The 108,515-nt window shown below is 39.5% G+C and carries 98 protein-coding genes, 1 tRNA gene, 2 other RNA genes and 1 other annotated feature; of the genes, 96 read left to right on the forward strand and 5 right to left on the reverse strand.

The window, feature by feature from the left end; all coding sequences use genetic code 11:
• Positions 1-50: 50 nt before the first annotated feature.
• The 3 genes from NFR27_RS08150 to dcuC all read right to left on the reverse strand — a co-directional run bounded on the left by NFR27_RS08150 (position 51) and on the right by dcuC (position 4,101).
• Positions 51-1,313, reverse strand: coding sequence for an MATE family efflux transporter (locus NFR27_RS08150; protein ID WP_251454979.1), 1,263 nt, complete (start codon positions 1,311-1,313; stop codon positions 51-53).
• A 244-nt stretch (positions 1,314-1,557) separates the two neighbouring features.
• On the reverse strand, positions 1,558-2,679 hold the full coding sequence (locus NFR27_RS08155; protein WP_251441347.1) for a M20/M25/M40 family metallo-hydrolase: 1,122 nt from the start codon (positions 2,677-2,679) through the stop codon (positions 1,558-1,560).
• 138 nt (positions 2,680-2,817) lie between these two features.
• Positions 2,818-4,101 carry a C4-dicarboxylate transporter DcuC gene (gene dcuC, locus NFR27_RS08160; RefSeq protein ID WP_251441345.1) on the reverse strand — a complete coding sequence of 428 codons (1,284 nt, stop codon included), beginning with the start codon at positions 4,099-4,101 and terminating at the stop codon, positions 2,818-2,820.
• Between the two features lie 159 nt (positions 4,102-4,260).
• Between dcuC and NFR27_RS08165 the strand changes: the two genes are divergently transcribed.
• The 9 genes from NFR27_RS08165 (at position 4,261) to NFR27_RS08205 (ending at position 12,069) form a co-directional block, all read left to right on the forward strand.
• Entirely contained in the window at positions 4,261-4,845 is a 585-nt protein-coding gene (locus NFR27_RS08165; RefSeq protein WP_251441342.1) for a DNA-3-methyladenine glycosylase I, read from the forward strand.
• Between the two features lie 42 nt (positions 4,846-4,887).
• Positions 4,888-6,015: an AraC family transcriptional regulator gene (locus tag NFR27_RS08170; RefSeq protein ID WP_251441340.1), complete on the forward strand. Its 1,128-nt coding sequence runs from the start codon at positions 4,888-4,890 to the stop codon at positions 6,013-6,015.
• 326 nt (positions 6,016-6,341) lie between these two features.
• Complete coding sequence (locus NFR27_RS08175; protein WP_251441338.1) at positions 6,342-7,610, forward strand: SLC13 family permease; 1,269 nt, start codon at positions 6,342-6,344, stop codon at positions 7,608-7,610.
• A 27-nt stretch (positions 7,611-7,637) separates the two neighbouring features.
• Positions 7,638-8,537, forward strand: a complete 900-nt coding sequence (gene ttdA / locus NFR27_RS08180; RefSeq protein ID WP_251454980.1) for a L(+)-tartrate dehydratase subunit alpha — start codon at positions 7,638-7,640, stop codon at positions 8,535-8,537.
• The gene (ttdB, locus tag NFR27_RS08185) at positions 8,537-9,154 is read left to right on the forward strand and encodes a L(+)-tartrate dehydratase subunit beta (protein ID WP_251441334.1); all 618 of its coding nucleotides are present in this window, start codon (positions 8,537-8,539) and stop codon (positions 9,152-9,154) included. Before ttdA ends, ttdB begins: the two co-directional genes overlap by 1 nt.
• Positions 9,155-9,170: 16 nt before the next feature.
• Positions 9,171-10,151: a 2-hydroxyacid dehydrogenase gene (locus tag NFR27_RS08190; protein ID WP_251441332.1), complete on the forward strand. Its 981-nt coding sequence runs from the start codon at positions 9,171-9,173 to the stop codon at positions 10,149-10,151.
• A 148-nt stretch (positions 10,152-10,299) separates the two neighbouring features.
• Positions 10,300-10,677: a thioesterase family protein gene (locus NFR27_RS08195; RefSeq protein WP_251441330.1), complete on the forward strand. Its 378-nt coding sequence runs from the start codon at positions 10,300-10,302 to the stop codon at positions 10,675-10,677.
• 388 nt (positions 10,678-11,065) lie between these two features.
• Complete coding sequence (locus tag NFR27_RS08200; protein ID WP_251441329.1) at positions 11,066-11,635, forward strand: DUF3793 family protein; 570 nt, start codon at positions 11,066-11,068, stop codon at positions 11,633-11,635.
• Between the two features lie 14 nt (positions 11,636-11,649).
• On the forward strand, positions 11,650-12,069 hold the full coding sequence (locus tag NFR27_RS08205) for a flavodoxin (protein ID WP_251441327.1): 420 nt from the start codon (positions 11,650-11,652) through the stop codon (positions 12,067-12,069).
• A gap of 126 nt (positions 12,070-12,195) precedes the next feature.
• Here the strand turns inward: NFR27_RS08205 and NFR27_RS08210 are convergent, their stop codons facing one another.
• Positions 12,196-13,362, reverse strand: coding sequence for a pyridoxal phosphate-dependent aminotransferase (locus NFR27_RS08210; protein ID WP_251454981.1), 1,167 nt, complete (start codon positions 13,360-13,362; stop codon positions 12,196-12,198).
• 229 nt (positions 13,363-13,591) lie between these two features.
• Here NFR27_RS08210 and NFR27_RS08215 point away from each other — a divergent pair, with 229 nt between their 5' ends.
• From NFR27_RS08215 to pyrR, 35 genes are all read left to right on the forward strand, one after another.
• Positions 13,592-14,728 (forward strand): RuBisCO large subunit C-terminal-like domain-containing protein, encoded by a 1,137-nt coding sequence (locus tag NFR27_RS08215; protein ID WP_251441323.1) that lies wholly within the window; start codon positions 13,592-13,594, stop codon positions 14,726-14,728.
• Positions 14,729-14,951: 223 nt separating this feature from the next.
• Positions 14,952-15,773, forward strand: a complete 822-nt coding sequence (larE, locus tag NFR27_RS08220) for an ATP-dependent sacrificial sulfur transferase LarE (protein ID WP_251441321.1) — start codon at positions 14,952-14,954, stop codon at positions 15,771-15,773.
• 12 nt (positions 15,774-15,785) lie between these two features.
• Positions 15,786-16,667 (forward strand): MBL fold metallo-hydrolase, encoded by an 882-nt coding sequence (locus NFR27_RS08225; RefSeq protein WP_251441320.1) that lies wholly within the window; start codon positions 15,786-15,788, stop codon positions 16,665-16,667.
• 27 nt (positions 16,668-16,694) lie between these two features.
• Positions 16,695-17,816 carry a S1C family serine protease gene (locus tag NFR27_RS08230; protein WP_251441318.1) on the forward strand — a complete coding sequence of 374 codons (1,122 nt, stop codon included), beginning with the start codon at positions 16,695-16,697 and terminating at the stop codon, positions 17,814-17,816.
• A gap of 113 nt (positions 17,817-17,929) precedes the next feature.
• Positions 17,930-18,406, forward strand: a complete 477-nt coding sequence (gene rlmH / locus NFR27_RS08235; protein ID WP_251441316.1) for a 23S rRNA (pseudouridine(1915)-N(3))-methyltransferase RlmH — start codon at positions 17,930-17,932, stop codon at positions 18,404-18,406.
• A gap of 74 nt (positions 18,407-18,480) precedes the next feature.
• Positions 18,481-19,389, forward strand: a complete 909-nt coding sequence (locus NFR27_RS08240) for a hypothetical protein (RefSeq protein ID WP_251441314.1) — start codon at positions 18,481-18,483, stop codon at positions 19,387-19,389.
• 193 nt (positions 19,390-19,582) lie between these two features.
• Positions 19,583-20,038, forward strand: coding sequence for a CBS domain-containing protein (locus tag NFR27_RS08245; protein WP_251441312.1), 456 nt, complete (start codon positions 19,583-19,585; stop codon positions 20,036-20,038).
• Positions 20,039-20,184: 146 nt separating this feature from the next.
• Positions 20,185-21,492, forward strand: coding sequence for a trigger factor (gene tig / locus NFR27_RS08250; protein WP_251441310.1), 1,308 nt, complete (start codon positions 20,185-20,187; stop codon positions 21,490-21,492).
• Between the two features lie 40 nt (positions 21,493-21,532).
• A complete protein-coding gene (gene clpP / locus NFR27_RS08255; RefSeq protein WP_115310982.1) occupies positions 21,533-22,126 on the forward strand; it encodes an ATP-dependent Clp endopeptidase proteolytic subunit ClpP in 594 nt (197 codons plus the stop codon).
• Positions 22,127-22,141: 15 nt separating this feature from the next.
• The gene (gene clpX / locus NFR27_RS08260; protein WP_251441308.1) at positions 22,142-23,392 is read left to right on the forward strand and encodes an ATP-dependent Clp protease ATP-binding subunit ClpX; all 1,251 of its coding nucleotides are present in this window, start codon (positions 22,142-22,144) and stop codon (positions 23,390-23,392) included.
• 73 nt (positions 23,393-23,465) lie between these two features.
• Positions 23,466-25,778: an endopeptidase La gene (gene lon, locus NFR27_RS08265; protein WP_251454982.1), complete on the forward strand. Its 2,313-nt coding sequence runs from the start codon at positions 23,466-23,468 to the stop codon at positions 25,776-25,778.
• Complete coding sequence (gene yihA / locus NFR27_RS08270) at positions 25,778-26,470, forward strand: ribosome biogenesis GTP-binding protein YihA/YsxC (RefSeq protein ID WP_251441374.1); 693 nt, start codon at positions 25,778-25,780, stop codon at positions 26,468-26,470. The genes lon and yihA overlap by 1 nt, the downstream gene beginning before the upstream one ends.
• Entirely contained in the window at positions 26,467-27,438 is a 972-nt protein-coding gene (locus tag NFR27_RS08275) for a polyprenyl synthetase family protein (protein WP_251441304.1), read from the forward strand. Before yihA ends, NFR27_RS08275 begins: the two co-directional genes overlap by 4 nt.
• Positions 27,439-27,441: 3 nt before the next feature.
• A complete protein-coding gene (gene tatC / locus NFR27_RS08280) occupies positions 27,442-28,347 on the forward strand; it encodes a twin-arginine translocase subunit TatC (protein WP_251441302.1) in 906 nt (301 codons plus the stop codon).
• Positions 28,348-28,469: 122 nt separating this feature from the next.
• Positions 28,470-28,737: a binding site (T-box leader), on the forward strand.
• Between the two features lie 42 nt (positions 28,738-28,779).
• Entirely contained in the window at positions 28,780-31,437 is a 2,658-nt protein-coding gene (locus NFR27_RS08285) for a valine--tRNA ligase (protein WP_251441300.1), read from the forward strand.
• A 9-nt stretch (positions 31,438-31,446) separates the two neighbouring features.
• Positions 31,447-32,730, forward strand: coding sequence for a bifunctional folylpolyglutamate synthase/dihydrofolate synthase (locus NFR27_RS08290; RefSeq protein WP_251441298.1), 1,284 nt, complete (start codon positions 31,447-31,449; stop codon positions 32,728-32,730).
• 12 nt (positions 32,731-32,742) lie between these two features.
• On the forward strand, positions 32,743-33,975 hold the full coding sequence (locus tag NFR27_RS08295; protein WP_251441296.1) for an O-antigen ligase family protein: 1,233 nt from the start codon (positions 32,743-32,745) through the stop codon (positions 33,973-33,975).
• A 384-nt stretch (positions 33,976-34,359) separates the two neighbouring features.
• Entirely contained in the window at positions 34,360-35,862 is a 1,503-nt protein-coding gene (locus NFR27_RS08300) for an acetyl-CoA hydrolase/transferase family protein (protein ID WP_251441295.1), read from the forward strand.
• Positions 35,863-35,889: 27 nt separating this feature from the next.
• Positions 35,890-37,536 carry an acyl-CoA mutase large subunit family protein gene (locus tag NFR27_RS08305; RefSeq protein WP_251441373.1) on the forward strand — a complete coding sequence of 549 codons (1,647 nt, stop codon included), beginning with the start codon at positions 35,890-35,892 and terminating at the stop codon, positions 37,534-37,536.
• A gap of 51 nt (positions 37,537-37,587) precedes the next feature.
• Positions 37,588-37,983 carry a cobalamin B12-binding domain-containing protein gene (locus tag NFR27_RS08310; RefSeq protein ID WP_251441292.1) on the forward strand — a complete coding sequence of 132 codons (396 nt, stop codon included), beginning with the start codon at positions 37,588-37,590 and terminating at the stop codon, positions 37,981-37,983.
• A 71-nt stretch (positions 37,984-38,054) separates the two neighbouring features.
• On the forward strand, positions 38,055-38,996 hold the full coding sequence (gene meaB, locus NFR27_RS08315) for a methylmalonyl Co-A mutase-associated GTPase MeaB (RefSeq protein WP_251441290.1): 942 nt from the start codon (positions 38,055-38,057) through the stop codon (positions 38,994-38,996).
• A gap of 50 nt (positions 38,997-39,046) precedes the next feature.
• Positions 39,047-39,469: a methylmalonyl-CoA epimerase gene (mce, locus tag NFR27_RS08320; protein WP_251441288.1), complete on the forward strand. Its 423-nt coding sequence runs from the start codon at positions 39,047-39,049 to the stop codon at positions 39,467-39,469.
• 48 nt (positions 39,470-39,517) lie between these two features.
• The gene (mmdA, locus tag NFR27_RS08325) at positions 39,518-41,047 is read left to right on the forward strand and encodes a methylmalonyl-CoA decarboxylase subunit alpha (protein WP_251441286.1); all 1,530 of its coding nucleotides are present in this window, start codon (positions 39,518-39,520) and stop codon (positions 41,045-41,047) included.
• An 81-nt stretch (positions 41,048-41,128) separates the two neighbouring features.
• Positions 41,129-41,464: a methylmalonyl-CoA decarboxylase subunit delta gene (gene mmdD / locus NFR27_RS08330; protein ID WP_251441284.1), complete on the forward strand. Its 336-nt coding sequence runs from the start codon at positions 41,129-41,131 to the stop codon at positions 41,462-41,464.
• Between the two features lie 21 nt (positions 41,465-41,485).
• Positions 41,486-41,659 carry a methylmalonyl-CoA decarboxylase subunit epsilon gene (gene mmdE / locus NFR27_RS08335; RefSeq protein ID WP_202922143.1) on the forward strand — a complete coding sequence of 58 codons (174 nt, stop codon included), beginning with the start codon at positions 41,486-41,488 and terminating at the stop codon, positions 41,657-41,659.
• 60 nt (positions 41,660-41,719) lie between these two features.
• On the forward strand, positions 41,720-42,112 hold the full coding sequence (mmdC, locus tag NFR27_RS08340) for a methylmalonyl-CoA decarboxylase subunit gamma (protein WP_251441282.1): 393 nt from the start codon (positions 41,720-41,722) through the stop codon (positions 42,110-42,112).
• Positions 42,113-42,178: 66 nt separating this feature from the next.
• Positions 42,179-43,300, forward strand: coding sequence for a methylmalonyl-CoA decarboxylase subunit beta (gene mmdB, locus NFR27_RS08345; RefSeq protein ID WP_251441280.1), 1,122 nt, complete (start codon positions 42,179-42,181; stop codon positions 43,298-43,300).
• A 194-nt stretch (positions 43,301-43,494) separates the two neighbouring features.
• The gene (locus tag NFR27_RS08350) at positions 43,495-43,752 is read left to right on the forward strand and encodes a hypothetical protein (RefSeq protein WP_251454983.1); all 258 of its coding nucleotides are present in this window, start codon (positions 43,495-43,497) and stop codon (positions 43,750-43,752) included.
• A 108-nt stretch (positions 43,753-43,860) separates the two neighbouring features.
• Entirely contained in the window at positions 43,861-45,162 is a 1,302-nt protein-coding gene (locus NFR27_RS08355; RefSeq protein WP_251441277.1) for an SLC13 family permease, read from the forward strand.
• A 182-nt stretch (positions 45,163-45,344) separates the two neighbouring features.
• A complete protein-coding gene (locus NFR27_RS08360) occupies positions 45,345-45,962 on the forward strand; it encodes a hypothetical protein (protein WP_251454984.1) in 618 nt (205 codons plus the stop codon).
• A gap of 2 nt (positions 45,963-45,964) precedes the next feature.
• Positions 45,965-46,363: a hypothetical protein gene (locus NFR27_RS08365; RefSeq protein WP_251441274.1), complete on the forward strand. Its 399-nt coding sequence runs from the start codon at positions 45,965-45,967 to the stop codon at positions 46,361-46,363.
• Positions 46,364-46,742: 379 nt separating this feature from the next.
• A complete protein-coding gene (locus NFR27_RS08370) occupies positions 46,743-46,910 on the forward strand; it encodes a DUF362 domain-containing protein (RefSeq protein WP_006555144.1) in 168 nt (55 codons plus the stop codon).
• A 118-nt stretch (positions 46,911-47,028) separates the two neighbouring features.
• The gene (lspA, locus tag NFR27_RS08375) at positions 47,029-47,478 is read left to right on the forward strand and encodes a signal peptidase II (RefSeq protein WP_251441372.1); all 450 of its coding nucleotides are present in this window, start codon (positions 47,029-47,031) and stop codon (positions 47,476-47,478) included.
• Positions 47,471-48,427, forward strand: coding sequence for an RluA family pseudouridine synthase (locus NFR27_RS08380; protein WP_251441272.1), 957 nt, complete (start codon positions 47,471-47,473; stop codon positions 48,425-48,427). The genes lspA and NFR27_RS08380 overlap by 8 nt, the downstream gene beginning before the upstream one ends.
• A gap of 10 nt (positions 48,428-48,437) precedes the next feature.
• Positions 48,438-48,956: a bifunctional pyr operon transcriptional regulator/uracil phosphoribosyltransferase PyrR gene (gene pyrR, locus NFR27_RS08385; RefSeq protein WP_251441270.1), complete on the forward strand. Its 519-nt coding sequence runs from the start codon at positions 48,438-48,440 to the stop codon at positions 48,954-48,956.
• Between the two features lie 64 nt (positions 48,957-49,020).
• On the opposite strand, the gene NFR27_RS08390 is transcribed toward pyrR, so the two are convergent.
• Entirely contained in the window at positions 49,021-50,274 is a 1,254-nt protein-coding gene (locus NFR27_RS08390) for a tRNA(Met) cytidine acetate ligase (RefSeq protein ID WP_251441268.1), read from the reverse strand.
• A gap of 272 nt (positions 50,275-50,546) precedes the next feature.
• Between NFR27_RS08390 and NFR27_RS08395 the strand changes: the two genes are divergently transcribed.
• The 52 genes from NFR27_RS08395 (at position 50,547) to NFR27_RS08650 (ending at position 107,948) form a co-directional block, all read left to right on the forward strand.
• Entirely contained in the window at positions 50,547-51,107 is a 561-nt protein-coding gene (locus tag NFR27_RS08395; RefSeq protein ID WP_251441266.1) for a hypothetical protein, read from the forward strand.
• A 3-nt stretch (positions 51,108-51,110) separates the two neighbouring features.
• Positions 51,111-52,325: an acetate/propionate family kinase gene (locus NFR27_RS08400; protein ID WP_251441264.1), complete on the forward strand. Its 1,215-nt coding sequence runs from the start codon at positions 51,111-51,113 to the stop codon at positions 52,323-52,325.
• A 95-nt stretch (positions 52,326-52,420) separates the two neighbouring features.
• Complete coding sequence (locus NFR27_RS08405; protein WP_251441370.1) at positions 52,421-53,005, forward strand: Maf family protein; 585 nt, start codon at positions 52,421-52,423, stop codon at positions 53,003-53,005.
• Positions 53,006-53,044: 39 nt separating this feature from the next.
• Entirely contained in the window at positions 53,045-53,743 is a 699-nt protein-coding gene (gene radC / locus NFR27_RS08410; RefSeq protein ID WP_277612550.1) for a RadC family protein, read from the forward strand.
• 85 nt (positions 53,744-53,828) lie between these two features.
• On the forward strand, positions 53,829-54,866 hold the full coding sequence (gene mreB / locus NFR27_RS08415; protein WP_251441262.1) for a rod shape-determining protein: 1,038 nt from the start codon (positions 53,829-53,831) through the stop codon (positions 54,864-54,866).
• Positions 54,866-55,783, forward strand: coding sequence for a rod shape-determining protein MreC (gene mreC / locus NFR27_RS08420; protein ID WP_251441261.1), 918 nt, complete (start codon positions 54,866-54,868; stop codon positions 55,781-55,783). The genes mreB and mreC overlap by 1 nt, the downstream gene beginning before the upstream one ends.
• Entirely contained in the window at positions 55,780-56,271 is a 492-nt protein-coding gene (gene mreD, locus NFR27_RS08425) for a rod shape-determining protein MreD (RefSeq protein WP_251441259.1), read from the forward strand. The genes mreC and mreD overlap by 4 nt, the downstream gene beginning before the upstream one ends.
• A gap of 36 nt (positions 56,272-56,307) precedes the next feature.
• Positions 56,308-58,278 (forward strand): penicillin-binding protein 2, encoded by a 1,971-nt coding sequence (gene mrdA, locus NFR27_RS08430; protein ID WP_251441257.1) that lies wholly within the window; start codon positions 56,308-56,310, stop codon positions 58,276-58,278.
• 33 nt (positions 58,279-58,311) lie between these two features.
• A complete protein-coding gene (locus NFR27_RS08435; RefSeq protein WP_251441253.1) occupies positions 58,312-59,439 on the forward strand; it encodes a P-loop NTPase in 1,128 nt (375 codons plus the stop codon).
• Positions 59,440-59,448: 9 nt separating this feature from the next.
• A complete protein-coding gene (rodA, locus tag NFR27_RS08440) occupies positions 59,449-60,552 on the forward strand; it encodes a rod shape-determining protein RodA (RefSeq protein ID WP_251441251.1) in 1,104 nt (367 codons plus the stop codon).
• Between the two features lie 105 nt (positions 60,553-60,657).
• Positions 60,658-62,541 (forward strand): TIGR03960 family B12-binding radical SAM protein, encoded by a 1,884-nt coding sequence (locus tag NFR27_RS08445; protein ID WP_251441249.1) that lies wholly within the window; start codon positions 60,658-60,660, stop codon positions 62,539-62,541.
• Complete coding sequence (locus NFR27_RS08450; protein WP_308795284.1) at positions 62,513-63,205, forward strand: TIGR03936 family radical SAM-associated protein; 693 nt, start codon at positions 62,513-62,515, stop codon at positions 63,203-63,205. Before NFR27_RS08445 ends, NFR27_RS08450 begins: the two co-directional genes overlap by 29 nt.
• 216 nt (positions 63,206-63,421) lie before the next feature.
• On the forward strand, positions 63,422-64,852 hold the full coding sequence (locus NFR27_RS08455; RefSeq protein ID WP_251441245.1) for an Rne/Rng family ribonuclease: 1,431 nt from the start codon (positions 63,422-63,424) through the stop codon (positions 64,850-64,852).
• Between the two features lie 196 nt (positions 64,853-65,048).
• Positions 65,049-65,621 carry a manganese efflux pump MntP gene (locus NFR27_RS08460; protein WP_251441244.1) on the forward strand — a complete coding sequence of 191 codons (573 nt, stop codon included), beginning with the start codon at positions 65,049-65,051 and terminating at the stop codon, positions 65,619-65,621.
• Between the two features lie 222 nt (positions 65,622-65,843).
• Positions 65,844-66,155 (forward strand): 50S ribosomal protein L21, encoded by a 312-nt coding sequence (gene rplU / locus NFR27_RS08465; protein WP_115311015.1) that lies wholly within the window; start codon positions 65,844-65,846, stop codon positions 66,153-66,155.
• Positions 66,156-66,158: 3 nt separating this feature from the next.
• Positions 66,159-66,473 (forward strand): ribosomal-processing cysteine protease Prp, encoded by a 315-nt coding sequence (locus tag NFR27_RS08470; RefSeq protein WP_251441242.1) that lies wholly within the window; start codon positions 66,159-66,161, stop codon positions 66,471-66,473.
• A 12-nt stretch (positions 66,474-66,485) separates the two neighbouring features.
• The gene (gene rpmA, locus NFR27_RS08475) at positions 66,486-66,770 is read left to right on the forward strand and encodes a 50S ribosomal protein L27 (protein ID WP_006555123.1); all 285 of its coding nucleotides are present in this window, start codon (positions 66,486-66,488) and stop codon (positions 66,768-66,770) included.
• 450 nt (positions 66,771-67,220) lie between these two features.
• A complete protein-coding gene (hydG, locus tag NFR27_RS08480; RefSeq protein ID WP_251441240.1) occupies positions 67,221-68,639 on the forward strand; it encodes a [FeFe] hydrogenase H-cluster radical SAM maturase HydG in 1,419 nt (472 codons plus the stop codon).
• A gap of 244 nt (positions 68,640-68,883) precedes the next feature.
• Entirely contained in the window at positions 68,884-70,875 is a 1,992-nt protein-coding gene (gene recJ / locus NFR27_RS08485; protein ID WP_251441238.1) for a single-stranded-DNA-specific exonuclease RecJ, read from the forward strand.
• A 12-nt stretch (positions 70,876-70,887) separates the two neighbouring features.
• Positions 70,888-73,122, forward strand: coding sequence for a RelA/SpoT family protein (locus NFR27_RS08490; protein ID WP_251441236.1), 2,235 nt, complete (start codon positions 70,888-70,890; stop codon positions 73,120-73,122).
• Positions 73,122-73,571 (forward strand): D-aminoacyl-tRNA deacylase, encoded by a 450-nt coding sequence (gene dtd / locus NFR27_RS08495; RefSeq protein ID WP_251441234.1) that lies wholly within the window; start codon positions 73,122-73,124, stop codon positions 73,569-73,571. Before NFR27_RS08490 ends, dtd begins: the two co-directional genes overlap by 1 nt.
• Before the next feature lie 69 nt (positions 73,572-73,640).
• Positions 73,641-74,261 (forward strand): MBL fold metallo-hydrolase, encoded by a 621-nt coding sequence (locus NFR27_RS08500; protein ID WP_251441232.1) that lies wholly within the window; start codon positions 73,641-73,643, stop codon positions 74,259-74,261.
• 12 nt (positions 74,262-74,273) lie between these two features.
• Positions 74,274-75,338, forward strand: coding sequence for an AI-2E family transporter (locus tag NFR27_RS08505; RefSeq protein ID WP_251441230.1), 1,065 nt, complete (start codon positions 74,274-74,276; stop codon positions 75,336-75,338).
• On the forward strand, positions 75,335-75,817 hold the full coding sequence (locus NFR27_RS08510) for a Fur family transcriptional regulator (protein ID WP_115311026.1): 483 nt from the start codon (positions 75,335-75,337) through the stop codon (positions 75,815-75,817). Before NFR27_RS08505 ends, NFR27_RS08510 begins: the two co-directional genes overlap by 4 nt.
• Entirely contained in the window at positions 75,810-77,261 is a 1,452-nt protein-coding gene (hemZ, locus tag NFR27_RS08515) for a coproporphyrinogen dehydrogenase HemZ (protein WP_251441228.1), read from the forward strand. Before NFR27_RS08510 ends, hemZ begins: the two co-directional genes overlap by 8 nt.
• Positions 77,262-77,263: 2 nt before the next feature.
• The gene (gene hisS / locus NFR27_RS08520; protein WP_251441226.1) at positions 77,264-78,535 is read left to right on the forward strand and encodes a histidine--tRNA ligase; all 1,272 of its coding nucleotides are present in this window, start codon (positions 77,264-77,266) and stop codon (positions 78,533-78,535) included.
• Positions 78,536-78,540: 5 nt separating this feature from the next.
• Entirely contained in the window at positions 78,541-80,337 is a 1,797-nt protein-coding gene (gene aspS / locus NFR27_RS08525) for an aspartate--tRNA ligase (protein ID WP_251441224.1), read from the forward strand.
• Between the two features lie 161 nt (positions 80,338-80,498).
• A non-coding RNA gene (ssrS, locus tag NFR27_RS08530) (6S RNA) lies at positions 80,499-80,671 on the forward strand.
• A gap of 127 nt (positions 80,672-80,798) precedes the next feature.
• Positions 80,799-82,115, forward strand: a complete 1,317-nt coding sequence (locus tag NFR27_RS08535) for a replication-associated recombination protein A (RefSeq protein WP_251441222.1) — start codon at positions 80,799-80,801, stop codon at positions 82,113-82,115.
• Between the two features lie 77 nt (positions 82,116-82,192).
• A complete protein-coding gene (locus tag NFR27_RS08540) occupies positions 82,193-84,877 on the forward strand; it encodes an FtsK/SpoIIIE family DNA translocase (RefSeq protein WP_251441219.1) in 2,685 nt (894 codons plus the stop codon).
• An 11-nt stretch (positions 84,878-84,888) separates the two neighbouring features.
• The gene (locus NFR27_RS08545; protein ID WP_251441217.1) at positions 84,889-85,338 is read left to right on the forward strand and encodes a helix-turn-helix domain-containing protein; all 450 of its coding nucleotides are present in this window, start codon (positions 84,889-84,891) and stop codon (positions 85,336-85,338) included.
• 39 nt (positions 85,339-85,377) lie between these two features.
• Positions 85,378-87,372, forward strand: a complete 1,995-nt coding sequence (locus NFR27_RS08550) for a YgiQ family radical SAM protein (protein ID WP_251454986.1) — start codon at positions 85,378-85,380, stop codon at positions 87,370-87,372.
• 27 nt (positions 87,373-87,399) lie between these two features.
• A complete protein-coding gene (locus NFR27_RS08555; protein WP_251441211.1) occupies positions 87,400-88,440 on the forward strand; it encodes an extracellular solute-binding protein in 1,041 nt (346 codons plus the stop codon).
• Positions 88,440-89,789 (forward strand): 30S ribosomal protein S12 methylthiotransferase RimO, encoded by a 1,350-nt coding sequence (rimO, locus tag NFR27_RS08560; RefSeq protein ID WP_251441209.1) that lies wholly within the window; start codon positions 88,440-88,442, stop codon positions 89,787-89,789. Before NFR27_RS08555 ends, rimO begins: the two co-directional genes overlap by 1 nt.
• A gap of 76 nt (positions 89,790-89,865) precedes the next feature.
• On the forward strand, positions 89,866-91,110 hold the full coding sequence (locus NFR27_RS08565) for a competence/damage-inducible protein A (RefSeq protein ID WP_251441206.1): 1,245 nt from the start codon (positions 89,866-89,868) through the stop codon (positions 91,108-91,110).
• 173 nt (positions 91,111-91,283) lie between these two features.
• Positions 91,284-92,315, forward strand: a complete 1,032-nt coding sequence (gene recA / locus NFR27_RS08570; RefSeq protein WP_251441205.1) for a recombinase RecA — start codon at positions 91,284-91,286, stop codon at positions 92,313-92,315.
• A gap of 53 nt (positions 92,316-92,368) precedes the next feature.
• Complete coding sequence (locus tag NFR27_RS08575) at positions 92,369-92,875, forward strand: regulatory protein RecX (RefSeq protein ID WP_251441202.1); 507 nt, start codon at positions 92,369-92,371, stop codon at positions 92,873-92,875.
• A 145-nt stretch (positions 92,876-93,020) separates the two neighbouring features.
• Positions 93,021-94,565, forward strand: coding sequence for a ribonuclease Y (gene rny, locus NFR27_RS08580; RefSeq protein WP_277612551.1), 1,545 nt, complete (start codon positions 93,021-93,023; stop codon positions 94,563-94,565).
• A 400-nt stretch (positions 94,566-94,965) separates the two neighbouring features.
• Positions 94,966-96,735, forward strand: coding sequence for a DNA primase (gene dnaG / locus NFR27_RS08585; protein WP_251441200.1), 1,770 nt, complete (start codon positions 94,966-94,968; stop codon positions 96,733-96,735).
• A 27-nt stretch (positions 96,736-96,762) separates the two neighbouring features.
• Positions 96,763-97,926: an RNA polymerase sigma factor RpoD gene (gene rpoD, locus NFR27_RS08590; protein ID WP_251441198.1), complete on the forward strand. Its 1,164-nt coding sequence runs from the start codon at positions 96,763-96,765 to the stop codon at positions 97,924-97,926.
• A 66-nt stretch (positions 97,927-97,992) separates the two neighbouring features.
• Positions 97,993-98,067, forward strand: a tRNA-Ile gene (locus tag NFR27_RS08595).
• Between the two features lie 188 nt (positions 98,068-98,255).
• Positions 98,256-98,984 carry a tRNA (adenine(22)-N(1))-methyltransferase gene (locus NFR27_RS08600; RefSeq protein WP_251441196.1) on the forward strand — a complete coding sequence of 243 codons (729 nt, stop codon included), beginning with the start codon at positions 98,256-98,258 and terminating at the stop codon, positions 98,982-98,984.
• Between the two features lie 56 nt (positions 98,985-99,040).
• Positions 99,041-100,156, forward strand: coding sequence for a Nif3-like dinuclear metal center hexameric protein (locus tag NFR27_RS08605; RefSeq protein ID WP_371875176.1), 1,116 nt, complete (start codon positions 99,041-99,043; stop codon positions 100,154-100,156).
• A gap of 88 nt (positions 100,157-100,244) precedes the next feature.
• Positions 100,245-100,593, forward strand: an RNA gene (gene rnpB / locus NFR27_RS08610) — RNase P RNA component class A.
• A gap of 134 nt (positions 100,594-100,727) precedes the next feature.
• The gene (gene trxA, locus NFR27_RS08615) at positions 100,728-101,054 is read left to right on the forward strand and encodes a thioredoxin (protein ID WP_251441192.1); all 327 of its coding nucleotides are present in this window, start codon (positions 100,728-100,730) and stop codon (positions 101,052-101,054) included.
• A gap of 165 nt (positions 101,055-101,219) precedes the next feature.
• Complete coding sequence (locus tag NFR27_RS08620; RefSeq protein WP_251441190.1) at positions 101,220-102,371, forward strand: hydrogenase small subunit; 1,152 nt, start codon at positions 101,220-101,222, stop codon at positions 102,369-102,371.
• Positions 102,371-104,272, forward strand: a complete 1,902-nt coding sequence (locus NFR27_RS08625) for a nickel-dependent hydrogenase large subunit (RefSeq protein ID WP_251441187.1) — start codon at positions 102,371-102,373, stop codon at positions 104,270-104,272. The genes NFR27_RS08620 and NFR27_RS08625 overlap by 1 nt, the downstream gene beginning before the upstream one ends.
• 14 nt (positions 104,273-104,286) lie before the next feature.
• The gene (gene cybH, locus NFR27_RS08630; RefSeq protein ID WP_251441186.1) at positions 104,287-105,000 is read left to right on the forward strand and encodes a Ni/Fe-hydrogenase, b-type cytochrome subunit; all 714 of its coding nucleotides are present in this window, start codon (positions 104,287-104,289) and stop codon (positions 104,998-105,000) included.
• On the forward strand, positions 104,984-105,490 hold the full coding sequence (locus tag NFR27_RS08635) for a HyaD/HybD family hydrogenase maturation endopeptidase (RefSeq protein WP_251441183.1): 507 nt from the start codon (positions 104,984-104,986) through the stop codon (positions 105,488-105,490). The genes cybH and NFR27_RS08635 overlap by 17 nt, the downstream gene beginning before the upstream one ends.
• Positions 105,487-105,864, forward strand: a complete 378-nt coding sequence (locus tag NFR27_RS08640) for a hydrogenase expression/formation protein (protein WP_251441180.1) — start codon at positions 105,487-105,489, stop codon at positions 105,862-105,864. Before NFR27_RS08635 ends, NFR27_RS08640 begins: the two co-directional genes overlap by 4 nt.
• Before the next feature lie 303 nt (positions 105,865-106,167).
• Positions 106,168-106,305 (forward strand): hypothetical protein, encoded by a 138-nt coding sequence (locus tag NFR27_RS08645; protein WP_251441178.1) that lies wholly within the window; start codon positions 106,168-106,170, stop codon positions 106,303-106,305.
• Between the two features lie 350 nt (positions 106,306-106,655).
• Complete coding sequence (locus NFR27_RS08650) at positions 106,656-107,948, forward strand: S-layer homology domain-containing protein (protein WP_251441176.1); 1,293 nt, start codon at positions 106,656-106,658, stop codon at positions 107,946-107,948.
• Positions 107,949-108,515 lie beyond the last annotated feature (567 nt).

Below are 108,515 nucleotides of genomic sequence, written 5' to 3' on the forward strand. Positions count from 1 at the left end.
TAACAGTTTGTAGGGGAGTTCTGATACTCCCCTATAAAAATGGCTATTTATCAACTGTTTGTTGTGACATAGCCAAAAGTAAAAATAGCCGCAATAGGAATACTGGTACCACAGAAACTAGATAAGGCAATGATGGAAATAATACGCACATCTTTATAGCCTCGCAAAATACCTTGAATTGGTGTCCCAAGAGCATCAATGACAGTGAAAAAGACAGCATAACTTAAAAAGCTACCGATTAAATCTACCATGCTTGGATCATTGGTATAGTAGTTAGCAATGGTTGGTAAATGGGTAAAGGTGTATAAACAAATTGTCATAGCTAGGACAACGGCTAGACCACGAGCAATATAGGAATATGTCTTTGCTTCGTGAAGATCTTTTGCTCCCACAGCGTAGCCCACAGTAATAGTAGCGGCGATACCGATACTTAATGGTACGCCGTAGAAAAGGGATGTAAAGCTCAAAGCTGCTTGATGGGCGGCAATAATGCTAGTGCCATAGGCAGTGGCAGCAATTCCGGCGAGACTAAAAACACTGCTTTCTGCAAAAATGGCAAGGCCTATAGGTAATCCTAGTCGCAATTGTTCCCGAATATAAGTAAAGTCAAAGGTGAAGGTTTGACGGAATAGGCGGTATCCTTTAAAAGGTTTCCCTAGGATGAGAACGATTAAAAAGATGATAAAGTTAAACCAATAAGCAATGGCCGTAGCAATACCAGCCCCTAAACCACCTAAGGCAGGAAAACCAAAATGTCCTAAAATAAGCGCGTAATCTAAAAAGATATGAAGACCTAGTCCGCAAAGAATGATATACATGGTATAGTGGGTATAACTATGACAGTCTAGGGTATTCCGTAGTACACAAGTTAAAATTAAAGGCAATAAACCTACGGCAATGGCCTTTAAATATTGCCAACAAATTTCATAGGCCGCCGGCTCCAATTGTAAATGAGTTAAAATAGGATCAAGTATAGTGAGGCCTAAGAGAATCATTAGAAGAAAGAAACATACGGATAAGATGAGACCATGATAGATAATAGTGGGAATATTTTTTGTTTCTTTAGCCCCTAATAATTGGGCAATAATGGGTGAAATGCCTAGATGAATACCGATAATGCCGTAGTAACAGGCTGTCCATAGATTAAAGCCCACCGAGATACCCGCTAAATCTACTGTATTATATTGTCCAGTTAAGACAACTGACACAAAAGAGCCCCCAGTAATGGCAAATTGTGTTAAGATGATAGGAATTGTTAAGACAATGAAATGTTTAATTTTACTAAAAAGACTCATTTGTTTTAATGTATTCATAAATATTACCTCAAAAAAAGCATCAAATTATCTATCTTCTATGACCTACGATAGATTCTTTGATGCTACATACCTTTATCCGGTGACAATAGATATGGCGTATTAACTATATTTTTACTGTAACATAGAATAGTTGAAAAGTCTATATAGTACATTTCTTTATAAGGTATCCGCATAGGGGAGATAGGAAAAAACGACCTACCAGAGGTAGGTCGTTTTAAGTATAAACAATGTTATTAATAACTTATTGTTTAGCGGCTTCAATAATGATTTGGGTTGCTAAACGAGCAGAGTTGTATAAATCTTCTTCTAATAAGCATTCATCTTTTGTATGAACATTTGTCATACCAACACCAAGAACGGCTGTAGGCACGCCATACGCATTGAAGAAGCTTGCATCACTACCGCCACCAGATTCAACAACATTTACAGGGAAGCCTAATTCTTCAGCGGCTTTGCTAGCTAATTTAATAGTTTCAGAGTCAACAGCTAAATCGAATGGATCGTAAGCAGGTAATACTTTTACATCTACAGTTGTATCAGTTTCTTTAGCGCCTGCTTCGAAAATAGCTACTACATCAGCAGTTAATTTGTCTAATTTAGCTTTATTACGGCTACGAGTTTCTAATAAGATAGTAGCTTCATCAGCTACGATATTAGTTGCCCGACCACCGCTAATGGTGCCAATGTTACAAGTTGTTTCTTCATCAAGTCGGCCTTGTGGTAATTTAGTAAGCATATGACCAGCGGCTACGATAGCATTGATTCCTTTTTCAGGTGCATTACCTGCATGGGCAGCTTTACCTGTAATAACAGCACGCACTTTATTTTGACCAGGTGCTTTATGTACAATACGACCAGGAGCGCCAGACGTATCGAAAGTAAAGCCTAATTTAGCTTTTAACAAGGAAGAATCCATGTTTTTGGAACCATTTACGCCACCTTCTTCGGCAATGGTGAATACTACTTGAATATCACCGTATGGAAGGTCTTTTTCTTTAATTACGCGAAGTGCTTCTAAAATAGCTACTACGCCAGCTTTATCATCGCCGCCTAAAATTGTTGTGCCATCAGAGGTAATGAGGCCGTCTTTTAGTTGTGGTTTAATATTAGCACAAGGTTCTACGCAGTCCATGTGAGCCGTTAGCATAATCATAGGTGCTTCAGGTACCGTGCCTTTGCGAGTGGCTACTAGGTTGCCAGTGTTGCCACCAAGTTTTTCACCAGCGTTATCTTCTTCCACGGTGAAACCAAGATCTTCTAATCGTTTAGTAAGTAAATCTGCTACAACGCGTTCATTTAGAGTGGAGCAAGGGATTTGAACGAGTTCAAAGAATTCATCAAGGACACGCTTTTCTTGAATCATGAGAACCTCCTTAAGAAAAAAGAAATATAGAAACATATAAAATGGAGCAACTTAGTACCTAACTTATATAGTAATTACATTTTACCTAGCATTTAGAATATACCGTGCTAGGTAGTAGCGGTTGGAATAAATGAATTATTAGAATAAAATTAAGAATGTAATAACCCCAGCTAGCATAGGAATAATATTACGTTTTGCTAACTCCATAGGGCTTACTTTAGCTAAGGTAGCACAGATAATAGCTGCACCAGCTACTGGAGATGTAGAACGGCCAATAGCGCCAGAGATTTGAGCTAAGGAACCAAGGTCTACCATGTTCATACCAAAGCTAGCTGCATGAGGTGTAATTGCACCATTGAAAGCAAGGGCTGCTGCATCACCAGAACCGCAAAGAATTGCGATGATGAAAGGACCAAAGCTACCAGCGATTTTAGCAATAGATTCGGAATCTTTCATGTACGTTAGTAAAGCATCAGTAAGACCCATAGCTTGCATACCTTGTGTAAATACAGCGGCTGCAATGATAAGACCAATAATGCTACCATAGGCTTCGCCCATACCTTTAAAGAAGTCTTTGGTTACTTCTTGTGGGTTAGCACGAGCAATGAGTAAAGCAAGAACACAACCGATAATCATCGCAGCTGGTACGCTTACTTTTGAAATGCCCATAGCTTTAACCATAGGTAAGTTTAAGTTAGTCACAACTAAAATGATTAATGGAATGATAGGTGCTAATGCTTTAAGTGGGTTTACTTTTAAGGTTGCTGTTAAAGAAGCATCGCCGTGTTCAGCAAGTGCTTGTTGACGCTCTTTGTTAGGGCCTTCTTTTTTTACAGCAGCTACTAAAGTAAGCGTAATAGCTACCACCAAAGAAGCAATAATAGCAGGCACTGCAGTTTCTAGAACTACAAACATTACATCTACATTAGCCATTTTAGAGATAAAGGCTACATGCGTGTTACCAGGGCTAATCGTACTACCCCAAGTACCAGCTAATACAGCGGCACCAGCCATAGCAGGATGCACACCAGCCGCTAATAAGGCAGGGATTAAAATACTACCAATTGCAGCAGCCGCGCCAGCAGCACTTGTTACGGCAATATTAAGCCACCAAGTAATCAACATAGCTAGAGGAATGATAACCGCATGACTTTTGGAGATTAGGCCAGATAAAGCATGAACTAAATGCTGGTCACATTCCGTGTGTTTCATAACGAAGGCAAAGCCCATAACAGCACAGATGGTAGGTACTAATGTGCCATGAACCATGGTTTTCACAAAAGCATCCATAAATTGGCCCATCACACCACCGATTAAGCACATTAAAGCACCTGCGATGAGTAAGACCGTACGTGTTTCATACTTGCGAATGATGGCGGCAAAGGCGACAATAACGATAACTCCGCCCAACAATTGCATCATAGGTAATACCTCCTTGAAAATAAAACCGCTTACACTATATAAAATGGTATAATACTAATATATGCGAAATTAAGAAAAAATACCATGAAATTATGAAAAATAATTAATTTTGCTATATCAATTTCACATAATACATGATTCTTAGAGGAGTATTTGCATATGAAAGAGCAGATAGGACAGTGTTCTTGGGCTAGTCGCAGTGAGTTGGAGCAAGTTTATCATGATACAGAGTGGGGTGTACCCGTTCATGATGATGCTAAATTATTCGAGATGTTGATTTTAGAAGGTATGCAAGCTGGTTTGAGCTGGACGATTGTTATTAAGCGTCGTGAAGCAATGCGAGAGGCCTTTGATGGCTTTGATATAGCTACTTTGGCAGGCTATACACCAGAAAAAGAAGCGGCATTGTTGCAAAATCCGAATATCATTCGTCATCGTTTAAAAGTAGCGTCCCTTCGTAAAAATGCACAAGCATTTCAAAAAGTGCAAGCTGAATTTGGATCTTTTGATGCTTATATTTGGCAATTTACCGATGGAAAAACAATAGTGGGGCATTGGCAAACTCAGGCAGAGGTACCTGCGATTATACCGCTAGCAGAACAGATTAGTAAGGATTTAAAGAAACGTGGCTTTACCTTTGTAGGCCCTACTATAGTATATTCTTTCATGCAGGCGATTGGCCTAGTGAATGATCACATTGTGACATGCCCTTGTTATCAGCGCTTAGTTAATGAAAACGGGTAATATGGATATAAGGCTAATAATTTTGAGATAATAGGAGAGGTCATGAATTACTTTAATTATGTGTACGACCATGGACATATAAAATTTAGTCAATATATTTATCGCATTGGCACGTATCATTATAATTGGCATCCTGAAATCGAGGTTCTCGTTGTGCTACAAGGGGCTGTAGAAGTTTGCCATGATAGGGAATATACGAATTTAGGTGTTAACGATATTATTATTTTGCCGCCTCAATGTGGTCATGCCACATTAGCCTTAGAACCTGATACGATTGCTATGGTTTTGCATTTACATCCGGCTGTGTTGGCACAATATGAAAGTCTGTTTCGTCAATCTACTTTCTTTGTTGCTACTGATGAGAGCACACAAAACATGCCTGTTTACGCACAGTTACGAGAACAATTAGGACAACTAATTATGGGCTTAGCTAAGGTCAAACGTGTTAGTAATAATACAGCTTCTATAGGAAGTGACGTCGAGGTAAGTGACATTACTAACCCATTATTAAGCACACCTGATTTAGATGTTGAGCGTTTATTTTTGCAAGCATTACAAACTATCATTGGTATTTTATTGCCAGTAGCGTATGAGCCACAAGGGAATGCGGTGGCCTTACAGCAAGAAGCGACCTTTGAAAAGATGATTACATACATTGATAAACATTACAAGGAACAGCTTACGTTGGGAGATATAGCTGCTATTGGGGGCTATACGGAAAGTTATGCTTCGCAGTTTTTTAAGCGTCAATTAGGTATTTCCTTTAAAACGTATTTATTGCGTATGCGACTTCGTGAAGCGGCGGTGCAGCTTGTGAATACAAAGCAGCAAGTGGTTGATATAGCTAATCAATGTGGCTTTTCTGACGTGAAATCCTTTAATACAGCATTTCGTAGACATTTTCACACGACGCCTTCAGAATATCGACGAATTGCTACAAAGGTAGAGCGGCAAACGATGATGGATAATTGGAAGGAATATATTGCAGAAGATGATGCTACAATTAGTCAGCGCTTGCAGACATATATGGCGACACCAATAGAGCAACGACCACGTAAGTCCGGTGAAAAGAATCTATCAAGGGATAATTTGCAACAGGTTAAAGCCCAGTTGGAAGATACCTTAGCTACTTTAGTGGCGACATTACAGTCTAGTGATGACTTAAAGTAAATTATAGGAATTTAATATTTTTAATAAAAATTTAATTACTACCTAATAAAAATCGAATTGGGGATTTTTTTAGATTCTAAATGGCTATATATATTTAGTTACTATCTAAAAAGTCATAGAATGACTAGCTTTTTAAAAAATAAGGCTAGTCATTTTTTTATATGTATTTACGAAAATTTGTATATGAAGTCATAAAAAATCAACTAAATGAAAATTATTTTCATAGCATAAATTGGATAGCTGATTTTTCATATATGCGTATAATGAAATCATCGAATGCATTCACAGTATCACCAACGTGTATAAGTTAACGAGAGGAGTTCTTTATGGATGGTGTTATTGTAACGTTAGTTTTATTAGTTTTTGCCATTATTATGTTTGTATGGGAAAAAATTCCCTTATCGATTACGGCTATGACCGTAGCGGTGTGTTTAACCTTGACGGGGGTATTAACCCCAAAAGAAGCCTTTTTAGGTTTTGTCGATTCTAATGTATTGTTATTTATGGCTATGTTCATTGTAGGGGCCGCCTTTTTTGAAACTGGTGTAGCGCATGCAGTAGGGGGCTTAGTGAATCGCTTTGCTAAGACAGAACGGCATGTAATTATTGCTGTCATGGTAATTACTGGCACCATGTCGACCTTTTTATCCAATACAGGTACAACGGCAGTATTAATTCCCGTAGCCATGGGCTTAGTTCAACGGACAGGGATTAAAGCGACTAAGTTATTAATGCCCTTAGCCATTGCTGCTTCAGCTGGTGGTAATGTAAGTTTAATTGGGTCCCCAGGGAATATGATTGCTCAGTCTGGCTTGGCGCAACAGAATTTAGCCTTTGCTTTCTTCGATTATGCCTTAGTTGGTTTGCCGGTGCTCTTAGTAGGGATTGCCTATTTTGCTTTAATTGGCCACAAATTACTACCCGAAGCGCCAACACATCAAGTAGATACGGAATATAATACAGAAGCCGATTACAGTAAGGTAGCTAAATGGCGTAAAGTGATTGCCGCAGCCACCTTGGTAGGCACGGTATTAGGCATGATATTTGAATCTCAATTAGGTATTAAGTTACATGTTATTGCTTGGATTGGTGCACTTATTCTAGTAGCGACGCGTACGATTTCAGAAAAAGTAGCTGTTAATGCTATTGATATGAAAACAATTCTATTGTTTGTCGGTTCTTTGGCATTGGCACAAGCGCTTGTAAAAACAGGGGCTGGGGTGATGATTGCAGATACCATTATTAAGAGTTTAGGCGATAATCCATCACCGTTTGTATTGCTTGCTGTAGTATTTATCATTGCGGCCGTGTTAACACAGTTTATGTCAAATACAGCTACAACTGCTTTATTAGTACCTATTGGATTAGCTTTGGCACAGCAAGTTGGGGCAGATCCTAAAGCGGTGCTTATGGCGACCGTAATTGGGGGTTCTGTAGCGTTTGCTACGCCGATTGGCTGTCCACCAAATACAATGGTTTATAATGTGGCTGGTTACAGCTTTATGGATTATGTAAAAGTAGGCGGCCCGTATTTAATTCTCGCTGCTATTACTTCGTTGATTTTATTACCAATTTTCTTCCCATTTTATCCGTAAGTACAGTTTATTTTTAAGGAGGCCATTATGGAAAAGGTTACTCAGAGTCAGGAAATGACTCGCATTATTGCAGATTTTGTAGGCTATATGTCTAAAGTATTGCCAGATGATGTAGATGCTAAAATTAAGGAATTAGCTGCTGATGAAAAGAACCCATTAGCTAAAACTATTTATGATACTATGCACACAAATATGGAACTTGCTAAAGAATTGAGTCGTCCTTCTTGCCAAGATACAGGGGTATTACAATATTGGGTAAAATGTGGCGCTAACTTCCCATTGATCGGTGAATTGGAAAGCATTTTACGAGAAGCTACCTTGACAGCAACACAAGAAACTCCATTACGTCACAATAGTGTTGAAACATTTGACGAATTTAATACAAAAAAGAATATTGGTTTAACAGCACCGTATGTATTTTGGGATATTGTTCCCGATCGTGATGATGTAGAAATTTTCCCATACATGGCTGGTGGCGGTTGCTCCTTGCCTGGTAGTGGTAAAACGTTAATGCCTGGTGAAGGATATGAAGGCGTTGCTAAATTTGTACTTGATTTGATGACTTCCTATGGTTTAAATACATGCCCACCATTGTTGGTTGGTGTTGGGATTGCTACGTCCATTGATACAGCGGCACTCTATTCTAAAAAAGCTCTTATGCGTCCTGTAAGTTCAAAAAATCCAAATGAAAAAGCAGCTTATATGGAACAATTATTAGAGGATGGTATTAACTCGCTTCACTTAGGACCACAAGGTATGGGTGGCGATAAATCTGTTATGGGGGTAAACATTGAAAATGGTACCCGTCATCCGTCCGTATTGAGCGTAGCCGTTAACGTAGGCTGTTGGAATCATCGTCGTGGTCATTTAGTATTTACTAAAGATGGTAAATGTACTGTATTATCTCATAGTGGGGTGGCATACTAATGGAAAAGAAAATTTTAACAACACCAATTTCAGCTAAAGATCTTGAAGGCATTAAAGCAGGCGATATTATTTACTTAACAGGTCATATTACGACTTGTCGTGATGTGGCACACCGCCGTTTGATTGAATATGGTCGTGAACTTCCTGTTGATGTACGGGATGGGGCTATTTTACATGCTGGCCCAATTGTCAAAGCGGTTGATGAAGCGAATGACAAATATGAAATGATTTCTGTAGGCCCAACAACAAGTATGCGCATGGAAAAATTCGAATATGATTTTGTAAAACAGACCGGTGTGCGCCTTATTGTAGGTAAGGGGGGCATGGGCCCAGGCACACAAAAGGCTTGCCAAGAGTTCAAAGCCTTGCACTTAGTATTCCCTGCCGGTAATGCAGTGCTAGCCGCTACTGAAGTAGAAGAAATTGAACAAGCTAACTGGAAAGAGTTAGGCATGCCTGAAACATTATGGACTTGTCGAGTTAAAGAATTCGGCCCTTTAATTGTGTCTATTGATACTTATGGCAATAACTGGTTTGAACAGAAAAAAGTAGAATATAATGAAAATAAAGAAAAAGCGTTAGCTGAAATTAATAAACATGTAAGCTTTATTAAATAAGATAGGGTGTTTTGTAATGGAAACAGAAAAACCATTAGTAATTGTTGCAGGGAAAGTACGGCCTGATGGCTTAGCTAAATTAGCCGAAGGGGCTACGATTAAACAATGGCAAGAGCCTACCCCTATGCCACGTTCAATATTAAAAGAGTGGTTACGTGAAGCTGATGGATTATGGAGTAGTAAACATATTAAAGTAGATGCTGACTTATTAGCCAGTGCACCAAAATTAAAAGTGGTAGCGCAAGATTCAGTGGGCTATGATAATATTGTTATTTCAGACCTTACAGCTAAAAGAATTCCCCATGGCAATACACCTCATGTTTTAACTGATACAGTAGCAGAATTAGCCTTTACATTAGTTGCGGCAGCTAATCGTCGTATAGTAGAAAATGTAGAATTTGTTAAACAAGGTTTATGGACTAAACAAAGCCCAATTCATATTGGCTGTGATTTAAAGGGAAGTACGTTAGGCATTATTGGCTTAGGTGAAATCGGCTTGGCTATTGCTAAGCGAGCACAAGCTTTTGGCATGCAAATTTTGTATCACAATAGAACACGTCGTAAAGATGATGAAGTACAAAACCTAACATATTGTACTAAAGCAGACTTATTAGCAAATAGTGATACTGTGTTAGTCATGACGCCTTTAACAGAAGCTACACGCGGCATGATTAGTAGTGAGGAATTTGCTTTAATGAAAAAAGATGCTTTATTTGTCAATGTAGGTCGTGGTGCAGTCGTTGATACAGCGGCTTTAGTTACGGCGCTTGAAACAGGACAAATTGCTTATGCGGCACTTGATGTAGTCGATCCAGAGCCACTACCTAAGGAGCATCCATTATTGGCAACTGGCAAAGTCATGATAGTACCACATATAGGATCCTTTACAAATGAAACTCGTCATAAAATGGCAATCTTAACAGCTAATAATTTAATTGCAGGTATTCATAAACGGCCATTACCAGCTTGTGTTAACGAAGACGTCAATTATAAATAGATAACAGTGTACTATATCTTTAATTGATTGGCAATATGAGCAAGAATATTAAGGATATTTATGTTTTTTGTTTTAAGGTTAACTTGAATATAGTATACTAATTATAAGAGAGTCATTTTATAAGTTGTATTTACCCTAGGAGGCGTATATGAGTATTCAAGTTGGCTTGCGCGGTGAAGCAGTTGTAATGGTAACAGAGGCAAATATAGCTAAAACTATGAAAAGTGGTGCTTTGCCGGTGTTTGCTACACCTGCTATGTGCGCTCTAATGGAAGAAGCGGCGGTAGCTGCTTTGACTAATTACTTGGCAGACGGTGAAGGTACGGTAGGGATTTCCTTGAATATTACCCATGATAAGCCATCTCCTGTAGGCGCTACTATTCGGGCTGAAGCAGAAATAACAGCTGTTGAGGGGCGAAAGATTTCCTATCGTGTGTCAGCCTATGAAGGTGAGGCTTGTATTGGTCAGGGAACACATGAGCGTTTTGTTATCAATAACGAAAAATTTATGGGAAAATTAAAGTAGTTGAATAATTTTCTCAAAAATATTTGTCCGAATGGAGCATTTTGTGGCTGAGGCTACCGATTTTTTAGAGGATGAGGTATACAATAAAGATACCTCATCCTCTTTGTTTTATAAGAGATTATTGCTATATTGAGTATATCGAAGTATATCGTTTACTCAGTTGTCATACAGAACTTGTTAAAATATCATAAATGAAAATAATTGTCATTTTTATTGACAGATACCTACTTTGATTGTATGATGAATGAAGAAGATAGTTAGCTTAATTATTTTTCGCCAAGTAGATAGTAGCTTGGTAAGAAGCTACTATTTATTAAATCCGGATTTACTAGTATGACAGCCTTGAGAGCAAGTGTTCTCCTGAAAACATTGAGAGGCAGGGTAAACTATGGTAAGCGAGATAGATACTATTATCGGTTATCATTGTGCGCCGGCAATACGGGGCATCAAGGTGGCGAATCTTGTGGCTATTCCACGAGATAAGGATATACATTTGACAACGGCTTTGTCGGCGTATAATGAAATGTTTAATGATCGTGGCTTGTTCTTTTATGAATTATGTCACTGCGACCAACGAAGATTGTTGTTAGTGTTTCGCAAACGGATGTTAGAGGAATATTTACGGCGACCAGAGCACGTAGGCTTTTTAAAGATGTATGGCTATATGCCAACAGAGTCTTTAGATGTATGGTTTGCTCGTTTAAAACGACGTTTAGAAGAACGACAAGATTTTCCTCATGAAATAGGTCTGTTTTTGGGCTATCCAATCCATGATGTGCGCTCCTTTATTCGTTTGAAAGGGAGTGGCTATAAACTTTGTGGTGAATGGAAAGTCTATGGCAACCCTATGTCCGCCATGCATTCGTTTCACTGTTTTCGGGCATGCAGAAATTACTGTCATACCCAGCTTTTAAATGGTAAACAATTAGAGTCTTTAGTAGCCGTAACGGCATGCTAGTAGGAGGTAATCACATGATTGGTGTAATTTATTGGTCTGGTACAGGTAACACAGCTGCAATGGCAGAAGCAATCGGTAAAGGTATTGCTGATGCAGGTCAAGAAGTAGTAGTAAAATCCGTTTCTGAAATTTCCGCTGACGAAGCAGCTACATTTGATAAATTGGCTTTAGGCTGTGCTGATATGGGTGCAGAACAGTTGGAAGAAATGGAATTTGAACCATTCTACACAGCGTTAGAAGGCAAATTATCTGGTAAACAAGTAATTCTTTTCGGCTCTTATGGTTGGGGCGGTACTTGGCTTGATGATTGGGCAGAACGTGTAAAAGCGGCTGGCGCAAACATTGTAGCTGATAACCTTCCTGTATTTGGTGCGCCTGATGATGCAGCAATTGCTGATTGTGAAGCGCGTGGCAAAGCATTGGCTGAAGCTTAATACATACAATACATAATGCATGATAAATAATAAAGGGACGGTAGCCCATATGATGTGAATCATTAGGGCTACCGTCCCTTTTTGTTATAGTATAGAATCGGTTAGTTGTAATAAGATAAGAAAGTATTATTTTTTCAATCCATTAATAAACCGTTCAATGCGCACTAAGGCTTCTTGGATTGTTTCACGCGAAGAGGCGTAGGAACAACGGATACGACCTTTGCCACATTCACCAAAGGCAGAACCTGGTACGACTGCTACATGCTCTTGCTGTAATAATTGTACAGCAAAGTCAAAGTCATTTAAACCACAGCTAGAAATATCAGGGAATACATAGAAGGCCCCTTCTGGTACAGCGATTGGTAATCCCATTTTTTGGAAACCCGCAACGATAAGGTCACGACGAGCTTGGTATTCTTCACGCATATTAATAACGCTTTCATCACATTCATTAAGGGCGATAATAGCCGCATGTTGAATAGGGGTAGCTGGGGCTACAATGCTGTATTGATGAATTTTAATGGCTTGAGCAATGACTTCTTCTGGTGCTAAGAGGAAACCAATACGAAGGCCCGTCATAGCATAGGCTTTGGAGAAGCCGTTTAAGATAAGTGTGCGTTCTTTCATACCTGGTAAAGACGCAATACTTGTGTGCGTTTGGCCATAGGTTAATTCTGAATAAATTTCATCACTCACTACAATAAGATCATGTTTAATAGCAAATTCAGCAATGCCTTTTAAATCCTCTTGGTTTAAAATAGCACCCGTAGGATTGCTTGGATATCCCATGAGTAACACTTTTGTTTTAGGCGTGACGGCCTTTTCAAGCTCAGCAGGGGTAATTTTAAAACCTTCTTCAAGTCGTGTTGGTACCATAACCGGGGTACCACGATTTAATGTAACTTCTGCTGCGTAAGCTACATAGGAAGGATCAGGAATAAGCACTTCGTCACCTTCGTTAAGAAGAACGCGCATAGCAAGATCGATGGCTTCACTAGCACCGATAGTTAGCATCATTTCATTTTCTGTATAATCTACACCATACCGTTTTTGGTACCAATTGCGAATAGCTGTGCGCAATGGTAAAAGACCTGCGTTGCTAGTATAACTAGTTTCTTTCTTTTCAAGGCTTTTAATAGCTGCTTGTAATACTTTTTCAGGTGGTGCATAATCAGGCTCACCCACCCCGAGGGATAAGACATTATCCATGGCTAGGGACATCTCCCAAATTTTACGAATCCCTGAAGCAGGGAGTTCTTGTGATGTTTTTGAAATGTAATTGTTCCAGTTCATGTTGAATCCTCCTTCATACCAAATCATTGCTGGTTAGGGCAAGTTTGGCTCTCTCTTTATCCTGATTATTAGTGTATCATAAATTAGAATACACTAGTAGTGAATTTAGAAACTTAATAACTTTTAGGTAAAACGTAATAATTTTTAGGTGAAACGTATTAAGTTGTACAATTAATATTCATTTTATAGTAAAATAAAGAATTAGAGATGTATTTAAAAGGAGGCACTGATGAAGAACTTATGCAATGAACGGTTCGTAGTGACCTATCAAATAGAAGCCCTTACCTATGAAGAGGCAAAAGCTATTGCTTGGGGCGTGCAAGTAGAACAGACGATTGAGTTTCCTTATGATTTTTTACAGAATGAGGATATTAAACGAGATATTGTAGGTCGTTTAGAGTCCTTAGAATCAGCTGGTGATGAGCGCCATTTTATAGCTCGAATTTCTTATGGTGTAGAATGTACTGCTTTAGAGGCTACGCAATTTTTAAATGTTGTGTTTGGCAATTCTTCCTTACAACCGCACATTTGGGTAATTGATATTGAAATATCACCAGCCCTAGTTAGCGCATTTAAAGGGCCACGTTTTGGCTTAGACGGTTTGCGGCAACTTACTGGGACTGCTAAGAGGGCCTTTATTCAAGCGGTTATTAAGCCCATGGGAACATCGCCGTCAGTTTTGGCAGATATGTGTCGTGCTTATGTATTAGGTGGGGCGGATGTAATTAAGGATGATCATGGCATAACAAATCAAACGTTTTGTCCCTTTGAAGAACGGGTAAAACGCTGTGCTGAAGCGGTGGCAGAAGCTAATGCACAGACTGGTCATCATACTTTATATGCTGCCAATGTATCAGCTGATGGCGAAGATTTACTGGCTAGAGCATATTTTGCCAAAGAAGCTGGTGCTACGGCTCTTATGGTAGCCCCTGCATTAGTTGGCTATGGCTGGCTTAATCGATTAGCTAACGAAGAAGGCTTAGGTTTACCTATTATATCTCATCCTGCTATGATGGGTGGTTTTGCTTTGCCTGGTGTATCTGGTATTGCTGATTATTTATGGATGGGCTTGTTACCTCGGTTATTTGGTGCTGATATGTCCATCTTTGTGTCTTATGGTGGCCGTTTTACCTTTACGGCTGACCAGTGTAAACGTATTCATCAATATTGCACTAAGCCGATAGAGGGGATTAAGGCAACGTGCCCGTCGCCTGGTGGTGGCGTTACAGAACTTCGCTTGCCTGAATTGCTTGATTTATATGGCAATGATACGATGTTCTTAGTCGGTGGTGACATGTTCCGCCGTGGTCCTGATTTAGCGGCAAATATGAAGGTATTTGTAGACCTTGCGGAAAAACATAGTTAATATCTATTAAAAATCAGATTTCTATTAAAGCGCATAAAGAGCATAAAGTGTATAAAGCACATAAAGCGCATAAAGCGCATAAAGCGTATAAAGCGTATAAAGCGTATAAGTTAATCTATATATAATTTTAGTTGATTCATTTAATTGTAATTTAAGGAGTTTATAGTAAGACTCCTACATATGATTACATGTAAATTTATAAAAGAGAAGAGAGACGAACCTTATGTTAAGTACAGAGTTAGAATCAAAGTTAGCAAATTTGGAAGCTACTTTACAGCAAATGGGGAGTGCTGTTGTAGCTTTTTCTGGTGGAGTTGATAGTACCTTTTTAGCCGCTGTGGCTCATAAAGTATTGGGAGATAAGGCACAGGCCTTTACAGTTAGTTCACCAACTTTGCCAGTCGAAGAAATTGAAGATGCCAAACGCTTTGCCAAGGTTATTGGCATTGAGCATACGATTGTAGAAATTAATGAATTAGAAATGGAAGATTTTACTCGCAATGATCCAGAACGTTGTTATTATTGTAAGAAAAATCGCTTTCAAAAATTAATTGATTGGGCTGCCGCTAAGGGGATTAATGGTGTTCTTGATGGGGGTAATTTAGATGATAAGCAAGATTATCGCCCTGGTATGCGTGCCTTAGAAGAACTTGGTACGGTGCGCAGTCCTTTGTTAGAGAATGGCTTTACCAAAGAAGATATTCGTACAGTAGCCAAAACTTGGGGTTTAGAAGTGTGGGACAAGCCAAGTTCACCTTGTCTAGCTACTAGAGTTCCCTATAATCATGTAATTACTGGCGAAGCCCTTACTATGATTGAAAAAGGGGAGAAATATTTACACCAATTCATTGACGGTCCTTTGCGCGTGCGTTACCATGAAGGTATGGCTCGTATTGAAGTCAGTGAAACTGATTTTCAGATATTTGCTGATTCAAAGCGACGTGAAATGATTCGTCAGGCTTTTGAAGAATTTGGCTTTACTTATGTGAGTGTAGACTTACAGAGTTTTAAAAGCGGTAATTTAAACCGAGAAGTAACTAAATAGAAGGAGTTTTTGTTGAGACAACGTGCCATAGAAGAAGCAGTCAATAAATTACAAATGAATATAACTCAGATGGCACCGAGTGAACCTTCTGAGGTAAGTGCTGACGGAGCTACATTAGCTGCTCATGTGCTTGCTAGTGGCAGTCAAGGTAATGCCACTTTAATAACCTATAAGGATACATGTATTTTAGTAGATGCAGGCATCAGTGCGCGGCGTATCACTCAAGGAATAAAAGAATTGGGTCTTCGCTTAGACCAGTTAGCGGGTATTTGCATTACTCATGAGCATACCGACCACATGGCTGGTTTGCCGCAGTTGTTGAAGCAGTGTGATGTGCCAGTGTATACCAGAGCTGGCACGATGCGTGAAATCGTAAATCGCAAGGGCATTGCTAGTAAAGCCTTTACGGTGATTACAAAAAATAGTTTTACCCTTGGTGATTTGCAAGTCGATACATTCCGTACCAGTCATGATGCAGCGGATCCGATGGGACTTTGCTGTTATGGTGGGAATCATAAAATTACTTTTATGACGGATACGGGAATCGTAGATGACACGATGCTAAAGCATATGGATTATAGTAATTTGTTAGTGTTAGAGGCTAATTATGATCCGCAAATGTTAAAATATGGGCCGTATCCTTATGATTTGAAACAGCGTGTAGCCAGTCCATATGGTCATTTAAGTAATGAACATGCAGCCCAAGCATTATTGATGATGAAACGCCCTGATAATTTACAAGTTATTTTGGCACATCGGTCAGAGAAAAATAATGCACAACCTGTGGTAGATGACACGGTTATGACAGCGTTACAGGCTGAAGGATTACAGGTGAATAAAGATATTTGTTTATATCATGGACAGCCTAAGGAAAAAGTGTCTATTCATGCATAAATAATTGGTAAGTTAGGAGGTATTTCTATGGATAGTAAAAAACGAGGCTTATTTATACTTTTCGCCATCGTTTTACTTATAGTTGGTGCTGTAGGTGGATATTTGACTAATGATTTTTATGGCAATACGAAGCGGACGATTACAGCTACTACAGCTATAACAAACGAAGGAACTAAACGAAATGTACCATTATCGGATAATCGGAATACAGCCATTGTAGAGGCTGTGAAAAAGGCTGGCCCAGCTGTTGTAGGGATTACGACTAAGGTGTATGACCGCAATATTTTTGACCAACAAGTGTTAGTAGGTGAAGGCGTTGGCTCTGGTGTTATTATTGATAAAGACGGCTACATTGTAACCAACTATCACGTAGTGGCGCAGGCCAATCGTAAAAAAGTGACTGTATCGCTAAGTGATGGTTCTTCACAGGAAGGAACGATTGTTGGTGTTGATCCACTAACCGATTTAGCAGTAGTTAAAATTACACCTACTGATAATATGCCGGTAGCTACATTAGGTGACTCTGATCAATTACAAGTGGGTGAACCGGCTATTGCCATTGGCAATCCATTAGGGTTAGAATTCCAAGGTTCTGTTACAACTGGCGTGATTAGTGCCTTACATCGTACCATCGATATGGAATCACAGCGATTCCCATTAATTCAAACAGATGCAGCTATTAATCCTGGTAATTCTGGTGGGGCCCTTGTAAATGCTGATGGTGATGTTATAGGTATTAATAGTGAAAAAATTGCTCATACAGGCATAGAGGGCATGGGTTTCTCTATTCCAATCAACGAAGTGAAACCAATTGTTAAAGACTTAATTGAACATGGCAAAGTAGTGCGTGCATATATAGGGCTTGGCTTGTTGGATAAATCTACGGCCGCTAAATATGGTTTACAACTTAAAAAAGATGGATTATTAGTGGCTCGTGTATATAATGATGGCCCAGCCGCTAATAGCGATATTAGTGAAGGCGATTTAATTGTAGCAGTAGGTGAAACTTCAATTACTAATCTTGTTCAATTGAAACAAATATTAGATAATCATAAACCAGGAGAGTCTTTGACACTTACGGTGTTAAGTAATGGAACAGAACGGACTGTTACTGTGGAACTAGGTACTATGCCTGATACAACTAATTAGGTACTATGCCTAAGGCAATGAATTAATTAGGCATTAGGTCTGATACAACGGATTAATATGAAGGCTTTATTTGTATTAGCATTAGGTAGTGAGGCCATAGGAGAGTGTGAACTATGAAATTTACAGTGCTTGCCATTGGTAAGTTAAAGACCACCTATCTTCGTGATGGAGTGGCGGAATTTGTGAAACGCCTCACTGTCTATGGGGGCGTCACAATTACTGAGTTAAATGAAAGTAAATTGCCCAGTGCTGATGATAGTAAACGGCAAGCTATTGTAGCGGAAGAAGGGGAACGCTTGTTGAAGCAAGTAAATCCTAAAAGCTATGTTGTTCTTTTAGATGTAAAAGGTAAAACTTTATCATCAGAAGACTTAGCTGAAAAGATTGCTACATTAGAAGTGCAAGGCATTAGTGAAATGACCTTTATAATTGGTGGCGCATTTGGCGTTTCAGAAGCTTTGCGACAGCGGGCTGATTTACGTTTATCGTTTAGCCCTATGACATTTACTCATCAAATGGTACGCTTATTGTTGGTAGAACAAATTTATAGGGCTTGTAAAATTAATCGCAATGAGCCGTATCATTGGTAATAGGTTTGATAAATAATTTATAATAAACGTAAGAGAGTTTATTTTTAGTGTGAGGCGTAGATGGAGGTAATAGCGTGACAACAAATGCAGCCAATTTTACTGGTTTGCCGAGTCTAGAAGCGTTATGGCAGGCGCAACAAGAGCGCGGTAGTGATGGCTTTTATGCTGTATATGGGGAAGCCACTGACACAGCACAAGTCATTATTCAAGGGAATTTAGATTTATTAAAAGCACAAATGGAACAAGTAACCGCCATTACTGAATCCTTAACTGGCGAAGCTGAAGCAATTGTTCAGTTAAAAGAACGCAGTGCTTTTTTAGAAAAAACATTAGCTGAGATTAGCAATACCACCCGTATTGTTAACTCTACATTAGGTGCTTATGGCGATGCGGCTAAGATGGTGCAAACCTTAGAAAAGGGTGGTTTTTCACAAGACTATATTGTCCATCGTAAAGAAGAACTGGGCTTGCAAAATAAAGAAATAAATACCTTGCTTATTGAGTTTAGTCGGTATGCGCAGACTTTATTAGATGCCCTTAATAATGAAACTAAGACAGGACAACGTTTGCAAGCTAATGAAACCGTAAATGATGTAAATCATAGTGTATTGATGGCGTTGTACCAATCTTGGTTGGAACGAAGTTATGCTGTCAATAAGCTATTAGAAGCGCGTTTAGTGTTTATTAGTGGTCTCTTAGAATCCTTGCGCAAAGATTTGACTAGCTTACAAGTTCACAGAATGGAACTTGATGTGCAAGAGCGAGCTCGTCAAGTGGCGGCTCGTCGCTATAAAGCGAAGGTTGAAGATGTGACCGATTATGATGATTTGGAAGGTCAATACCGCCATCGCTATGATGAAGAAGGCAATTTAATTGGTATTGAAGAAGGTGGCGAAGGTGGCAACCGTCGTGGTTGGCAAGTTGTTATTATTAGTGCCATTATCTTAATAGCAATCATTGCTTACTTTGTTTTAAAAGGCTAAAACTATATAATAAGCAGGAGTTTTACTAATCCTTGTCTAACATATACTATATAAGATAATAGCTGACCACGTTGGCAAGCGCAGTATGTGTATTGATTAGATATAATCTTGCTGATTGTGTAATAGGCAGTATGTAGTATGTAGTATGTAGTATGTACACCGCTATAGTCGGTGTGTAAAAGGAGGTAATCCTATGTTAATTGCTGAAGCTATGAACAAATATCCCGTAACTGTTACTAAAGATACAACTATCAATGAGGCGGCTAAATTATTAGTGAAATATAAAGTGGCTGGACTTATTGTAGTTGACGAAAATAATAAATTGGAAGGGATTATTACTGAAGGCGACTTATTGTACAAAAAAGTTCGTCCGCATGCGCCTCATTATGTAAATGTGCTTGGTGCTAGCATTTATTACAGTGGTATTGGTGAATATAATGCACAATTTAAAAAGTTATTGGCTGTTCAAGTGGAAGAATTGATGACTAAAGAAGTTATTACTTGTGGCCCTAAAGAAGAAGTGGAACCAGTAGTAGCAACAATGTTAGAGAAACATTTAAAAACTATGCCCGTTGTTGATGAACATGGTGTAGTAATTGGTGTATTTAGTCGTCGTGATGTAGTTGAATTAATTGCTAAAGAAGGCTAATAGCATAATTTATCAAAAGAATTAGAAGAAAATGACTTACTTTATCATATAAAATTGCATACATTCAAATTTTGTGATAAGATAAGGAATGCAATATTATAAAACAGAAATTTTGGGCATTTGGCCCTCAAGGAGGACATATTTTCATGAATGCAACTGTAACCCCTGTTGATCAACATAAGGTAACCTTAACTATTGAAGTTCCAGCAAAAGACGTAACGAAAGGTATTCAGCAAGCTGTAAAACGCATTGCTGGTCAGGTAAATATTCCTGGTTTCCGTAAAGGTAAAGCACCTCGTCGTATTTTAGAAATGAACTTCGGCAAAGAAGCTATTTTAGAAGAAGCATTTGACACTATCGCTGGCCGTGCATATCAAGAAGCATTAGTAGCTAATGAAATCGTGCCTGTAAGCGAACCAGAAATCGAACGTGTAACATTCGAAGAAGGTAAAGATTTAGTGTTCAAAGCAACCCTTACTAAACGCCCAGAAGTAACTCTTGGCGATTACAAAGGCTTAGAAGCTGAAAAACAAGAAGCTAAGGTAACTGATGAACAGATTCAGGAACAGTTAGACAATATCCGTAATCAGCAAGCTAAAATGGTAGTAGCTGAAAAAGACGCAAAATTACAAAAAGATGACTTTGCAGTTATCGATTTTGCTGGTTCTATCGATGGCAAACCATTTGATGGTGGCGAAGGTAAATCCTACCCACTTCAGATTGGTTCCGGTAGCTTCATCCCAGGTTTTGAAGATCAATTAATCGGTCATTCTGCTGGTGATGATGTAGAAGTAAAAGTAACCTTCCCTGAAGATTACTTTGTAAAAGAATTAGCTAACAAAGAAGCTGTTTTCAAAACTCATATTCACGACATTAAACGTAAAGAATTGCCTGAATTGAATGATGAATTCGCTAAAGAAGCTAGTTCTTATGAAACAATTGAAGAATTAAAAGCAGATCTTCGTAAACAAATGGAAGAAGATGCTACTCGTCGTGCTATTGATGCATACAATGCGGAACTTATCGAAACAGCCGTTAAAAATGCAACTGTAGATATTCCAGAAGTTATGGTAGAAGACCGTGTAGAACAAATGATTCAAGAAATGGCTATGAACTTAGAAAGCCGTGGTTTGAAATTAGAAGACTACTTAAAATTCTCCAACAAAACAATGGATGGTTTAAAAGAAGAATACCATGCTAACGCTGCTGAAAATGTACGCGCTGACTTGGTATTAGAAACAATCGCTAAAGCTGAAAACATCGAAGTAACACCAGAAGATATGAATATCGAAATTTACACGATGGCTCAGCAGTTTGGTGCCGATCCAAAAGAAGTTATGAATATTATTGTTAAAGAAGGCCGTGTAGCTATGTTGAGAAATTCTGTAGCTCGTAAAAAAGCAGCTCGTTTCATTATTGAGCAAGCTAAAGGCGCAGAATCCCAGGAAAAATAATCCACGGGCTATATAGGTACATGGACATGAGGTGTAGTTTATGTATGTACCAGTAGTAGTAGAGCAAAGTGGACGCGGAGAGCGTTCGTATGATATTTACTCTCGTTTATTAAAAGATAGAATTGTCTTTTTAGGTGGCCCTATTAATGATGATGTGGCAAACCTTGTTATTGCACAATTACTATTCTTAGAAGCTGAAGATCCAGACAAAGATATTCATTTGTACATTAATAGTCCTGGTGGGGTAGTAACCGCTGGGATGGCTATTTATGACACAATGCAATATATTAAGCCTGATGTGTCGACTATTTGTGTAGGTTCCGCTGCTAGTATGGGCGCTGTGCTTCTTACTGCAGGGGCTAAAGGGAAACGCTATGCGTTACCTCATGCACGAGTTATGATTCACCAACCATTAGGTGGCGTTCAAGGGCAGGCTTCTGAAATTGAAATTCATGCACGTGAAATTTTGCGCATGCGTGAAGAATTAAATGGCTTACTTGCTTCTCATAGTGGTCAACCAATTGACGTTATTGCTCGCGATACAGATCGTGACAACTTTATGAGTGCGCAAGATGCTGTTACCTATGGTTTAATTGATGAGGTATTGACTAGACCAGTAGTAACTAGTAAATAATTAGGAGGACTAAGCTTGAAGAAAGACGAAAAAGAAACGTTGCGTTGTAGTTTTTGTGGACGCACCGGTGAGGAAGTTCGCAAGCTAGTGGCAGGTCCTAATGTATATATTTGTGATGAATGCGTAGAAGTTTGTCAGAATATTATTGATGAGGAACTCGGTCAAAGTGATGAAGTGGGTTTTGCTTTAAAACATGTACCTACGCCTCACGAAATTAAAGAATATTTAGATGAATACGTAATCGGTCAAGAGGAGGCGAAAGTCTCCTTGGCCGTTGCGGTATATAATCATTACAAGCGTTTACAGGTGAATAATACAGTCGATGATGTTGAATTACAGAAAGCGAATGTATTATTTATTGGTCCTACCGGTAGTGGTAAGACATTACTGGCACAAACCTTGGCTAAAATGTTAGAAGTACCATTTGCTATTGCTGATGCTACTAGTTTGACAGAGGCTGGTTATGTAGGGGAAGATGTGGAAAACATTTTGCTCAAATTAATTCAAGCGGCAGACTATGATGTAACAAAGGCGGAGCGTGGTATTGTGTACATTGACGAAATTGATAAGATTGCCCGTAAATCGGAAAATCCGTCAATTACGCGCGATGTATCTGGTGAAGGGGTGCAACAGGCCTTGCTTAAAATTTTAGAAGGCACTGTAGCATCAGTACCGCCTCAAGGGGGGCGTAAACACCCACACCAAGAATTAATTCAAATTGATACAACCAATATTTTGTTTATTTGTGGCGGTGCCTTTGACGGCCTAGAAAAAGTGATTTCTAAGCGTACAGCGAAGAAAACGTTAGGCTTTGGGGCTGATATTCAAAAGCAAGAAGAAAAAGATGTGTCTGCTATTTTGAAGGAAGTTGTGCCTGAAGATTTACAAAAATTTGGCCTCATTCCTGAATTCATTGGTCGTTTGCCAGTTATGGTAACCTTAGATCCATTGGATAAGGAAGGGTTAATTCGCATTTTAACAGAACCTCGTAATGCATTAACAAAACAATATGAGAAAATGTTATCCTTAGAGGATGTAACATTGACATTTGAGAAAGAAGCATTAGAGGAAATAGCATCTGAAGCTATGAAACGAAATACGGGAGCTCGTGGATTGCGATCCATCATTGAAAAGGTAATGAAGCAGGTTATGTATGATATTCCGTCACAGGAAGGGGTTACTGACTGCATTATTACAAGTGATGCTGTGAAAGGCACAGCAGAACCGATACTCAAGAATGAGTCTACCGTAACAGGTAAGAATTAATTGTAAGTCTAAGAAACTCATTTCCATGGGAATGAGTTTCTTTTTATAAATATAAACTTGAAAAGGAGCCTATATGAGTGAAACGAATTTTTCGTTGCCCTTAGTGCCACTGCGGGGCATGGTAGTATTTCCTAAAGTTGAAGTACGACTCGATATTGGTCGTGATAAATCAATTCGCGCCGTTGAAGAAGCTATGGCTAATGAACGCTTATTGGCTGTATCTGCGCAATTAGATGATGAAGTGGAAAATCCAACCCAGCAAGATATTGCAGAAGTGGGGACGATTGTTAAAATTAAACAAATGCTTCGTTTACCAGGTGGTTTAGTTCGTATTTTAGTAGAAGGGATTACCCGTGCTAAAGTGGTAACTGTCGATGAAACTGGTACTTATTATCGTGCTACTATGGAAACCTTGGTATCACAATATGATGATCAAGTAGAAATTGAAGCGTATCGCCGCTTAGCACAGTCTAATTTTGTAAAATGGGCTGAAGAAACTAAGATGGTATCTGAAGATGAAGTCCGCCGTGTGTTAGATCGCAGTGATGCATCGGAAACAGCGGACCAAATTGTACAGTTTTTACAAACTGAATTAGTAACACGCCAGAGTTTCTTAAGTGAACTTAATGTGTTACGTCGTTTAAATATGGTAGTGGGCGCTTTAAATATGGAATTACAAATTTCTGATTTAGATAATTCCATTAATAGTCAAGTGCGTCAACAAATGGAAAAAGCCCAGAAAGAATACTTCTTGCGTGAGAAAATCCGTGTTATTCACAGTGAATTAGGAGATAAGTCGGATCCTGACGAAGAAGCAGAAGAATTACGTGAACAACTTAAAAAGTTGAAGGTGTCTGATGAAGTGCGTGAACGCATTGAAAAAGAAATCAGCCGTTATAGCCGTATGCCAGCTATGATGCCTGAAGCTAATATTTTGCGTAATTATTTAGATTGGGTCTTGTCCTTACCATGGGATAAAGAAAGTGAAGACCGTCTTGATATTAGCGAAGCAGCTAAAATTCTTGATGAAGATCACTATGGCTTGAAGAAAGTAAAAGAACGCATTTTAGAATTCTTAGCCGTTCGTAAATTATCCAATGCGCAGAGTGGTTCTATTCTTTGTTTAGTAGGCCCGCCAGGGGTTGGTAAAACCTCGTTGGCAACGTCTATTGCAAAAGCTATGAATCGTAAATTTATCCGTGCATCCTTAGGTGGTGTGCGTGATGAAGCTGAGATTCGTGGTCATCGTCGTACCTATATTGGTGCTTTGCCTGGTCGTATGATTCAGGGCCTTAAGAATGCAGGTATTCGTAATCCTGTATTCTTGTTGGATGAAATAGATAAATTAGCCTCTGATTATAAAGGGGATCCATCGTCTGCTTTATTAGAAGTACTTGATCCAGAACAGAACTCTACGTTTAGTGATCATTTTATTGAAATTCCATTTGATTTCTCCGATGTATTCTGGATTACAACGGCCAATGTACCTGGTAATATTCCGGCTCCATTGATGGACCGTATGGAAGTAATTGAACTTACAAGCTACATGGAAGATGAAAAATTAGAAATTGCTAAGCGTTATTTAGTGCCAAAACAGATTAAGAAAAATGGTTTAACTGGCCATTCCGTTAAATTATCAGATGCTGTTTTGCGTAAGATTATCAGTGAGTATACTCGTGAAGCCGGTGTGCGTCGTTTAGAGAAAACCATTGCTAAAGTATTCCGCAAATTGGCTTTTGAAATTATTGATGGTTCAGGAGCTGCACCAAAAGTAACCGTTAAAAACTTGTCTCATTATTTAGGCGCACCTATTTATTTAGAGCAAGAGCGTGAAAAAACAGCACAAGTAGGTCTTGTATGTGGTCTTGCTTGGACGTCTGTGGGCGGGGTAGTATTGCCTTGTGAAGCGACGACTATGGTGGGAACAGGTAAATTATCCTTAACTGGTAGCTTAGGTAAAGTAATGCAAGAATCTGGTCAAGCGGCTTTATCGTACATTCGTCATAATGCTAAGGCGTTAAAAATTCCAGAAGACTTCCATAAAACAATGGATTTACATGTGCATTTACCAGAAGGGGCTACGCCTAAAGATGGCCCGTCAGCTGGTATTACCATGACTTTGGCTATTGTATCTGCATTAACAGGACGCAAAGTTCGTTCCGATTTGGCTATGACTGGTGAAATTACCTTGCGTGGCCGTGTGTTACCAATTGGTGGCTTGAAAGAAAAGTTGTTGGCAGCCTTGCGCTATGGTATTAAAGAAGTGTTAATTCCTCATGGTAATATTAAAGACCTTGAAGAAATGCCAACTTCTGTAATTGAAGGCTTAACAATTACCCCAGTTAAAACAATGGATGAAGTGTTAGCAAGAGCATTTGTGAAATGATGAAACAGAAGAAGAAATCGATTAAAAAACCACAACCTGTATATACACGCAAAGAAGCAAAAGGGCCTCGCATTATTGCCTCTAACTATGTGGCATCGGCTGTGCGCCCGGACCAATATCCTGAAGGGGATACTGTAGAAGTTGCTTTTTTGGGACGCTCTAATGTAGGGAAATCTTCTCTTATTAACTCCCTATGCAATCATCGTGGCTTGGCTTTAGTTAGTGGTCAACCAGGTAAAACTAAGACGATTAACTTTTTTACGATTACCTCGAAAGAGGATATTAGTGAAACCGAAGAACGTCGTTATGAATGGTTTTTAGTGGATTTACCAGGCTATGGTTATGCTAAAACGGATAAAAGTAATCGCAATATTTGGTCTTCCTTTATTGCTGATTATATTTTAAATTCAGAGCGTTTAATGTTGCTCTGCCTATTGGTAGATGGACGTCATCCGGAGCTACCGATTGACCAAGAAGCTTTTAATTGGTTGCGCCAAGCAGGTGTGCCATTGCAGATTGTAGTGACTAAAATTGATAAATTAAACAGTAAAGAACGGCAGCAGAATTTACGTTTTATTAAGGAGAATTTTCCTTGTGAAACGCCAGCTATTCCTTATAGCTCTTTAAAGCATACAGGGCGTGAGCTGTTGCTAAGCCGTATTAATCAAGTGATTGTAGGGGGCGAAGAATGAGTTTGATGAGAGAGATGGCGTTAATTGAACAAGTAAAAGCTGACCTCATTAAGGTAGAAGCGTATTTAGCTGATTCCTTACAAACGGGCTCAGAAGATTTTAATCAATTGATTCGCCCCATATCAGCCGCTGGTGGCAAGCGTTTGCGCGCTCGCTTATGTTTGCTTATTGCTGGTGCTGGCAATGCACCTGAAGCAAAGCGCATTCCTATTGCCGCTGCTGTGGAAATGTTGCATTTAGCAACTTTAATTCATGATGATGTATTGGATCAGGCCGCCGTGCGTCGCGGTGCGCCTGCCATTCACTGTACTAAAGGTAATAAAGTAGCTATTTTAAGCGGTGACTACTTATTTGCTAAAGCCTTTGATGTAGTCGCTCAAATTGAGTCTGTTGAATGTTTACGCGTGTTTTCCTTTATCATTTCAGCCCTTGTAGAAGGGGAATTTATGCAAATGGAAGATGTATGTTGCATTAATCAAGGCATTGAGCGGTATTTAACTAAAACTCAGAAGAAAACAGCTGATTTTATTGAAGCTTGTTTAGAGTTGGGTGGTATCTTAGGAGATTGGACCAAAGAGCAGACTGCTTTATTAAAGCAATATGGTCATGGTCTAGGTATGGCCTTCCAGATTACTGATGATATTATGGACTACAGCGCTACTTCTGAAACAACTGGAAAGCCAGTTGGTAAAGACTTGCGGGAAGGATTGATTACTTATCCTTTATTGTCTATCGTAACGAAAGAGAATGAACAATATATTACTGAAGCTGTACAAGCGATTGCGAAGGGGCAAAGTGTAGATGAACTTCTTGCGTATGTAACGACTCAAGGGGGCGTGACTAAAGCGGAAGAATTAGAAGCGTCTTATCGTGAGCAAGCTCATTCGGCCTTAGAGGCTCTACCAGACTTTGCTGGCAAATCAGTATTATATGAAGTATTAGATTCGTTGGCTCATAGAAAGGTGTAAATTATGGAATCGTTTCAGGTACGAGAATTTAATGACCCGAAACGAAAGCCTTCCTTGAATAGTGTGTTGGCGCAAAAGGAACGCCTAAAAGCAGCAGAGCGAATTCGTCGTGGTGAAATCGTGGAACCAACTGCAGCTAGTGAAGAGATAGCTAATGTAGATTTAGAAACGCTGGAGCCACAGTATACCCCTTTGGAAGCTCAGCTTATGGCCGAAAATAAAGATATGTCTTTAGTCGGACATTTAGGTGAACTTAGGAAGCGAATTATTATTTCTGCTATCGCTATTTTGGTGGGCTTTTGTGTAGCCTATTATTATGTAGACGATTTATTGAGCATTATTATTGCTCCGGCGGGGAAGCTCTATTATATGCGCCCTACGGAAGCCTTCTTTACCTATATGAAAGTAGCCTTCGTAGCGGGGATTATTGCGGCATCACCAATTTGGCTATACGAGGTATGGGCCTTTATTATTCCTGCCTTAACTAGACAGGAAAAACAATTAACGAATTGGTTTTTACCTTTTGCTATTATTTTATTTATTATAGGAATTTTATTTTCCTATGCCTTAGTATTGCCCGTAGCAATTCAGTTTTTTATCGGCTTTGCTACCGATGAGTTACAACCTTTGTTTTCGATTGGTCAATATATAGACTTTGTGATTGCCTTTGTATTGCCTTTTGGCTTGATTTTTGAATTGCCTATTGTCATGATTATTATGGCAAAGTTAAATTTGATTACCTCGGCCTTCTTGCGATCAAAGCGGAAGCTATTTATATTTTTGTCCTTTGTTATAGGTGGTTTGATTTCGCCGACACCGGACATGTTTTCACAGACCATGATTGCTATGCCAATGATTTTGTTGTATGAAATAAGTTTATGGCTGGTTGCTAAGGTGATGAAAAAATAAACAAAGTCTATGAAAAATAAATAATTGAACACTTCGTGAAAGTCTGTCTAGTTGCTTTTGAAAAGTAAATTGACAGACTTTCATTTTTTAGTTATTATGAGTAATAGATATACTCTTATAAAGAGCAAGCGTTGATGAGGAAAAATCTTCTCCTAGCGTAGCAGAGAGCGTTGGTAAGGTGCGAGCAACGTACGTGAATAGAAGAGGGTAGCCTTGGAGCTGACGAGATGAAGTTATTGAGCATATAGCAAGTATCTCTGTGGAGAAGCTAGTTGATTATATACTTAGTAATGGGTAGTTTTGTCCGGATAACCCCGTTAACGGTAATGAGTGATTGCTATGGCAATAATCTAGGTGGTACCGCGGAAGTTAAGCCCTTTCGTCCTAATGGACGAGAGGGCTTTTTTATATACGATGTAGGAGGAATTTGAGATGAGTGAGTTCAAAAATTTAACGACTTACAATCCTGGAGAGATTGAACACAATTGGTATGAATTCTGGGAAAAACAAGGGTACTTTCATGAAGAAGTAGATACAAGTAAAAAGCCTTATAGTATTGTATTGCCACCACCTAATGTAACGGGGCAATTACACATGGGTCATGCTCTTGATAATACCTTGCAAGATATTTTGATTCGCTTCAAACGCATGCAAGGTTACAATGTACTTTGGATGCCTGGTACTGACCATGCAGGGATTGCTACTCAAGTAAAAGTAGAACAGAACCTTATGAAAGAAGAAGGCAAAAGTCGTTATGACTTAGGCCGTGAAGAATTTGTAAAACGCGTATGGGATTGGAAAAAAGAATATGGTAGCACCATCGTTAAACAAATTCGTAGCTTAGGCGCATCCTGCGACTGGAGTCGTGAGCGCTTTACCTTAGACGAAGGCTATTATCGTGCGGTTCGTGAAGTATTTGTAAGTTTATATGAAAAAGGCTTAATCTACCAAGGGGAACGCATTACCAATTGGTGTCCAAGTTGTCATACAGCGCTTAGCGATATTGAAGTAGAACACAGTGATGAAGCTGGTCATTTCTGGTATGTAAACTGCCCAGTAGTAGGCGAAGAAGGCCGTTATGTAACTGTAGCAACTACTCGTCCTGAAACCATGTTTGGTGACGTGGCAGTGGCTGTTAATCCAGAAGATGATCGTTACAAAGATATTATTGGCAAAACTTTATTATTGCCATTTGTTAATCGTGAAATTCCAGTTATTGCTGATGATTATGTAGATCCTAGCTTTGGTACGGGCTGTGTAAAAATTACGCCAGCTCATGATCCTAATGACTTTGAAATGGGTCAACGTCATGATTTACAGACGATTATTGTTATGAACCTTGACGGCACTATGAACAGTGAAGCTGGTCATTTTGAAGGCTTAACTCGAGAAGCAGCTCGTAAGCAAGTGGTGGCAGAATTAAAAGAGTTAGGTTTATTAACTAAGATTGAAGAACATGATCATAGCGTAGGTCATTGTTCCCGTTGTAATACCATTGTAGAGCCATTAGTGTCTAAACAATGGTTTGTAAAAATGGGACCAATTGCAGAACCAGCACTTAAAGTAGTACAAGATAAAAACATTGAATTCGTCCCAGAACGTTTTACTAAGACATATACAAACTGGCTTGATGGTATTCGTGATTGGTGTATTTCTCGTCAATTATGGTGGGGTCATCGCATTCCTGCTTGGTATTGTGACGATTGTGGTGAAATCACTGTATCTCGTGAAGATATTGATGTATGTCCTAAATGTGGTGGCCATGTACATCAAGATGAAGATGTATTGGATACTTGGTTTAGTTCCGCTATGTGGCCATTTGCTACTATGGGCTGGCCTGAAGAAACTAAGGAATTGGAACATTGGTATCCAACTAGCGTATTAGTAACTGGTTACGATATTATCTTCTTCTGGGTAGCTCGTATGATTTTTATGGGCCTTGAATTTAAAAAAGAAATTCCATTTAAACATGTATTTATTCATGGTCTAGTGCGTGATAGCCAAGGGCGTAAAATGAGTAAATCTTTGGGCAATGGTATCAATCCATTAGATGTAATTAATGAATACGGTGCTGATGCGTTGCGTTTCACCTTGGTAACGGGTAATACGCCAGGCAATGATATGCGTTTCTATATGGAACGAGTAGAAGCCAATCGCAACTTCGCTAATAAGATTTGGAACGCGTCTAAATTTGTTCTTATGAATTTAGATAATTATGATCCTAACTTTGTGCCACAAGAAGAAGACTTGACTTTAGCCGATCGTTGGATTATTGATACCTATAATAAAGCGGTAGCATCTATTACAGCTAACCTTGATAAATTTGAATTAGGTGAAGCGGCTTCTGCTGTATATGATTTTATTTGGAATAGCTATTGTGACTGGTTCATCGAATTGGCAAAACCTCGTCTTTACAATAAAGAAGGCGGCCGTGACCGTGCCGTAGTACAATACTTATTGGTTACGATTTTACGTCATATGCTTGAATTGTTACATCCATTTATGCCATTCGTTACTGAGCATATTTGGCAGCACTTACCACATGAAGGTGAAAGCATTGTAGTAGCTCCATGGCCAAGTGCTTTACCATTTGGAGACCAAAGCACTAGCGCGGCGCAGATGAACGTTATGATGGATGCTATTAAAGGGATTCGTAATATGCGTGCTGAAATGAATGTGCCAATGGGTAAACGTAGTGCCGTAATTTTAGCGCTTACTGATGAAAGTTTACGGGATGTAGTAAATCATCACCAAGATTACTTTAAAACCCTTGGTTGGGCTGAAACAGTCACTGTATTAGGCGCTGATGAGGCAAAACCTGAAAATGCCACTGTTACAGTTGTTAATGGTCTTGAAGTATACTTGTTACTTAAAGATTTAATTGATGTAACGAAAGAACGTGAACGTTTAACGAAAGAAAAAGAAACCTTGAAAAAGGAAATTGCTCGTTTAGAAGGCAAATTAGGCAATCCTGGTTTCGTAGCCAAAGCGCCTGCTGATGTAGTAGCCAAAGAAGAAGCTAAATTAGCTGAATATAAACAAAAACAGCAAGCTGTAATGGAACGCGAAGAATTTCTTAAGACCTTATAGGAGGACAGCATGACATATGCAGAGGCAGTAGCCTATTTAGATAGTTGTGTACCCTTTGGAATTAAACCTGGCTTAGAGCGCATTAAAGCGCTCTTACAGGCCATGGACAATCCGGAAACCGCATATAAAACAATTCATATTACAGGAACTAATGGCAAGGGGTCAGTAACGGCTTTGGTAGACTCGGTATTAACTTATAGTGGTCGCCGTGTAGGTCGTTTTACGTCACCTCATTTGATTAGTTATACAGAACGGATTTGTGTTAATGGTCGCTCTATTACCGAAGCGGCATTTGGTGAATTAATTGCTAATGTTGCTAAGGTAGTTACGAAGTTGGTTGATGAGGGTTTAGAGCCTCCAACGCAATTTGAAGTGTTGACGGCAGCGGCTTTCTTATTCTTCCGTGAACAAGGGGTAGATTATGCTGTTATTGAAGTGGGCCTTGGCGGTCTATTAGACTCTACTAATGTGGTAGTACCAGAAGTATCGGTAATTACCAATGTTACGATTGATCATCAAGCATATTGTGGTAATACTGTAGAAGAAATTGCTACTCATAAAGCGGGTATTATTAAACCTAAAGTGCCTGTTGTTACCGCGGCTCAAAGTAGTGCTTTAGAAGTGATTCGTACAAAGGCTAAGGAATTAAAATCGCCAATATTTGTATTTAACGAAGACTTTTCAATTAAGAGCCGCAGTGCTATGCCAGAAGGTCAGATGATTACCTTAGAGGATACAGCGGGGCATAAAGATATGCTCTTTACCACATTAGCTGGGGTTCATCAGGCTGTTAATTTAGCCTGTGCTACGGCAGCTTTGCGCGTTCTTATGAAAAAAGACAAGTCTATTAGTGAAGAAACTTTGCGCGAAGGCTTAGCTCGGGCTAAATGGGCTGGTCGTTTTGAGATTGTAAAACGTTTGGACCGTATTTTTATCTTTGATGGAGCCCATAATGCGAATGGAGCTGAAGCGTTTCAGTTGACCTATAAAGAATTATTTAAAGATACACCAAAGACGATGGTATTAGCCGTTTTAGCAGATAAAGAAGTACAAGCCGTTGTGGATGAATTGGTGGCGCCAAAGGATACAGTAATTGCTGTGCCAGCCCCAACACCACGGTCTTGCACGCCAGAAGAATTAGCGAGTTATATTAGCAGTGCCGTTACAACGGCTAGCTCAGTGACAGCTGGGTTAGACCAAGCTATGAAAACTACAAAATCTGGGGATATTATTGTAGTAGCTGGTTCCTTGTATATTTTAGGGGAAGCTGAGCAATGGTTAGCCGCTCAGTAAGGGTGTTATAATATGCCTGAAGCGATTAGCCTCAGTAGAGGTCACGATTTAAAACAGTATATTACAAGGCTCTTATATGCCATTATTTTAGTAATGCCGTTACATCCGCTCTTAGGTGATATTTTAGTTGTCTTAGCGCTAGTGCTTAGCATTTGGGATACCGTAAAATATCGGCCTTTATCTAAACCGGCCTCTTGGTTACAGTGGTGCGTTTTGGGGTTTATGGGGTGGAGTTTACTCTCGTCCTTAGCCTCTAGTCGACCTGAGTTTACCTTTTATAGTTGGCTATATAATGTAGGGATGTATGGGGCCATTTATTTCCTTACTTATCGCTATTTGCGCGAGCCAGAGCAATGGCGGACGTTCTTGCGTATTTTTGTATGGTCAGCCTTTATTGTTTGCCTTGTGGCGGTATATCAGTATATGACCATGTCTATGGATTTGTTGCAAGAGTGGGTTGATGCCAAGCATTTTCCTCTTTTGAAACGTCGTATGTTTGGTACTTTGCAAAATCCAAATCTATTTGGTGAGTACCTATTAATCGTGTTATCCATAGCGGGAACTGGTATTTTTCAAGGTTTAAAAGAAAAACGGTGGCGCTTATTGGCTTGGATGGTGCCCTTAGCTTTATTTTTCCTCATATGTATGACTTTAACCTATTCGCGGGCTATTTGGATTAGTTTTGCCTGTGTTGTGGTATATTGGGGGATTGTAATAGATCGGCGATTATTATTGAGTTTATTGGCTATTCCTGCTATTTTGTTTTTCTATCATGGTGAAGTAGCTTCTAGGCTGTGGTCACTCTTTGATGGCAATGACACATCGGCTGTATTGCGTTGGGCTTTGTGGGATAGTACGACTTATATGATTGTAGAATATCCAATTCTTGGCATTGGTTGGGATGCTTTTTGGTTTGTATATCCTGATTACAACTATTATATACAGGCGCCTGACGTGATAATTTATCATGCCCATAACATGTTTTTAAATGTGTTAGCTGAAATAGGGATTCCGGGAGCGCTATTTTACTTTAGTGCTATATATGGTCATGCTGCCTATGCCCTACGCTTACCTAAAGCGACAATCAGTAATATTGTGAAATATGGCATGGGTGCCGTAGTAGTAGGGGTTACCATAAGTGGCTTATTTGATCATGATTTATTTAGTCACCAAGTATCCGTTATTTTTTGGCAACTTTTAGGTTGGGCATCGGCCGTATTATATACATATAAGAAAAATAGTTAGTCATATATTAAAATGTGATGAAGTAGATATTTGAAAACCTTTTACGAAACGTGAAAGTTAACAAATGAACATGAAAAAAGGTAGGTATCATGAGATTAATTCATGATACCTATTTTCTTTGCGTATGAAATACCGTTTATGCATATTGGTTGACAAAGGAATATAATTCTTCTAATATTAGCCATAGTTTGAAGTATAACTTTCTAGACAATATCTAAATATGTCGATAAAAGAGAAGTTTTTCGATACAGTAAATTGTTGGTAAAAATAAAAAAATATTCACAAAAAAAGAGGATATTTTAATCTTTTGTCGAATATATATAAGTGTTGGAATGCGGAAGTACAATTTAATGTCATTCAAACTTTAAAAAGGAGATGGTAGCGATGATTAACATCCTGGATCGAGTACAAGGTAGTGCTCTTCAAGCAAAGATTAAGACTGCAGAAGAAGCCGCTTTGTTGATCAACCCTGGTGACCATGTGGGTATCAGTGGATTTACCCCTTCTGGTTATCCAAAAGCAGTTCCTTTAGCTTTGGCAAAACGAATGGAAAGCGATCCATTCAAAATCGACTTATGGACAGGTGCTTCAGTAGGTGATGAAGCGGACGGTGCACTTGCTCGTGTCGATGGTATTGGCCGCCGATTCCCATATCAAACAAATGGGGATATGCGTAAAGCTCTTAACGCTGGTAAAGTTCGTTATAGCGATATGCATCTTAGCCAAACTGCTCAAAATGTTCGCTATGGATTCTATGGCGACTGTGATGTAGCAATTGTTGAAGCTGTATGCATCCGTGAAGATGGTGGTATTATTCCATCCACTTCCGTTGGTAATACACCAACATTTGTAAACAAAGCTAAAAAAGTTATCGTTGAAGTCAATGTATCTCAACCTATGAGCCTAGTAGGTATGCATGACATCTACGAACCTTTGGATCCACCATATCGCCAAGCATTACCAATTACTGGTGCTGGCAACCGTGTAGGGACTCCATACATCCCTTGTGATCCTGAAAAAATTGTAGCAATTGTTCCATGTGACATTACTGACAAAACTCGCCCATTAGCACCAATCGATGATGATGCTAAAGCAATGAGCCAACATTTAATTGAATTCTTCCAGAATGAAATTAAACATGGTCGTTTGCCTAAGAATTTATTACCATTACAATCTGGTGTAGGTTCTGTAGCAAATGCAGTAATCACTGGTCTAGCTCAAGGCCCATTCACTAATTTATCTATCTTTACTGAAGTAATTCAAGATGGTATGTTTGACCTTATTGATGCTGGTAAAGTAGAAGTTTGCTCAGGGACCGCTCTATCGCCTTCTCCTGATGGCTTAAAACGTTTTTATGACAACGTTGATTTGTACTCGAAGAAAATTATTCTTCGTCCGCAAGAAATTTCGAACAGTCCTGAATTAGCACGCCGTCTTGGTGTTATTGCTATGAATACAGCGATTGAATTTGATATCTTTGGTAATGTAAACTCCACTCACATTATGGGTACTAAGATGATGAATGGTATCGGTGGTTCTGGTGACTTCGCTAGAAACGCATATATCTCCATTTTCTGTACAAATTCTGTGGCCAAAGATGGTGCTATTAGCTCTGTTGTTCCAATGTGTTCTCACATTGACCATACAGAACATGATGTAATGATATTCTGTACTGAACAAGGCATTGCTGATTGCCGTGGTTTAGCTCCGGAAGAACGCGCACGTTTGATTATTAAAAACTGTGCTAATCCAGAATATAAACCAATGTTAGAAGACTACCTCGAAAGAGCCTTGGTGGCAACTAAGCACGCCCATACACCAATGTTGCTTGATGAAGCTCTTTCTTGGCATAAACGTTTCCTAGACACAGGAAGCATGAAGAAATAAGGTATTTTTAGGAGGATGATGAAAACTATGGCTAACGAAGCTCTAAAAGCTAATCTTGCCAAATATGAGGCAGAAGTTAATGAAAAAATTGCGAAATTCCCAGAACGCAAAAACTTACAGTACAACCGTTTATATACTCCAATCGATATTGAAGGTTTCGACTATGAAAGAGATTTAGGGTTCCCTGGTGAATTCCCTTATACTCGTGGTGTACAACCTACAATGTACCGTGGTCGTTTCTGGACAATGCGTATGTACGCTGGTTTCGCTACTGCTGAAGAATCCAACAAACGTTATCGTTACCTTATCGAATCTGGTGCAACTGGTCTTAGCTGTGCATTCGACTTACCAACTCAGATTGGTTATGACTCCGACGATGCTATGGCAGAAGGCGAAGTTGGTAAAGTAGGGGTAGCTATTGACTCCTTGAAAGATATGGAAATTCTTTTCGACGGCATCGACCTTGGTAAAGTTTCCACTTCCATGACAATCAATGCTCCTGCATCTGTACTTCTTGCTATGTACATTGCAGTTGCTGAAAAACAAGGCGTACCTGCTTCCGCATTGATGGGTACTATCCAGAACGATATTCTTAAAGAATATGCTGCTCGTGGGACTTACATTTTCCCTCCAAAACCATCCATGCGTTTGATCACTAATATTTTCGAATATTGCTCTCAGAACGTACCAAAATGGAATACAATCTCCATTTCCGGTTACCATATCCGTGAAGCTGGTTCCACAGCTGCTCAGGAAATCGCATTTACAATTGCTGACGGTATCGCATACGTAGAAGCTGCTTTAAAAGCTGGCTTAGACGTTGACGCATTCGCAGGTCGTTTATCCTTCTTCTGGAACGCTCACAACAACGTACTTGAAGAAGTTGCTAAATTCCGTGCATCCCGTCGTTTATGGGCTACTATCATGAAAGAACGCTTTGGTGCTAAAAAAGCTAAATCCATGATGCTTCGTGTACATACTCAAACAGCTGGTTCCATGCTTACTGCACAACAAGTTGACAACAACATCGTTCGTGTAGCATTGCAAACTGCTGCTGCTGTAATGGGTGGTACTCAGTCCTTACATACTAACTCCCGTGACGAAGCGTTAGCACTTCCTACAGAAGCTTCCGTACAGGTTGCTCTTCGTACACAACAAATCGTTGCTTACGAATCCGGTTTAGCTGACGTAATCGACCCATTGGGCGGTTCCTACTATGTAGAAGCTATGACTAATGCTATTTATGATGAAGCTGCTGAATACATTCGCAAAATCGACGAAATGGGCGGCGCTGTAGTAGCTATTGAAAAAGGTTACATTCAGAAAGAAATTCAAGAATCTGCATACAAATGGCAGATGGAAGTTGAATCTGGTCTCCGTACAATCGTAGGGGTTAACAAATTCCAGGTTGAAGAAAAACCAGTTGAAGGTCTTCTTCGTGTAGATGCTTCCGTAGGTGTTAACCAAGCTAAGAAAACTCAGAAAGTTCGCGAAGAACGCGATAACGCTGCAGTAGAAAAAGCATTGGCAGCACTTAAAGAAGGGGCACAAGATGAAAATGTTAACCTTATGCCATTAATTCTTGATGCAGTTCGTACTTATGCAACATTGGGTGAAATTTGTAACGTATTACGTGAAGTATTTGGTGAATACCAAGCTCATTCCACGTTATAATTTCTAGATAAAGATAAGATAGCGTAACGATTAGTTCGGAGGTAATATATCATGGCAGAAAAACGTATTCGTGTATTAGTAGCAAAACCAGGTCTTGATGGTCATGACCGTGGTGCCAAAGTAGTAGCTCGCGCACTTCGCGATGCAGGTTTTGAAGTAATTTATACTGGTCTTCGTCAGACTCCAGAACAAATTGTTGAAGCTGCTTTGTCTGAAGACGTTAATGTAGTTGCATTAAGCCTTCTCTCTGGCGCTCACAATACATTGTTCCCTAAAATTGTTAACATGTTAAAAGAAAAAGGTATGGGCGACGTACTTGTTGTTGGCGGCGGCGTAATTCCTGATGCTGATATCCCAGGCCTTAAAGAAGCTGGCGTAGCAGCTGTATTTACACCAGGCACTCCAACAGGCGATGTTGTAGAATTTATTAAAGCTAACGTAAAATAATAACTTTTAGGAGCAGGCTCGGATTATCTAAAGTCTGAGCCTGCCACTATACTAAGAAGGCGGTGAACCCCATGGATTTAGTCCAAGAACTTTTAAATGGTTCCCGACTGGCCTTGGCGCGAGCCATAACTGCAGTCGAAAGCGAATATGATAACGCAATTGACATTATGAGAGCGATTTATCCTAAAACGGGCCGAGCTCGTATTTTAGGGATTACTGGTGCCCCTGGTGCTGGTAAAAGTACCTTGACTGATAAAGTTGTTAAACAATATTTACAGCAAGGTAAAAAAATCGGTATCGTTGCGGTGGATCCGACCAGTCCGTTTTCAGGTGGTGCCATCTTGGGTGACCGTATTCGAATGAATGACTTAACTCTTAATGAAAATGTATTTATTCGTAGTATGGGTACTCGTGGCAGCTTAGGTGGTTTATCTAAGAAAACCTCTGATGTTGTCAAATTGATGGATGCATTTGGCATGGATTTAGTTATTATTGAGACTGTAGGGGTAGGGCAATCTGAAGTTGATATTGTAAAAAATGCAGATAGCACTTTAGTTGTACTCGTTCCTGGTCTTGGTGATGATATTCAGGCTATTAAGGCTGGTATTTTAGAAATTGGCGATGTATTCGCAATTAATAAAGCTGACCGTGATGGCTGCGATAAGTTAAACGTAGAAATTGAAATGATGCTAGATTTAGACTCTCGTGAGTTACAATGGCGTCCTCCAATTAAACGAACTATCGCAAGTAAAGACGTTGGTGTTGATGAATTAGTAGAAGCTTTAGATGAACATTTTGAGTTCCTTGAAGATAGCGAAGAATTAGCTGTTCGTCGTAAAGACAGAACTCGTGATGAAATTATAGCGATGATTAATGAACAAATCGGCCGACGTGTAGCTGATGTCGTTGTTGCTAGTGACGACTTTACAGCCCAAGTAAACGCTGTTAATCAGCGTGAAAATGATCCATATACAGTGGTGAATAAAGTATTGGGCGATGTATTAAAAATTTAATTGATTAAGAGCGTAATGGCCTATCAGTTGAAAAAAAGGAGATTTTTATTATGGCATTCAAAGTATTAAATGTTGATCACATCGGTATTGGTGTTACTGATTTAGCATCTACAAAAGAATTTTACAAAAATGCACTAGGTATGGAACATCTTCCTGAAGATGAAATTGTTGAAGAACAAAAAGTAAAAGTAAGCTTCTTCCCATGTGGCGATGCTGAATTAGAATTCTTAGAATCTACAACTCCAGATGGTCCTATCGGCAAATTCATTGAAAAAAATGGCGGCCGTAATGGTATTCAACACGTTGCACTTCGTGTAGATAACATTGAAAACGCAATTGCTGATTTAATGGCTAAAGGCATTCGCATGATCGACGAAAAACCTCGTTACGGTGCTGGCGGATCTGCTATTGCTTTCATTCATCCTAAAGCAACTGGCGGTGTTCTTCTTGAACTTTGTCAGAGAATGAAGTAATATAAGATATATAATTAATTTATATAAAAACTTTATGGAGGTGTAGTAATGGCAACAGTCCAAGAAAAGATTGAGTTGTTACACAAGAAGTTAGAAGTTGTAAAACTCGGCGGTGGCGAAAAACGTATTGCTTCGCAACATAGCAAAGGCAAAATGACAGCTCGCGAACGTATCGCTAAGTTATTTGACGAAAATAGTTTCGTTGAATTAGATCAATTTGTTAAACATCGTTGTGTAAACTTCGGCCAGGATAAAAAAGAACTTCCTGGTGAAGGTGTAGTAACTGGTTTTGGTACTATCGATGGCCGTTTAGTGTATGCATTCGCTCAGGACTTCACTGTAGAAGGTGGTTCCCTTGGTGAAATGCACGCTGCAAAAATCGTAAAAGTACAACGCCTAGCAATGAAAATGGGTGCTCCTATCATCGGTATCAATGATTCCGGCGGGGCTCGTATTCAGGAAGCTGTTGATGCATTAGCAGGCTATGGTAAAATCTTCTTTGAAAATACCAATGCTTCTGGTGTAATTCCTCAGATTTCTGTTATCATGGGACCTTGTGCTGGTGGTGCAGTTTATTCCCCTGCATTAACAGACTTTATCTACATGGTAAAAAATACTTCCCAGATGTTCATTACTGGTCCTGCAGTAATCAAATCTGTAACAGCAGAAGATGTTACAGCTGAAGCTCTTGGTGGTGCAATGGCTCACAACAGTGTATCTGGTGTAGCTCACTTTGCTGCTGAAGACGAAGATGATTGCTTGCAACAAATTCGTTACTTATTAAGCTTCTTACCAAGCAACAACATGGAAGATGTTCCTCTTGTTGACACTGGTGATGACCCTGCTCGTGAAGCAGATCAGCTTAATACTTTATTACCAGATAACAGCAACATGCCTTATGACATGTTAGAAGTTATCGCTGCTGTTGTAGATAATGGTGAATACTATGAAGTACAACCATTCTATGCAACAAACATCATCACTTGCTTCGCACGTTTTGATGGTCAAAGCGTTGGTATTATTGCTAACCAACCAAAAGTTATGGCTGGTTGTCTTGATATTAATGCATCCGATAAATCATCCCGTTTTATCCGTTTCTGTGATGCATTCAATATCCCAATCGTTAACTTTGTTGACGTTCCTGGCTTCTTGCCTGGTACTAACCAAGAATGGGGCGGCATCATTCGTCATGGTGCTAAAATGCTATATGCGTACTCTGAAGCAACAGTGCCTAAGATTACGGTTATTACTCGTAAAGCATACGGTGGTTCTTATCTCGCTATGTGTTCTCAAGACCTCGGTGCTGACCAAGTATATGCATGGCCAACTTCTGAAATCGCAGTAATGGGCCCAGCAGGGGCTGCTAACATCATCTTCAAAAAAGACGAAGATAAAGATGAAAAAACTGCAAAATATGTAGAAGAATTTGCTACACCATACAAAGCAGCAGAACGTGGTTTCGTTGATGCTGTTATCGAACCAAAAGCTACTCGCCCAGCAGTAATCAATGCACTCGCTATGCTTGCAAGCAAACGTGAAGCTCGGGCACCTAAAAAACATGGTAATATTCCATTATAATTGTTAGTAGGTAAAACTTAGTTTTTGATTTGGAGTATCACAATTCTTATTCTTTGTATTAATTAGAAAGAGGAATTTATTATGGGAGGAAACGAAGGTACTATTAGCCCTTGGCTATTTATGGCAATCAATATGACTGTTGTATTTGCTGTATTGGCTGCGTTAGGTTTATTGATGGTAATTATCCATAAATTAGACCCTACAAAAAAAAAGCCTAAAGAGCCAGTGAACGTAGCACCAGCCGCTGCTCCTGTGACTGCAGCAGCGCCAGTGGTAGCCAATGATGAACCTGTAGTAGCAGCTATTACAGGAGCCATCGTAGCTATGGGTTACTCATCAGATCAAATTGCATCAATTCGTCCAAGCGAAACAAGTCGCAATTGGAGACTAGATGGCAGACTAAGTGGTAGAATTTAGTCAAATCTAGGAGGTGTAAACATGAGCAAGGCAGAGAAGAACGCCGGTAACAGTAAACTAAATGATGAGTTAGTTGCTGTTATTGCCAGTGCCATTAGCGCTATGGGCTACTCGGTTGATCAGATCGCTAGTATTCGTCCAAGTATTAATAATCATAACTGGAAATTGGACGGTCGTTTGCGCATGAGTCGTTAATTGTAATATGCTAAGAAGAAGGAACATATTGCATTAAATTTTAGTTTGGAGGATTATAAAATGAAAAAATTTAACGTTACTGTAAATGGTACTGTATATGATGTTGAAGTTAATGAAGTAAAAGCAACTGGTGCAGCGGCAGCTCCAGCACCTGCAGCAGCTCCTGCTCCTAAAGCAGCTCCAGCTCCAGCACCTGCAGCAGCTCCAGCACCTAAAGCAGCAGCTCCAGTAGCAGCTGGCGCAATTACTGTTAAAGCTCCAATGCCAGGTAAAATCTTATCTGTAAACGTTTCTGCTGGTCAAGCAGTTAAAAAAGGCGAAACTTTATTAGTTCTTGAAGCTATGAAAATGCAGAACGAAATCGCTGCTCCACAAGATGGTACTATCGCTGAAGTACGTGTATCTGCTAACCAAACAGTATCCACTGGCGAAGACATGGTTGTATTTGGCTAATAGTTAATTTGTAGTGAAATATTGATTGAATCATTATTTTTGTTCTCGATATGAAAGGGGATCCACATGGATGCATTTATCGTAGCGGTCTCTTCGGTTTGGACAGATAGTGGGTTTGTAAACTTTAATACTGGTAATGCAATTATGATTTTAGTAGGCTTACTATTATTGTACATGGCATTTGTTAAAGAGTTCGAACCATTACTACTTTCTCCAATCGCATTTGGCTGTATTCTTGCTAATATCCCTCGCAATGGTTTTGAAGAAGGGGTTATGGCTCTTATCAGCGCCGGGGTTTCTCATGAAATCTTCCCTCCACTTATTTTCTTAGGTGTTGGTGCAATGACTGACTTCGGTCCATTGATTGCAAACCCTAAAACATTGTTCTTAGGGGCTGCAGCTCAAATTGGTGTATTTATTGCCTTAGCTGGTGCAATGATGATTGGCTTTACAGCTCCACAAGCAGCAGCAATTGGTATTATTGGTGGTGCCGATGGTCCTACATCAATTTACCTTGCGACTAAATTAGCGCCTGAATTATTAGGTGCTATTGCCGTAGCGGCCTATTCTTACATGTCCTTGGTACCATTGATTCAACCTCCAATTATGAAATTGTTCACGACTCAAAAAGAACGTGAAATCGTAATGGAACAGCTTCGTGAAGTAACACGTTTTGAAAAAATCGTGTTCCCAATTGTTGCAACTATTTTCATTTCTTTATTGTTACCATCCATCACTTCCTTATTAGGTATGTTAATGTTAGGTAACTTATTCCGTGAATCTGGTGTAACAGATCGTTTATCCGATACTTCTCAGAATGCATTGATCAATATCGTTACTATTTTCTTAGCAACTGGTACTGGTCTTACAATGAATGCTGAACACTTCTTAACTTTTGATACAATTAAAATTATTGCTCTCGGTTTAGTTGCGTTCATCGCAGGTACTGCTGGTGGCGTATTGTTCGGCAAACTTATGTCTAAACTTGATGGTGGTAAAACAAATCCACTTATCGGTTCCGCTGGTGTATCTGCCGTTCCAATGGCAGCGCGTGTATCTCAGGTTGTAGGGGCTAAAGCTAACCCTGCTAACTTCTTGTTGATGCATGCTATGGGTCCAAACGTTGCGGGCGTTATTGGTACAGCTGTAGCAGCTGGTACTATGCTTGCTATGATGGCAACTCGTTAAAATTTAATAATCTTTAGTAGCTATAGTGGGGGCTAGTAGCCCCCAGTTATAGCCTATACTTGTCGATTTACAGTAATTGTGAAGTATACTTTGACAATAAGGTTCTGCTCGAAGTATTCTTTGGGGATATAGCAAAACTTATATCGATAAATCGTATTGCATTTATATATTGTTAATGTAGAGGTGATTTTGATTTGTTCTCCATAGAATTGAAAATTTTGATTAGTTTCGTGTGGGCTCTTATTGTTTTTTTTGTTACTGCGTTGATTATAGGGAATGAACGTAAAGCTCGTTGGTTTCGTAGGCGAACAAAATATTCATTTTTTAATCGGCGTGGTTTTATCAGTGAACTTTTATTTTATGGGTATCCTTGTACTAAGGAAGGAATTTATGTAACAATTGCAATGGCAATTTCAATTTTAATTGTTATTGGTATTTTATATTATTTATGATGCGTTAGTGTAAGGGTATATTATATAGCTAGTATGCTATGTACATAAAATAAGAAATCCTATTAATTTCAATACTTTTTATTGAAGTATTAAAAGGAGATGACTAATATGGATGTTGCAGTACAAACTTTGATCGTGCTCGCTGTTATGGCGATTTTCTTTGTTACTGAAATTATTCCACTAGCAATCACCTCTATTGGTGGGGCCATTACATTATGTTTAATGGGGATTATTAGTAGTAAAGAAGCTTTTTCAGGTTTATCTGATAGTACCGTAGTATTATTTGCTGGTATGTTCGTAGTTGGTGGGGCCATGTTCTACACAGGGCTTGCTCAAAAAATTGGTGAAACAGTAGTATCTAAAGCAGGTACTAGTGAAAATGGTTTAATGTTTGCTATTATGACAGTAACTGCAGTTATGTCTGCATTCTTATCTAACACTGGTACAGCAGCTGCTTTATTGCCAGTAGTTGTTGGTATTTGTTCTGTTGCTAATATTCCTGCAAGCCGTCAGTTAATGCCATTAGCATTTGCTGCTGGTATCGGTGGTATCATCACAATGGTTGGTACACCTCCAAATATTATCGTTAATGGTGCTTTAGCTAAAGCGGGCATTCCTCAATTCGGCTTCTTTGAATTTGCTTGGATTGGTGTTCCTTTAACAGTTGCTACTATTGCTTTCATGATGTTTATTGGTAAATATTTCTTACCTAAACATGAAATTACTGGTGATGTTGAAGTAGAACAAGAAGTATCTGCTGATGAAGTATCTAATGATCCTAAGAAACAATTATACTCCGGTTTAATTCTTGGTGCAGTTATCTTGTTAATGATTTTAGGCGATCCTTTAAAAACATACTTTGGTATTAACTTACCATTGAGCTTAGTAGCTGTTATGGGTGCTATTGCTTGTGTATTAACTGGTTGCTTAAAAGAAAAACAAGCTTATACTTCTATTGACTGGGTAACAATCTTCTTATTCGCAGGTATGATGCCTGTAGCTGGTGCTATGGATAAATCCGGTGCTGGTCAATTAATTGCTAATGCCGTTCTTGGCGTTATGGGTTCTGACCCTAGCCCTTACTTTGCGACAGGTGTTTTATTCTTATTATCTTGTATTATGACTCAATTTATGTCTAACACTGCATCTTGTGCATTGTTAGCACCAATTGGTATCGCTATTGCAAGAGGTATGGGTGCTGACCCTCATGCCGTATTAATGGCTATCGGTGTTGCTGCATCTTGTGCATTCGGTACACCTGTAGGTACACCTCCAAATACATTAGTACTTGGTCCTGGTCAATACAAATTCATGGACTACGTAAAAGCTGGGGTACCATTGATTATTGTGTGTTTCATTGTAAGCCTTATTGTAATTCCAATGGTATGGCCTTTCTTCCCAGGTCAATAAGAATAAATTAAAATATTTAGTGAAGTCAATTTATTAAATATTTATGAATGAATATTGGGGTAGTGCAATAAGTACTGCTCCAATATTTTTTTAGTTTTATTTGATTTTTAATTTGTTTTACATTGTCTCTTATATGAGGGGAGAAAAAGTATCCTTATGTCAGTTTGACAGGAGTTTTTATAATGAAAGTAATTTATCAAGAAAGTTCAAAACGAAGTAATAAAGCAACATTTGTTGTCAGTTTATTTGTTATAGCTTTATTAGTTGCCATAGGATGGACAACTAGCCGCAGCATGGCTAAAGGAGTTATTATATTAGATGAATATTTTGTTGAGTTGGTAGCTTTATTTGTTATTTTAAAAACTGCAATAGCTCAATATACATATAAATTATTAGATGATAAACTCGTGATTATAGAGAAGTTTTTATTTAGTACAAAAAAAATGGAAATTCCATATACTATGATTGATGGTGTATTTTTACATAAAACAGAATTCATTAGTAAATTTAAATTAAGGTACAAATATCGTAAATGTTCAAGTTCAGATAATAGACCAGCATGGGCATTAATTTATTCTATTGTTAATGGAAAAAAAGTTAAAAATGGACGAGTTATTATGAAAGCAGACAAAGCTTTTTTTGATGCTTTAAGTCAATTTGTTCCTAATAGAATTTGTGTGCCACAAGAAGATGTTATATTGTATTCATACATACGGAGAGACGCTATTATGCATAGTGAATCAGTGGATGAGTACTTCCAAGAAATTATTAGTCAGACTGAGGAAAAGGAAAATGATTAGTTATGAATAAAAAAGATTTAATTAATCGAAGGAGCGAATTAATTGAACAGCGCGCCGTTTGTGTAAAAGAATGGCAGACGTTAGCTAAATTACCACAGAATCCGTCTACTACATCGCTCTTGAGCGCCTTTGTTTTAATTGGTGCCGCTACGGTTTTATCCTTTCTTACCGAAACACCTACTATTTACGACCCACAGTTTTTAATTGCTGTCGTATTAATGTTAGCTGGCGTAGGCGTATTCTTTAATAGTAAGGTTACAGTTGATAATCGCCGCAAAAAGATTAATAAATTACAAGATTTGGTATGGGAGATTAACGACGAACTAAAAGAAGTATCCCAAGAATTGGGCTTACCATTTCCTAAAATTAAATTACCTAAAGCGCCTAAAGGCAAAAAATAATCGCATAATAAACTATGATTACCGTAACCTTATCTTATAGATGTATGGTTGGCATACGAAAAACATTTATAAAAATGAGAATAAAATTCATTTGTTGTTTTATGCTATTTTGAACTTAAATGAGAATGCAAGTATTGAGTAGGTTTACTCTTTTATCAATAAAAAATGTATTGAAAATATTTATCAAATACTTAAAGAATAGCGTATTTACTATGTAAAATAGTCATTTAAACTTGCATAAAAATAATAAGAAATCATTATCCATAAGTTTGACAAGATGGAAAAATCGTGCCATAATGAGAATATAAAGTTAAGGTAAGTTCCTTAAGGAATTGATAATCAAGAAATTATCTAGTATATTTTGCGGAGGTGTCCAATAATGAGAGTTATCGGTGACGAATGTATTAAATGTGGTTCTTGTGCTTCTGTATGCCCAGTAGGCGCTATTAGCGAAGGCGAACTTAAATACGAAATTAACGAAACTTGCATCGACTGCGGTTCTTGCGAATCTGTATGCCCAGTAGGTACTATTCATCCAGCTGAATAATCAACGGATGCCAAAGCCCTCTAGTAGAGGGCTTTTTTTATTTGCCTTGTTTCCCTATTTAGCCGTATAATAAAGAGTAATAAACTATTAAAAAGGAAGAGAATAATCAATGGCAATTATATATGTAATTATTGGACTTGTTTGGTTAGTAATTGATCAAGTAACAAAAAGTTGGGTGCAAGAGAGTATGACATTGGGACAATCGATACCTTTGATTCCGAATGTATTTCATTTGACCTATATTTTAAATAAGGGCGCTGCATTTGGCATACTAGCTAATCAACGGCTGTTTTTTTTATGTATAGTTCTTATCTTGCTTGTTGTACTTTGGTATTTCAGACAATATATTCGTACTGGTGGTGTGTTGACACAATTAGGAACGGCCTTGTTAGTTAGTGGTGCTTTAGGCAATGCTTGGGATCGATATCATATAGGGGCTGTTGTGGATTTTTTTGATTTTAGAATTTGGCCGATTTTTAATGTAGCGGATATTGGTATTTGTGTTGGCGTTGCTTTATTGGCTATACATATTTGGCGTTCACCTCAGGGAGGAAATCATAATGGATAATGAATTAGTAACGAATGTTCACTTCGAACCAGGTAAGACTATTACTGTAGTAGTACCGGCGGATAAAGAAGGGGAACGATTAGATATATTTTTAACATCTCTCATGGAAGGCTCTCGTAGTTATGTACAACAATTAATTAAATCGGGGGCTGTTACGGTTAATAATAAAGTGGGCAAGAGTAATTTAAAATTAGCTAGTGAAGCTCTTATTACGGTTGTAGTACCGAAGCCTCAGTCTGTAGAAGTGAAACCAGAAGATATTCCGTTGGATATATTGTTTGAGGACCATGATATTATCATCGTAAATAAACCTCGTGGTATGGTGGTGCATCCTGCCGTAGGAAATTATACAGGCACTTTAGTTAATGCATTGCTATTTCATTGCAAGGACTTATCCGGCATTAATGGTGAAATTCGTCCTGGTATTGTCCATCGCTTAGATAAAGATACATCTGGTGTTATGATGGCGGCTAAAAATGACTTAGCTCATATTGGCTTAGCTGAACAGGTAAAAGCTCATTCAGCAACACGCACCTATTATGCCTTGGTACAAGGCAATATTGTAGAAGAGCGGGGGACCATTAAAGCACCTATTGGACGTCATCCAAAGGACCGTATGAAAATGGCCGTAGTATTTGAAAATAGTAAAGAAGCCATTACTCATTTCAAAGTATTAGAACGGTATGGGCAACATACTTTAGTGGAATGTGTTCTTGAAACAGGACGAACTCATCAGATTCGTGTGCATTTTGCTCACATTGGTCATCCTGTAGTTAATGATCCATTTTACGGGTATCGGAAAATGGATTTCCCTATTGAAGGGCAAGCCTTACATTCCTATAGTTTAGATGTGAAGCATCCTATTACTGGCAAGGAACTTCATTTTGAAGCCCCATTGCCTGAGGACTTTTTAGCTTGTCTTGAGTATGCCAAAACTCATAATGTATAAGGAGCTAGCTATGGAAGATAAACGAGTTCTTATGGATGAGCAGGCTATGATGCGTGCTGTTCGTCGAATTAGTCATGAAATTTTAGAACGCAATAAAGGCTTAGATAATGCTTTGATTTTAGGGATTGAGCGCCGTGGCATATATTTAGCGCAACGTTTACAAGCTCAGATTGAAGCGATTGAAGGCGTTCATATTGAAGTAGCCACTATTAATGTAGCGATGTATCGGGATGATCGCACTACAACGGGCAAAGAAGGGCCACCGTTTACCTTAGACACAACTGGTAAGTTAGTTATTTTGGTAGATGATGTGCTGTATACAGGGCGAACGATTCGGTCTGCCTTGAATGCACTTATGGAAGTGGGGCGGCCTCGAGCTATTCAATTAGCTGTATTAGTCGATAGAGGGCATAGAGAATTGCCAATTCGCGCTGATTATGTAGGGAAAAATATTCCTACCTCTCACATGGAAACGGTGCGAGTTAATGTAAAAGAACAAGATGGCGAGGACAGTGTAACAATTTCATAAAAAATAGGCTGAATCTACAGGATAATATAGATACTGTAGGTTCAGCCTTTTTTGTCATGGTTTGTCATGGAGTATTTATTATATACCAAGGGGTAAAGGTGTAATCAGTGCCACCCGACCGCTTGGCGGGGTGTTTAAAACAAAGGGCTTGTAGGTCTGTGGCCCGTTGATCTAGTTGGGCTAGCTGGGCAGTCAGCCCTTGCGCTTCCTTTAGGAAAGGGGCCCATTTTTGTACTACTGGAATAGTGAAGTTCTTGGCCTGTAACCAAGGGCGGGCTTCTTTGGTAAAGCCTAATAGACGAGCATAGGTAGGGCCTTGCTGATGAGCGTCATCTTGGAGCTGTTGGGCAATTTGCAGCATTGTATATGCCGACATTCGGTTTAAACGGGCATAGGAATAGCGTTTTGATTTTAAAAGCTCTCGAGCTGCGTTCCAAGTAGTGGCCTGACTTGCTTTTGGCCAACGATTTTCTAAGCCTTCTTTAAAATCACAAAGTTGTTGTAAGTCCTCAGCAGTGCGTTGGCGACTTTCATAGAGTAAGAAATCTTCATACCGTGAGAGATCGAGCAATTCGCCTTGTAATACTAATTCCGTATAGTCCTTTTGTATATTAGTGGGTACAAAGTCTGTTAGCTTATGTAAGAAATTCATATCTGTACCTTCATGGTTAGCTTCTCTTGTAGTCTGAGCGGTATATAAGTGGTGTCGTAAGGCAGAACCTGAAGGCCAAGGGGACGTTAGACTGGCATTATGATGGGCACCTTCTCGTTGCACTAGATAGACGTCTAAGTCTAATTGATAGGTTTTTAAGGCCTTTAAATATTCAATGCCTAATAGAGCATTGGGGTGTTGTAAGATTGGTTCTGCTTTAGGGGCTACTGTAGCGATAGCATCGCGTAAGGCGGCCCCATAGAAATAGCCTTCTTGCAGGCGTTGCTGGCAATGTGCTTGCACTTCAGGGGTGTGACTGAGGTTGGCAATTTGTTGTAATGCAGTTAAATCAGTCGTTTCAGAACCAAAGGATAAAGCAGTGGCTCCGACTGATGCAAGTAACCGAACTGCACCAGCCGCAAAGCGTTCGGCATTGGCCGTTGCATAAATAGTTGGCAGTTCTAGTACTGCATTAGCGCCATTTAATAAGGCCCAACGAGCGCGTATAAATTTATTGAAAATAGCAGGTTCACCACGTTGTACAAAGGAGCCACTCATAGCTATGATGATTAGGGCATCTGGATGTGCTTGGCGTAGTTGTTGTAATTGATGGGCATGGCCGATGTGAAACGGATTATATTCCGCTACAATGCCAATACATTTCATAGGTGTCTCCTTTCGCGTTTCACTTGCAAAGTATTGTGTAGTTGGTTACTATGGTATGCTTATTATAGCATAGAATGCTATGCTTATGGGCTTTTATAGGAATAGATACTATAATTGTTAGGGACTATAACTAAACGTTATGAATAACAGTGTTTGTATGTAAAAAACTAATAGTGAATATGTGTAAAAAGAGAGGTGCAAGGATTAAGAAAGAATGGTATAATTTAACCGTACGTGATTATTTGTACAGACAAACTGAATCGAGGGATAATATGAAGAAATGGTTCACTGTATGTCTTATGGCTCTTATGGTCCTCGTTATGAGTGGCTGTGGCAGTGATAATGCATTAGATTCCTATAGTTTTGGTCACAAAGTGATTAAGGCGGGGGCTTCAGAAATTACCGTTGCCTTACCTTATGATATTGGCGTACAACCTAATACTTCGCAGAATGCATTAGGGTATCCAGTGACTACGTATTTAGGAGCGGATAAGAATTTTCTAGTATCCATTGAGGCTATTACGCCAAAAGTGGGGCAACCATTACCAACAGCGCAAGCTTATGGTATGGAAGCAAAGCAATTTTATGATAAAAGTTTTGGCAAAAACTTAACTTGGTCAGAGGCTATGAAGTCTGTTGATGGTGTAACGGCGTTTACTGCTGATGCGACTTTGAAGTCTGACAAAGCAAAAATTCGTTTCTTTCAATACACGTTTGTAGATAAGGGTGTATTGTGGAATATAACCTATCAGTACCCAATTGATAGCACGATGGGTGCTCAGATTTCTGATTTTGTGGTAGGCAAAATTCAAATTACTAAGAAAGAGGGATAAGTAATGAATGTTTTAGTAGTAAACTGTGGTAGTTCTTCCTTAAAATACCAGCTTATTGACATGGACAAAGAAGCGGTATTAGCTAAAGGACAATTTGAAAAGATTGGTGCTGATGATGCAATCTTTACTCACAAACGTCCAGACGCTGAAAAGTTAGAACGCGTAGAACCTATTTTGGACCACAAACAAGCACTTAAAATTTTGCTTGATATTTTAATTGATGCAGAATACGGCGTAATCGCATCTATGGATGAAATTGATGCTGTTGGCCATCGTGTGGTTCATGGTGCTGAAAAGTTTGCTGACTCCGTGTTAATTACACCTGCTGTTATGGAAGCATTACAGGAATGTGCTAAAATTGCACCTCTTCATAACCCACCAAATATTCAAGGTATCGAAGCATGCGAAGCAATTATGCCAAGCGTGCCACAAGTTGCTGTTTTTGATACAGCATTCCATCAGACAATGCCTGCAGAAGCATTCCTTTATGGTTTGCCTTATGAAGCATACACTGAATTAGGTGTTCGTCGTTATGGTTTCCATGGTACTAGCCATAAATATGTATCCCAACGTGTAGCTGAATTAATGGGTAAACACATGAGTGATTTACGTATTATTTCTTGTCACCTTGGCAATGGTTCCAGTGTGGCGGCCATCAAAGCTGGTCGTTCTATCGACACTTCCATGGGCTTCACTCCATTATCTGGTTTAATCATGGGTACTCGTTGTGGTGATATTGACCCAGCTATCGTACCATTCTTGATGGATAAATGGGATATGACATACCATGAAATCGACGCTATTATGAATAAAAAATCTGGCGTATTCGGTATTTCTGGTGTATCCAATGACTTCCGTGTTATTGAAGAAGCTGCTGAAGAAGGCAACAAACGTGCTCAATTAGCTCTTGATATGTTCCATTACAAAGTTCGTTCCACTATTGGTGCGTACGCAGCTGTTATGGGCGGTGTAGATGCTATCGTATTTACTGCTGGTATCGGTGAAAATGGTATCGGTAACCGCGATGCTATCTGTAATGGTCTTGAATACCTTGGCACTCGTCTTGACCGTGAACGCAACAATGTTCGTGGTAAAGAAACTGAAATTAGCGTAGAAGGCTCCAAAGTAAAAATCTTCGTAGTACCTACTAACGAAGAAATTATGATTGCTCGTGATACAAAACGTATTACAGCTAGCCTTGTAATGAAAAACTGGTAATTACATATTCGTGTGAACGAAATATAACACAGGCGCGCAGTACCTTTGTAGGTACTGCGCGTTGTAGTTTACAAGCTAATAGGGGGTAAAGATAACTGATGAAATTATATTTAGCATCTGGCTCACCACGGCGCCGTGAATTATTAGACCAAGTAGGGATTCCCTTTACGGTCGTTAAGAGTACTTATGAAGAGCATAATGAACAATATGAGTCGCCCTATGAATTAGTGGAACAACAGGCTCTAGGGAAGGCATTAGCTGCTGTTATACCAGCAGTTACTAGTAATGAAGGTTATGTTGTATTAGGGGCAGATACGATTGTGGTTCATAAGCAACATAAATTGGGGAAGCCCGTTGATTCTGCTGAGGCCACCGCTATGTTAGAAGAATTGTCTGGTGATTTTCATGAGGTGGTTACGGGCGTTGCTCTTTGCAAGTATGATCATGTTGGGCAGTTGGTGTCACAAGCAATCTTTCATGTGCGAACGAAGGTGTATTTCTTTGAATTAACCAAGTCAGAGATTGCAGCTTATGTTGCTACTGGAGAACCCCTTGATAAAGCGGGGGCGTATGGTATTCAAGGTCAAGGGGCATACTTGGTAAAAAGTATTGAAGGATCATATACGAATGTGGTAGGCTTGCCTGTTGAAGTGGTGGCTAGAAAGTTAAACGAATTATAGGCATAGGGATTAAATCGTTTATTAGGGAGATGGTATACGGTGAGTGGCGTAATAACTGGTTGTGTACGGGAGTGGCAACCTTGGCAACAACCGAGAGAAAAGTTTTTAAAAATGGGGCCTCATAATGTAAGTATAGAGGAATTATTGGCTATTTTATTGCGTACAGGACGACGGGGGACTTCGGTGCTTGAATTAGCCAAAGAGGTTTTGAATACAGTTCAGCATGGTGCTTACGGCCTTAATGAAATTACTGTAGAAGGGCTTCAAACGATTAAAGGCATAGGTTGTGATAAGGCCGTTACAGTGTGTGCCGCTATTGAATTGGGACGGCGTTTAGGACAATTAAAAGTAAAACAAACGTATGAAGATTTTAGTAATCCTAAAGCGGTAGCTATGTATGTAATGGAACGCTTGCGTTACGAAAAAGAAGAGCATGTGTGTGCGGCGTTTTTGAATTGTAAAAATAAGTTAATTACGCTTGCTACCATTTCTATAGGTGGTTTAACTGGGAGTTTGGCGGAGCAGCGCACGGTGTTTCGCCAAGCTTTGCAGGCTAATGCGGCAAGTTTGATATTAATTCACAATCATCCGTCAGGAGAGGCAACACCTAGTGCGGATGATGTAGCGATTACCAAAGTATTTATTGAAGCCGGTTTAGTAATGGGAATTCCTGTATTGGATCATATAATTATTGGTGATGGCATCTATACAAGCTTGTGTGAAAAAGAACTATTATAAGGGAAGAACTCCGTGGTCGTCGGTTGATTTATCCTTACGGGCAATAGTATAATTAAGAGATGAGTTAAGTAAGGAGACTAAGCAGATGATTCGTATATTTTCGTCATTAGGACGAGACTTAGGTATAGATATAGGCACAGTGAATACGCATATCCATGTACAGGGGCGTGGTGTCGTTTTATCGGAGCCATCCTTAGTGGCTACCGATACTAAGCAAGAAGGTATTGTAGCCGTAGGGGCTGATGCAGAACGCTTGTTATTGCGCACCCCTGATATGCTTGATGAAATGAGACCTTTGCGAGATGGCTTCATCGTTGACTATCGTGTTATGTTGACTATGTTGCGTCATTTTATGAATAAAGCATCTCGTACTGTAGGGCGGACGCGCGTTATTATGGCCGTTCCCTGTGGTATTACCGATGTGGAAAAACGGGCTATGACGGATGCTATTATTCAAGCAGGAGCTCGTGAAGCATATTTGTTAGAAGCGCCTGTGGCCGCTGCTTTGGGCTGTCATTTGCCTGTGTTTGAGGCTTGTGGTAGTATGGCTGTTGATATTGGTGGGGGTACGACGGATATTGGCGTTATGGCCTTGGGTGGTAAGGTAATTGCTCATTCTGCCCGTATTGGTGGTCATGATTTTAATGAAAGTATTTTACAATATATTAAAAATACCTTTTCTGTTATGGTGGCTGTGGAAACGGTAGAAGAAATTAAATTAGAGTTAGGTACAGCCTTGCCACCACAGGAAGAGGCTGAGCTGTCCTTTTTAGGACGAGATATTGCTAATGGTCTTATGAAGCGGATTATAATTCGCAAGTCAGAAGTATATCAAGTGATGCAGGAAACGTTACAACGTATTGTAGATGAGATTAAGTCTGTAGTGGAACAAACGCCTCCAGAATTGGCGGCAGATATTATGGAACGAGGTATGATTTTAACTGGTGCTACAGCCCTTATGGAAGGGCTGGGGCAACGCTTGAGTGAAGAATTGGGCATTCCCGTGCAAGTGCCAGCAGAACCAGGGTTTGCTGTAGCTGTAGGGCTAGGCGAAGCCTCTAAAGAATTTGCTCGTATGGAACGCTTTATTATTGCCTCTAAAAATCGGAAAGGAAGGGCCTAATGTTTTCATCAGAACGACGGTTAATCGTTATGGTAGGGCTTTGCTGTTTGTTTTTAGCCCTCTTAGGGTATGCTTGGAAACAACGGACGAGCATTCCCTATGTAACCGTGACGTTTGAACGAATTACAACGCCATTTACTTATGGCGCTTCACGTTTTTTAGGATCTATTCACACCGGCATTGCTGTGATTGATACAGCAATTAATGGTACGAAGGAAATGGATACAATTCGTGAAGAAAATGCACAATTACAGCAAAAAGTGACAAATTATGATGAAGTAGTGGCTGAAAATATGCGCCTTCGTCAGTTGTTGTCATTTCAAAATAGCCATCCCCAATTTGATATGGTAGCAGCTGCCGTAGTAACTCGTGATGTTGGTACTTGGACGAATACCTTTACCATTGATCGAGGCAGTGAAGATGGTCTTACGCCAAATATGGCGGTAGTCATTCCTGGTGGGGTTGTGGGTTTTATCAGTGATGTATATACCCATTCTGCTCGTGTACAGACGGTTCTTGACCCTCGTACAGCTATTGGGGTTATTGTACAACGACCTGAATCTCGAGTAGCGTCTATTGTTAAAGGCAATGGTAGTAATCCTGATGAGCCGTTATTGGTTAATGTAGCTCGTGATGGCGACGTATTAAATGGCGATACTTTGATTACTTCAGGCTATGGTGGCATTTATCCAAAAGGTCTTTTAGTAGGTCATGTAGCACGAATTGACAATGACTCCGAAGGTTTTGTTAAGAATGCAGTCGTACAATTGTCGGCAGATTTACGAAATGTAGAAGAAGTCTTTGTTATTCTTCGTTCTCGAGAAGGTGAGCTAGATAAGCCTAGTTTAACGCCTAAATTGGTACCGCAAACACAGCGTGACCAAGTAGAAGGTGTCAAAGGAGCGACGAAACAATGAGAACTATGATTTATATACTCATGGGGATTTTTACGTTTCTCATCCAAGCGAGTGTATTGCCTGTCCTATTTAGACAAGGGTGGATACCTAATTTAATTTTAGTATGGGTCATTGTCTTGGCCTTACTTAGAGGGCGCCGTATTGGTTTGATGGCGGCTATTGTAGGGGGCTTAGTGCATGATATATTAATATCCAATGCGTTTGGTCTTCACTTTTTCCCGTATATTGCGGTGGCCTATTTTATCAGTATCTGGTCACATAGTGTATATGAGGAACAATGGTATGTGACCTTTGCTTGGGTTTCAGTAGCTACTGTTGTTGATATGTTAGTGCGTATTGGTATGCTCTGGTTAGGGCGTGAAGATATTTTGATAGGCACATATATTTGGCATCACATCTGGCCTGTATGGTGGCTTAATGGCTTAATAGGCATTATGGTGCATGAAATTCTCTGGTATATGGAAGAGAAGGACGAATATATTTGGTAGTACATCAGTGTAAAATATTAGTGAGGAGGCATCGGCGTGCTTGAAGCATTATATAAAAAGAATAAAAAAGGCCGTTTTGATGCCTTAGTATATATAGTAATGGCAATTTTTGTCATTTTAGTAATTCGCTTGTTTTATCTTCAGATTATGGATGGTGAATACTATCATACGAAGGCAGAAGGGAATCGCTTGCGCATGGTTTCCGTTACTGCGGCGCGTGGGGTTATGTATGATCGAAATGGGCAAATTGTAGCGGGCTCTCGTCCGGCATATACTGTGTCTATTGTGCCAACTGGCAAAGATATTGACCCTGCGGAATTACAGCGTTTGGCTACGATACTAAATATTAAGCCAGAAACCATTCAAAATAAGATTGCCACTCATAAAGGGGGCTACGAACCAATTCGTTTAGCTACGGATATTACGATGGACCGTGTGACCATGATTGAAGAACATCGTCATGAGTTACCTGGTGTGTCTATTGAAGTAGAACCGTTGCGCTATTATCCTTATGATTCTTTGGCTTCACAACTTTTTGGCTATGTAGGGGAAGTAAGTGAAGAAGAATTAAATGAGATTAAGGCAGAAAATCCTGAAACATCAGTCGGTCCTGGTACGATTTTGGGCCGTTCTGGTTTGGAAAAAATGTATGACGATGTATTACGTGGTACCGATGGGGGCAAGCAAGTTGAAGTTGATGCCACTGGTCGTCCTGTAGCTGAAGTGGGTCGTAAAGATACAATTCCTGGTCGTGATATTCATTTAACAATAGACTTAGCCTTACAAAAGGCAGCTGAAAAAGCAGTTACGGATCAATTAAATTCGTTACGAGCGCAAGGCATTCCAGCTCGCGGGGCTGCTGTAGTTGCTATGGACCCTAATACGGGCGCTGTATTGGCTATGGTGAGTGCACCAGGTTTTAATCCCAACTGGTTTGCTAGAGGGATTACATCGGCTCAATGGAATCAGTTAAATACAGATCCTAATCATCCCTTTGATAATAAGGTAATTTCTGGCGAATATCCCCCTGGATCACCTTTTAAAATTGTTACGGGGGCAGCTGCCTTAGAGTTAAAAAAGGTTACGCCTGATGAGATGATCTTTGACAGTGGTCGCCATTGGTTGATTGATAAACGCAATGCAGAAGGAGAAGCCTTAGGCTGGCTTGACTTTAATACAGCTTTAGCTAAATCAGATAATGTGTATTTCTATGAAATGGGTAATCGTGTAGGCATTGAAGAATTAGACCGCTTTGCTAAGTTATTTGGTCTAGGTGAAAAAACCGGTATTAAATTATATGGTGAGTCTAGCGGTAACTTAGCAAGTCCTGAATATAAACGAAAAGTATTTGATCAAGATTGGTATTTAGGGGAAACCTTTGATGCGGCTATTGGCCAGTCCTTTACATTGGTAACGCCTATTCAGATGGCTGTATTAATGTCAGAAGTGGCTAATGGCGGCATTCGCTATCAACCGTATGTGGTGAGTCGTGTTGATAATAGTGATGGTACGCCAGCAGAAATTTTTGGCCCTAAGAAAATTGGGGTGTTACAAGTTTCAAAAACAGTCATGGATTTAATTCGCAATGGCTTACGTGACGTTACGGCTGAAGGTGGTACGGCGGGGTCTTTATTTAAAGGTTGGCCGATTGAAATCGCTGGTAAAACAGGGACTGCGGAAAACTCGACAGGCCGAGATCATGGTTGGTTCGTGGCGTATGCGCCATATGATAAACCTCGCATTGTAGTCGTAGCTTTGGTAGAACAAGGGAGCTTCGGTGCTGGTTCAGCTGGTCCGATTGTAAAAGATATTTTAGCAGAATATTTCCACATTAATACGGGCAAAGAAGGGGCCAATGGAAATGCTACGACAACGAATGGAGCGACTGCGGGTAGTACGACCACTGGTAGCCAGAATAGTGCTATAAATACGAGTGGTAATGTCGTAAATAGTGGCAATACGACTACGAATATTGATGATACTGTTACAGGTCCTAAAGGGCCGTAACCCATTTTAGAAACATAAGAGAAAGGAGTAGCTATGGGAAAAATTATAGCCATTATGTCAGGTAAGGGCGGTGTAGGTAAAACTACGCTGACTGCTTATATTGGGGCCGCTTTAAATCGTCGTGGCCACCGCGTACTTATTACTGATGCGGATTTTGGCATGCGTGATCTTGACTTAGTGTTAGGTAAGGAAAATGATATTTTCTTTGATGCTATTGATATTTGGAAAGAGTATTGTAATAAGGATAATGCGATTGTGCCATTGCGAGATGGATTTGATTTTTTACCAGCTACTCAAAGTCGTCGCTGGGAAGATGTGGGGCGTAAAGGGTATGGCAAGCTTATTAAGCGAATAGCTAAAGGCTATGACTATGTTATTATTGACGCTCCAGCAGGCATTGGCCGTGGTAATGAAGCTATTTTTAGAGTGGCTGAACAACTACTTTTAGTAGCGGAACCAATGTGGGTATCTTTGCGAGCCGTACAGCGCGTTATGCAATTATGTCATGAAGAACGTCTATTTAACTATGGCTTAGTGTTAAATAATGTTGGGCGTAGTGATGCGGCTGTGTCAGTGGATGAAGCGTTACAAAACTTGCAGGTTGAAAATTTAGCCACAATCTTACCACATAGCGCTAATATTTTGGCATGGTCTCAAGCAGGCGTACTTCATGAGGAATGTGATGAAGCTATGGATGTAATGATGGATCCTTTGGTAGCGTATATCGAGACTGATACAGCTTGGGAAGAGGCTGATGTATTAGCTCATTGGCAATCCTTAACATCTGACGTAGTAGATACCACTACTGCTGAAGCTAGCAAGAAAGGTACAGAGAAAGTAACAAAGAAAGAAAACGAGTTACTGGCAACGGCAGAGTCTGTTTCTGACGAAACTAATAATAAAACAGCCGTTGTTGAGCCAATAGCAGCTATTTCTCATGTAACAGCGGATGATGACCTTGATACAGCTAAGGAACCAGCGGTAGATACTCAAGTTATAGATATTCAAGTTATAGATGATAAAAACTTAGATACGCAGCCTGTGGAGAGTGCTGTTGTGGAGCAAGAACAAACAGAAGAGGTGCCTAAGAAAATGAGTTTTGGCTCTCTTTTAAAACGTCGTTTTACGAGTTTTTGGACTCGTGGCGGGCGTTTGCGCTAGGAGGTAATTATGTGGCATAAAATCTGGCGCGAATGGGATTGGACTATCGTCATTTGCACAGTGCTACTCATTGGTGTAGGCTTAGTCATTATTGGCAGTGCTACCCATGTGAATCGCGAAGGTTTAAATTTTACAGATTTAGTAAGTAAGCAAATTTTATTTTTCTTTATTAATGCAGTAGTTGTTGTATTAATGCAGTGGTTTGATTATCGTCGTTTGCGTTCTTGGGGGCGACCTTTATATTTTATTACTATCGTATTGCTGTTAGCCGTTATGTTTATTGGTACGTCTGCCTTAGGGGCACAGCGGTGGATTCAAATTGGGCCGATTACCATTCAGCCTTCAGAGTTTACAAAGCTACTTATGATTATTAGTATGGCTAAAATGATGGAAAGTCGTGTCAATCAGTTGAATACATTTCGTTCATTAGTGCCCATTGTATTATTTGTTGGTATTCCGGCTTTACTTGTATTTAAACAGCCTGACTTAGGAACGTCTTTGGTATATTTGGCTATTCTTTGTGGCATGCTCTTTGTGGGTGGCGTACGCATGCGATTAGTGCAAATTATTGTAGGCGTAGCCGTTATATTAGCGCCTTTAGGATGGTTTGTTTTAAAAGAATATCAGCAACAACGTATTCTCGTATTTTTAAATCCAAATATCGATCCTTTCGGCGCAGGGTATCACATTATTCAGTCTAAAATTGCCATTGGTTCTGGTATGATTTTAGGGAAGGGTCTATTTGAAGGAACTCAAAGTCAGTTAAACTTCTTGCCGGAAAATCATACAGACTTTATTTTCTCTGTTATTGGTGAAGAATTAGGTTTTGTAGGCTGTGTTATTGTGTTGATTTTACTATTTACTCTGATTTATCGGAGTATTGTTATAGCGCGGAGTGCTAATGATACCTTTGGTATGTTGTTAGCTACGGGTATTGGCTCTATGCTAGTGTTTCAGGTATTAGTTAATATTGGTATGACTACGGGGATTATGCCGGTTACAGGGATTCCATTACCTTTCATTAGTTATGGTGTTAGTGCCCTTACAACAAATATGATTAGTGTTGGTTTGCTATTAAATATTGCTATGCATCGTAAGAAATTGATGTTCTAACCTAAATATTTGGCGAACCTAAAATTTATATTGTATAATAAAAATCTGTAACATAAATATATCGAATGTTCTAGATGTTAAAATAGAGTTTGAATCGGAGGTCCTATGGTACAATTAGATGCTAGCTGGTTGCAGCATGTGCAGAAACCAGCCCGCTATACTGGCGGTGAATGGAATAGTGTTGTGAAAGATCACAAAGACATGGACGTTACTATGTGCTTTGGTTTTCCAGATGTGTACGAAGTGGCCATGAGTCACTTGGGAATTAAAATTTTATATTCCTTGCTTAATGAATTGCCTTATGTGGCAGCTGAGCGTGTATGTGCTCCTTGGCATGACATGGAAGAAGAAATGCGTAAGCGCGAAATTCCTTTGTTTTCCTTAGAAACGAAAACACCAGTTAAGGATTTTGATTTTCTAGCCTTTACATTGCAATATGAGATGAGTTATACCAATATCTTGAATATGTTGGATTTAGGTGGCATTCCGTTCTACAGTAAGGATCGAGATTTATCTTTCCCTTTAATTACGGCGGGTGGTCCTTGTGCTTATAATGTAGAACCTATTGCTGATTTTGTCGATATTGTAAACTTAGGCGAATCAGAAGAACATATTGTAGAAATGGTGGAATTATATCGTCAAGAAAAAGCGGCTGGTTTCCCAGGCGGTAAAGAAGGGCTACTTCGTAAAATGGCGCAAATTCCTGGCAACTATGTGCCATCCTTATATGAGCCACAATATACAGCTAAAGGCGACTTCAAAGGTATGAAAGTATTAGCTGAAGAAGCGCCAGCAGTGGTACAAAAACGCATTATTGAAGATATGGATAATTGCCATTATCCGACTAAACCAGTGGTGCCATATATTGATGTAGTTCATGATCGAGCTGTTTTGGAATTATTCCGTGGCTGTACGCGTGGCTGTCGTTTCTGTCAGGCTGGTATGTTATACCGTCCTGTTCGTGAGCGTTCACCTGAAAAATTAGTACAATTAGCCAAAGAAATTATTGCCAATACAGGCTATAATGAGATTTCCTTAATGTCGTTAAGTTCCGCTGACTATTCAAAATTACCTGAATTAGTAGACATGTTAATGGAAGAATTTAAAGATAAGCAAGTAAGTGTAAGTTTACCGTCATTGCGCATAGATGCCTTTTCCATTGATATTGCTAAGAAGGTACAACAAGTGCGTAAAAGTGGTTTGACCTTTGCCCCAGAAGCAGGTTCACAGCGTATGCGTGACGTGATTAATAAAGGGGTTAGTGAAGAGGACTTGATAGCGGCTTGTACAAATGCGTTTAAATCAGGGTGGAATACGGTTAAATTGTATTTCATGATGGGCTTGCCGACTGAAAAGGACGAAGATGTGGCAGGTATTGCTGATTTGGCGTATAAAGTATTGGATTTACATCGTGAAATTACTGGTAAACGCAATGGTAAAGTAACTGTGAGTGTGTCTTTCTTTGTACCAAAAAGTCATTCCCCATATCAATGGTATGGTCAGCAATCGGTGGAAGAAATTCATCGCAAACAGCAATATTTAAAGACTTTGATTAATAACCGCAATATTTCCTATCATTATCATGATGGGGCAACTGGCTATATGGAAGCTGTTTTTGCTCGTGGTGATCGTCGTTTGAGTAAAACCTTAATCGAAGCGTGGAAATTAGGTTGTAAATTTGATGGCTGGACAGAGTTTTTCTCTATTGATAAATGGATGGAAGCCTTCAAAAATACAGGTATCGATCCTGATTATTATGCCCGCCGTGACCGTGACTTTGATGAGCCATTACCTTGGGATCATCTAGATGATACGGTATCTAAGAAATATCTTAAATTGGAATGGGACCGTGCTGTGGAAGCTTCTTTAACTCGAGATTGCCGTCGTTTACCATGCAATGGCTGTAATGTATGTCCGGAGTTAAATACGGCAATTGTTGATTATCAGGAGGGTGGACGCGTTGAAAAAGTTACGTTTGGCCTTAAGTAAGGGCGAAGATATGCGATTTTTATCGCATTTAGATTATGCGCAAGCTGTGGAACGTATGATTCGACGTGCGGCTATTAAAATGGCTTACTCGGAAGGGTTTAACCCTCATATGAAAATCAGTTTTTCATCAGCTTTAGCGCTTGGAATCACAGCAGATGTTGAATACTTAGATATGGATATCATTGAGGATTTGACTGTAGCTGACGTTAAGGAACGCTTAAATCAGGTGGCGCCACCAGGTTTGCAAGTCCTTGATGGTCGTGAAATGCCAGATAGAGTAAAAAAACTAATGGCTATTTGTAATTATGCGGTATATGAAGTATCTGGGCCGGTAACAGCTGAAGCTGATTGGGCTAGTTTATTACAACCGTTTAATGAAGCTACTGAAATTGCTTATGAAAAGGTAACTCCTAAAAAGACACGGACAATTGATGTAAAACATTTTGTAAAAGAGCCAATAACCGCTCGTGTTGAAGGAGACCGTGTTATTTTAACAATGGGGATTGGCATTTATCCTGAAGGTACTATGAAACCAGGGGATGTGTGGCAATTGGGGCGTGAAAAATATGGTTGGCCAGTTACGGATGGTTATTCCATTCATCGGCAGACTATTATGGTTGAACGAGACGGACAATTAATTTCGCCTTTAGAGGTAACTGTATAGTTATCGTAACCTTAAGTTACTAAGGTATCGGCCTATAATTTTAAGTATCTAAGTTATAGGCCTAGATTACTAAGCATATAAGTTGTAGACTTAGATCACTAAGCATATAAGTTGTAGATTTAGCTCACTAAGCATCTAAGTTGTAGACCTAGTTCACTAAGCATATAAGTTGTAAAACTAATAGATGTCCTAAGTATATAAAGAAAGGAGTTTGTCATGAAACGAATTGTAGCCAATGTTATGGCTGAAGAAATTCGTATGGTTTTGTTAGATGAAGCTAATCAGCTCGTCGATACAGCGTTTCACAGACCCAGTCGTGAAGAAACGATTAACCATATCTACAAAGGGGTAGTGCGCAATGTATTACCTGGCATGTCGGCTGCATTCGTTGACATTGGACTTAAACAGAATGCGTACTTAAATTTAAAACAAGGGAAGCAGACTAAATCCATGGGCAAACTCCATGTAGGACAGACTGTGTTAGTGCAAGTTGTCAAAGAGGAAATGCTTGGTAAAGGAGCACGCGTTAGTGCTGATGTTAGTTTAGCAGGGCGATTCATGGTTTTGTTGCCTTATTCAGATGGGCTACATATTTCAAAACGTATTACTGATGATGAGCTTCGCGCTAAGTTAGCAGAGTTGGCAGCGCCATATTTAGCTCGTGGCTGTGGCTTTATTTTGCGTACGGCAGCAGCCACAGCATCGTCTGACGCCTTGCAAGGGGATATGGAATTTTTGTGGAGTACGTGGACTCAATTACAAAATCGCTATAAAGTAGCTAAAGGTGGCACTGAATTATATAGTGATGCGGACTTTTGGTTTCGCTTAATTCGTGAATATTTGAGTCGTGATGTGGGCGAAATCATCGTGGATGATGTAGGGGCGTATGAGCATTTACGTGATTTGTTGCAAGTTACTAATATGTTATCTACAGTGAATTTAAAACTTCATGAAGGGGCAGAGCCTGTATTTAAAGAGTGGCAAATTGAAAGTCAATTGGATACGTTACTGAATTCACGTATTGATTTGCCATCAGGTGGCTTTTTAAAAATTGATACGACGGAAGCTTTAACGGTTATTGATGTAAACTCTGGACATTATACGGGGCGTTCGGGAACGGCTAGTGAGGTTGCGTTGGAAGTGAATCGGGAAGCGGCTCAAATGATTGCCCGTCAGTTACGTCTGCGTGATATTGGTGGCATTATTGTTTGTGATTTTATTGATTTACCAAAAAAAGCGCAGCGTGAAGAGTTAGTAGCATATTTGACTGAATTAGTTCGCAAGGATCCTATTAAAACAGTAGTGTGTGGCATTACATCACTAGGTTTAGTTGAATTAACACGCAAACGTGAGCGACAAGGTTTACAGTCTATTTTATTTGATGGTTGTTCACAATGTGGCGGTACAGGGCAATTACTATCGGCTGAAACGGTGTATTTGCAGATTATTCGTCGTTTACGAGAATTATATCGAAGTGGGCGTTTAAAATCTGATTTGCTAATTGAAGTGAATGAAGAAGTAGGACGCTATTTTACAAAGGCTGTACTTACGCAGTTAGAAGTTGAATGCAAGCGTTCCATTCGCTTAGAGGTGCAAGCGTCTATGAATCGAGAAGCCTATTCCTTATTGGCGGTAGGTGAAAATTAGAAAGACTTAAGTTGCTAAGTCTTTCTTTTTTTTATATAATATATAGGTTATTAATTTTACTAGAAGCTTTGAACGAATACAGTGCTATAGTATTATCGTATTATTGCGTTATAGTATTGCCGTATTGTATTTTTAGTGACGTTTGTCGGTACTGCCATAAATAAAACTGCCCTACCATTAGAGAGGATGTTCGTGTATGTCGATTTGGGAACTGTCTTTAATTGCTATAAGTTTAGCAATGGATGCTTTTGCAGTAGCTGTTGCTAAAGGCCCTTGTATGTCTGATCGGGAAATAGTTAAAAAAATAGGAATGCCCTTTTTATTTGGTGTATTCCAAATGCTTATGCCCATTATAGGTTGGTTCATTGGGGCCCAATTGGCGAGTAAAATCGATGCTTACGATCATTGGATTATATTTGGACTCTTAGCATATTTGGGGATTAATATGATACGCAATAGTAAAAAGGTTGAATATGGTGAAGATGAATTAATTATTTGCCAACTCTTAACTTGGCGTGAAGTCTTTGTATTAGCCATAGCTACGAGTATTGACGCTTTAGCGATTGGTTTGACGCTAGCTTTTTTTGATATTAATATATTGGCCGCTACGGGGCTGATTGGTATTGTAGCTTTTATTTTATCCTTGGCTGGCGTATACTTAGGGCAACAGTTGAAAAAGATTTTTGCTGGTAAGGCTGAAGTTGTAGGTGGGGTTGTATTAGTTCTTATTGGCTTGAAAATTTTATTACAGCATTTACAAATTATTTAGGCTATGAATAATAGTCTCTAAAAGGGGCTATATCGTATATAACTTGTTAAATACTCGCAGTAAGTAGTTGACTTACTGCGTTTTTTCATGTAAAATAAATTAGTCGTAGTTTGGGTACGCCCAACTATTGCAGCCGCATGGAGAGGTTTGTAAATGTCCCTCATTCCATCAGGCATGAGAGAATACCGTATTCAGCGAGTTCGAAAACAAGGAGGTGTCACAATGTACGCAATCATTAAAACTGGTGGTAAACAATATCGCGTTGCTGAAGGCGATGTAATTACTATCGAAAAATTGGAAGCAGCTGCTGAAGAAACTGTAACGTTTGACGAAGTATTAACTGTAGTTAACGACAGTGATGTTAAAGTAGGCGCTCCACTTGTGGACGGTGCAAAAGTAACAGGTACAGTACTTGAACATGGTAAAGCGAAGAAGATTTTAGTTTTCAAATATAAAGCAAAATCCAACTATCGTCGTCGCCAAGGTCATCGTCAACCATTTACAAAAGTTCGCATTGAATCCATTCAGGCATAAGCTATGATTCGGATTCAAATCAATCGCAATAAGGCACAGCAAATTGTTAAGTGTCATATTAGCGGACATGCTGAGTACGATGAGCATGGCTATGATATTGTTTGTGCTGCTGTATCCGTTTTATCTTGTACGGCTATTTTAGGTTTGCAAGATATTGCGCAACAGGCAGGAACATATAACAATCGTTCCGGTGAATGTACCATTTCTTTAGAAGGGGACATCACTGAAAACGGACAGGCTATATTGGCTACTATGGTTCTTGGACTTCAAGAAATTGCTAGACAGTATAGTGATTTTGTATCACTGAGTGAAACATAGGAGGTGAACGGAATGTTTACTTTTGATTTGCAATTATTTGCACATAAGAAAGGTGTATCCAGTACACGTAATGGTCGCGATAGCGAATCCAAACGTCTTGGCGTTAAATGCCATGATGGTTCCGTTGTAAAAAGCGGTAACATCATCGTTCGTCAACGTGGTACTCATTTCCATCCTGGCACTAATGTAGGTATTGGCAAAGACGATACTTTATTCGCATTAGTTCCTGGTAAAGTTGCTTTCGAACGTGCTGGTCGTTATAACCGTAAAGTTAGCGTATACCCAGTAGAAGCGTAAGTAATTAAAAATCCCTATTAGTTGAGATATCAGCTAATAGGGATTTTTTTATCTCAATCCCAAATTATGCCACCCTTTCTCCACTTTTAATGAAAGGCTGTGGATAAGGGCATTATTTTTTCTTGATGAAATAAGTGGGAGAAGTGTGGTCATACTGTTTGCAACGACCTTTAGAGCTTGTCTCGTAGGAAGTAAAAACAGTATGACCACACTTATTCTTATGTTTATATATGTAAAAATAATGCAGTATCTTGTAGCCTTGCTGTTTTCAAAAGTGGAGAAAAGGTGTATAATTAATACATATTCAAGAGATTCAATATAGTAGAAGCAAAGTGCATAGGTAATATGCTAAACCTGAATAGACTATCGAAATGTAGGTAGTTACTGTAGCTCATATTAGGGAAAGGCGAGCGCACAGGGCTTCGCTATGGTAGAGTAAAGGAGATCAATATGTATGATGTAAAATCCTCCAAGGCGGAAGAGTTTATTAATCACGAAGAGATTTTAGATACCTTAGCATATGCTGAGGCCAATAAGGAAAACCGAGAATTGTTAGATCAAATCTTGGCTAAGGCAGCGACTTACAATGGCCTAAATCATCGTGAAGCGGCAGTTTTATTGGAATGTCCATTGCCTGAGTATAAAGAAAAACTATTTGCGCTGGCAAAAGAAATTAAACAAAAAATTTATGGGGATCGTATCGTTCTATTTGCCCCTTTATATTTATCTAACTATTGCGTAAATGGTTGTGTATACTGCCCATATCATGCTAAAAATCGCAACATTTCACGTAAGAAATTGACACAAGAACAAGTGCGTGAAGAAGTATTGGCGTTAGAAGCTATGGGGCATAAACGCATTGTTATCGAGTCTGGGGAAGACCCAATTAATAATCCATTAGAATACATTTTAGAATGTATTAAGACGATTTACAGCATTAAGAACAAAAATGGTGAAATTCGTCGTGTTAATGTAAATATTGCCGCTTGTGAAGTGGAAGATTATAAGAAGCTTCACGAAGCTGGTATCGGTACTTACACATTATTCCAAGAAACATATAATAAGGAAAACTATGAAGCTCTTCATCCACATGGGCCAAAGAGCAATTATGCGTACCATACGGAAGCCATGGACCGTGCTATGAAAGGCGGTATTGATGATGTGGGGATTGGTGTATTATATGGGCTTGAACATTATCGTTATGACTTTGTTGGCCTTTTAATGCATGCAGAGCATTTGGAAGCTGTATTTGGCGTAGGGCCACATACAATCAGTGTGCCACGTATTTGCCCAGCTGATGATATTGATGTAGATGATTTCAGCAATGCTGTACCAGATGATATTTTTGAAAAAATTGTTGCTTTAATTCGTGTATCTACACCATATACAGGCATGATTATGTCTACGCGTGAAAGCCAACGCATGCGTGAACGTGGCTTAGCCCTTGGTATTTCTCAAATCAGTGGCGGTTCTCGTACGAGCGTTGGGGGCTATAAAGAAGAAGAATTACCAGAAGATAATTCAGCCCAATTTGATACGAGTGATCGTCGTAGTTTAGATGAAATTGTAGATTGGTTGTTAGAACTTGGCTATGTACCAAGTTTCTGCACGGCTTGTTATCGTGCAGGCCGTACGGGTGACCGTTTTATGGCCTTGGCGAAGAGTGGCCAGATTCATAACTGCTGTCAGCCAAATGCGTTGATGACGCTTAATGAATATTTACTAGATTATGCTACTGATGAAACGCGCGCTACAGGTGAAGCTGTTATTGCCGAACAGATTCATAAAATTAAAAATGAAAAAGTAAAAGAAGCCTCTGCTAAGTATATTAAGCAAATGGAACATGGAGAACGTGATTTCCGCTTCTAATAAGTTAGGCTCTTTTCATAGGTAATGGATTAGAATGAGTGATTATAAAATGATAATCACTCATTCTTTTTTTACATTAAAGAATGTTTCTTATTGAGAAAAAGAATAGAAAAGAGTTTAACTTAATTAGTAAATGATGTATAATAAAATATATTGAGAATGATAATACACTATTTTAAACATAGAATTTTTAATATTGAGATTGAAATTCGATACCTGAATATATGAGTGAGACGAGATAGATATGAGACAGAGCAAAGCAAAACGATGGCGCTTAGCTTCAGGTGATGAACAAGTTGAACGAGAGTTAGTTCGTCACTTAGGGGTATACCCTGTAGTGGCTAAGCTATTAGTGAATCGGGGCATCGATACAGTCACTGCTGGACAAGATTTTTTATATGGTACAGTTAATGATTTATTAAATCCATATGATTTAAAAGGCATGGCAGAAGCAGTGCCCTTAATTCAAAAAGCAATTGATGAACAACAACGGATTGTTGTATACGGCGATTATGATGTGGATGGTATTACGGCCACATCTTTAATGTATCGCTTTTTAACACGTTGTGGAGCGAATGTAAGTTATTATATACCGGAGCGACAAAGTGAAGGCTATGGCTTAAATGCAGAAGCGTTAGAGCATATTATCGAGCAAGGCACAGAACTTGTGATTACGGTTGACTGTGGGATTAGCTCTTACGATATTGTTGAAGCCGTTCGTAATCGGTTGACGATGATTATTACAGATCATCATACGGCGCCGCCTGAGATACCTAGAGCGGCGGCTGTTATTAACCATAAGCAACCAGGCTGTTCCTATGGTGATAAAAACTTATCAGGGGTAGGGGTTGCGTTTAAATTGTGCCAAGCTATTTGGCGCGAACGCACCGGTGAAGCCTATTTGGATGATTTAGATATTGTAGCCTTAGGTACGGTTGCCGATGTAGTGCCTTTAGTGGGTGAGAATAGAATTATTGTGCGTGAAGGGCTTAAGAAAATGACTGAGTTGCCTAATTTAGGCATTGCTGCTTTAGTTGAAGTGGCAGGTCTGGGGGGGCGCAAGTTAACCACGGGTCATATTGGTTTTACGTTGGCACCACGATTAAATGCGGCTGGTCGAGTGACGCATGCAACGCGAGCCGTTGAATTATTAGTAACCACTGACCAGACTACGGCTAATTGCATTGCGGAAGAGCTGCAAGCGACTAATCAGGAGCGACAACTCATCGAGCGAGGCATTCATGAGGAAGCTCGTCTTGATGTAATTAATCAAGGTGAGGACGCTCATAAGGTCATTGTTGTAGCTGGTGAAGGGTGGCACCCTGGCGTAATTGGAATTGTAGCCTCTCGGTTAGTAGAGGAGTTTTATCGCCCTACCTTGGTAATTAGTATTCATGATGGCATAGGTAAGGGTTCGTGTCGTAGTATTGACAATTGTAATATTTATGAAGCCTTGAAATCAGCAGAAGATTTATTATTACAATTTGGTGGTCATAAACAAGCGGCCGGCTTTAGTATTGCGGCTGAAAATATTCCTGCTTTACGGCAGCGGTTGTCCGCCTATTGTGAAGCGAATTTAACGAATGAAGATTATGTGCCGATTATCGATATTGATACGCCTTTAGACCCTGCAGAAGTAACAGTGGAATTGGTGGATCAAATTGAAACCCTTGAACCGTATGGTATGGGTAATAGTACACCTGTATTTTCTATTAATCCTATAGCGGTACAAGATGTATTTTTATTAGGTCAACAGAAGAATCATTGTAAGATTATTTTGCAATCTCAAGTAGGCCCTTTAGATGCGATTATCTGGCATGGGGCTGATTATCATAGAGAAGTTTTTCCTGATGAAAAGATAAAAGTGGCTTTTGCTTTACAAAAGAATGAATGGCAAGGTCGTATTTCACCACAATTAATGGTGCAAGATTTAGCTCTTTTAGGGGAACAACGAGCTCATTTAACGGCAGAAGGGTTGCGTGAAATGTATGTTATTGTGCGCAGTGTTTTCCGCAGTGCTACAGCACCCCGTTATATAGTGGAATCAGAAGTGTTGCATCGCCATCCACAGAATCAAACTGAAAAAGAGGCGATGTTAGCGTTAGATGTATTTAAAGAATTAGGAATTTTGCAAGAAGAAACGACAGAGGAAGGCATGGCATTATATCGTTGGTGTCATGTAAAGGAAAAACTAGAACTTATTACTTCCCTGACGTTCTTAAAATATAGTGCTTAAGGAGGTGGGAATATGATTGAAAATGAAGAAGGCAAAGCGCTGGTGGACATGCCAACGTTTAATAAAGAAGTTGAATTAGCCCACCTTATGGAGATTGTTAGGGTTTATTTAGATGAGGCTGAATGTGACCAAATTATGCAGGCTTTTGAGCTGGCTGATAAGGCGCATGCGCCGCAAAAACGAGCGTCTGGCGAGCCGTATATTTTGCATCCTCTAGCAGTCGCTACGATTTTAGCTAATTTACAAATTGATGCGACGACCGTGATTGCAGCTTTGCTTCATGATGTAGTAGAAGATACAGAGGTTACGTTAGAACAAATCGAAGAAGCCTTTGGCAAGGATGTAGCTTTTTTAGTAGATGGAGTTACTAAATTAAATCAATTTCAGTACCATACAAAGGAAGATCAACAGCTAGAAAATTATCGCAAGATGATTTTAGCTATGGCTAAAGATGTGCGTGTAGTGGTTATTAAATTGGGCGATAGACTGCATAATATGCGTACCTTAAAGCATATGCGTAGTGACAAGCAAAAACGAATTGCTCAAGAAACGTTAGAGATTTTTGCACCCTTAGCACATCGTTTAGGTATTTTTAATATTAAATGGGAACTAGAGGATTTATCCTTCCGCTATTTAGAACCTGATAAATACTATGATTTAGTGGAACAGATGCAAGAAAAGCGTCATGTGCGGGAAGAAATCGTTAATGATACGATGGAGCAACTTAAAAAATCCTTAGGTGACGCGAATATTAAAGCGGATGTAAAAGGGCGACCAAAGCATTTTTATAGTATTTATAAAAAGATGAAAAAAGATAATCGCGATTTATCACAAATCTATGATTTGTATGCTGTTCGGGTTATCGTTGATACTATTCCTGATTGTTATGCTGTATTAGGGATTGTTCATAATTTATGGAAACCATTGCCCTATCGTTTCAAAGATTATATTGCCATGCCTAAGTCTAATATGTATCAATCGTTGCATACTACCATTATTGGTACGATGGGCCATTCTGTAGAAATACAGATTCGTACTTGGGATATGCACCGCGTTTCAGAATACGGGGTAGCCGCTCATTGGCGCTATAAAGAAGGTGCCAAGAATGGCGATAAGGACTTTGACCAGAAGGTTGGTTGGTTACGGCAAGTGCTAGAATGGCAAGATGCTAGTAATCCAAAGGAATTAGTAAATGCCTTAAAATTAGATGTATTTTCAGGCGAAGTTTTCGTCTTTACCCCTCGTGGTGATGTTTTAAAATTGCCAAAAGGGGCTGTGCCGTTAGACTTTGCGTATCGTATTCATACAGATGTGGGCCATCGCTGTGTAGGGGCAAAAGTAAATGGCAAAATTGTTTCATTAGATTACACCTTACAAAATGGCGATATTGTTGATATTATTACTTCTAAAAATGGTAAACCTAGTTTAGACTGGCTTAACATTGTAGGCTCTACGGAAAGTAAGAGTAAGATTCGCAATTGGTTTAAGAAAGAAAATAAAGAAGAAAACGTCATTAAAGGTCGTGAGTTACTCGAAAAAGAAGCACGCCGGTTAAATTACGATTGGAAAGAATTAAATAAGCCAGGTCGTCTCGATCAAATTGCGAAAGCTTTAAATGCTGGGAGCGATACTGAACTATTGTCGGCCGTTGGTTATGGCGGAATTCCTGTTAATTCTGTATTGCTACGTTTTGTTGATTTATATAAACGAGAATTAGCCAAAGAAGATAATCGTCGTGATACGATGGCTTTGTTAGAAAAGCTGCGAACTCATGAACCAGTGCGCCGTAAGAGTAGTACGGGTATTCTCGTCAATGGTGAACCAGATGTTATGGTGCGTATGGCACGTTGTTGTAATCCTGTACCAGGCGATGAAGTGGTAGGTTATATTACTCGTGGTCGTGGTGTGTCCGTGCATCGAGCGGATTGTCCGAATATTGGTCATACCCCAGAAGATGTGGACCGCATGATTGAAGTGGCTTGGGACGTAGGTACTCGAGAAACTTTCCATGTAGCTATTGAAATTACGGCTTATGACCGTGGGGGCATGCTTATGGAAATTATGGCCTGCTTGTCGGAGATGAAAATCAACATTGTAAATATCAATGCTAAAGTAGATGATACGAAGAATGCGAATATTAGCTTAGTTATTGAAATTCGTGACGTTTCAGAATTGGATTTTGTTATGACAAAGATTCGTCGTATTCGTGATGTATATTCGGTGCAACGTGCCAATGGAGGTAGCTAATGAGAGCAGTCGTACAACGAGTTAGTGAGGCTGCGGTTACTGTAGCTAATAGAGAAGTAGGCGCTATATCGATGGGTGTGCTCGTCTTATTAGGGGTTGGCAAGGGCGATACAGAAGCAGATGCTAAATATTTGGCTGAAAAGATTGTTAAGCTTCGCATTTTTGAAGATGAGGCGGATAAGATGAATTTATCCCTATTAGATGTGGGGGGCCAATTATTAGCTGTATCACAATTTACTTTGTATGGTGATGTTCGCAAAGGGCGTCGACCTGGTTTTGATCAAGCCGCGCCGCCTGATCAAGCGGAGGCTTTATATGAAGTCTTTATCAACTGCTGTAGAGATTTGGGGGTAACTGTGGGAACCGGTCAATTTCAGACACATATGATGGTGTCCTTAGTGAATGATGGGCCTGTTACCATTTTATTAGATAGTCAAAAACAGTTTTAAAATATTTTTATATGAATAGGTAAGAAAGCCTGTAATGGTATTTCTTAGAGATTTTGGAGAGTGATGCCCATGAAATTATATCGGATGCCTTTAGGGCCTCTAGGGACAAATTGCTATATTTTAGAAGATGAAACTAATCATCATTGTTTTGTTGCCGATCCTGGTGGTGATGGGGAACAATTAGTAGCTGTGCTTAATGAAAAAGGCTTAATTCCTGAAGCAGTACTACTTACCCATGGTCATGGTGATCATATTGGTGGAGTACAAGCTGTAGTTGATGCGTTTCAGGCACCTGTTTATATTCATAAGGGAGACGAAGATTTCCTTACTAATAGTGATTTGAATTTGAGCAGTGCTATGGGCCTTAATGTACAGGTTCACGGGGATATTAAGTTAGTTAAGGAAGATGATGTTATTTTCTTAGGCGACCATAAGTTTACCGTTATTGAAACGCCAGGCCACACCCCAGGTGGGGTATGCTATTATGGCGAAGGGCTTTTATTAGCAGGTGATACTTTGTTTCAGGAGTCCATTGGTCGTACTGACTTCCCACGTAGTAGTTATGATGATTTGATTGAGGCGATTAAAATTAAGCTCTATGCCTTGCCTGATGAAACTGTAGTATATCCAGGTCATGGGCCTGAAACGACTATAGGTCATGAAAAGACCTACAATCCGTTTGTTCGTTAGGCGGTGAAGGGTATGTTTAAAAAATCAACCCAGTATTGGTTACGCGTGGTGTTGATTGTACTGGCGGCCATATTTTTATGGGCCATCATTCCTGTGCTTTGGCCCTTAATTGTATCGTTTATTTTTGCCTTACTATTATTGCCGATTGTGAATGGTATTCAAGATTATATGCGTCATCGTTTAGGTTATACCTGGTTTCCACGATGGCTTGCTATTTTACCAGCCTTTCTATTGGTGGTATTAATTACAGCATTGGTTATTCAATTTATTATTCTACCGTTTATTGTAGAATTTACTCGTTTATTGAATAACTTACCATATTTAATATCGCAATTGATTGTATTATGGCAAAATCTAACCTCCGTCCAGTGGGTGACTTTGCCACCACAAGTTGATGCTATCGTAATGAATACATTAGCTCGTATCAGCGCTTATGGTGTGGAATTAGCTCAACGTGGTATATTTGCAATTTTTTCTATTGCGACCACTATGTTGGAATTCTTATTGGTACCGATTATGACATTTTATTTATTAAAGGATGGGCGCCGTTTAAAAAACAAGGTATTATCTATTTTTGCACCGCCCCATAATCGATATTTATTAGATGTAGTTAACCAGATTCACCGCACTATGGGTGGCTATTTACGAGGTCAGCTTGTATTAGCAACTAATATGTTTTGTATTACTTTAATTGTTACTTATATTTATGATTTGCCATATCCCTTGGTGCTCGCACTATTAGCTGCTATAGCAGAATGGATTCCCATTATTGGGCCGATTGTGAGTGCAGTGCCAGCTATTGTATTGGCATCTTTGGTAGGACCTGCTTTAGTTGTTAAAGTGGTGATTACCTATGCAATTATTCAGTTAATTGACGGACAGATTGTCATGCCTAAAATTATGGGCCATGTTATCAAATTACATCCGTTAGTTATATTAACCGTCATTTTTGTAGGTGGTTATTTTTATGGCATCATCGGTATGATGACGGCTGTGCCACTTACAGCAATGCTACAAATTGTGCTAACAAAGCTTTGGTATTTTAATTCGTTTTACAAAAAGGATGGGACTGTATGAACACGACATTAGAAAAATTAAAAGAACGTATCAAAGACAAAAAGTATAAATTGACAACCCAGCGTCAAACAATTCTTCAAGCTTTTATTGATGCGGAAGAAAAGCATCTCTGTGCTGAAGATGTGTATGTGTTGGTAAAGGCTGTAGCGCCTGATATTGGCTTAGCTACTATTTATCGCACCTTAGATTTATTTACCGAGCTTGATTTATTAAAACGCTTAGATTTTGGCGATGGCCGTAATCGTTATGAATTAAATGATGAAGAATTTGCTCATTTCCACCATCATTTGATTTGTGTAAAATGTGGTTGCGTTAAAGAATTTGAAGATGATATGTTAGAAACATTAGAATCGATTATTGCTAAAAAGCTTAACTTTAAAACCATTGACCATCAGTTGAAAGTGTATGGGTACTGTGGTGATTGCCAAGAAAAAATGAAAGCAGAAGAGGAAGCTGAGGCTGCTCAAAAAGGTGAATAAGTTAACCTATACCTATAGTGGCCCTTTACCGTTAGGTAGTGTAGTCGCCCATTATTGTGGGGCAGCGGGCTTAACTACTTGTAAAGAAGGGCCTGCTTGGATTTTAAAAGGCGATGAAACGGCCAATCAGTATACCTTAGCTGTTTATTATGATGGCGAGTTACAAACGACCTTTAGTGGCTCTCATACAAATGAAGGACGCCTACAAATTGGTGGTCAGTTATTGCGTCTATTACGGACTCATCAAGGCTTAGCACCTTTAGGTGATTGGGGTACTTTAGTGGGCGTTAGACCGACTAAGTTATTTCATAAGCTTTGGGATCAATTGGGAAGCGCGGAAGCTGCCGTAAATCGCTTGCGTAAGCAATATGAGGTGACGGAAGCAAAGATTGCCTTATTAGAACAAGTGGCTACCTTGCAACGACCTTATGTGGCACCAACGGACAGGGCGGATCGATTAATTAGTGTATATGGTGGTATTCCGTTTTGCCAGACTCATTGTACGTATTGTTCATTTCCTTATGGTCTGATTCAAGATTATAAACGAGTGTCACAATTTGTAGAGGCCTTTGCAACCGATAGTGAACATTTGCAAACGGTACTACAGGACTATGACTTACAGTTAGGAACGATTTATTTAGGGGGCGGTACGCCCACTAGTTTAAATGAAGCTGATTTTGAAACTGTCGTTGCGGCATTAGCTAAATTACGAGAGTATGGGCAATCGGGGGCGGACTTAGAATTTACCGTAGAAGCAGGACGTCCTGATTCAGTAACGCCTTATAAATTACAAACTATGGCGCGATGGGGTGTTAATCGCATTAGCATTAATCCACAAAGTATGCAAGACTCTATTTTAAAAGCTATTGGCCGTGGACATACAGCGCAAGCGATTAAAGAATTGTATGACTATGTTCGTAAACATACATCCTTTCAGGTGAATATGGACTTTATTGCGGGCTTACCGTATCAAAACGAAACGCATATGATAGAAAATATGGATTATGTTTGTCAGGTCATGCCTGAAAATGTTACAATTCATACATTGGCGTTAAAGCGGGGCAGTCCTTTGTATGAAGGGGTAGGGCGTGAAGCTATGCCTGAGGAAAAGGCCGTACAAGCTATGGTGGCATATTGTAAAGAACGCTTAGAAGCCGCTGGTTATGTACCGTATTATGTATATCGTCAACAATATATGACGAGTCAAACTGAAAATATTGGCTATACCTTACCTGGAAAAGTCTGTGAATATAATATACGGATTATGGAAGAACGGCAGAGTATATTGTCAGTAGGACCTGGGAGCTCCTCTAAATGGATGCGAGCCCCTGAATATCGACAATTACAACAGCATATGCCAAAAGATGTATCTGTATATATTGATACATTATCTACTTTACTAGACAAGCGAAGTCAATTATGTAAACAATTTTGGGAGGGATAATCATGGGAATTCAAAAGCCAAGAGGCACACAGGATTTATTGCCTAATGTGATTGGTAATTGGCGCTATGTGGAAGATCGAATTCGTCGCATTTGTAAAGCCTATGGCTTTGATGAAGTGCGTACACCGATTTTCGAAGAAACTGGTCTCTTTTTACGAGGCATTGGTGAAACCACTGACGTAGTACAAAAGGAAATGTATTCCTTCCCTACAGGGGATAAAAAAGAACAGACCTATACCTTGCGTCCAGAAAATACAGCATCAGCTGTACGTGCTTATTTAGAAAATAAAGTATATGGTCAAGAGAATCTAACAAAATGGTTCTATATTGGACCTATGTTCCGCCACGATAAACCACAAGCTGGTCGTTATCGTCAATTCCATCAATTTGGGGTGGAAGTGTTGGGTACGCAAGCACCATCAACAGATGCTGAAGTTATTTTAATGGTGTTACAACTATTTAAAGATTTTGGCTTACAAGATTTAAGTGTACAAGTAAACTCTGTAGGTTGTCCGAATTGCCGTCCAGCCTATCGTGACAAATTAATTGCTTTCTTTGAACCAAAGAAAGAAGAATTATGTGAAGATTGTCAATCTCGCTTATATAAAAATCCATTGCGCATTTTAGATTGCAAGGAAGAAACTTGTAAAGCCTTATCCGTAGGGGCTCCTGAAATCCATGAAAATCTTTGCGATGAGTGTGCTGATCATTTCACACAATTACAGAAATTCTTGACTGCCGCTGAGGTAAATTATGTAGTAAATCCTCGCTTAGTACGTGGTTTAGATTACTATACTAAAACAGCATTTGAAGTGCAGTACGCTCCATTAGGATCTCAAAGTGCTGTAGCTGGTGGTGGCCGTTATGATGGCTTAGTAGAAGAATTAGATGGGCCACATACGCCAGCAGTAGGGTTTGCCATGGGCATTGAACGTTTACTATTAGCCCTTGAAAAGCAAGGTTTATTGCCAGCGGAAACAGTGGATCCATCTGTATTTGTAGTGGCTTTAGGTGAAGCGGCTCAAGTAGAAGGGTTTAAAATGGTAAATGCCTTACATCAAGCCTATATTACGGCGGCTATGGATGGCGAAGGAAAAAGCATGAAAAGTCAGTTAAAACATGCTAACAAAATTAATGCAAAATATGTTATTATAGTGGGTGATGATGAATTAGCTCGTGGTGAAGCCATTATCCGTGATATGGAAAGCAGCGAGCAAGAAACCGTGTCGTTATCAGATGTAGTGGCACGAGTAACTTCACTAGTGAAAGGATGACAATAATGGAAACAATGAAGGGATTGCACCGTACCCATGGTTGCGGTACTATCAGCGAAGAACAAGTAGGCAAGGAGGTTGTTCTTTGCGGTTGGGTAGAACGCCGTCGTGACCATGGTGGGTTAATCTTTATTGATTTGCGTGACCGCTCTGGCGTAGTTCAGATCGTAGCGTCTCCAGATCATAATTTAGAATCATTCCACAAAGCAGAGGATGTACGTAGTGAATATGTACTTTGCGTACGTGGTAAAATTACTGAGCGTGATGCAGAAGCTATCAATCCAAATTTAGCAACTGGTCGTTATGAAATGTATTGCGAAGAACTTCGCGTATTAAATGCATCGAAAACACCACCATTCTATATTCAAGACAACATTGATGTAGATGAAAATATTCGCTTAAAATATCGCTATTTGGATCTTCGTCGTCCAGAAATGCAACGCAATTTAATTTTGCGTCACCGTGTAACAAAAGCAATGCGTGATTTCCTTGATTCTCGTGATTTTCTTGAAATTGAAACACCAATGCTTACTAAGAGTACACCAGAAGGGGCTCGTGACTATTTAGTACCTTCCCGTGTAAATGCAGGTACTTTCTATGCCTTGCCACAGTCTCCACAGATTTTTAAGCAAATCTTGATGGTAGCTGGTTATGAAAAATATTTCCAAATTGCTCGTTGTTTCCGTGATGAAGATTTACGTGCAGACCGTCAGCCTGAATTTACTCAGCTCGACTTAGAAATGAGCTTCATTGATCAAGAACAGATTTTAGCTACCTTAGAAGGTTTAATTCAACATGTATTTAAAGTAGCTATGGATATTGATGTGCCAGTGCCAATGCCTCGCATTACTTGGGACGAAGCCATGGACAAATATGGCTCTGATAAGCCAGATTTACGTTTTGGCATGGAATTCACTGATGTAACTGATTTAGTACGGACTACTGAATTCAAAGTATTCCGTTCTGTTATCGATAATGGCGGTGTTGTTAAAGGTATTGTAGTACCTGGTGATGCTGGCATTCCTCGTCGTGAGTTAGATGATTTAGTGACCTATGTAAACCAATATGGTGCTAAAGGTCTTGCTTGGGCTTGCTTCAATGAAGATGGCACTATTAAATCCCAGATTATGAAGTTCTTAGGGGAAGATACTATTCGTGCTATTGGTGAAAAAATGCAAGCTAAGCCTGGTGATTTAGTGCTTATGATTGCTGATAAACCAGCAGTAGTAGCTAAAGCATTAGGGGAGCTTCGCCTTGAAATGGGTCGTCGTATGAACCTTATTGATGAAGATCAATTAGCATTCACGTGGGTAACTGATTTCCCAATGTTTGAATATGATGAAGAAGAAAAACGCTATGTAGCTATGCACCATCCATTCACATCGCCACGCGAACAAGATATGGATAAATTAGAAACTGATCCAGCATCTGTTAAAGCGATTGCTTATGATATGGTATTAAATGGCGTTGAAATTGGTGGCGGTAGTCTTCGTATTTACCAATCCGATGTACAAGCAAAAGTATTTAAAGCGATTGGCCTTACTGAAGAAGAAAGCCGTAGCAAATTCGGCTTCATGTTGGATGCTTTCCAATTTGGGGCACCTCCACATGGCGGTTGCGCTTTTGGTCTTGACCGTTTGGTAATGCTTATGGCTAAACGTCAATCAATTCGTGACGTAATTGCGTTCCCTAAAACGCAGAGTGCGGCTGACCTTATGAGTCAGGCTCCATCCACGGTTGCACCAAAACAACTTCGTGAGCTTCATATTAAAACAAATACAGAAAAAGAAAAATTAGTATAATTTTCATTGGTAGTAAAACTTAGTGATTTACAGGCTTTAATGGATGAAATGAGCTAGTACTTTTAGGTCTACTGTCCTTTGATATATGCTAAATAAATATCAGTCGTTTGTTTCAAGACCTTGAAATAAACGGCTGATTTTGTTAATATAATAGTAAAGAAACACCCCTGCTGTGTGCGTGTGGTATCGCAGTTTTGAGCCAACACTATTACATTGGGAGCCTGGACTCTTGTAGTGGCGCTACGCCTGCAAAGGACAGTAAGATTACGAGGAGGGCACCCACCTGCTATCGCAGGATCAAAACACGGTACATATACGGCATGGTGGGGCTCTTTTTAGCCGCCTTAGGGCGGTTTATTTTTTTATCCAAATTTAGAGTATAATAGAATTGAAATGCTATTGAAATATTATTGAAATACTACATTAAAATATATTTTGCATCATATAAGGAGTGTTTAGTTATGGATAGTTTGTTTGCTGAATATGAACCTAAGCGCTTTGAACCGTTGGCGGTCCGTCTCAGACCAACCTCATTAGATCATTTCTATGGTCAAGAAAAGGCCGTAGGCAAGGGCAGTTTTTTACGGGCCATGATTGAAAAGGATACAATTCCATCTTTGCTATTTTATGGGCCTTCTGGCACGGGCAAAACAACCTTGGCTGGCATTATTGCTGCCATGACTCATAGTCAATTTGTTGTTCTCAATGCTACTAATGCAGGGATTGGTGAGCTTAGAACGATTATTGACAAGGCGCGTAAGACAATTCAGAACCTACAGCAACGGACAATTTTATTTTTAGATGAAATTCATCGTTTTAACAAAAGTCAACAAGATGTGTTACTACCTTGTGTAGAGGATGGCACGATTATTTTAATCGGTGCTACTACGGAGAATCCTTTTTTTGAAGTAAATCGCCCTTTGCTATCTAGATTGCGTTTGATTACTTTGGAAAGCTTAACGCCTGAAGCAATTGTTAAGGTGCTAGAGCGAGCCTTAACTGATGAGGAAAAAGGCTTAGGCAAGCAACAATATACCGCTACGCCAGACGTGCTTCGAGAAGTGGGGCTCTTTGTAAATGGTGATGCTCGTATGGCATTAAATATATTAGAACAAGCTAGTGCTATGATTGAGCCTGGTGGCGAAATAACTTTAGACATTTTAGAAGGTGTAGTAGGTCGTCGTATTTATAGCTATGATAAAAAAGGGGATAATCACTATGATACGATTTCTGCCTTTATTAAAAGCATGCGTGGCTCTGATCCGCAGGCTGCCGTGTATTATTTGGCACGCATGATTGAAGCAGGCGAAGATCCCAATTTTATAGCACGGCGTATTGTAATTTGTGCCGCCGAAGATGTAGGGTTGGCTGATCCTCAAGCATTAGTCGTAGCGAATGCAGCGGCTCAAGCGGCCCATTTGGTAGGCTTTCCAGAAGCACAGATTATTTTGTCGGAAGCTGTATTGTATGTAGCTTTAGCGCCTAAAAGTAATAGTGCATATATGGCGATTGCGGCGGCTATTAATGATGTACGTCATTATGAGCATGGGGAAGTGCCAGCCCATTTACGAGATGCTCATTATAGTGGTGCTGGTAAATTAGGGCATGGTGTGACATATAAATATGCTCATGATTATCCTAATGGATATGTGCAGCAACAGTATTTGCCAACTGCGCTAAAAGATCGTATATACTACCAAGGAATTGAGCGAGGCCGTGAAAAAGAATTATTGACTCATTGGAGCGAACGTACAAGCGGTAAAACTTCTAAAAAGTAGTCAAAGTGTGATATAATAAAATGCTAAGGTATATAGTTTTAACATTTGATTACAAGGTTGAGGTGTACACATAGATTATGGCAGAACAAAAGGAGCGGGCGAAGGCTACGCCACGTAAAACTACGAAGCGTAAAGCTACCAGTGCTTCACGCACAACAAATAAAGAAGCCGTAAATAAAGGGCTTAAAATTCGTAAAGAAGTAAGAGGGCTTTTTATTATGCTCTTTGCTTTTGTAGCATTTTTAGGGATGTTCAATATTACGTCAGGATCCGTCGTTGATGTAGTAGCTGGTATTTTTAAATATGGCTTTGGTTTTGGTGGCGTTATCCCATGTCTTTATGTGGGCTATGTAGGATGGCGTATTCTATACGCTGATGAAGGTTTTTCGTTTACTAAACGGGGGATTTTATTATCCTTAGTTTATATATTTGGCATTACTGTTATTACTTTATTATCCGCAGATCCAGGGCAGGAGTTGTTAACGACCAAAATTGCCACCCAAGGAGGCGTAGTTGGTGGACTTATTGCGGTGTTACTACGTACTTTACTAGGCAATGTAGGGGCTATTGTAGTAGCTGTTGTAGTTATTTTGGGCCTGTTATTGTTAATTTATCAAATTTCCTTGCGAACAGGTTTACATAAGGCGAAAGAAAAAACCGATGTAGGCTTGGAGTTTGCCCGTAATATTACTGAAGAAACAGTGCATCAAGCGAAAGAACGTTATACGGAATGGAAAGAGCAACAAGCAAAAAGACGGCGTGCCTATAATCAGGAAAAAGATGATCGATTTACTAAGAGCGCCGCTGCAGAGGTAATTGCTAATGCAGCGCAAGTATCGGCAGACGCTAAAGCGGAAGCAAAAGCTTTGCTAGAAGCTGAGCCAGAGGAAGAAAGCCAATCTATTGAATCCTCCGTGGATTCACAGCAAATTAAAGAAGTGTTAGTACCTAACGAAGAAAAGTATGAGCATATAGAGGATGAGGACGAAGACGAATTAGAAGTGCCACCATTTTTACAGGGCCGGACAGCTCGTTCGTTTGAAACAGAAGCTCCTAAACCTGTAATGGTAGCTGACGAAGCAGAACCCGAATCTGAGCGAGAACTTGAGCCAGAAACTGAATCAGAATTCAAATCAGAATCCAACCCAGAATTTAAAACAGAGGTATTGGGGAGTAGTGAATTAGATAGCGCAACGTCTGAGGTGGTTGAAAAATCTTCAGAAGTAGCTGCGGTGACTAGTTCAGTTAAATTACAGCCAGTGCCAACGATGGAAGGGACTGAAGCAGATACAGCTGCAGTGGCGGTGACTGTAGATGGGGCGCCTAAACCACGGCGTATTGAAGTACCGTATCGTTTTCCTTCTTTATCCATGCTTTCTAAAGGCACCGTTAATCTTGTAACAGGGCAAGAGGTTACTCATAATGTATCCGTGTTAGAAGAAACTTTGAAAAGTTTTGGTGTTACAGCTCATGTTGTGAATGCGACACAAGGACCGACTGTTACGCGCTATGAGTTAGAACCAGCGCCAGGTACAAAAGTAAGCCGAATTTTAAATTTATCTGATGATTTAAAAATGGCACTAGCTGCTATAGATATTCGTATTGAAGCACCAATTCCAGGCAAGTCTGCTGTGGGGATTGAAGTGCCTAATAAAAACGTAACAGCCGTTCATTTACGGGATGTATTAGAAGCGGAGAAATTCCAAAAAGCCCGTGGGGGCATTCCAGTAGGCCTTGGTAAAGATATTGCTGGTGAGGCTATTATTACTGACTTAGCTAAAATGCCACATTTGTTAGTGGCCGGCTCTACAGGTTCTGGTAAATCGGTATGTGTTAACACTTTGATTTCCAGTATTTTATTTAGTCGCAAACCAAGTGAAGTACAGCTTATTCTAGTAGACCCTAAGATGGTGGAATTGTCAGTTTATAATGGCATTCCTCATTTGAAGGTACCAGTTGTAACAGATATGAAAAAAGCGGCAGCCGTATTGCGCTGGGCAGTGCGTGAGATGGAAGCCCGTTACTTAGCTATGTCTGAAAATGGCGTGCGTAATATTAGTGGTTTTAATGAGCGATTCCCTGATAAGGCCATGCCACTTATTTTAATCATTATTGACGAATTAGCTGATTTAATGATGACTGCGCCTGATGTAGAAGAAGCGATTAATCGCCTAGCGGCTAAAGCCCGGGCAGCGGGGATTCATATGGTATTGGCTACGCAGCGTCCATCAGTTAATGTCATTACGGGGACTATTAAGGCCAATGTACCGAGTCGTATTTCCTTTGCAGTAGCAACACAAATAGATTCCCGTACTATTCTTGATATGGCGGGGGCTGAAAAACTCCTAGGTAAAGGGGATATGCTCTTTAATCCTATTGGGGCCAATAAGCCAATTCGTATTCAAGGGGCCTTTATTTCTGATGAAGAAGTAGAGGAATTAGTAGCGTTTGTTAAACAACAAGGACGCCCAGAGTATGATGAATCTATTGTAGAAGAAGTAGAAAAAGACACTGTTGAAGAATGCGACAGTATGGAAGAAGAACAAGATGAATTATTAGAACGTGCAGTAGAACTTGTTATTAGTATGGGGCAGGCTTCTACATCGATGTTGCAACGTCGTTTCAGAATTGGGTATTCAAGAGCGGCGCGCTTAATTGATACGATGGAAGAAAAGCGTATTATTGGTCCTGCTAATGGCAGTAAACCAAGGGATATATTGATGTCTTGGGAAGCCGTTCAAGAGACATATTTTTCAAAATAAGGAGGTAGACCTTGTCTACAATTGGGGAAGAGCTACGGCGAGAACGAAATCGGCGGGGGCTAACCATTAAAGATGTTGAACAGGTACTTCATATACGAGGGGCTTATTTAGAAGCTATTGAAGAGGATAATTATAAAATTATCCCTGGCGATGTGTATGTGAAGGGCTTTATTGGCAATTATGCAGATTTGCTGGGCCTCGAACGGCACCGCATGATTGATCGCTATAAAAGCTTAATTGGAGAACCTTTAGGGGTGCCTTTACGGCGCATGAAACCACGAAAATTAGCGCCTCACGAAGAAGTTGAGCGAGAAGTTGATAAGGTAGTACCACAGTCGAAGCGATTGAGCTATACGTCAAGACAGCAACGACGACAGAAAACATTGGCACAAGAGCGACTAGCGGTAGCAATTATTACCTTCTGCATTATTGTATTTTTAGGTTGGTTATTTTTTGTATAAATCTAAGTTGATTATTAATACTTCAAGGAGATATGTGTAGTGAGCGACTTTTTAATTACAGAACGAGCGGAGATGGACGAACGAGGTTGGGCAGAACTTGATTTTGTTCTTATCACTGGTGATGCTTACGTGGATCATCCTTCCTTTTCCGGTAGTGTGATTGGTCGATTGTTAGAACATCATGGCTATCGTGTAGGGCTCATTGCACAGCCTGATTGGAATGATGTAGAAGCCTTCAAAGTGCTAGGTAAACCACGCTTGGCCTCGCTAGTAACGGCGGGCAATTTAGACTCTATGCTCAACAAGTTCACGGCAGCGAAGAAATATCGTCATAATGATGATTATTCGCCAGGTGGTGAGAGTGGTCATCGCCCCGATCGAGCTACCTTAGTCTATGCTAATCGTATGCGCGAAGCATTTCGTGATGTGCCCGTTGTGATTGGTGGCATTGAGGCTAGTCTGCGGCGTTTTGCTCATTATGACTATTGGTCTGATACAGTACGTCGCTCTATCTTGACGGATAGCAAGGCAGATGTACTTATTTATGGCATGGGTGAAAAGCAGATTTTAGAAATTGCCAAAGCCTTAGATACGGAACGGTTACAAGATGCTTTGCCTGAGATTAAGGGCATTTGTTATATGGCGAAAGAAATACCAACCGGCAAGGTTGTGGAATGCCCTTCCTATGAAATGGTCAAGGCTGATAAAAAGCAATTCGCTGAAGCTTTTCGGCAACAATATTTAGAGCAAGATCCATTTATTGGTAAAACCGTAGTACAACGTCATGGCGATCGTTATGTAGTACAAAATAGTCCTGCATTGCCATTAACACAAGCTGAAATGGATGAAGTGTATAATCTTCCGTTTTCACGTCGTTGGCATCCTCGTTACGATGCTAAAGGTGGCGTGCCTGCATTAAGTGAAGTTCAATTTAGTTTAGTGAGTCATCGCGGTTGTTTTGGTAGCTGTTCTTTTTGTGCCATTACGAGTCATCAAGGGCGTATTATTCAGAACCGTAGTCATGAGTCTTTGCTAGCTGAAGCGGAACGAATGATTGCTATGCCAGATTTTAAAGGCTATATTCATGATGTGGGGGGGCCTACGGCTAATTTTCGTCATGCAGCCTGTCAAAAGCAGAGTACCTTAGGGGCTTGCCCAGGCAAGAATTGTGCCGCACCACATGCTTGTGAACGGTTAGATACAAGTCATGATGATTATTTAGCGATACTTCGCAAATTACGTAAGTTAAAAGGTGTTAAAAAAGTATTTGTACGTTCTGGTTTGCGCTATGACTATGTGTTAGAAGATAATAATCGTCAATTTGTGAAAGAATTATGTGAGCATCACGTAAGTGGGCAACTAAAAGTGGCGCCAGAACATGTATCGGAACGAGTTACGGAAATCATGGGGAAGGCTGATAAAGGAACCTTTTTAAAATTTAAAAATTGGTTTGAAACAGCGAATCAACAGTTGGGGAAAAAACAATTTTTAGTTCCTTATTTTATGAGCTCTCATCCTGGCTGTACGTTAGACGATGCTATCGAATTAGCTGAGTTTTTACGTGACCAAGGAATGACACCAGAACAGGTTCAGGACTTTATTCCTACTCCAGGTAGCTTGTCTACGGCTATGTATTATACAGGGATTCATCCACTAACTGGTGAAGCGGTATATGTGGCTAAGAATGGCCGTGATAAGGCGATGCAACGAGCGTTGATGCAGTATAAGAATCCTGATAACTATAAATTGGTACAGGAAGCATTGGTAAAGGCTGGTCGGACCGATTTGATTGGCTTTGGGCCACATTGTTTGATTCCACCAAGACCAATTAAAAGTATGGCCAAAGGCAAAAGTAATACAAGCATTGCCAAAGGTAAAAGTCATACATCGGGCGCTAGTAAGAGTAAAAATAAGACTAATAATAGTAGTGTTGCAGGCCGGTCACAGGGTAAGGCAAAGAGGAACGGCCGTGGCGAAATTAGTATAAGTAAGGGGACGAAACGTAGTGATTTTGCTAGAAAACGTCGTCCTTAATATGTCATAATGGAGGCAGGTAAACGGATGAAACGATTTTGGCCTATTGCGTTACTCATTGTTTTTGTATTGATTGTCTTTGGCATTGGGGCGCATATTGAACAGAATAAACAGAAAGAGCGGACCGCCATTCCCGTCAAGGCAGAATTGACAATTTATTCCGATTTGCCTACAAATTTGACAACCTTATTGGCTCAGCAATATGAAATGCAATATCATGTGCGCTTACGGATGTTACCGCTCACTGAAGAACAGATGGCAACACGTATGACCTTGCCTATTTCTGATCAAAAAGGTGATCTTGTGTTGACTACGCGTGATAATTTAGACATTGGCGTTAAGTATCATCAATTGAAACCCGTTTTAACCGAAGGGGTCGATGAAATTTCAGATCGATTTAAAAATAATGATGCCCTTTGGGTTGGTACTTGGTATGACCCCGTAATATTTGCGCAAAGTGAAGCCTTTTATAATCGTATGGGACGTTATGTAACAGCTTGGCAGTCTTTAGTTTTACCTGGTGACTGGGCTGTTATTATGACTGACTTTGTGGCGTCTCGTAGTGCAGCGAATATTTTGTATAGCTTTGTTGAAATGGATGGGGAAGAAAAAGGATTACAGTATTTTGTAGAATTGAAGCCTCATGTCGTGCAATATGCTAAATTTTTATCAACACCAGTGCGCTTAGCGGCTCTTGGAGAAACTGATTTAGGAATTGGTAACTATTCGGATGGCTTACAATATGCGAAGCACAAATACCCAGTAAAAATTATTTTTCCTGCTGATGGTACGCCCTATTATTTAACAGGGGTAGGCATGTTGCAAAGCGTAAGTAATGAGGAAGAAGCGACTCGCTTAGTTAAGTGGTTACTGTCTAAACAAGTAGCACAATTATTAGATGATAATGGATTTTACTATGTATATACTAACCCAGAACTTCCTAAACCAGTGGATTCATTAGGCCGTGAATTGGCTTTATGGAATACTGAAGGTGGTTACACCGAAGATGGCAAAAAAGTATTGTTAAATAAATGGATTAGTCAAGTGCGTTTTAGAAAGGATATATAATGAGTAAGAAGTTAGGCTATGTGAGTTTAGGCTGTGCTAAAAACTTGGTAGATACTGAGATTATGCTAGGTGTACTAAAGGATAATGGCTATGAGATTACAGAAGCTTTAGATGAGGCTGAAATTATTATTGTTAATACTTGTACTTTTATAGAAAAGGCAAAGCAGGAATCGGTAAATACAATTCTTGAAATGAGTGAATTTAAGCAATTTGGGGCTTGTCGAGGTTTAGTTGTGGCCGGTTGTTTAAGTCAGCAGTATCAAGAAGAATTATTTGCGGAAATTCCTGAAATTGATGCTTTAATTGGCACAGGTTCTTGGAATCGCATTATGGAAGCCATTGCTGCTATTGATGAAGGTAAGCGTATTTGTATAATGGATTCCATCACTAATATTTACAATGAACGAATGCCTCGCATGCAGACTACGCCAACCTATAGTGCATATGTAAAAATTGCAGAAGGCTGTGACAATGGCTGTACTTTCTGTATCATTCCTAAGGTACGTGGTTCGTACCGCAGTCGTACTATTGAGTCCATTGTAGAGGAAGTAGAACGATTAGCTGCTATGGGGGTTAAAGAAATTAATCTTATTGCACAAGATACTACGAGCTATGGTGCTGATTTGAATAATGGCAAACCGATGCTGGTTGAATTATTGGAAGAATTAGTGAAGGTAGAGGGCATTCAATGGTATCGTTTACTGTATTTATATCCTAAATATTTTACTGATGAATTACTTGATATTATTGTGCGAGAACCAAAGATTTGCAATTATATTGATTTGCCATTACAACATATTAATGATGATATTTTACGTCGTATGAACCGTAAGGATCGTAAAGCTGATATTGTGAAATTATTGGCAAAGGTTCGTAATACAGCTAGTCATGTGACATTACGTACATCGTTAATAGTAGGCTTTCCTGGTGAAACAGATGAGCAATTTGAAGAACTTTGCGAGTTTGTAAAAGAGGTGGCCTTTGATAATATGGGTGTATTTACTTACTCACAAGAGGATGGTACCCCAGCTGGAGCTATGGTTGATCAAGTAGCAGAAGAAGTAAAGGAAGAGCGCTATCATACGTTGATGTCAATTCAAGCTGCTATTTCTGAAGAGAACAATCGCAATCTAGAAGGTACGGCTCATGAAGCTATTATTGAAGAAATTAGCGAAGATGAACAAGGTCATACCTTAGCTAAAGGCCGTTTGGAGTGCCAAGCACCTGATGTAGATGGCAACATGTATATTGAAGATTGTGAAGGCTTAGCCGTTGGCGATATTGTACCAGTTACAGTCGTACAGGGTTTTTCTTACGATGTAGTAGCTGAAGTGCGAAGCGAAGCATAAAACAATAAACGCCTAAGGATAGTCTGAATAGGTAATAAACAGATTCAAGGGCATTTTAAAAGAATCGAGGCCAGGTATGATTGTAGAATTGATTTCCACAGGCTCTGAACTATTACTGGGTGATACTATTAATACGAATGTAGCTTGGTTAGCGCAGGAACTTAATAAATTAGGTTATACGGTAGCGTTTCAAACAACAATTGGTGATAATCCGGCTCGTATGGAAGAGGCTTTTAAAGCTGCTGCTAAACGGGCTGATGTTGTAGTTTGTACCGGTGGTTTAGGCCCTACGCAAGGTGATATTACTCGGCCGGTTTTGGCAAAGGCGATTGGGGTTGAATTAGAACTTAACCCAGAGGCTGAACAATTTGTGAAAGAATTTTTTAGAAATAAAGGCTGGGATATGCCAGAGCCCAGTCGGCGCGAAATGCTACTACCAGTTAATAGTGTAGCTTTGGCTAATAGTCGTGGTGTAGCGCCAGGTGTAGCCGTGCAATCAGAAGGCACTACCTTTATTTTATTACCAGGCCCACCAGCTGAAATGAAGGCTGTATTTAATGAATCGGTACGGCCTTATTTAGAACGCCAATTTGGTGGTCAAGGCGTTGTACTGTCGCATCGGTATGCTGTATATGGCATGCGTGAATTAGCCCTAGAAGCGGCCTTAATGGATTTGGTAAAAGCACAACAAAACCCAACAATAGCCTTTTTAATTAAAAATGGTTATATTGAATTACGAATTACAGCGAGTGCAGCTACATCACAGGAAGCAGAAGCTTTACTAGCACCTTGGGATGGGATTTTGCAAGATCGTTTAGGTGATGCCTTAGGGCGCCGCTTAGAAAAGTCTATGTTAGAACTTGTAACGGATGCTTTATTAGCTATGGGGGCTACTGTAGGAACGGCTGAATCTTGTACTGGTGGTTTGGTAGGTAAACGGTTGACCGAATTACCTGGTAGTAGTGCCTATGTGCAAGGTGGGGTAATATCCTATTCTAATGAAGTAAAGCATAAAGTACTGGGGGTACCTCAAGTTGAATTGGATGAATTTGGTGCAGTCAGTGAAGAAGTGGCTAAGTCCATGGCTATAGGGGTACGGACCTTACTTGGTACAACTTATGGTGTATCTACAACAGGGATTGCGGGTCCTGGTGGAGCAACGCCAACTAAGCCAGTAGGGTTAGTTTATATTGGTATTGCAGGACCTAATGGCACAGTGGCTTATAAGAATGAATTTATTGGTGATCGTGATAGTATTCGTGAAAGCACAGCAGAACGAGCGTTATATTATTTATATCGGGCGATTACTGGTAAAGCGTAAGTTATGTTACTCGTATTGATTTAGTTTGAGTGGCTCAAGTAATTTGGCGAGATACTTGCTATAAAGTATCTTATAACATTTGATGAGTCATTCAATTTAAATAGATTTTATATATTTATCTAGTACAAGGATATATAGTGTAAAGACCGTAAGCGGTCAAGAAAGGAACAATCATGGACGGTAGAGAACAAGCCTTAGATAATGCGTTGAAGAAGATAGAAAAAGATTATGGCAAGGGCGCCATTATGCGTCTTGGGGATATAACTGACCGCATGAATGTAGAAGTTATTTCAACAGGCTGTTTGGCTATTGATTTAGCTGTTGGCGTTGGTGGCTTCCCAAGAGGTCGTGTTATTGAAATTTATGGGCCTGAATCCTCTGGTAAAACGACAGTTGCTTTGCATGCTATTGCAGAGGCTCAAAAGGGTGGCGGCATTGCTGCGTTTATTGATGCGGAACATGCCTTAGATCCAGTATATGCTCGTCATTTAGGGGTTGATATTAATAATTTATTAGTATCTCAGCCAGATAATGGGGAACAAGCGTTAGAAATTACTGAATCCTTAGTGCGCAGTGGTGCGGTAGATATTATTGTAGTTGACTCCGTTGCGGCTCTAGTACCAAAGGCTGAAATTGAAGGCGAAATGGGTGATGCTCATGTAGGTTTACAAGCACGTTTAATGAGTAAAGCCCTTCGTAAATTAACAGGGATTATTAGTAAATCGCGCACTGTAGTTGTGTTTATTAACCAGTTGCGTGAAAAAGTAGGCATCATGTTTGGTAATCCTGAAACAACTACAGGGGGCCGTGCATTGAAGTTCTACTCCACAATCCGCCTTGATGTGCGCAAAGGGGAAGTGATTAAACAAAATAATGAAAACGTTGGTAGTCGTACAAAAGTTAAAGTTGTAAAAAATAAGGTAGCTCCTCCATTTAAAACGGCTGAATTTGATTTAATGTATGGTACTGGTGTATCTTATGAAGGTACTTTGATTGATATTGGTACAAACATGGAAATCATTAAAAAATCCGGTGCCTGGTATTCTTACAATGATGAACGTATGGGGCAAGGTAAGGAAGCGGCTAAAGATTATTTACGTACTCATCCTGAAATTGCGCAAGAAATCGACAAGATTGTGCGTGATACATTAATGGCAGAACCAGAATCATTTGATGTAGTAGGGGAAGAATTGACGGAAGACTAATATAAAAATTAGCATACTATAATAATGTGAGGTAGAGGAAAGGTAGCGCATATATGGCATTTAAAAAAAGTGATACAGAATATACTGAAAGTACCGCTATGGACCAAGCTATGCGCTTCTTAGCTCCTCGTTTTTTGAGTCGTTTAGAATTGACGCAAAAATTACAGCGTAAAGGCGTTACTCATGAATTAATTAATATAGTATTAGAAAGATTGGAAGAATTAGATTATATTAATGACGAGCGCTTGGCGCATGATGTATTACAATTCTATATGGCTGAAGCTAAATATAGCGTGCAATATATACGCAATAAGATGTTTCAGCGGGGGTTAACAGTAGGTAGTGAATTAGGTCAGTATAATGAATTAGAACCTGCGTTAAGGTTGGTAATACGCCATTTTTTAAGCCCTACTGCCATAAGTGAACCAATTTGGTATGAAGAAGGTTGGCCAGAAGAAGAGCGGTTAAATCAGAAAAAAGTTATGAATTTTTTGAAAAATCGTGGATTTGGTTTAGGAACAATCCGAAGTATCTGTGAACAAGTAGCTCACTATGAATAGTCTATATAGAGTTTTTCTTGACAGTCTTTTCATGACCGACTACAATTATAGTAGTCTCACAGTAGTGGGCAATTTTCAAATGTATATGAAATAGACGGCAATCTGGGAGAAGCCTAGGTGGGCTTCTCACTTTTATAATGAGGAGGTGAATCTTATTTTAGAGTATAGCATTATTGCAGTTGTAATGGTGCTCATCGGTCTTGGTGTTGGTTACATGATGCGTAAGAATATTGCTGAAGGTAAGCTGAAGCAAGCTGAGATAGAATCAGCGCGAATTATTGCCGATGCAGAACGCGAGGCTGAGTCAAAGAAAAAGGAAGCCTTAGTAGAAGCTAAGGAAGAAATTCATAAACTTCGTGGTGAAGCAGAAAAAGAAAACCGAGATCGACGCAATGAATTACAACGTTTAGAACGACGTATTCTTCAAAAAGAAGAACATCTTGATGGTAAATTAGAATCATTAGAAAAGAAAGAAGATGCGTTGCATCGAAAAGAACAAGAAGCAAAAGCTTTAAAAGAGCGTACAGAAGCATTGTACGATCAGCAGATGGCAGAATTAGAACGTATTTCTGGCATGACATTTGAGGAAGCAAAAGGAATTTTACTTTCCAATGTAGAGCAAGAGATTCGTCATGAAACGGCGGTCCTTGTTAAAGATTTAGAACAACAGGCGAAGGAAGATGCGGAAAAGAATGCCCGCGAAATTATTGCAGCCGCTATTCAGCGTTGTGCTGCAGACCATGTTGCAGAGTCTACGGTATCCGTAGTAGCTCTTCCAAATGATGAAATGAAAGGGCGAATTATCGGTCGTGAAGGCCGTAATATTCGTGCCCTAGAAACCTTAACAGGTATAGATCTAATCATTGATGATACCCCTGAAGCAGTTATCCTCTCTGGATTTGATCCAATTCGTCGTGAGGTAGCGCGTATTGCGCTTGAAAAACTAATTGTGGATGGTCGTATTCATCCAGCCCGCATTGAAGAAATGGTTGGTAAAGCTCGTAAAGAGGTTGACCAAGTTATTAAAGATGCTGGTGAGCAGGCTACCTTTGAAGCCGATGTACATGGCTTACATCCTGAAATCATTCGAATTTTAGGTCGTTTGAAATACCGTACAAGTTATGGTCAAAACGTGTTGAAACATTCTATTGAAGTGGCTCATTTAGCTGGTATGATGGCAGCTGAACTAGGTTGCGATGTAACATTAGCTAAACGAGGCGGTTTACTTCATGACTTAGGGAAAGCACTTGACCATGAAATGGAAGGGTCTCATGTACAGATTGGTGTAGATGTGGCTAAAAAATACCATGAAAGTGTATTGGTACAAAATTGTATTGGTGCTCATCATGGGGATGAAGAATTTAAATCTGTTGAAGCTGTCTTGGTGGCAGCGGCTGATGCAATTTCAGCAGCACGCCCTGGGGCACGTCGTGAAACGCTTGAAAACTACTTAAAACGTTTGACTAAATTAGAGGAAATTGCCGAGTCCTTTGATGGTGTTGAAAAATGTTTTGCTATTCAAGCTGGTCGCGAAATCCGCGTAATGGTTAAACCAGATAAAGTGGGTGAAGCAGAAGCTACTCTATTAGTACGCGATATGGTTAAACGTATTGAATCTGAATTAGAATATCCAGGTCAGATTAAAGTAGTAATCATTCGTGAAACTAGAGTCGTAGATTATGCTAAATAATAGTTGCCGTTTATATACAAGTAGCTATTGAGCATGAATTCAACAATAAACTATATATTGCAGTGTATAACTATGTGATATATAACAAATTGAATACAACGAGTAGTTTAGAGACTACAATTGAAAACTCTATGGCAAACGTCATAAGGAGATGGACAATTGTAGTCTTTTTTTATATCTTGCAATTTAATAGTAAAAAGAAGTACAATAGATTTCCGTGTGAATAACATCAGGATATAATCAAATAAAGTGCAAATTTCTTTATAATTGCGAAATTAGCATAAAAATTTTGCAGATTAAAAATAAAGATATTGAAAAAAATCTTCTTGACATAGCAGGAGAAATAATATCCTTTGTAGAAATATATAAGCAGAGAAGTTTATTTATGGGATGTGAAGAGATGAGTCGACACTTTGATGCTGAATTAATTGAACAAATAAAAGACGCAAATGATATTGTGTCAGTGATTTCTGAGCACATGACGCTGAAGAAGAAGGGTAAGAATTATTGGGGATGTTGTCCCTTTCATAATGAAAAGACCCCTTCTTTTAGTGTGAACCCAGAAAAGGGCTTTTTTTATTGCTTTGGATGTCATGAAACAGGTAATTCAATAAGTTTTTTAATGAAGTATAATGGGGTGTCTTTTCCTGAGGCCTTAGAACAATTAGCTAATCGGGCAGGTATTGCTTTGCCAGAAAAGAATTTGACTAAGGCGGAATTAGCGCGAAAAGAACATCGGGATAAATTATATGAAGTAAATGCATTGGCTGCCACATTTTTTCATAACTGTTTGACAAAAACGGAGATGGGAAAGCCAGGGCTAGCATATCTTCAAAAGCGTGGTTTATCCGAAGAAACTATTGAACGATTTCAGCTCGGCTTTGCGCCCAATAGTTGGGATAGATTATATCGAGCGTTTCATGAACGAGGCATTGATGACAGCTTATTAGTTGAATGTGGGCTATGCCGTAGAAATGAATCAGGAAAACTATATGATTATTTTCGTAATCGTGTTATGTTTCCTATTTGTGACGGCAAAGGTCGAGTTGTTGCCTTTGGTGGTCGTGTACTAGATGATAGTACACCTAAATATTTAAACTCACCAGAATATGAATTATTTAATAAGGGTCATATGCTCTTTGCTTTTGACAAAGCGTACCGAACTATTCGGGAGAAAAAACAGGTCATTTTAGTAGAAGGGTATATGGATGTTATAGGTGCTCATAATTGTGGCGTTACTAATGTAGTAGCGTCATTGGGGACGGCATATACAAAGGATCAGGGGCGATTATTGATTCGTCAAGCTGAAGAAATTGTATTAGCCTACGATATGGATAATGCTGGGCAGAAAGCAGCGCGTCGAGCTATTGAGCTATTACAAGATACGGAATTTAAAGTGCGTGTGGTGGCTATGCCCGATGGCAAAGATCCAGATGATTATGTGCGCAATCATGGGCCAGAAGCCTTTTTAGAATTGGTAGCGAAGGCAGTTTCACCATTTGAATTTTACTTGAACAGTGCTTTGATAAGTCATGATAGTAATTCGGCGAGTGGTAAAGAAGCGATTTTAGAAGAAGTATTTCCATTAATTAGCGCTACCAACAATCAGATAGAACGGGAGAACTATCTAAAGGCGTTGGCATTGCCATTATGGCTTGATAATAGTACGATTTATCGTATGTTTAGGCAGTACTTAGGAAAAGGTGATGTTACATTGCCACAGTCAACTACTGATACTACTGTATCGGTAGCGACTATAGGGGAAGAAGATAGACTGGTAGCCATAGCGATAACAGATCCGTTAGCTTGGCAACGAGTTCATGCCTACTTACCGTTAGAGGATATAACCAATCCTTTGTATCAAGCTTTATTTAAAAAAGCAGGAGAACTTCTCAGTAAGTCAGGGGCGTTACAAGATGTTGCGTTGGAGGAAATGCTTACTGATGAAGAAAGAAGTGCTTACGGTCGCCTGATGGTTATAGGTGAAACGAACTTTAATGAAGCACAATTGGATGGCTATATACGCGCAGTGCGCTTGAAGTCATTACGAGAACAGTATAAAACGCATAGTGTGTTAGCAGATCAGTTAAATCGGGCAGGAGATACTCGGTTTATTGAAGAATTAAAGGTTTGTCAAGATTTGCAGGCATTAATCAAGGAGTGGACTTGATCAACTATGAAGGAAAGGAAGAGCATTGTGGCTAAGAAGCAAACTAAATCGCGGTTAGAAGAAATCATAGAACAATTACTAGCAAAAGGACGTAAATCAGGAGCATTGACCAGTAAAGAAATTACAGATGCTCTTCATGAAGAAGTAGAGCTTACGGCAGAACAGCTAGATGATATGTATGAAGTATTACAAAAAAGTAACATTGAAGTTATCACAGATGATGTAGAAGTAGCTGATGATGACGATGATATTATTGAAGATGAAGAAGAAAATGATGAAGTACGAGAAGCTAAAGAGGTTACTTTAGATCTTAGCATTCCAGAAGGGGTTAATATTGATGACCCTGTTCGCATGTACTTAAAAGAAATTGGTCGTGTACCATTGTTGTCTGCTGATGAAGAAATTTTATTAGCGCAACAAATCGAAGCCGGTGCTAAAGAAGATGCTTCGTATAAAGAAATGCGAACTGGTGAAAAAGCAAAACAGAAATTAATTGATGCTAACTTGCGTTTGGTAGTTAGTATTGCTAAGCGTTATGTAGGGCGTGGTATGCTATTCTTGGATTTAATACAAGAAGGTAATTTGGGTCTAATTAAAGCGGTTGATAAATTTGACTATACCAAAGGGTATAAGTTTTCTACTTATGCTACATGGTGGATTCGTCAGGCGATTACCCGTGCCATTGCAGACCAGGCACGTACTATTCGTATCCCAGTACACATGGTAGAAACAATTAATAAATTGATTCGTATTTCTCGTCAATTATTACAAGATAAAGGGCGCGAGCCATTGCCAGAAGAAATCGCAGAAGGCATGGGCATTAGTGTAGAACGCGTTCGTGAAATCCAAAAAATTGCACAAGAGCCTGTATCTTTGGAAACACCAATTGGGGAAGAAGAAGATTCGCATTTAGGTGATTTCATTGAAGACCAAGACGCTATTGCTCCTGATGATGCAGCTAGTTATATTTTATTGAAAGAACAGATTGAAGACGTGTTCTCTTGCTTAACTGAACGTGAACAACAAGTATTGGTGTTGCGCTTTGGTTTAAAAGATGGCAAACCACGTACTTTGGAAGAAGTAGGTCAACATTTTAATGTTACTCGTGAACGTATCCGTCAGATTGAAGGAAAGGCGCTAACAAAGCTTCGCAATCGAGGGAAACGAGACAAAATTAAAGACTTCTTATAATCTCATTGACGACAAGAAGTTATTTTGTGTATAATAATTTGGTGGAATACTGAGGTATTTCCCTATGGGCCTATAGCTCAGGGGTAGAGCAACCGGCTCATAACCGGTCGGTCCCTGGTTCGAACCCAGGTGGGCCCACCATTTTCTAACAATAAACCGCTTATACAACAATTGTTGTGTAAGCGGTTTTTTAGGTTACTTAGTAAATATGTTACAATAGATACAGTAAAGAATGCAGTATTTAGTATGAGATATAATAATCTTTATAACCTCATAGGTATATAAAGTAGTATGGCGTATATAAAGTTCAATTATACAAAGGAGTATTTGTGACAACTAAAAAATTAACAAACCGATTAGAAGCGGTATTTACGCTAATTCCTAAAGCTAAAGCAATTGCTGATATTGGTACAGATCATGGCTATTTAGCAGTTGAATTAATACAGCGGCGCCGTGCTGAACGAGTTATTGCTGGTGATGTGCACAAGGGGCCTTTAGAGTCAGCTAAAGCCTACGTAAAAGAACAGGGGTTAACACAGGTTGTTGATTGTCGCTTAGGTGATGGTTTACAAGTGACTCAAACGGGTGAATTACAAGGAGCTGTGATTTGTGGCATGGGTGGTTTTCTTATGCGAGACATCATTGAAGTAGGCCCAGAGCTATTAGACTTCTATGTGTTGCAGCCTCAAAATGGACAAGCAGAATTGCGGCAGTTTTTAGTAAAAAAGGGTTATATTATTGCAAAAGAAATTTTAGTAGAAGATATGGGGAAATTATATCAAGCCCTATTGGCTATTAAATTGGAGCGATTACCTCAATATGTAAATCATATAGAACTAGGAATGGAGAATGTGTACGCTAATTTATCTTCTGATTCCTTACTTTGGTCAGTAGGGGCTTTATTGGCTCAGGAACGCCCCTCTTTGTGGGGAAAGTATATAGAGCGACTTATTCATTTACGGCGAACGGCTTTGCAAAGTATGTCAGTTGAGCTAGCAAATACAGAAAAATATAAGATGTTGGAGAAAGAAATTGCAGAATTGGAGGCCTTACTATGAGTGAAATATTAGACGAAGTGAATGTACAAACTACAGTAGCAGACAATCTACAAGGCATAGTTACGATACAACAAATTGGTCATATTGTAGAACAATTAGCTCCTAAGCATTTAGCTGAAAGTTGGGATAATGTAGGTCTCATGGTAGGACAACAGAAAACTGCAGTTACTAGCATTTTAACGGCGCTTGATGTTACTGATGAGGTCGTTGAGGAAGCTATCGCAAAAGGCTGTAATTTGATTGTCAGTCATCACCCGCTTATTTTTAAGGGCTTAAAGCAAGTGACCGATGAAACGGCTTTAGGACGCTTAGTATGGAAGCTAATTCGGCATAATATTGCTGTGTATAGTGCGCATACTAATCTAGATGTAGCGTCAGGTGGTTTAAATGATTTAGCGGCGGCTCAAATTGGTTTAGGCCATGTGAAGGGCTTAGAAGTGGTTCATGAGAATAGTGTCTATAAAGTAGTTTCGTTTGTACCAACAACTCATACTGAGGCAGTATTAAAAGCGATGGGGGATGCTGGTGCTGGGCATATTGGAAATTATAGCCATTGTACGTTTAGGAGTGAAGGCACTGGCACATTCTTGCCGCTAGAAGGGGCTGATCCTTACATTGGCACCGTTGGTGAAATTGCTAAAGTAACTGAAGATCGTTTGGAAACGATTGTTCCTAGCGCTAAGCTTCAGGGCGTCATTCAAGCCATGAAAGAGGCTCATCCCTATGAAGAAGTGGCATATGAAGTATACAAATTAGCTGAACCAGTTAAGGTAGAAACCATCGGGCGAATTGGTGAATTAGGTGATACTCTTAGCTTAGAAGATTTTATTGAATTAATTAAAGTTGTTTTCCCACAGGGGCGGCCACGTTTTGGCGGAGCTAAAGTACCTCAGATTACTAAAGTAGCACTTTGCACCGGTTCAGGGGCAGAGTTTATTAAAGCAGCGGCTAAGGCAGGCGCTCAGGCATATGTAACTGGTGATGTGAAATATCATGATATGCAACTGGCTAAAGAATTAGGTTTGTTAGTGGCAGATGTAGGACATTTTGGTACTGAAGTAGGAGCATCATCATTGTTAGCGGCTCATATTGATATGAAATTGCGAGAACAAGATATTACTACTGTTGCAGTTCATATTAGTGAAAAGCAAAGTGACTTTTTCTTTGCTTAATCGATAACTTTAGATGTGCTATCTGTTTATATTAATTTTGAGAAAAAGATAATTGACCTTCATCGGTGTATCTGCTAGACTTTAAGTAGCAAGTATGAAAGGTGATTGCGAGCGTAAGTTCGAGGAAAGTCCGAGCTCCGCAGGGCAGGATGCCGGATAACGTCCGGCGTGGGAGACCATAGGGAATAGTGCCACAGAAAAGTAAACCGCCGCTTTAGCGGTAAGGGTGGAACGGTGTCGGTAAGAGCGCACCAGCAATGCAGTAATGTATTGGCTCGGTAAACCCCATCCGGAGCAAGGCCGAATAGGAAAGGGATAAGGGTGGCCCGCCTACCTTTCGGGTTGTGCCGCTTGAGCCTATAGGCAACTATAGGCCTAGAAAGATAATCACCACTGCGCAAGCAGAACAGAACTCGGCTTATTGATTGCTTGCTTAAAACCGCTCCTTGGGGCGGTTTTATTTTGTCTAGTCATTATCAAATAGAAAAGACTATTTTTTGACTAAACATTGTCGCCAGAAGCATACAATTAAAACTATACAAAGAGGATAAGGTATAAGGAGGAATTAGTAATGGCAGTAACAAAAATTGAAAGTTTAGAAGCTTTGGAGACCATTTTAAAAGAATCTTCGAAAGTTGTGGTAGCTGATTTTTGGGCTACCTGGTGCAAACCTTGCGAATTGATGAATCCTGAAATTGAAAAATTAGCCGAAGATATGAAAGATGATCTTGATGTAGTAACTGTTGATGTGGAAGCTCTTAAAGAGGTAGCTTTAAAATACAATATTCAAGGCATCCCTACATTGATTTGTTTTAAAAATGGCAAAGAAAAAGATCGTATTGCCGGGTACAAACCAGCGCCAGTAGTAGAAGGCTTAATTCGTTCAATTATTAAATAGAATTGTAGCTCTTATAGTTAACTTTCAATAGTATTGTTGTATTCTATGAAAAATTCTATAGAAATTAGAATCGGAAAGTGCTATACTATCAATACTATTTGATAAAAAATTTTAAAATGTTTAAAAACGGACAGTAAAGTTATTGCAAGCAAGGGGGGTCCACCTGTGAAAGAAAAGACAAATAGTCTGTGGAAATTATTCCAGGAACGTAAACTCAGCCGCCGCACATTTATGAAAACTTGTGTGGCTTTGACCGCCATTTTAGGCCTACCACCAACATTATTGAATAAAGTTGTTGATGCAGCAGATACGAAAGAGTTGCCAACCGTAATTTGGTTGCATGGTCATGAGTGCACTGGTTGTGACGAATCCTTTATTCGTTCCACATCACCATTTGCTTCTGATGTGGTTTTGAATATGATTGCTCTAGAATATGATGATACTTTGGCAGCAGCAGCTGGGGCTCCATTTGAAGCACATTTACACAAAATATTGACAGAAAAGAAAGGTCAATATGTGTTGGCTGTCGAAGGTGGGGTGCCACTAGATGACAATGGAACCTATTGTATGGTAGGTGGTCGTCCATTCGTTGATGTACTTAAAGAATGTGCTGAGGGTGTAGCCTTTATTATTGAATATGGGTCTTGTGCTGCTTGGGGTGGTGTACAGGCTGCGAAGCCAAACCCTACAAATACTGTTTCCGTTTCCAGCGTAATTTCAGGTAAGAAAATTATTAAAGTGCCTGGATGTCCACCAATACCAGAAGTTATGACTGGTGTAATTATGCACTATGCTCTATTTGGTGAAATCCCACCGCTTGATGTGGAAGGACGTCCAAAACAGTTCTATGGTAATCGTATTCATGATACATGCTATCGTCGTCCATTCTTTGACTCTGGTCTTTTTGTGGAAAAATTTGATGACGAAGGTGCTAAAGCTGGTTGGTGTCTATATAAAATGGGTTGCCGTGGGCCAGTAACTTACAACTCTTGTGGTAATTTACGGTGGTGGAACGGTTTATCCTATCCAATTCAATCTGGTTCAGGTTGTATTGGTTGTAGTGAAAAAGGCTTCTGGGATAATGACAACTTCCATCAACGGTTGCCGCAAGTTCAAGTGGCTAATACGATTACTACAGCTGACACAATTGGTACCATTGCAGGCTTAACTGCTTTTGGTGCAGTTGTCGCACATGGTGGGGTAACCTTGGCTAAACATAAATATGATACGATTCAGTTAGAGAAAAAGTATCAAGCAGAACTTGATGCTAAGAAAGCGGCCGAAGAACAGGCAAAGAATGAAGGAGGTAGCCACTAATGAAACGTGTAGTTGTAGATCCGATTACTCGTATTGAAGGTCATTTACGAGTAGAAGTGAATGTTGATGAAGCAACAGGGAAAGTAGAAGACGCGTTATCCAGTGGTACAGCTTGGCGTGGTATCGAATTAGTTGCCAAAGACCGTGATCCTCGTGATGTATGGGCCTTTGTACAACGTATTTGTGGTGTATGTACCTCGACGCATGCTCTAGCTTCTTTGCGTGCTGTGGAAGATGCTTTGGCTATTGAAATTCCTAAAAATGCGAATTACATTCGTAATATTATGCATAGTTGTTTAGATGCCCATGACCATATTGTGCATTTTTATCACTTGCATGCCCTTGACTGGGTAAGCCCAGTGGAAGCCTTAAAAGCTGATCCTGCTAAAACAGCTGCGCTTCAAGAAACGGTGCTTAAAACATATAATTTAAGTGGTCTTGAACCTGCAGAAACACAGTCTACTACGTCTGCTTATCCTAAGGAGTTCCCAAAAGGCAATGCGACTTATTATGCAGCCATTCAAGGGAAAGTTAAAAAAATTGTTGAAAGTGGACAATTAGGTATTTTTGCTGCTCAGTGGTGGGATCATCCTGATTATCAGTTGTTGCCACCAGAAGTTCATTTAATGGGGGTAGCTCATTATTTAAATATCTTAGATAAACAGCGTGATATTGTTACGCCTCATGTTGTATTTGGGGGTAAAAACCCACATCCACATTACATCGTAGGTGGTATGCCTTGTTCTATTTCTATGGACGATATGAATGCACCAGTTAACTCAGCTAGGTTAGCCGTAGTCGATGAATCTATTGCCTTAGCTAAAGATTTAGTTAACTATTTCTACTTACCAGATGTATTAGCTATTGGCCAGATTTATGCTAAAGCAGGTATGGTTGATGGAGGCGGTTTATCCAAGAAACGTGTATTAGCTTATGGCGATTATCCAGATGAACCATATACAGGTATTAAAAATGGTGACTATTTCAAAAAATGCTTAGTACGTGCTAATGGTGTAGTTGAAGATTTTGGCCTTGGTGTAGATAAAGCTAAATTCCTTCCGCTTGAAGGGGAAGACCTTATGAATCCAGACTTCTTGTCAGAAGAAGTTGAACATTCTTGGTATGAATATCCAGATGGCAAGAAAACGATTCATCCATCAGAAGGGATTACAAAACCAAATTATACAGGTCCTAAAACAGGCACTAAAGAGCATTGGGAATACCTTGATGAAACGAAGAAATATTCTTGGATTAAATCCCCAACCTTTAAAGGTAAAGCTTGTGAAGTTGGTCCATTAGCTAAATATATTGTTGTTTATACCAAAGTAAAACAAGGTATTATTAGCAATCCTACTTGGGCAGAGCAGATGATTGTAAAACAAATTGATACGGTGTCTTCTGTACTCGGTGTACCTGCTCATGTTTGGATGTGTAGTACTGTTGGCCGTACGGCTTGTCGTTGCTTAGATGCACAAGTGGCTGCTAATATGAGTCAATATTTCTTTAACAAATTAGTGACAAATATTAAAGGCGGCGATACAGTTGTTGCCAATACAAAGAACTTTGATCCAAATACTTGGCCAAAAGAAGCTAAAGGCGTTGGTTTAGTTGATGCTCCTCGTGGTGGTTTAGGCCATTGGTGTGATATTAAAGATGGTAAAACAAGCAATTATCAATGTATCGTACCAACAACTTGGAATGCTTGTCCTAAGACAATTGCCAATGAGCATGGTGCTTACGAAGCGAATATGATTGATACTAAGGTTAAAATTGCTGATAAACCACTTGAAATTTTGAAAGGGATTCACTCCTTTGACCCTTGTTTAGCTTGTGCAACGCACTTGTATAATAAGAAGGGTGAACAAATCATCTCCGTTAATACAGATGCTATGTGCAAATAATAGGGGGGATTTAGATGTTTGAACAACCGGACAAAAAGCCGTATCGTGTATTTAGTCTGTGGTTGCGTATTTTCCATTGGACTATGGTATTGTGCGTAACTTTCCTATTTTGGACAGGCCTTTATATTGGCGATCCAGGTTTCAGTATGTTTGTAGGGCGTGAGCCAGCAGAAGCTATTAATAGTTGGTTTTCTATGGAAATGATTCGTCGTGTCCATTTTGGATTTGCCTTTGTTTTGATTTTTGCTTTTGTATTCCGTATTTATGGCGCGATTCGCTATCGTGGGGATCGTTTATTACCTAAATTCCGTAGCCGTTTATATTGGCAAGGCCTTAAGCAAACATTTTTGCATTACTTGATGTTGCCACGCCAAGAGGAACATCGTGTATTACGTAATTCCTTAGCACGTACCAGTTATTTATTGGTGTACATCATGATGTTTCTTGAAATTTGTACTGGCCTAGCTATGTATTCGCAAATTAATCCAAATGGTTGGTTAGCCATTGTTTTCAATCCTATTAATTTGATGTTCAACGAATATGATATTCATATCGTCCATCATTACATTGCTTGGTTCTTCTTATTATTCACTGTTGCGCATGTATATTTAGCGTTCCGCGAAGATGTAATGGAAGAGTCTGGTGAAGTATCCAGTATGGTTTCTGGTATGAAGTTCTACCCAGAAGACCCAGAAGATATTGAGGATTTATATGGTAAACGACAGTAATATCACCCTTTTAGGGGTGGGTAATATATTGCTCAGCGATGAAGGGCTAGGCGTTCATGTAGTGCGTGAAATGGAGCAAGAGTATACATTTACGCCTGAAATTAATATTGTTGATGGTGGTACGATGGGCATGGAGCTATTGAGTTACATGCGTGGTATGACAAAACTTCTGTTAGTCGATGCTGTCAATGGTGGTGAAGCGCCAGGGACTATCTATGAATTTCCTCATCAACAGACAGAAGCGTATTTTACCGATAATATCTCTGTTCACGAAGTAGGGATGCAAGATATTTTGCGAATTCGTGCGTTGCAGGAAAATCCTTTAGAAGATGCTACTGTAATTGGTGTAGAGCCTGAAAGTTTAGATATTGGGTTAACACCCACTGAAACAGTACAAGCAGTTTTGCCTGAGGTAAAACAACGTATTATTCGGCAACTAGAAGCTTGGGGAATTAACGTAACTGAGAGAACAGAGGTAACAAAACAATGATAGAGCATTATGGCAATGTACAGGCTATTTTAAAAGAACTTCAGTTAGCTTTGAAACATCTTCGTGAAACGGGTGAAACTCACACCATTTACATTGAAAAGACAGGGCTAACTATGGAGGAACAAGTGGAAGTGATGGAAACATTAGGTCGTGGCTCCATTACTATCAACTTTAATGAAACGGATCAACCAGTGGAGTGGTATGAAACACAATTTTCTGGTATCTGGTTAGGCACATTCCGTAATGCACGGGATGAAGCCATTGTTTATACAATAGAAGTAGGTCGTTATCCGAGTCTTTGTGGTGCTTTTGATGAAGATATTGAAACAGCAGAAGAAGAACTACAAACTTGGATTGATGCGGCTGATATGTAAAGTAGTAGCAAACTAGTAGAAAATTAGCTACAGTAATATGAGTCATTATACTTTGGCAATTGTGTAAGATTTAGTGTAAGCCATAGCGCAAGAAATTGTGCAAGGATAATATAATAGAATAATAGTAAGTTTTTAGGGCTGTAACGGACCATAGAATTATGTTCTCTGGTTTTGTTACAGCCTTTTTTATGATCATTTATAGCCTTTGTTTGGATTTTGTCGAATGGAATAGGCTTTACAATAGCAAAATAGGTTAAGATTGTTAAAAAATTGCACTACATAAGGTCTTTATCTAAGGGAGAGATGAATTGGAAACAGTTGATTTTAACACAGTCTTCATTTGTATTCATGAAACCATCACATAAAATGGCTTTTTTACATGAAAAACTCATGTTTCAAATTGAGTTTTCTGAAAACTGGAAAACTGAAAATTTAATTTGAGTTTTCTGAGTAGGGTAATAAAATAAAAAGTTAATTGGCCGTCTATCCAGTAAATACAAAGGGTTTAAGATGTTTAGAAAAACTGATAAATAATATGCTGTAGAACAGTCTCTATATGAGTTAAATGAAGTTTTGGTACTTTCATTTTGACTTTAGTTTTCATTGGTAAGATGTGTCCATAGGTTGGTTAAGACAACGAAACAACTGAGATAAAAGAACTAATAAGAATACATTGTGAGGAAACTTGGACACTCCAGTCGAAATTATTATTCTCTAATTAGTCTGTTTCAGAATCTAAACAAATCTAACATTTTAGAAAATTGTTTTCATTCCGAAAGGGGCAATTAATTATGAAAAAACGTTTTGCAGCCGTATTCGCAGCAACTGCTGTACTTGGTGTAACTACTGCATTTGCAGCTAATCCATTCTCTGATGTAACGCCTAATGATTGGGCATATCAAAGTGTAGCTCAATTGGCAGCTGCTGGTGTAATCAACGGGTATCCAGATGGTACTTTTAAAGGGCAAAACAACATTACACGTTACGAAATGGCTCAAATGGTAGCAAAAGCTATGGCAAATGAATCTCGTGCTAATGCAGAACAGCAAGCAATGATTAATCGTTTGGCTAACGAATTCTCTGATGAATTAAATAACTTAGGCGTTCGCGTTTCTAACTTAGAAAACAAAGTTGGTAATGTAAAAGTAACTGGTGATGCTCGTCTTCGTTATCAAGGGTCAGACAAAAAAGGTATGATTAGCTCCGATAATCAAGATAAAAAATCTTTATTTGATATGCGTGGTCGTGTACAATTCAATGCTAATGTAAACGATAACACATCTGCTGTTATCCGCGTAACAAGTGGTGATATGGAATTTGGCGATGCTAAGAATTCCTCTGATGTAGAATTTGACCGTGTATATGTAGCACACAAATTTGGTAAAGATACTACAGCTGTAGCTGGTCGCTTCGGCGCAGTAGTTGGTAATGGTTTAGTATACGATGATACTTTCGATGGTGCTGGCATTACGTATGATAACGGTAACTTCTCTGCGACAGCTGCTTATGGTTCCTTCATGGAAGGCGGTCTATTTGACAATGCTGAAAATGGCCGTGAATATGCAACTGGTTATGATTTTGCAAATGAAAGCAGTGACACAAATCCAACTGTTACATTATTACAAGCAAAAGCAAAACTTGGTGAACATGCAACTTTAGGTGGTTTCTATACCTTCGGTAATAAAAACCTAGATAATGATATTTATGGTGGTTCCTTAGACCTTAACTTTGACAAAGTTTGGGTTGGTGGTGAATATGCTACCTTCTCTGATGAAAAAGGTGCTGTAGCAAGTAATGATAAAGATGCATGGGTAGCTGGTATTGGTTATGGTGATTACGATATTGAAAAACAAGGTACTTGGGGCGTTAAAGTTCAATACTTTGATGAAGGTAAATACTCTCCAGTAGTAAGCTCCACTTGGAATCAGCCATATAACAGCGATTATAAAGCATGGATGGCAAGTGTAGATTATGCATTAGCTGATAATGTAGGTCTTTCCGGTTACTGGGCATTTAATGCAGAAGATCAACAGGGTAATGACTTAGGTGATTACTACCGTGCAGAATTAAAGTATAAATTCTAATCGATTTGTTGATAGTTTATACAAATTGCCAATAGATAGGTGAGAAATAGAAAGAATTATTTGTTAAAGTTTCAGAATATAATATTGGAAATTTGACCGATTTTTCTTCCTAGTTAATAAAATAATTTAAAATAATTATTTGAGAATATGATGTGAATCATTATTCAAAAAAGACAGTCAATTCAAGGGTTGACTGTCTTTTTGTTGTTTTGAGAATGAAACTGTAATGCTCATGGGAGTTTTAAAAAACTTTACAAAGTGATTTTTGTATGATACTATAGCTGTAGATTCAGTGAAGAAACGAAACTTATTGACTGAGAAATGTAAATCACTTGTGAGGAAACTTGGACACTCCATTTAAGATTACTGAGTATCGGAAGATAACGAGTAGGGACTAAACAGAATCATTGTATATTATTTTTCTGTTTTTTACCGAAAGGGGTAATTACAAATGAAAAAACGTTTTGCAGCCGTATTTGCAGCAACAGCGGTACTTGGCGTAACAACTGCATTCGCAGCTAACCCATTCTCCGATGTAACTCCTAACGATTGGGCATACCAGAGCGT

It is taken from the genome of Veillonella intestinalis, assembly GCF_943192895.1.
Lineage (GTDB): Bacteria > Bacillota > Negativicutes > Veillonellales > Veillonellaceae > Veillonella_A > Veillonella_A intestinalis.

Excerpts from the sequence above, each read along its gene's own strand:
- aspS (WP_251441224.1), top strand. The coding sequence starts at position 78,541 with ATGGAAACAATGAAGGGATTGCACCGTACCCATGGTTGCGGTACTATC.
- NFR27_RS08635 (WP_251441183.1), top strand. The coding sequence starts at position 104,984 with ATGGTAAACGACAGTAATATCACCCTTTTAGGGGTGGGTAATATATTG.
- NFR27_RS08170 (WP_251441340.1), top strand. The coding sequence starts at position 4,888 with ATGAATTACTTTAATTATGTGTACGACCATGGACATATAAAATTTAGT.
- NFR27_RS08305 (WP_251441373.1), top strand. The coding sequence starts at position 35,890 with ATGGCTAACGAAGCTCTAAAAGCTAATCTTGCCAAATATGAGGCAGAA.
- NFR27_RS08380 (WP_251441272.1), top strand. The coding sequence starts at position 47,471 with ATGGATAATGAATTAGTAACGAATGTTCACTTCGAACCAGGTAAGACT.
- NFR27_RS08210 (WP_251454981.1), bottom strand. The coding sequence starts at position 13,362 with ATGAACTGGAACAATTACATTTCAAAAACATCACAAGAACTCCCTGCT.
- recA (WP_251441205.1), top strand. The coding sequence starts at position 91,284 with ATGGACGGTAGAGAACAAGCCTTAGATAATGCGTTGAAGAAGATAGAA.
- NFR27_RS08285 (WP_251441300.1), top strand. The coding sequence starts at position 28,780 with ATGAGTGAGTTCAAAAATTTAACGACTTACAATCCTGGAGAGATTGAA.
- NFR27_RS08230 (WP_251441318.1), top strand. The coding sequence starts at position 16,695 with ATGGATAGTAAAAAACGAGGCTTATTTATACTTTTCGCCATCGTTTTA.
- clpP (WP_115310982.1), top strand. The coding sequence starts at position 21,533 with ATGTATGTACCAGTAGTAGTAGAGCAAAGTGGACGCGGAGAGCGTTCG.
- NFR27_RS08390 (WP_251441268.1), bottom strand. The coding sequence starts at position 50,274 with ATGAAATGTATTGGCATTGTAGCGGAATATAATCCGTTTCACATCGGC.
- NFR27_RS08365 (WP_251441274.1), top strand. The coding sequence starts at position 45,965 with ATGAATAAAAAAGATTTAATTAATCGAAGGAGCGAATTAATTGAACAG.
- recJ (WP_251441238.1), top strand. The coding sequence starts at position 68,884 with ATGAGACAGAGCAAAGCAAAACGATGGCGCTTAGCTTCAGGTGATGAA.
- hisS (WP_251441226.1), top strand. The coding sequence starts at position 77,264 with ATGGGAATTCAAAAGCCAAGAGGCACACAGGATTTATTGCCTAATGTG.
- NFR27_RS08445 (WP_251441249.1), top strand. The coding sequence starts at position 60,658 with ATGGTACAATTAGATGCTAGCTGGTTGCAGCATGTGCAGAAACCAGCC.
- NFR27_RS08150 (WP_251454979.1), bottom strand. The coding sequence starts at position 1,313 with ATGAATACATTAAAACAAATGAGTCTTTTTAGTAAAATTAAACATTTC.
- NFR27_RS08650 (WP_251441176.1), top strand. The coding sequence starts at position 106,656 with ATGAAAAAACGTTTTGCAGCCGTATTCGCAGCAACTGCTGTACTTGGT.
- NFR27_RS08505 (WP_251441230.1), top strand. The coding sequence starts at position 74,274 with ATGTTTAAAAAATCAACCCAGTATTGGTTACGCGTGGTGTTGATTGTA.
- NFR27_RS08555 (WP_251441211.1), top strand. The coding sequence starts at position 87,400 with ATGAAACGATTTTGGCCTATTGCGTTACTCATTGTTTTTGTATTGATT.
- NFR27_RS08500 (WP_251441232.1), top strand. The coding sequence starts at position 73,641 with ATGAAATTATATCGGATGCCTTTAGGGCCTCTAGGGACAAATTGCTAT.
- mreB (WP_251441262.1), top strand. The coding sequence starts at position 53,829 with ATGATTCGTATATTTTCGTCATTAGGACGAGACTTAGGTATAGATATA.
- lon (WP_251454982.1), top strand. The coding sequence starts at position 23,466 with ATGAGTGAAACGAATTTTTCGTTGCCCTTAGTGCCACTGCGGGGCATG.
- NFR27_RS08200 (WP_251441329.1), top strand. The coding sequence starts at position 11,066 with ATGGTAAGCGAGATAGATACTATTATCGGTTATCATTGTGCGCCGGCA.
- NFR27_RS08640 (WP_251441180.1), top strand. The coding sequence starts at position 105,487 with ATGATAGAGCATTATGGCAATGTACAGGCTATTTTAAAAGAACTTCAG.
- NFR27_RS08470 (WP_251441242.1), top strand. The coding sequence starts at position 66,159 with ATGATTCGGATTCAAATCAATCGCAATAAGGCACAGCAAATTGTTAAG.
- NFR27_RS08535 (WP_251441222.1), top strand. The coding sequence starts at position 80,799 with ATGGATAGTTTGTTTGCTGAATATGAACCTAAGCGCTTTGAACCGTTG.
- dnaG (WP_251441200.1), top strand. The coding sequence starts at position 94,966 with ATGAGTCGACACTTTGATGCTGAATTAATTGAACAAATAAAAGACGCA.
- NFR27_RS08205 (WP_251441327.1), top strand. The coding sequence starts at position 11,650 with ATGATTGGTGTAATTTATTGGTCTGGTACAGGTAACACAGCTGCAATG.
- NFR27_RS08435 (WP_251441253.1), top strand. The coding sequence starts at position 58,312 with ATGGGAAAAATTATAGCCATTATGTCAGGTAAGGGCGGTGTAGGTAAA.
- pyrR (WP_251441270.1), top strand. The coding sequence starts at position 48,438 with ATGGAAGATAAACGAGTTCTTATGGATGAGCAGGCTATGATGCGTGCT.
- NFR27_RS08295 (WP_251441296.1), top strand. The coding sequence starts at position 32,743 with ATGCCTGAAGCGATTAGCCTCAGTAGAGGTCACGATTTAAAACAGTAT.
- NFR27_RS08625 (WP_251441187.1), top strand. The coding sequence starts at position 102,371 with ATGAAACGTGTAGTTGTAGATCCGATTACTCGTATTGAAGGTCATTTA.
- mmdC (WP_251441282.1), top strand. The coding sequence starts at position 41,720 with ATGAAAAAATTTAACGTTACTGTAAATGGTACTGTATATGATGTTGAA.
- mreD (WP_251441259.1), top strand. The coding sequence starts at position 55,780 with ATGAGAACTATGATTTATATACTCATGGGGATTTTTACGTTTCTCATC.
- NFR27_RS08455 (WP_251441245.1), top strand. The coding sequence starts at position 63,422 with ATGAAACGAATTGTAGCCAATGTTATGGCTGAAGAAATTCGTATGGTT.
- mce (WP_251441288.1), top strand. The coding sequence starts at position 39,047 with ATGGCATTCAAAGTATTAAATGTTGATCACATCGGTATTGGTGTTACT.
- NFR27_RS08275 (WP_251441304.1), top strand. The coding sequence starts at position 26,467 with ATGAGTTTGATGAGAGAGATGGCGTTAATTGAACAAGTAAAAGCTGAC.
- mreC (WP_251441261.1), top strand. The coding sequence starts at position 54,866 with ATGTTTTCATCAGAACGACGGTTAATCGTTATGGTAGGGCTTTGCTGT.
- larE (WP_251441321.1), top strand. The coding sequence starts at position 14,952 with ATGTTAAGTACAGAGTTAGAATCAAAGTTAGCAAATTTGGAAGCTACT.
- NFR27_RS08565 (WP_251441206.1), top strand. The coding sequence starts at position 89,866 with ATGATTGTAGAATTGATTTCCACAGGCTCTGAACTATTACTGGGTGAT.
- yihA (WP_251441374.1), top strand. The coding sequence starts at position 25,778 with ATGAAACAGAAGAAGAAATCGATTAAAAAACCACAACCTGTATATACA.
- NFR27_RS08190 (WP_251441332.1), top strand. The coding sequence starts at position 9,171 with ATGGAAACAGAAAAACCATTAGTAATTGTTGCAGGGAAAGTACGGCCT.
- mmdD (WP_251441284.1), top strand. The coding sequence starts at position 41,129 with ATGGGAGGAAACGAAGGTACTATTAGCCCTTGGCTATTTATGGCAATC.
- NFR27_RS08175 (WP_251441338.1), top strand. The coding sequence starts at position 6,342 with ATGGATGGTGTTATTGTAACGTTAGTTTTATTAGTTTTTGCCATTATT.
- NFR27_RS08245 (WP_251441312.1), top strand. The coding sequence starts at position 19,583 with ATGTTAATTGCTGAAGCTATGAACAAATATCCCGTAACTGTTACTAAA.
- dtd (WP_251441234.1), top strand. The coding sequence starts at position 73,122 with ATGAGAGCAGTCGTACAACGAGTTAGTGAGGCTGCGGTTACTGTAGCT.
- NFR27_RS08370 (WP_006555144.1), top strand. The coding sequence starts at position 46,743 with ATGAGAGTTATCGGTGACGAATGTATTAAATGTGGTTCTTGTGCTTCT.
- rpmA (WP_006555123.1), top strand. The coding sequence starts at position 66,486 with ATGTTTACTTTTGATTTGCAATTATTTGCACATAAGAAAGGTGTATCC.
- mmdA (WP_251441286.1), top strand. The coding sequence starts at position 39,518 with ATGGCAACAGTCCAAGAAAAGATTGAGTTGTTACACAAGAAGTTAGAA.
- NFR27_RS08155 (WP_251441347.1), bottom strand. The coding sequence starts at position 2,679 with ATGATTCAAGAAAAGCGTGTCCTTGATGAATTCTTTGAACTCGTTCAA.
- meaB (WP_251441290.1), top strand. The coding sequence starts at position 38,055 with ATGGATTTAGTCCAAGAACTTTTAAATGGTTCCCGACTGGCCTTGGCG.
- NFR27_RS08575 (WP_251441202.1), top strand. The coding sequence starts at position 92,369 with ATGGCATTTAAAAAAAGTGATACAGAATATACTGAAAGTACCGCTATG.
- tig (WP_251441310.1), top strand. The coding sequence starts at position 20,185 with ATGAATGCAACTGTAACCCCTGTTGATCAACATAAGGTAACCTTAACT.
- rlmH (WP_251441316.1), top strand. The coding sequence starts at position 17,930 with ATGAAATTTACAGTGCTTGCCATTGGTAAGTTAAAGACCACCTATCTT.
- NFR27_RS08645 (WP_251441178.1), top strand. The coding sequence starts at position 106,168 with ATGAATTGGAAACAGTTGATTTTAACACAGTCTTCATTTGTATTCATG.
- hydG (WP_251441240.1), top strand. The coding sequence starts at position 67,221 with ATGTATGATGTAAAATCCTCCAAGGCGGAAGAGTTTATTAATCACGAA.
- tatC (WP_251441302.1), top strand. The coding sequence starts at position 27,442 with ATGGAATCGTTTCAGGTACGAGAATTTAATGACCCGAAACGAAAGCCT.
- NFR27_RS08290 (WP_251441298.1), top strand. The coding sequence starts at position 31,447 with ATGACATATGCAGAGGCAGTAGCCTATTTAGATAGTTGTGTACCCTTT.
- NFR27_RS08215 (WP_251441323.1), top strand. The coding sequence starts at position 13,592 with ATGAAGAACTTATGCAATGAACGGTTCGTAGTGACCTATCAAATAGAA.
- NFR27_RS08300 (WP_251441295.1), top strand. The coding sequence starts at position 34,360 with ATGATTAACATCCTGGATCGAGTACAAGGTAGTGCTCTTCAAGCAAAG.
- NFR27_RS08395 (WP_251441266.1), top strand. The coding sequence starts at position 50,547 with ATGAAGAAATGGTTCACTGTATGTCTTATGGCTCTTATGGTCCTCGTT.
- ttdA (WP_251454980.1), top strand. The coding sequence starts at position 7,638 with ATGGAAAAGGTTACTCAGAGTCAGGAAATGACTCGCATTATTGCAGAT.
- NFR27_RS08510 (WP_115311026.1), top strand. The coding sequence starts at position 75,335 with ATGAACACGACATTAGAAAAATTAAAAGAACGTATCAAAGACAAAAAG.
- NFR27_RS08400 (WP_251441264.1), top strand. The coding sequence starts at position 51,111 with ATGAATGTTTTAGTAGTAAACTGTGGTAGTTCTTCCTTAAAATACCAG.
- dcuC (WP_251441345.1), bottom strand. The coding sequence starts at position 4,101 with ATGATGCAATTGTTGGGCGGAGTTATCGTTATTGTCGCCTTTGCCGCC.
- NFR27_RS08460 (WP_251441244.1), top strand. The coding sequence starts at position 65,049 with ATGTCGATTTGGGAACTGTCTTTAATTGCTATAAGTTTAGCAATGGAT.
- rplU (WP_115311015.1), top strand. The coding sequence starts at position 65,844 with ATGTACGCAATCATTAAAACTGGTGGTAAACAATATCGCGTTGCTGAA.
- NFR27_RS08310 (WP_251441292.1), top strand. The coding sequence starts at position 37,588 with ATGGCAGAAAAACGTATTCGTGTATTAGTAGCAAAACCAGGTCTTGAT.
- NFR27_RS08540 (WP_251441219.1), top strand. The coding sequence starts at position 82,193 with ATGGCAGAACAAAAGGAGCGGGCGAAGGCTACGCCACGTAAAACTACG.
- cybH (WP_251441186.1), top strand. The coding sequence starts at position 104,287 with ATGTTTGAACAACCGGACAAAAAGCCGTATCGTGTATTTAGTCTGTGG.
- ttdB (WP_251441334.1), top strand. The coding sequence starts at position 8,537 with ATGGAAAAGAAAATTTTAACAACACCAATTTCAGCTAAAGATCTTGAA.
- NFR27_RS08355 (WP_251441277.1), top strand. The coding sequence starts at position 43,861 with ATGGATGTTGCAGTACAAACTTTGATCGTGCTCGCTGTTATGGCGATT.
- NFR27_RS08165 (WP_251441342.1), top strand. The coding sequence starts at position 4,261 with ATGAAAGAGCAGATAGGACAGTGTTCTTGGGCTAGTCGCAGTGAGTTG.
- mmdE (WP_202922143.1), top strand. The coding sequence starts at position 41,486 with ATGAGCAAGGCAGAGAAGAACGCCGGTAACAGTAAACTAAATGATGAG.
- rodA (WP_251441251.1), top strand. The coding sequence starts at position 59,449 with ATGTGGCATAAAATCTGGCGCGAATGGGATTGGACTATCGTCATTTGC.
- NFR27_RS08195 (WP_251441330.1), top strand. The coding sequence starts at position 10,300 with ATGAGTATTCAAGTTGGCTTGCGCGGTGAAGCAGTTGTAATGGTAACA.
- mmdB (WP_251441280.1), top strand. The coding sequence starts at position 42,179 with ATGGATGCATTTATCGTAGCGGTCTCTTCGGTTTGGACAGATAGTGGG.
- NFR27_RS08490 (WP_251441236.1), top strand. The coding sequence starts at position 70,888 with ATGATTGAAAATGAAGAAGGCAAAGCGCTGGTGGACATGCCAACGTTT.
- NFR27_RS08360 (WP_251454984.1), top strand. The coding sequence starts at position 45,345 with ATGAAAGTAATTTATCAAGAAAGTTCAAAACGAAGTAATAAAGCAACA.
- rimO (WP_251441209.1), top strand. The coding sequence starts at position 88,440 with ATGAGTAAGAAGTTAGGCTATGTGAGTTTAGGCTGTGCTAAAAACTTG.
- trxA (WP_251441192.1), top strand. The coding sequence starts at position 100,728 with ATGGCAGTAACAAAAATTGAAAGTTTAGAAGCTTTGGAGACCATTTTA.